The sequence below is a fragment of the Microbacterium sp. Leaf151 genome, from assembly GCF_001424225.1.
Taxonomy (GTDB): Bacteria; Actinomycetota; Actinomycetes; order Actinomycetales; family Microbacteriaceae; genus Microbacterium.
This window is the reverse complement of record NZ_LMOR01000003.1, coordinates 278,506-393,848: the sequence shown is the minus strand read 5'-3', so window position 1 is coordinate 393,848 and position 115,343 is coordinate 278,506. Positions and strand designations below refer to the sequence as shown.

94 protein-coding genes, 4 tRNA genes, 1 other RNA gene and 1 pseudogene (2 of these 100 only partly in view) are annotated in these 115,343 nt (G+C 69.4%); 38 read left to right on the top strand and 62 right to left on the bottom strand.

Going from position 1 to position 115,343, the window contains the following annotated elements; all coding sequences use genetic code 11:
- From ASF76_RS09365 to ASF76_RS17055, 4 genes are all read left to right on the top strand, one after another.
- Window positions 1-38 carry the 3' portion of a FecCD family ABC transporter permease gene (locus ASF76_RS09365; protein WP_200936104.1) on the top strand. The gene continues 1,012 nt to the left of window position 1, outside the view, so only the last 38 of its 1,050 coding nucleotides appear in the window; the start codon falls outside the window, past its left edge; the stop codon is at window positions 36-38.
- A complete protein-coding gene (locus ASF76_RS09360) occupies window positions 35-1,033 on the top strand; it encodes a FecCD family ABC transporter permease (protein ID WP_055956489.1) in 999 nt (332 codons plus the stop codon). Before ASF76_RS09365 ends, ASF76_RS09360 begins: the two co-directional genes overlap by 4 nt.
- A gap of 40 nt (window positions 1,034-1,073) precedes the next feature.
- Window positions 1,074-1,149: transfer RNA gene (locus tag ASF76_RS09355), tRNA-Lys, on the top strand.
- 509 nt (window positions 1,150-1,658) lie between these two features.
- Entirely contained in the window at window positions 1,659-5,306 is a 3,648-nt protein-coding gene (locus ASF76_RS17055; protein ID WP_156459206.1) for a hypothetical protein, read from the top strand.
- A gap of 457 nt (window positions 5,307-5,763) precedes the next feature.
- On the opposite strand, the gene ASF76_RS17345 is transcribed toward ASF76_RS17055, so the two are convergent.
- Window positions 5,764-6,309 (bottom strand): helix-turn-helix domain-containing protein, encoded by a 546-nt coding sequence (locus tag ASF76_RS17345; RefSeq protein ID WP_200936103.1) that lies wholly within the window; start codon window positions 6,307-6,309, stop codon window positions 5,764-5,766.
- Window positions 6,310-6,579: 270 nt separating this feature from the next.
- Complete coding sequence (locus ASF76_RS09345; protein ID WP_156459205.1) at window positions 6,580-10,269, bottom strand: YobI family P-loop NTPase; 3,690 nt, start codon at window positions 10,267-10,269, stop codon at window positions 6,580-6,582.
- A gap of 232 nt (window positions 10,270-10,501) precedes the next feature.
- Here ASF76_RS09345 and ASF76_RS09340 point away from each other — a divergent pair, with 232 nt between their 5' ends.
- Window positions 10,502-10,927, top strand: a complete 426-nt coding sequence (locus ASF76_RS09340) for a hypothetical protein (RefSeq protein WP_055956480.1) — start codon at window positions 10,502-10,504, stop codon at window positions 10,925-10,927.
- A 5-nt stretch (window positions 10,928-10,932) separates the two neighbouring features.
- Here the strand turns inward: ASF76_RS09340 and ASF76_RS09335 are convergent, their stop codons facing one another.
- From ASF76_RS09335 to guaD, 3 genes are all read right to left on the bottom strand, one after another.
- On the bottom strand, window positions 10,933-11,361 hold the full coding sequence (locus ASF76_RS09335; protein WP_055956477.1) for a helix-turn-helix domain-containing protein: 429 nt from the start codon (window positions 11,359-11,361) through the stop codon (window positions 10,933-10,935).
- A 209-nt stretch (window positions 11,362-11,570) separates the two neighbouring features.
- Window positions 11,571-12,566: an antibiotic biosynthesis monooxygenase gene (locus ASF76_RS09330; RefSeq protein ID WP_055956473.1), complete on the bottom strand. Its 996-nt coding sequence runs from the start codon at window positions 12,564-12,566 to the stop codon at window positions 11,571-11,573.
- Window positions 12,567-12,568: 2 nt separating this feature from the next.
- The gene (guaD, locus tag ASF76_RS09325; protein WP_200936102.1) at window positions 12,569-13,981 is read right to left on the bottom strand and encodes a guanine deaminase; all 1,413 of its coding nucleotides are present in this window, start codon (window positions 13,979-13,981) and stop codon (window positions 12,569-12,571) included.
- A gap of 345 nt (window positions 13,982-14,326) precedes the next feature.
- On the opposite strand from guaD, the gene ASF76_RS09320 reads away from it, so the two are divergent.
- Window positions 14,327-15,520 (top strand): low temperature requirement protein A, encoded by a 1,194-nt coding sequence (locus ASF76_RS09320; RefSeq protein ID WP_055956471.1) that lies wholly within the window; start codon window positions 14,327-14,329, stop codon window positions 15,518-15,520.
- A gap of 244 nt (window positions 15,521-15,764) precedes the next feature.
- On the opposite strand, the gene ASF76_RS09315 is transcribed toward ASF76_RS09320, so the two are convergent.
- Window positions 15,765-16,706, bottom strand: coding sequence for a LysR family transcriptional regulator (locus ASF76_RS09315; protein WP_055956468.1), 942 nt, complete (start codon window positions 16,704-16,706; stop codon window positions 15,765-15,767).
- A gap of 125 nt (window positions 16,707-16,831) precedes the next feature.
- Here ASF76_RS09315 and ASF76_RS09310 point away from each other — a divergent pair, with 125 nt between their 5' ends.
- The 5 genes from ASF76_RS09310 (at window position 16,832) to ASF76_RS09290 (ending at window position 21,282) form a co-directional block, all read left to right on the top strand.
- Entirely contained in the window at window positions 16,832-17,821 is a 990-nt protein-coding gene (locus ASF76_RS09310) for a putative oxygenase MesX (RefSeq protein ID WP_055956464.1), read from the top strand.
- Between the two features lie 20 nt (window positions 17,822-17,841).
- A complete protein-coding gene (locus ASF76_RS09305) occupies window positions 17,842-18,879 on the top strand; it encodes a methionine synthase (RefSeq protein WP_055957182.1) in 1,038 nt (345 codons plus the stop codon).
- A 168-nt stretch (window positions 18,880-19,047) separates the two neighbouring features.
- Complete coding sequence (locus ASF76_RS09300) at window positions 19,048-20,088, top strand: aldo/keto reductase (RefSeq protein WP_055956461.1); 1,041 nt, start codon at window positions 19,048-19,050, stop codon at window positions 20,086-20,088.
- Window positions 20,089-20,187: 99 nt separating this feature from the next.
- A complete protein-coding gene (locus ASF76_RS09295; protein ID WP_055956458.1) occupies window positions 20,188-20,373 on the top strand; it encodes a hypothetical protein in 186 nt (61 codons plus the stop codon).
- A gap of 72 nt (window positions 20,374-20,445) precedes the next feature.
- Window positions 20,446-21,282: a hypothetical protein gene (locus ASF76_RS09290; protein WP_055956455.1), complete on the top strand. Its 837-nt coding sequence runs from the start codon at window positions 20,446-20,448 to the stop codon at window positions 21,280-21,282.
- A 93-nt stretch (window positions 21,283-21,375) separates the two neighbouring features.
- On the opposite strand, the gene ASF76_RS09285 is transcribed toward ASF76_RS09290, so the two are convergent.
- Both ASF76_RS09285 and ASF76_RS17460 read right to left on the bottom strand, forming a co-directional pair.
- A complete protein-coding gene (locus tag ASF76_RS09285) occupies window positions 21,376-21,720 on the bottom strand; it encodes an Lrp/AsnC family transcriptional regulator (protein ID WP_235561290.1) in 345 nt (114 codons plus the stop codon).
- A gap of 54 nt (window positions 21,721-21,774) precedes the next feature.
- A pseudogene (locus ASF76_RS17460) lies at window positions 21,775-21,864 on the bottom strand (AsnC family transcriptional regulator); the annotation flags it as partial.
- A gap of 80 nt (window positions 21,865-21,944) precedes the next feature.
- Here ASF76_RS17460 and ASF76_RS09280 point away from each other — a divergent pair.
- The 3 genes from ASF76_RS09280 to ASF76_RS09270 all read left to right on the top strand — a co-directional run bounded on the left by ASF76_RS09280 (window position 21,945) and on the right by ASF76_RS09270 (window position 25,814).
- On the top strand, window positions 21,945-22,886 hold the full coding sequence (locus ASF76_RS09280) for a DMT family transporter (RefSeq protein WP_055956449.1): 942 nt from the start codon (window positions 21,945-21,947) through the stop codon (window positions 22,884-22,886).
- A 129-nt stretch (window positions 22,887-23,015) separates the two neighbouring features.
- Entirely contained in the window at window positions 23,016-24,605 is a 1,590-nt protein-coding gene (locus tag ASF76_RS09275; protein ID WP_055956446.1) for a molybdopterin-dependent oxidoreductase, read from the top strand.
- 114 nt (window positions 24,606-24,719) lie between these two features.
- Window positions 24,720-25,814 carry a PAS domain-containing sensor histidine kinase gene (locus ASF76_RS09270; protein WP_235561273.1) on the top strand — a complete coding sequence of 365 codons (1,095 nt, stop codon included), beginning with the start codon at window positions 24,720-24,722 and terminating at the stop codon, window positions 25,812-25,814.
- A 7-nt stretch (window positions 25,815-25,821) separates the two neighbouring features.
- Here the strand turns inward: ASF76_RS09270 and ASF76_RS09265 are convergent, their stop codons facing one another.
- From ASF76_RS09265 to ASF76_RS09200, 14 genes are all read right to left on the bottom strand, one after another.
- Window positions 25,822-26,400, bottom strand: a complete 579-nt coding sequence (locus ASF76_RS09265) for an isochorismatase family protein (RefSeq protein WP_055956444.1) — start codon at window positions 26,398-26,400, stop codon at window positions 25,822-25,824.
- A gap of 9 nt (window positions 26,401-26,409) precedes the next feature.
- On the bottom strand, window positions 26,410-28,683 hold the full coding sequence (locus tag ASF76_RS09260) for an MMPL family transporter (RefSeq protein ID WP_082484958.1): 2,274 nt from the start codon (window positions 28,681-28,683) through the stop codon (window positions 26,410-26,412).
- A 41-nt stretch (window positions 28,684-28,724) separates the two neighbouring features.
- Window positions 28,725-29,120: a hypothetical protein gene (locus ASF76_RS09255; protein WP_055956441.1), complete on the bottom strand. Its 396-nt coding sequence runs from the start codon at window positions 29,118-29,120 to the stop codon at window positions 28,725-28,727.
- Window positions 29,121-29,376: 256 nt separating this feature from the next.
- Window positions 29,377-29,449 (bottom strand) — tRNA-Thr (locus ASF76_RS09250).
- A gap of 77 nt (window positions 29,450-29,526) precedes the next feature.
- On the bottom strand, window positions 29,527-30,198 hold the full coding sequence (gene deoC / locus ASF76_RS09245) for a deoxyribose-phosphate aldolase (protein ID WP_055956438.1): 672 nt from the start codon (window positions 30,196-30,198) through the stop codon (window positions 29,527-29,529).
- Between the two features lie 44 nt (window positions 30,199-30,242).
- Window positions 30,243-31,766 (bottom strand): alpha/beta hydrolase, encoded by a 1,524-nt coding sequence (locus ASF76_RS09240; RefSeq protein WP_055956435.1) that lies wholly within the window; start codon window positions 31,764-31,766, stop codon window positions 30,243-30,245.
- A 14-nt stretch (window positions 31,767-31,780) separates the two neighbouring features.
- Window positions 31,781-32,959 (bottom strand): DNA polymerase III subunit delta', encoded by a 1,179-nt coding sequence (locus tag ASF76_RS09235; RefSeq protein WP_055956432.1) that lies wholly within the window; start codon window positions 32,957-32,959, stop codon window positions 31,781-31,783.
- A gap of 91 nt (window positions 32,960-33,050) precedes the next feature.
- Window positions 33,051-33,725, bottom strand: coding sequence for a dTMP kinase (tmk, locus tag ASF76_RS09230; protein WP_082484957.1), 675 nt, complete (start codon window positions 33,723-33,725; stop codon window positions 33,051-33,053).
- Window positions 33,722-36,655 (bottom strand): type I DNA topoisomerase, encoded by a 2,934-nt coding sequence (gene topA / locus ASF76_RS09225; protein ID WP_156459204.1) that lies wholly within the window; start codon window positions 36,653-36,655, stop codon window positions 33,722-33,724. Before topA ends, tmk begins: the two co-directional genes overlap by 4 nt.
- 60 nt (window positions 36,656-36,715) lie before the next feature.
- Entirely contained in the window at window positions 36,716-37,045 is a 330-nt protein-coding gene (locus ASF76_RS09220) for an Rv3654c family TadE-like protein (protein ID WP_055956429.1), read from the bottom strand.
- The gene (locus ASF76_RS09215) at window positions 37,045-37,374 is read right to left on the bottom strand and encodes a TadE family type IV pilus minor pilin (protein WP_055956427.1); all 330 of its coding nucleotides are present in this window, start codon (window positions 37,372-37,374) and stop codon (window positions 37,045-37,047) included. The genes ASF76_RS09220 and ASF76_RS09215 overlap by 1 nt, the downstream gene beginning before the upstream one ends.
- Window positions 37,371-37,607: a DUF4244 domain-containing protein gene (locus ASF76_RS09210; RefSeq protein ID WP_055956423.1), complete on the bottom strand. Its 237-nt coding sequence runs from the start codon at window positions 37,605-37,607 to the stop codon at window positions 37,371-37,373. The genes ASF76_RS09215 and ASF76_RS09210 overlap by 4 nt, the downstream gene beginning before the upstream one ends.
- Before the next feature lie 67 nt (window positions 37,608-37,674).
- A complete protein-coding gene (locus tag ASF76_RS09205; protein ID WP_055956420.1) occupies window positions 37,675-38,580 on the bottom strand; it encodes a type II secretion system F family protein in 906 nt (301 codons plus the stop codon).
- Window positions 38,571-39,554, bottom strand: a complete 984-nt coding sequence (locus ASF76_RS09200; protein WP_055957175.1) for a TadA family conjugal transfer-associated ATPase — start codon at window positions 39,552-39,554, stop codon at window positions 38,571-38,573. The genes ASF76_RS09205 and ASF76_RS09200 overlap by 10 nt, the downstream gene beginning before the upstream one ends.
- A gap of 441 nt (window positions 39,555-39,995) precedes the next feature.
- On the opposite strand from ASF76_RS09200, the gene acs reads away from it, so the two are divergent.
- Complete coding sequence (gene acs, locus ASF76_RS09195) at window positions 39,996-41,963, top strand: acetate--CoA ligase (RefSeq protein WP_055956417.1); 1,968 nt, start codon at window positions 39,996-39,998, stop codon at window positions 41,961-41,963.
- Window positions 41,964-42,082: 119 nt separating this feature from the next.
- Here the strand turns inward: acs and ASF76_RS17340 are convergent, their stop codons facing one another.
- The 3 genes from ASF76_RS17340 to ASF76_RS09180 all read right to left on the bottom strand — a co-directional run bounded on the left by ASF76_RS17340 (window position 42,083) and on the right by ASF76_RS09180 (window position 43,741).
- Window positions 42,083-42,898 (bottom strand): LPXTG cell wall anchor domain-containing protein, encoded by an 816-nt coding sequence (locus tag ASF76_RS17340; protein ID WP_055956415.1) that lies wholly within the window; start codon window positions 42,896-42,898, stop codon window positions 42,083-42,085.
- 160 nt (window positions 42,899-43,058) lie between these two features.
- The gene (locus ASF76_RS09185) at window positions 43,059-43,526 is read right to left on the bottom strand and encodes a RidA family protein (RefSeq protein ID WP_055956411.1); all 468 of its coding nucleotides are present in this window, start codon (window positions 43,524-43,526) and stop codon (window positions 43,059-43,061) included.
- Window positions 43,523-43,741 carry a DUF4177 domain-containing protein gene (locus tag ASF76_RS09180; RefSeq protein WP_055956407.1) on the bottom strand — a complete coding sequence of 73 codons (219 nt, stop codon included), beginning with the start codon at window positions 43,739-43,741 and terminating at the stop codon, window positions 43,523-43,525. Before ASF76_RS09180 ends, ASF76_RS09185 begins: the two co-directional genes overlap by 4 nt.
- 117 nt (window positions 43,742-43,858) lie before the next feature.
- On the opposite strand from ASF76_RS09180, the gene ASF76_RS09175 reads away from it, so the two are divergent.
- The 5 genes from ASF76_RS09175 (at window position 43,859) to ASF76_RS09155 (ending at window position 50,569) form a co-directional block, all read left to right on the top strand.
- A complete protein-coding gene (locus tag ASF76_RS09175; RefSeq protein WP_055956403.1) occupies window positions 43,859-46,561 on the top strand; it encodes a transglycosylase domain-containing protein in 2,703 nt (900 codons plus the stop codon).
- Complete coding sequence (locus ASF76_RS17040; protein WP_235561271.1) at window positions 46,558-47,481, top strand: metallophosphoesterase; 924 nt, start codon at window positions 46,558-46,560, stop codon at window positions 47,479-47,481. Before ASF76_RS09175 ends, ASF76_RS17040 begins: the two co-directional genes overlap by 4 nt.
- 117 nt (window positions 47,482-47,598) lie before the next feature.
- On the top strand, window positions 47,599-49,107 hold the full coding sequence (locus tag ASF76_RS09165; protein ID WP_055956397.1) for a hypothetical protein: 1,509 nt from the start codon (window positions 47,599-47,601) through the stop codon (window positions 49,105-49,107).
- 260 nt (window positions 49,108-49,367) lie between these two features.
- Window positions 49,368-49,444: transfer RNA gene (locus ASF76_RS09160), tRNA-Pro, on the top strand.
- A 345-nt stretch (window positions 49,445-49,789) separates the two neighbouring features.
- Window positions 49,790-50,569: an HAD-IIB family hydrolase gene (locus ASF76_RS09155; protein ID WP_055956394.1), complete on the top strand. Its 780-nt coding sequence runs from the start codon at window positions 49,790-49,792 to the stop codon at window positions 50,567-50,569.
- 219 nt (window positions 50,570-50,788) lie between these two features.
- Here the strand turns inward: ASF76_RS09155 and ASF76_RS09150 are convergent, their stop codons facing one another.
- The 7 genes from ASF76_RS09150 to ASF76_RS09120 form a co-directional block, all read right to left on the bottom strand.
- Window positions 50,789-51,610, bottom strand: a complete 822-nt coding sequence (locus ASF76_RS09150) for a siderophore-interacting protein (RefSeq protein ID WP_055956391.1) — start codon at window positions 51,608-51,610, stop codon at window positions 50,789-50,791.
- Window positions 51,611-51,621: 11 nt separating this feature from the next.
- Window positions 51,622-52,362 carry a FadR/GntR family transcriptional regulator gene (locus tag ASF76_RS09145; protein ID WP_055956388.1) on the bottom strand — a complete coding sequence of 247 codons (741 nt, stop codon included), beginning with the start codon at window positions 52,360-52,362 and terminating at the stop codon, window positions 51,622-51,624.
- A gap of 62 nt (window positions 52,363-52,424) precedes the next feature.
- Window positions 52,425-53,453, bottom strand: coding sequence for a UDP-glucose 4-epimerase GalE (gene galE, locus ASF76_RS09140; RefSeq protein WP_055956385.1), 1,029 nt, complete (start codon window positions 53,451-53,453; stop codon window positions 52,425-52,427).
- A gap of 67 nt (window positions 53,454-53,520) precedes the next feature.
- Window positions 53,521-54,126: a thymidine kinase gene (locus tag ASF76_RS09135; protein WP_055956382.1), complete on the bottom strand. Its 606-nt coding sequence runs from the start codon at window positions 54,124-54,126 to the stop codon at window positions 53,521-53,523.
- A gap of 7 nt (window positions 54,127-54,133) precedes the next feature.
- On the bottom strand, window positions 54,134-55,606 hold the full coding sequence (locus tag ASF76_RS09130) for a malate:quinone oxidoreductase (RefSeq protein WP_055956379.1): 1,473 nt from the start codon (window positions 55,604-55,606) through the stop codon (window positions 54,134-54,136).
- A 101-nt stretch (window positions 55,607-55,707) separates the two neighbouring features.
- Window positions 55,708-56,778, bottom strand: coding sequence for an aspartate-semialdehyde dehydrogenase (locus tag ASF76_RS09125; RefSeq protein ID WP_055956377.1), 1,071 nt, complete (start codon window positions 56,776-56,778; stop codon window positions 55,708-55,710).
- A 271-nt stretch (window positions 56,779-57,049) separates the two neighbouring features.
- On the bottom strand, window positions 57,050-58,336 hold the full coding sequence (locus tag ASF76_RS09120) for an aspartate kinase (RefSeq protein ID WP_055956374.1): 1,287 nt from the start codon (window positions 58,334-58,336) through the stop codon (window positions 57,050-57,052).
- A 212-nt stretch (window positions 58,337-58,548) separates the two neighbouring features.
- Between ASF76_RS09120 and ASF76_RS09115 the strand changes: the two genes are divergently transcribed.
- Window positions 58,549-59,946 carry a threonine/serine ThrE exporter family protein gene (locus tag ASF76_RS09115; RefSeq protein ID WP_055956370.1) on the top strand — a complete coding sequence of 466 codons (1,398 nt, stop codon included), beginning with the start codon at window positions 58,549-58,551 and terminating at the stop codon, window positions 59,944-59,946.
- A gap of 344 nt (window positions 59,947-60,290) precedes the next feature.
- Here the strand turns inward: ASF76_RS09115 and recR are convergent, their stop codons facing one another.
- From recR to ASF76_RS09075, 8 genes are all read right to left on the bottom strand, one after another.
- Entirely contained in the window at window positions 60,291-60,884 is a 594-nt protein-coding gene (recR, locus tag ASF76_RS09110; protein ID WP_055956367.1) for a recombination mediator RecR, read from the bottom strand.
- On the bottom strand, window positions 60,884-63,850 hold the full coding sequence (locus tag ASF76_RS09105) for a DNA polymerase III subunit gamma and tau (protein ID WP_055956364.1): 2,967 nt from the start codon (window positions 63,848-63,850) through the stop codon (window positions 60,884-60,886). The genes recR and ASF76_RS09105 overlap by 1 nt, the downstream gene beginning before the upstream one ends.
- A gap of 295 nt (window positions 63,851-64,145) precedes the next feature.
- On the bottom strand, window positions 64,146-66,683 hold the full coding sequence (locus ASF76_RS09100; protein WP_055956361.1) for a glycoside hydrolase family 65 protein: 2,538 nt from the start codon (window positions 66,681-66,683) through the stop codon (window positions 64,146-64,148).
- A 121-nt stretch (window positions 66,684-66,804) separates the two neighbouring features.
- Window positions 66,805-67,539: an HAD family hydrolase gene (locus tag ASF76_RS09095; RefSeq protein WP_055956359.1), complete on the bottom strand. Its 735-nt coding sequence runs from the start codon at window positions 67,537-67,539 to the stop codon at window positions 66,805-66,807.
- 83 nt (window positions 67,540-67,622) lie between these two features.
- A complete protein-coding gene (locus tag ASF76_RS09090; RefSeq protein WP_055956356.1) occupies window positions 67,623-68,780 on the bottom strand; it encodes an N-acetylglucosamine-6-phosphate deacetylase in 1,158 nt (385 codons plus the stop codon).
- Window positions 68,780-69,565 (bottom strand): glucosamine-6-phosphate deaminase, encoded by a 786-nt coding sequence (locus tag ASF76_RS09085; protein WP_055956353.1) that lies wholly within the window; start codon window positions 69,563-69,565, stop codon window positions 68,780-68,782. Before ASF76_RS09085 ends, ASF76_RS09090 begins: the two co-directional genes overlap by 1 nt.
- Window positions 69,565-71,142 carry a PTS transporter subunit EIIC gene (locus ASF76_RS09080; protein ID WP_055956351.1) on the bottom strand — a complete coding sequence of 526 codons (1,578 nt, stop codon included), beginning with the start codon at window positions 71,140-71,142 and terminating at the stop codon, window positions 69,565-69,567. Before ASF76_RS09080 ends, ASF76_RS09085 begins: the two co-directional genes overlap by 1 nt.
- Window positions 71,143-71,174: 32 nt before the next feature.
- Window positions 71,175-71,624 carry a PTS sugar transporter subunit IIA gene (locus tag ASF76_RS09075; protein WP_055956348.1) on the bottom strand — a complete coding sequence of 150 codons (450 nt, stop codon included), beginning with the start codon at window positions 71,622-71,624 and terminating at the stop codon, window positions 71,175-71,177.
- Window positions 71,625-71,794: 170 nt separating this feature from the next.
- Here ASF76_RS09075 and ASF76_RS09070 point away from each other — a divergent pair, with 170 nt between their 5' ends.
- A complete protein-coding gene (locus ASF76_RS09070; protein WP_055956345.1) occupies window positions 71,795-72,544 on the top strand; it encodes a GntR family transcriptional regulator in 750 nt (249 codons plus the stop codon).
- 41 nt (window positions 72,545-72,585) lie between these two features.
- On the opposite strand, the gene ASF76_RS09065 is transcribed toward ASF76_RS09070, so the two are convergent.
- Together ASF76_RS09065 and pta are read right to left on the bottom strand one after the other, a co-directional pair.
- Window positions 72,586-73,836: an acetate/propionate family kinase gene (locus tag ASF76_RS09065; protein WP_055956342.1), complete on the bottom strand. Its 1,251-nt coding sequence runs from the start codon at window positions 73,834-73,836 to the stop codon at window positions 72,586-72,588.
- Window positions 73,833-76,022: a phosphate acetyltransferase gene (pta, locus tag ASF76_RS09060; protein WP_055956339.1), complete on the bottom strand. Its 2,190-nt coding sequence runs from the start codon at window positions 76,020-76,022 to the stop codon at window positions 73,833-73,835. Before pta ends, ASF76_RS09065 begins: the two co-directional genes overlap by 4 nt.
- An 89-nt stretch (window positions 76,023-76,111) precedes the next feature.
- Here pta and ASF76_RS09055 point away from each other — a divergent pair, with 89 nt between their 5' ends.
- Window positions 76,112-76,786 carry an NUDIX domain-containing protein gene (locus ASF76_RS09055; RefSeq protein WP_055956336.1) on the top strand — a complete coding sequence of 225 codons (675 nt, stop codon included), beginning with the start codon at window positions 76,112-76,114 and terminating at the stop codon, window positions 76,784-76,786.
- 26 nt (window positions 76,787-76,812) lie between these two features.
- Here the strand turns inward: ASF76_RS09055 and ffs are convergent.
- The 3 genes from ffs to ASF76_RS09045 form a co-directional block, all read right to left on the bottom strand.
- Window positions 76,813-76,909: signal recognition particle sRNA small type (gene ffs / locus ASF76_RS16730), an RNA gene on the bottom strand.
- A gap of 88 nt (window positions 76,910-76,997) precedes the next feature.
- A complete protein-coding gene (locus ASF76_RS09050; protein WP_055956333.1) occupies window positions 76,998-77,702 on the bottom strand; it encodes a helix-turn-helix domain-containing protein in 705 nt (234 codons plus the stop codon).
- Complete coding sequence (locus ASF76_RS09045; protein ID WP_055956330.1) at window positions 77,695-79,194, bottom strand: APC family permease; 1,500 nt, start codon at window positions 79,192-79,194, stop codon at window positions 77,695-77,697. The genes ASF76_RS09050 and ASF76_RS09045 overlap by 8 nt, the downstream gene beginning before the upstream one ends.
- Before the next feature lie 201 nt (window positions 79,195-79,395).
- Here ASF76_RS09045 and ASF76_RS09040 point away from each other — a divergent pair, with 201 nt between their 5' ends.
- From ASF76_RS09040 to ASF76_RS09030, 3 genes are all read left to right on the top strand, one after another.
- Window positions 79,396-80,868 carry an APC family permease gene (locus ASF76_RS09040; protein WP_055956329.1) on the top strand — a complete coding sequence of 491 codons (1,473 nt, stop codon included), beginning with the start codon at window positions 79,396-79,398 and terminating at the stop codon, window positions 80,866-80,868.
- A gap of 103 nt (window positions 80,869-80,971) precedes the next feature.
- Window positions 80,972-82,978: a primary-amine oxidase gene (locus tag ASF76_RS09035; protein ID WP_055956326.1), complete on the top strand. Its 2,007-nt coding sequence runs from the start codon at window positions 80,972-80,974 to the stop codon at window positions 82,976-82,978.
- A gap of 4 nt (window positions 82,979-82,982) precedes the next feature.
- The gene (locus ASF76_RS09030; RefSeq protein ID WP_055956323.1) at window positions 82,983-83,471 is read left to right on the top strand and encodes a hypothetical protein; all 489 of its coding nucleotides are present in this window, start codon (window positions 82,983-82,985) and stop codon (window positions 83,469-83,471) included.
- 402 nt (window positions 83,472-83,873) lie between these two features.
- Here the strand turns inward: ASF76_RS09030 and ASF76_RS09025 are convergent, their stop codons facing one another.
- From ASF76_RS09025 to ASF76_RS09000, 6 genes are all read right to left on the bottom strand, one after another.
- A complete protein-coding gene (locus ASF76_RS09025; RefSeq protein ID WP_055956321.1) occupies window positions 83,874-86,900 on the bottom strand; it encodes an alpha-mannosidase in 3,027 nt (1,008 codons plus the stop codon).
- Between the two features lie 27 nt (window positions 86,901-86,927).
- Window positions 86,928-87,839 carry a carbohydrate ABC transporter permease gene (locus ASF76_RS09020; RefSeq protein ID WP_442922762.1) on the bottom strand — a complete coding sequence of 304 codons (912 nt, stop codon included), beginning with the start codon at window positions 87,837-87,839 and terminating at the stop codon, window positions 86,928-86,930.
- On the bottom strand, window positions 87,836-88,768 hold the full coding sequence (locus ASF76_RS09015) for a carbohydrate ABC transporter permease (RefSeq protein ID WP_055956318.1): 933 nt from the start codon (window positions 88,766-88,768) through the stop codon (window positions 87,836-87,838). Before ASF76_RS09015 ends, ASF76_RS09020 begins: the two co-directional genes overlap by 4 nt.
- A gap of 2 nt (window positions 88,769-88,770) precedes the next feature.
- Window positions 88,771-90,129 (bottom strand): extracellular solute-binding protein, encoded by a 1,359-nt coding sequence (locus ASF76_RS09010; protein ID WP_055956316.1) that lies wholly within the window; start codon window positions 90,127-90,129, stop codon window positions 88,771-88,773.
- A 137-nt stretch (window positions 90,130-90,266) separates the two neighbouring features.
- The gene (locus ASF76_RS09005) at window positions 90,267-91,472 is read right to left on the bottom strand and encodes an ROK family transcriptional regulator (protein ID WP_055956313.1); all 1,206 of its coding nucleotides are present in this window, start codon (window positions 91,470-91,472) and stop codon (window positions 90,267-90,269) included.
- 141 nt (window positions 91,473-91,613) lie between these two features.
- Complete coding sequence (locus ASF76_RS09000; protein ID WP_055956311.1) at window positions 91,614-92,546, bottom strand: ROK family protein; 933 nt, start codon at window positions 92,544-92,546, stop codon at window positions 91,614-91,616.
- Window positions 92,547-92,729: 183 nt separating this feature from the next.
- On the opposite strand from ASF76_RS09000, the gene ASF76_RS08995 reads away from it, so the two are divergent.
- The 3 genes from ASF76_RS08995 to ASF76_RS08985 are packed head-to-tail and all read left to right on the top strand — an operon-like array spanning window position 92,730 to window position 97,316.
- Window positions 92,730-93,776, top strand: coding sequence for an AAA family ATPase (locus ASF76_RS08995; protein ID WP_082484954.1), 1,047 nt, complete (start codon window positions 92,730-92,732; stop codon window positions 93,774-93,776).
- Window positions 93,773-95,029 (top strand): DUF58 domain-containing protein, encoded by a 1,257-nt coding sequence (locus tag ASF76_RS08990; RefSeq protein WP_235561270.1) that lies wholly within the window; start codon window positions 93,773-93,775, stop codon window positions 95,027-95,029. The genes ASF76_RS08995 and ASF76_RS08990 overlap by 4 nt, the downstream gene beginning before the upstream one ends.
- Window positions 95,016-97,316 carry a transglutaminase TgpA family protein gene (locus tag ASF76_RS08985; protein WP_156459201.1) on the top strand — a complete coding sequence of 767 codons (2,301 nt, stop codon included), beginning with the start codon at window positions 95,016-95,018 and terminating at the stop codon, window positions 97,314-97,316. The genes ASF76_RS08990 and ASF76_RS08985 overlap by 14 nt, the downstream gene beginning before the upstream one ends.
- A 99-nt stretch (window positions 97,317-97,415) precedes the next feature.
- On the opposite strand, the gene ASF76_RS08980 is transcribed toward ASF76_RS08985, so the two are convergent.
- The 4 genes from ASF76_RS08980 to ASF76_RS08965 form a co-directional block, all read right to left on the bottom strand.
- Window positions 97,416-97,507, bottom strand: a tRNA-Ser gene (locus ASF76_RS08980).
- A 57-nt stretch (window positions 97,508-97,564) separates the two neighbouring features.
- Window positions 97,565-98,041, bottom strand: coding sequence for an NUDIX hydrolase (locus ASF76_RS08975; protein WP_055956308.1), 477 nt, complete (start codon window positions 98,039-98,041; stop codon window positions 97,565-97,567).
- Window positions 98,042-98,532: 491 nt separating this feature from the next.
- The gene (locus tag ASF76_RS08970) at window positions 98,533-99,108 is read right to left on the bottom strand and encodes a GNAT family N-acetyltransferase (protein WP_055956305.1); all 576 of its coding nucleotides are present in this window, start codon (window positions 99,106-99,108) and stop codon (window positions 98,533-98,535) included.
- Window positions 99,105-99,476 (bottom strand): MerR family transcriptional regulator, encoded by a 372-nt coding sequence (locus tag ASF76_RS08965; RefSeq protein WP_055956302.1) that lies wholly within the window; start codon window positions 99,474-99,476, stop codon window positions 99,105-99,107. The genes ASF76_RS08970 and ASF76_RS08965 overlap by 4 nt, the downstream gene beginning before the upstream one ends.
- A 117-nt stretch (window positions 99,477-99,593) precedes the next feature.
- On the opposite strand from ASF76_RS08965, the gene ASF76_RS08960 reads away from it, so the two are divergent.
- A complete protein-coding gene (locus ASF76_RS08960) occupies window positions 99,594-101,087 on the top strand; it encodes a SulP family inorganic anion transporter (protein ID WP_055956299.1) in 1,494 nt (497 codons plus the stop codon).
- A gap of 175 nt (window positions 101,088-101,262) precedes the next feature.
- On the opposite strand, the gene ASF76_RS08955 is transcribed toward ASF76_RS08960, so the two are convergent.
- Window positions 101,263-102,198: an AraC family transcriptional regulator gene (locus ASF76_RS08955; RefSeq protein WP_055956296.1), complete on the bottom strand. Its 936-nt coding sequence runs from the start codon at window positions 102,196-102,198 to the stop codon at window positions 101,263-101,265.
- A gap of 418 nt (window positions 102,199-102,616) precedes the next feature.
- On the opposite strand from ASF76_RS08955, the gene ASF76_RS08950 reads away from it, so the two are divergent.
- Window positions 102,617-102,964 carry a hypothetical protein gene (locus ASF76_RS08950; RefSeq protein ID WP_156459200.1) on the top strand — a complete coding sequence of 116 codons (348 nt, stop codon included), beginning with the start codon at window positions 102,617-102,619 and terminating at the stop codon, window positions 102,962-102,964.
- Window positions 102,965-103,097: 133 nt separating this feature from the next.
- Here the strand turns inward: ASF76_RS08950 and ASF76_RS08945 are convergent, their stop codons facing one another.
- Window positions 103,098-103,550, bottom strand: coding sequence for a MarR family transcriptional regulator (locus ASF76_RS08945; RefSeq protein WP_055956287.1), 453 nt, complete (start codon window positions 103,548-103,550; stop codon window positions 103,098-103,100).
- Window positions 103,551-103,943: 393 nt separating this feature from the next.
- Here ASF76_RS08945 and ASF76_RS08940 point away from each other — a divergent pair, with 393 nt between their 5' ends.
- Entirely contained in the window at window positions 103,944-104,129 is a 186-nt protein-coding gene (locus ASF76_RS08940) for a hypothetical protein (RefSeq protein WP_055956285.1), read from the top strand.
- A gap of 173 nt (window positions 104,130-104,302) precedes the next feature.
- Here ASF76_RS08940 and ASF76_RS08935 read toward each other — a convergent pair whose 3' ends face one another.
- Complete coding sequence (locus tag ASF76_RS08935; protein WP_055956282.1) at window positions 104,303-105,187, bottom strand: alpha/beta hydrolase fold domain-containing protein; 885 nt, start codon at window positions 105,185-105,187, stop codon at window positions 104,303-104,305.
- A gap of 279 nt (window positions 105,188-105,466) precedes the next feature.
- Here ASF76_RS08935 and ASF76_RS08930 point away from each other — a divergent pair, with 279 nt between their 5' ends.
- The gene (locus ASF76_RS08930; RefSeq protein WP_055956279.1) at window positions 105,467-106,663 is read left to right on the top strand and encodes a glycosyltransferase; all 1,197 of its coding nucleotides are present in this window, start codon (window positions 105,467-105,469) and stop codon (window positions 106,661-106,663) included.
- A 28-nt stretch (window positions 106,664-106,691) separates the two neighbouring features.
- On the opposite strand, the gene ASF76_RS08925 is transcribed toward ASF76_RS08930, so the two are convergent.
- Both ASF76_RS08925 and ASF76_RS17205 read right to left on the bottom strand, forming a co-directional pair.
- Window positions 106,692-107,888, bottom strand: coding sequence for an MFS transporter (locus ASF76_RS08925; protein ID WP_055956276.1), 1,197 nt, complete (start codon window positions 107,886-107,888; stop codon window positions 106,692-106,694).
- An 87-nt stretch (window positions 107,889-107,975) separates the two neighbouring features.
- Window positions 107,976-108,389 carry a nuclear transport factor 2 family protein gene (locus ASF76_RS17205; RefSeq protein WP_162240813.1) on the bottom strand — a complete coding sequence of 138 codons (414 nt, stop codon included), beginning with the start codon at window positions 108,387-108,389 and terminating at the stop codon, window positions 107,976-107,978.
- 267 nt (window positions 108,390-108,656) lie between these two features.
- Here ASF76_RS17205 and ASF76_RS08915 point away from each other — a divergent pair, with 267 nt between their 5' ends.
- From ASF76_RS08915 to ASF76_RS08905, 3 genes are read left to right on the top strand one after another with little or no spacing between them, the layout of a single operon-like run.
- Window positions 108,657-109,751, top strand: coding sequence for a type III polyketide synthase (locus tag ASF76_RS08915; RefSeq protein WP_055956273.1), 1,095 nt, complete (start codon window positions 108,657-108,659; stop codon window positions 109,749-109,751).
- Complete coding sequence (locus ASF76_RS08910) at window positions 109,748-110,473, top strand: methyltransferase domain-containing protein (protein ID WP_268774399.1); 726 nt, start codon at window positions 109,748-109,750, stop codon at window positions 110,471-110,473. Before ASF76_RS08915 ends, ASF76_RS08910 begins: the two co-directional genes overlap by 4 nt.
- Window positions 110,460-111,587, top strand: a complete 1,128-nt coding sequence (locus ASF76_RS08905) for an FAD-dependent oxidoreductase (RefSeq protein WP_235561269.1) — start codon at window positions 110,460-110,462, stop codon at window positions 111,585-111,587. The genes ASF76_RS08910 and ASF76_RS08905 overlap by 14 nt, the downstream gene beginning before the upstream one ends.
- A 129-nt stretch (window positions 111,588-111,716) precedes the next feature.
- Here the strand turns inward: ASF76_RS08905 and ASF76_RS08900 are convergent, their stop codons facing one another.
- Both ASF76_RS08900 and ASF76_RS08895 read right to left on the bottom strand, forming a co-directional pair.
- Window positions 111,717-112,574 carry a UbiA family prenyltransferase gene (locus tag ASF76_RS08900; RefSeq protein WP_082484950.1) on the bottom strand — a complete coding sequence of 286 codons (858 nt, stop codon included), beginning with the start codon at window positions 112,572-112,574 and terminating at the stop codon, window positions 111,717-111,719.
- 342 nt (window positions 112,575-112,916) lie between these two features.
- The gene (locus ASF76_RS08895; protein ID WP_055956269.1) at window positions 112,917-113,276 is read right to left on the bottom strand and encodes a hypothetical protein; all 360 of its coding nucleotides are present in this window, start codon (window positions 113,274-113,276) and stop codon (window positions 112,917-112,919) included.
- 223 nt (window positions 113,277-113,499) lie between these two features.
- Here ASF76_RS08895 and ASF76_RS08890 point away from each other — a divergent pair, with 223 nt between their 5' ends.
- Together ASF76_RS08890 and ASF76_RS08885 are read left to right on the top strand one after the other, a co-directional pair.
- On the top strand, window positions 113,500-114,708 hold the full coding sequence (locus ASF76_RS08890; RefSeq protein WP_055956266.1) for an NAD(P)/FAD-dependent oxidoreductase: 1,209 nt from the start codon (window positions 113,500-113,502) through the stop codon (window positions 114,706-114,708).
- Window positions 114,709-115,279: 571 nt separating this feature from the next.
- Window positions 115,280-115,343, top strand: partial view of an SRPBCC family protein gene (locus tag ASF76_RS08885; protein ID WP_055956264.1) — the 5' portion only. The gene runs 389 nt beyond the window's last position; only the first 64 of its 453 coding nucleotides appear in the window; the start codon lies at window positions 115,280-115,282; its stop codon lies off the right edge, out of view.

Here is a 115,343-nt window from a genome sequence, read left to right as displayed (position 1 = left end):
CCCTGTTGCTGTGGCTCGTCGTACGGAAGTCGTCATGAGGCGCACTGCCGTCGTGTCGCGACACCGTCGGTACGCCATCGTCACGGCGGCGACCGTCGTCGCGGCGGTGCTCGCCGCCATCGTCGGCGTGACGACCGGATCGTTCCAGGCGTCACTCGGCGACGTCGCATCGGCTCTCACCGGGAGTGCCGACGGCCGCACGAACGTGGTGGTGATGGGGCTGCGGGTCCCGCGGGTCGTCGCGGCCCTGTCGATCGGCGCGGCCCTGGGGGTGGCCGGCGCAGTCTTCCAGACGCTCGCCCGCAACCCGCTCGCGAGCCCCGACATCGTGGGCTTCACCGCCGGATCCGCCACCGGCGCCCTGGTCGGTCTCATCGTCATCGCCCCCACCGCTTCCCCCGCTGCCGGCGCGTGGATGGGCGGGCTGCTGACGGTCGTGGTGGTCATGCTCCTGGCGCGCAGCGTCGGCGTCTCGCGAGAAAGGACGATCCTCGCGGGTATCGCGCTCTCGACGCTGCTCGGGGCGGTCAACGACTACCTCCTCACCCGAGCGCCCGTCGAGATCGCGCGCAACGCCGACCAGTGGTTGCACGGGAGCCTCGCCGCCACCTCCCTGGATGACGTCGCCCTTCTGCTCGGCGCCCTCGGCATCCTGAGCCTGGTGCTCACCCTCGTGCACCGCGACTTCCGCGCGCTGGAGCTCGGCGACGACACGGCGCGCTCCCTGGGCGTGCGGACCGGCCGCGTGCGCCTGCTCCTGGTCGTGGTGGCGGCACTGCTGACGGGAACGGCCACCGCGGTCTCCGGTCCGATCGGCTTCATCGCTCTGGCGGCGCCGCAACTCGCCCGCCGCACGCTCGGCACCAGCGGCATCCCCCTGTTCGGTTCGGCGCTGACCGGTGCGGCGATTCTCGTTATCGCCGACGTCGTCGCCCAACGCGCACTCGCGCCCCTGCAGATCCCGGTGGGTCTGCTCACCGGCGTCGTGGGGGGCGCCTACCTCTTCTGGATCGTCGCACGCACCCGTCGATGAGCACGAAGCCGCGGCCGCTCCCGGTAGGCTGGGTGCATCAGGGCCTGTAGCTCAGTTGGCAGAGCATCGGACTTTTAATCCGCGGGTCGAGGGTTCGAGCCCCTCCGGGCCCACCAAGCTACCGAGCTTCAACACGAAATAACCCCTTTACCGGGGTTATTTTTGTGTCGCGCGCGTCCAGTCGCCCGTCCGCTCGCTTCGATGCGAAACCACTATTGACCTCTGTTTCGATTATTTCGAGGGGCATACAGGGGGGTGCCATCGGTACGCTTACAAGGAGACTTACTACCCCTGTTGCGATGTACCGGTGGTGTTGTGGCTTCTACTACAGACAGTGTCTGATGTGCCTGTCATAATCACACTTAGTTATGTTGCCCAGTCATCACACAACCCCTGACCTAGCGGTGGGAGATGCCGCGCTTCCTCGTGGCGCTTGTAGGCCGTTGCTGCATCAGGGCCAGTCTGACACCATGGCTCGGAGTATTCCATGACGCATCGCCCTCCTCACCTTGCGTCACAGCAGCAGATCGAGTCGTGGGCCGAGACTTATAACACTCGCTCCCAGCTGCCTAATGTAGTGAGGCGACTAGTCAGATCAAGCGTCCCAAACGTTCAAGAGCTGATTATGCCCGGCGACGAGCATGTGGACTTTTCGGGATACGACGGCATTGTCACTTCGCCGGTACAAAGTCCCTTCGTCCCACTAGGGCGTAGTGTGTGGGAATTTGGCACTAGCGATCAGCCTCAGGACAAAGCGAACAAAGACTACAACAAGCGCACTCTTGACCCCTTGGGGGTTGAAAAGCTAGACACAACCTTTGTGTTCGTCACTCCACGACGGTGGGCGGGTGCTTCCAAATGGGCGCAAACGAAAGCAGCGCATGGCGAATGGAAGAGCGTCATTGCTCTATCGTCGTATGACTTGTACGCGGCGTTTGAGAACTCTCCCCGAGACCACATTTGGTTCTCGGAATTGCTGAATATTCCAGCAAGCGGCGTGAGCACACTGACCGCTTGGTGGGATCGATATACAACCGGCTCGAACGGCCTGATCACTCCTGAACTTTTGATCACCGGTCGTTCGAATGTCTGTGCGGATTTGCTTCGCGAGTTTCTCGATACCGACAGCGCCCATATATGGATCAACGCGCCGACGAGCGACGATGTTATCGCATTTGTCGCGGCCGTTATCATGACCAGCGAACCTGACATTCGGGAGCAACTGCTCGATCGGGCCCTTGTGGTTTTTGATCCAGGGGCACTTGCTTACCTCGATAGCATAGAAGGCCTGCTCATACTTGTGCCTTTCGACGAATCACTTATGCGTCAAGCGGACCTGGTCACAGGCCACCATGTCGTGTTGCACACCACTGGCGCCGTCGAGATGGCGATACCCTTGCCTCCCATTCCGATAGGGAATGCTGGCGAGATACTGAAGGCAGCCGGCGTCGATCAGGAACGGGTAACAAAACTATCGCGAGCCCTAAATAAAAGTCTGCCCCTCTTCAAACAACATGTCGCCGGTACGTCCAATTTCGGACTCGCCCTAAGTGCACCTCTCACGGGTGCAACGCAAGTGGCTCGCCGCGCGTGGCTTATGGGGGCTTGGAACTTTGCACAAAAGGGCGATACCTCCGTCTTCACGACGTTCACCGGGCAGACTCCGGAATCCGCGCAGGAATCTTTGAACAAACTGTCGAGCGGACCGGCTCCTGTGCTGACCCATGTAGGGGAAGCATGGAAAGTGTTCGACTCAAAAGCAAGCTTTCTAAACTACAGCCCTGCTATATCGGCTGAAGACCTCAAGGAGATGGAGGGCATTGTTCAAGAGGTACTGGGTGCGGTCGACCCGAGCCTCGAATTGCCCCGCGACCAGAGATGGCGAGCCAATATCGACGGTAAGGTTAAAGCTCACTCTACCGACCTCCGAAGAGGCGTGTCCCAAACCCTGGCCCTCTTTGGCTCTGACGGCGACAACCAAACCCTTGTCGGAGGCGCATCCGTACATGGATGGGCAGAGCTGACCGTCCGAGCCCTGCTTCAGCGAGCGAACGAAGACGAGACCGGCAAACTGTGGGAGTCGCTATTTGATGTGCTCTCCCTCCTCGCCGAGGCGGCACCCGACCAGTTCCTCGACGAACTCGAGGCGGCCATCAATACGGGTGGAGTGCTCGAAGGTCGGATCTTCGAAGACTCTGATGATTTCATGTCACCGTCGAGCCCACATGTGTACCTACTGTGGTCTCTCGAGACGCTCGCATGGTCTCCTGACTATTTTGGCCGCGCTGTGACATTACTCGTTCAGCTAGCCAAAACGGATCCTGGCGGCAAGCTCTCAAATCGGCCGATTGGCGCCCTCACAAACATCTTTTTGCCATGGCACCCACAAACCGGCGCTTCCCTTGCTTCGCGCAACAAGGTGCTCTCGAAGATTTGTGCCCAGGATCCTGATACGGCGTGGCCCCTGCTTCAGGCGCTCCTACCGGAACCCCATGCGTCGTCAATGGAAGGCAGCGGTCCCGAGTTCAGGTCCTGGAAACGAGACGTGAACGACCACCCTGTGACGATGGCAAGCTACTTCGAGGCCGTCCAACACATCCTCGACCTGAGCGTCGAACTGGCTGCCGCCGACTATTCCCGGCTACCGGATCTCGTCGACAAGCTGGACGACTTGCCTCCCCAGCTACGCGCGCAAGTGCTTGTTCTGCTCGAGGATGCTTCGGCCGCTATCATGGAATCTTCATTACGCGATTCAATTTGGTCCAGAATTAGTTCGATGGTCCGTCGACATCGACAGTACCCTGATGCTGACTGGTCACTCGACGAAGAACAGCTAGTCGATTTCGACATTCTCGCTCTCAAATTCGAACCCGAAGACGCAATCGAACGGTCAGCTTGGCTGTTCGAGCACACTCCGGATATCGGAGGCGGCATCGATCTGCGCGACGACTATGAGAGATACGATGAAGAGGTTCGTAGGCGTCAAGTTCAAGCAGCCGAAAGCGTCTATATCCAGTCCGGAATCGACGGTATAGTTCAACTCTCAAAAGTTGTCGTAACACCTTGGAGTGTCGGTGTTGCTGCTGCAAAATCTCCAATTATCGAACTGGACATCAACGGTGTTGCCGCTCTGGTTGTCGATGAAAACGACGGCGTCCGTGAATTCGCTTGGGCCTTCATCAGCAAGAAACTGGGGACGAGGAACGACGATCTGATAGCTCTATCCGAACAGCACGGTGACAACCCGCTTATTCGCGCTCGATTGCTCCGAATGATGGATGATCTCCCCATGGCTTGGGACGTAGCTCGTTTGGCCGGCGAGGAAGTGGATCACCTGTACTGGTCCGAGTTCGAAACCATGGGACGCGGGGCATTCGCCCTCGTGAACGAAACTGCTGAACACCTGCGCCGAAATGGACGACACGCGAAAGCTTTGGACTTGATGGCGATTTATTCACATCGATCCGATCAAGACCTTGACTCACATCTTATCGTCCGCCTGCTCAATGAGCTGATTGACTCAAAGGACGATCCTGAGCGAAGACTGCTATCTCAGTATGACCTTGCCGCTCTCTTAGAGTACGTCCGAAAGGCCGGCCAGATAGACACTGAAGCACTAGGGCTTTTGGAATGGCGCCTGCTTCCGGCGCTTGGTCGCTCCTCCGACATTGCTGCACTTCAGGCGCTTCTTGCGTCGTCTCCCGCCTTCTTTGTGCAGATTGTCAGTTACCTATACAGACGCAAGGACTCGAACGAGTCAGACGAGAAACACCCATCTCACGTCGTTCAGAACGCCTGGGACTTGCTCCACCGATGGAGTGTTATACCAGGTTCAAATGTGAATAGTGAGGAAGTCGATGAGCAGCTTCTAAGGCAATGGGTTGAGGAAACGAGAACGCTGCTAGCCGATGCGGGTCGCCTGGAAGTCGGTGAAGCTCACATTGGTCAGGTTTTCGCTCTTTCCAAATCAGATGGAGATTTGTGGCCGACCTTGGCAGTTCGGAATTTTCTGGAAGATAGTAGCTCCAAGGTTATCGACAGGAACTTCCCCATTGGTGTTACGAACCTGCGGGGGGTTGTAACGCGAAGCATAGGTGAGGGTGGCGATCAGGAGCGTGCTCTGGTCCGAAAGTACGAGGACTACGCTTCTCTGGCCAATGACGAGTGGCCGAAGACTGCCCGGCTCCTCCGTAAAATCGCGGACCACTATAAACGAGAAGCGCTACGCAACGACGAGACCGCACGGCGCGAGCAAGAGGGCTTTGATAGGTAGATCCTCGTTAGGTTACCAACACCGACACATATGCCACGCCTTACTCGCACCACTTATCTGCTCAACCGAAATGTTCTCACTGATCATTGGCGACGCAGTGAGCGTGGCTGGACAAAGCTGACCTTCGAAGACCAATGCACACTGCACGAGTACTACAAACCCAGCACGGACCTCACCGACGAGCAAGCGATCACGTATCGACAGGCGGTCACGGCGAAGTGGTCAAACCTCCCCCACCGTGCCGGCAAGGCTTACGCCGAATTCACAAAGGTCATTGCTCGGCTCGAAGCAGCACCACCGCCAGCGAACAGGACTCCCGGCAGGAGGCGCACGAACAAGTCATACGTCATCCGCACCGAAGCAATTGTTAGATCGGACGTCGACTTCGACAAGCTAGCCCGTGTCCTGCTCGCTATCGCGCGAGACAAAGCCGAGAAGAAGAAGGTCGCCTAGTCAGTCACCGCGCTCCCCCGCGCGGCCGCATCTGAACACCAGCCTCCATCAAGCACGACCTCGCCTGCGCATAGCTGACGCCGGCCGATGCCGCGATAACTGCGATCGCCTCACCGTGCTCGTACCGCGAGACCATCTGTTGGACCTGCTCGCTTGTGACCGCTGGCTTCTTTGGGCCACGTGGCCGGATCGGTTCACCCATCGATACGAGCAGCCGCTGCACCTTGTTGGCGCTGAACCCGTACTGCTCCCCGATCGCAGCCAAGGACTCCCCTGCCCGGTACATCGCGACCAGGGAGCCACGGACCTTTGCTGGTACTTCGTTCGGATCTACCCGGCTCAGCTTCAAACGAGCAACCAACATGTCGAGCGTCGTGCGGTGCACCCCAAGCTGACGCGCTAGATCCGCGACCAGCTCTCCCCGCTTGTAGCCTTCAACGAACGCCACCTTCTCTGCGTCGGTAAGTCGTCGAGCTCGGCGGGGTACAGGGCGCCTGGCCACTGCCACCCGGCTTGGCTTCAGATTCGCCAGCTGGAGGAGCTTCGCCACCCCTGTCGAATTATTCGAGTACCTCTCAACAAGCCCCACCAAACTACCGAACATGAACACAAATAACCCCCTTACCGGGGTTATTTTTACGTTTCAAGCGTCCAGTCGCCCGTCCGGTCGCTTAGACGTGAAGTTACAGCTGACCTCTGTTTTGATTTTTCGAGTGAGCCACGACGAGTGTCGTCGGGACGTCCGATCAACGTCGTTTGACCCCTGTTCGATGTACCGACGGTGTTGTTTGACTGTCAACACAAGTGATGCGTCCGGCCGTTAGCGGCGCTTCATGTTCGCCTTCAGACCTGTTCCCGTCGAGACAATCGTGTTTACGGTACCGAGTTGCTGGAGGCGCTCGAGCAGCTCCCGCACTTCGGGAGTGTCGGCAAACCTTGGGTGGCGACCGTTCGCTTCCAACAGCAACGGATAGTCGCCGCCAAGAGCCGTCAGGACGGGACGGAGGTGTGTCAGTGTGACCCCCTCGGTGAAACGCTGCAACAGACGCAGTACAACCGATGATCCGACGTGTTGATTCGCCGCGAGCTTAACCGCGCCCCACTCGACGAGAATGGCGTTGTCGAGGGCGTAGGTGGCCATACGAAGAACGACGTCACGACCGCCACCCTCTGCGAACTCTTCAAACCGTCGGACGACGGTAATCTTCAGCGCGTCGTCGATCCGCGTGCTGTCAAGGAACCTGATGACCATATTCGAAGGGAGGATCGCCGGCGAAACAAATTCTGCAATTGCACCAGATACGCGGATTGCGTACTCAAGTCCGACCCAGTCACCCTGTTGAAGGAGGGCGAAACTGTCTTCGTCATCCGCAATGACGCTCCGCTCTATGAGACGGCCAATCCATTCGCCGGCCTCCACAGGAACTACGTCGGGCGAAATCTGTTCTGCGAGGTCCAGGCTCCTGAGAAGATTTGTCCGAAGCTCCGGAGAAGACATCACAGCGGCGCTGGAGAGAATCTGCTGGGCCATGTCTCGTTTGGCCTCGTCCCCCGTGCCGTCCGGCACCTCAATCGCACCGTCCGCCAGTACGACGGCGACGTTCGCGTCGAGTCCATATTGCGCGATGTAGGCGGTGACGTCGGTGAACCTCGGAGCGAAACGCTTGTTCGCCGCAAGCGCCGGCCAAGTGGCGTTGTCTGCATCCTCAAGGTTTTCAACCACGTACGACGAGGGCGAGCGCCCCACGATTTGGTCAACCAAACCCTCGTCGGCTTCGGCAACGCTTTCGACGATCTGGATCAGCGCGTCCGGGTCAGAGATGGTGCGTTCGTCATCCTCCAGCACTGCGAGATAGCCGCCGAGGTCGGAGAGGACTCGGTTGAAGACATGGTCGGAAGATTGCTGCAATGCGTCAAGTGCTAGCTCCGTTGAAGGAGCGATGGCCGTTAGCAGGTTGTCGCGAGTGACATCGAACCTCTCGACGGTGATGATGGCTGTACGGACGGCGTCACTCAGAATGGCCAGCTTCGGCATCGAAAGCTCCGCGGCGTCAATGAGGGCGGCAACTTCGCTCGCCTTGGCGGCGTGTTGCGGATCGGTGAAGGTCGACAGCGCTTCGTGGTGGCCAACCAGATAACTGCCAACGCCTTCAGTTACGACGTACTCGACGTCTTCCGACAGCGCGCTCAGCGCAGCATCAACTGCCTGCAGTCGTCGCTCGTCTTCGACTTCCGCCTCATCTATTAGGTACGCCAGCACTTGCGGCCACGATGCCGCGAGGGTCCGAAGGAACCGGGTAAGGTCGCGCTCGCTCGCAAGGTACGCCTGCAGGAACTGCTTCTCGTCGTCGCCGAGTTTCTGTAGGTTCCCCAAGACCACTTTGGCAAGTTCCTGGTTGTCTTCGAGAAGACAATCAAGGAAGTCCAGGTTGTATGCAGACTTCTCGCGTAGAGACAAGCGTGGCCGTTCGCGCAGCACGGCCTTGACCTCATCGGACGTGAGGGGCGCATAGATGTCCATGGTGCCGGTGTCCACGTTTTTCAGGATGAAGTTCATCGCGTTTGCGCTGACCCGCTCGCCGACGAACGTTGAGGTGTATAGAGTGAAATAGCGGTCTATATATCCTTGCTCGACCAGCGCAATTGCTAACGGTGAGCCAAGCAGCTGTTCAGCGCGTGACCGCAGGGATGCGCCGTCTGGCCGATTCAGCACCATATCGGAGCGATCCATTAGATCGCTCATGTCTGCACGCCGAAGAAACTGGATATCAGCTCTAGCCGCCTCTAATCTTCTTGTAGCATCTGTCTCGGCAATTGAACGCCATTTTGCGGGGTCGACTGGTTCACCGATCGCAACCTCAACCTCCTCTGGCAAAATTTCGACGACCTCGTTGTACCCCCTTCGCTCCCTGTAGGTCAGTGTCAAGCTCCTCGGAGCGGCGGCGTATTCTGACCAGAATTTGCTTCCACGGAGCGCGTCGGAGTTGAGGGCTTCCTGCCCAAGCTGCAGGGCTACGCGACGACCCTGAAAGTGTCCGAGCATTCGATTTATGTAATTATCAAGCGCCTCTCCCATTCGAGTACTCGTAGATTTCATAGCCGAACCCGCTCGTTGTAGAGTGCGAACGTTCTGAATCTCTCGATTGAGTCGGGCGGTCTGCTGGGTGACGATCGCTCGACCGTCGCGATACAAGGAGTCGAGGGCACTCTTGCCAAGCTTGATCTGCTCAAAATCGGAAAGGTGGGTGCTCTTATATAGCACCATTGCAAAAAGCGCATCATCCGTGAGACTGAGAGCAGACCCCTTGATGACATGCTCACGAAAGATGACGAACTCGTTGCGAATATTTTTGATGAGTCGCATGTCGGGAACGTGCTGCGCTACGAGGTCGATCAGGTCCTCGGATACGCTGTGCTCCAACACGCTCGCGAGCTCGCTTGCCATCAGTTCGCGTGCGCTCTGGTGAGTCACGAACGGCACGACGGGTATTACGAGGTCAAAGAATTTCGTACGGTTCGCCCTAGCGACCTCGAGCATCGCCGCATCGCCATTTGGTCCCACAGGAGCATCAGGCCCGGCGGCGGCTTCCCGTGCTGCCCGCGTGCCGAGTTCCTCGAAGATGCTGTCTTTGATCGCATAGAGGAATCGGATGACGCGGCCGTCAAGCTGCTTCGCCCCGTTCAGAATGGTGTTCAGCTCGCGCAGCGTTTCAAAAATGTGCGCGTCTTCGAAACGGTCAATGTCCTCGAAGATGACAATGTCAGCGTTCACTACTTCGAAGAAATAGACGATCTCGTCTAGGTACTCGTCAAAATATGTGTCGGAAGCCGCCGACAGCTTGATCGTCGCCGCGCCAGTTGACACGCTGTCGATCCTAATTTTGTTGTGGGTCACGAAGCGCACGCCATAGACAAAGAGCGCTGCAATCACGACAAGCCCCGCGTTCGAAGCTATAGCCCAATCAATCGGGACGGTGAGAAGACTTGCCAACTGGGCGGTCCAGCCAAGGAGGAAGAAGGCGAGGGCTATGGGAACGCCTGCCGCGAGGGCGAACAGCGTCTCGCGCTTCGGACGGAAGGCCGACGTGCGGCGGTAGCGCGATCCTGGCATCCTCTCAGGCATCTGCGTGTAGAGCAGCTGTTTGACGATTTCCTTCTGAATCTGATTCGTTGTTGTCTCGCGGAGCGGGTTTGCCGCTTGGGTCGCATCACCGCCAGGAAACTCGGGCACGCTCGGTTTGGCGGGAGACTCGGAACCGAAGCCGAGCGTCGATAGCGAAACCTGGATGACTTTGAGATCCCGGTCGGTGGCGACCTGACGAAGAATACTGCTCTTGCCGACACCGTAACTTCCCGTCAGCGCAATATTGCGCACGGTGTCGTCACCGGTCCACGCCAAAGCTCTTTTAATAGCGCGAAAATACACCGCGTGTTTTTCGGGCTGATATTTGGGAGTCAACGGATGGAGGACAGTCGCCTCGTCTTGTTCTGAGGGCTGGTTCGGCTCCACGTGTGCAGTTCTCCGTAGGTTAGATGCTAATAATTGACGCTCATTATGAGTTTAGGATGCCGGGTCGTCAAGCGTATACACAATGGAAGGCGCTGATTGAGACCGTCAGTTCATCCGCAAGAGCTCTCACGGGCCGCTATGTCTGACGCATTCATCCCCTGCTGCCCCACCTCACACTACCGAAGCTCATGCTTGACCTCATCTCCAACCAGGCGCATAGTCACCCATACATATGCCCCGCCTCGCGAACACCACCTACCTGAACAATCGAAGCTCCCTCGGTAAGTATTGGCGTCGCAAAGAGCGCGGCTGGTCCAAACTCAGCTTCGAAGACCAGTGCGCGCTGCATGAGTACTACGAACCCAGCATGGACCTCACCGATGATCAGGCCATCGCGTATCGCGAGGCGGTCACAGCGAAGTGGCCGAGCCTCCCGCAGCGTGCAGGCAAGGCGTACGTCGAGTTCACTAAGGTCATCGTGCAGCTGGAAGCCTCGCCGCCACCTCGACCGATGACACCGTTGAAACGAAAGCACTCACGGACGCCCTACGTCATACGCACCGAAGCACTCGTACGGTCGGACATCGACTTCGACAAGCTCTCACGCGTCCTGCTCGCAGTTGCTCGCGATCAAGCGGACAAGAAGAACGCCGCCTAGTTCGCTCACTTCGCTCCCCCGCGCGGCCGCATCTTCACGCCGGCGTCGATCAGACACCCTCGCGCCTGGGCATAGCTCACCCTTGCTGCCTCGGCTATTGCTGCGATCGTCTCACCCCGCTCGTACTGCGCGACCATCTCTTTCACTTGCGCGCCTGTCACAACAGGCTTCGCTGGGCCCCGCGAACGGATCGGCTCGCCCGTCGCAACCAAGAGGCGCTGCACCTTGTTCGCGCTGAAGCCGAACCGCTCCCCAATCGCCGCCAGAGACTGACCGGCACGATAGCTGTCGACCACCGAAGATCGGACGGCCACCGGAACCTCGTTCGGATCGGTGCGACTCAAGCGCAGACGAGTAATGAGCGTGTCGAGCGTCGTACGGTGCACGCCAAACCGCTGGGCGGAGACTGCGATCTGCTCGCCTTGCTCGTACACCTCAACGAACGCTGCCTTCTCCGCGTCCGTCAGCCGCCTAGCTCGCCGCGGAAGTCGCCGCCTCGAGGCCGGACTACGCCGTCTGGGTTGAAGAGTGGCCAGTTGGCGGAACTTCCCCACCCCGGTTGAATTATTCGAGTACCTCTGAACAAGCCCCACCACTTCCCCCACTCGAACACGAGTTCTCGGGATCGGCGCGAGACCAGCCGCTACGCAGCTAGAGACAGAAGCCACGCGTAGAGGCCCATCGAGGCCCCGTAGACGGCGATCAGGATGCCGAAACCCAGAGCCTGCGCGCGCCAGCCCGGCTTCGGCTTCAGCCACCACGCGAACATCTTGAACACGCGCGGCATCACGAACCACCCGAGCAGCTGGGTGCTGACGAAGTTGCCGACGAACAGCGACAGCCAGAACGGGATGGCGTGCGGACCGTCGAACAACGGCGTGCTGACGAAGTAGCCCCACCCGAACACGATCGGATACAGCGCCGCCAGCACGAGCAGGTTGTTCTTCATCACCGATTCGCGAGCGGTCTCACCCGCCGGCGTCCAGAAGTCGAAGCCGAAGCTCGACGCGGCGACCGACAGGTCGGCGTTGAACCGCTCCCCCTCCTCGAGGAGACGCTTGCGCTCCGGCGAGTCGATCCAGGTCGCGAGGTTCTCCGCCGTGTCGAACGTGAGGATGACGACCCACGCGTCTTGCACACCGGGAACGGGACGCTGGATCCGGTGGCCCCGGAAGCCGCGGAATTGCGCCTCGACGTCGGAGATGCGCTTCTGCCACGCCAGGTAGTCCGCCTCGAGAGCCGGGGGAACCGTGGACGAGATGAGCACCGAGACGTCATCGCCGGATGACGGGTTCTCACGGAACAGCGTCACCTCTTCGTCGATGACCTCGACGTCGGAGATCTGCTCGTAGAGTTCCCGCCGGGCGGAGCTGTCGAGCCACGCTCGTGCGGCAGCGGCGTCGGTGAAGCGCTGGACGAGTGTCCAGTCGTCCCTCGACTCGCTCGGGGAGATGACGGTGCTGCCGAGATACCCCGGCGTACCGGTGAGGGCTCGGCCCGATCGCTCCAGCCACCCCTCGAACGCCTCGACGTCGCGGGCGGCGACCTTTCGGTGGGTGACGAGGGTGACCGCCGTGTCGTCGGCGCCCGACACCTCCCCCGACGTGGGCCGTTCGTCCGCGACGGCGAGGCGTTGCACCGTCAGCCCTTCTTATAGAGACGTACGCCGGACACCCAGGTCTCGTCGACGTTGCGGTCGTCGCCGACCATCATCACCGCGAACAGCGCGTGCGCGGCCTCCGCCATCGTGGTCGGCCCCGCTTCGTCGAAGAAGAGGGACTGGTGCCACGGCATCGCCGAAGGACCCGCGTTCCAGTCGAGTGCCACGAAGTCCGCGGACTTCCCGACCTCGAAGTTTCCGACCTGGTCGTCGATGTACAGGCCCTCCGCGCCACCTAGGGTGACCGACCAGAACGCCCGGTAGGGCGAGAGCTTGCTGCGCTCGGACGCGGCGAGGTCTTGCGTGACGCGGTTGGTCGTGCCGTCGAGCAGGGTGTTGCCCAGCATCCCGACCTTGTAGGCCTCGTCGAGGACGTGGATCATGCTGAACCGGTTGCCGCCGCCCATATCGGTACCGAACGACATCTTGACGCGCCGGTCGGGGTCGGTCGCCTTCCCCAGCCGGAAGATCCCGCTGCCCAGGAAGAGGTTCGAGCACGGGCAGAACACCACCGCGCCGCCGCTGTCGGAAAGGCGTCCGAATTCATTGTCGGAAAGCCAGACCGCGTGTCCGCCGGAGAATTTCGGGCCGACGAGATCATATTTCTCGTACACGCCGAGATAGTCCGTGCAGTCCGGGTGCGCCAGGAGGAGGTTGGAGATCTCCAACGGATTCTCCGAGATGTGCGTGTTCACCCAGAGATCGGGATGCTCCTGCTTCAGCCGTTGGCAGGCCTTCAGCAGCTCTTTGCTTGCACCGAGGGCGAATCGCGGGGTGATCGCATAACGGCTGCGACCCACGCCGTGATATTTCGCGATCATCGCCTTGCTGTCGTCATAGAACTGTTCGGGCGTGCTCGTCGAGCCTTCCGGCGCGAACTGATCGATGCCGGTCACCCCGCTGATCACCAGCATGTCGCGCCGCGCGGCGGCCTCGAAGAACTCCTCGACGGCAACGGTGGAGGTCGTCGTGAACGCTTGCACGGTCGTGGTTCCGCCAGCGAGCATGTTCTCGAGGAACCGCTCCGACCCGGCGCGCGCGTATTCACGGTCGCTGTAGCGGGCCTCCTCGGGGAACACGGTGTCGATGAGCCACGGCAGGAGCTGCTGCCCGAAAGCACCCAGGGCCCGCGTCTGCGGAACGTGCACGTGGCCGTCGATGAAGCCGGGAGTGATGATGCGCCCGCGGATCTCCGTGATGTCGAGGTCGGGATGCAGGGGGGACACTTCGTCGAACGGGCCGAATGCGACGATCAGACCGTCCTCGATCACGAGGAGACCATCACGGAGGAATCGAGCCGATTCCTCTTCTCTGCCGACGTGCTTCCACGGGTCGTCGACGAAATCGAAAAACGTGCCGCGAATTCCAGAGGTGACGATGATGGCGCCTTTCACAGAGGGCTAATGAATGTCCGTGCCGGATGCGCCATGACGTTCGGCAGGCCAATCGGGCACCTAGCGTCATAGTGGCATAAAACCGTTCACGCCCGGGAAGAAATTCGTGCGAACAATGCGCGACGGGTCGCGCCGATGATGCCGGCCGCGGCGCGACCTCAACGGACGACGACCGCCGTCGGCGCCGACGTGCGCTGCGCCGACGTGAAGCCGGTCTTGCTCCCCGGTGACGGAGTGCCTCGTGGTCACCGGGACCGCCGCCGGGCTGCAGGTAGGCCTGCGGCGCCGGATCGGAGAGGACTCCTCGAATACGGGTCACTCGGGCGGCGGTGCGAGGATGTGGGCATGGCATTCGGGATGGCCCGGAACGTGCTGCGCCCCGCGGACTCCGCACGCGCGGATCGCGTGACGTACGTCGAGCTGTTCTTCGACCTGGTCTTCGTCCTCGCGTTGACTCAGCTGTCCGCCTACCTCTTCGAGAATCAGACGCTGCTGGGGGCCTTGGAGGGCGCCGTCATGGTGTGCGCCCTGTGGTGGGCATGGGTGTCGACCACCTGGGTGACGAATTGGCTCGACCCCATGAAGCTGCCCGTCCGCGGGGCCGTGATCGTGCTGGCCTTCGTCGCCCTCGTGGTGAGCGTCTCGATCGCCGAGGCCTTCGGCGACCGCGCGTGGGCATTCGCAATCGCTTACGTCATCCTCCAGGTGGGGCGCACAGGGTTCATCGTCTGGGCGACGATCCGCCACGACCGCGCGGTCGCCCGCGACTTCGCTCTCGTGCTCGGCTGGACGGTCGCCAGTAGCGCCCTGTGGATCGTCGGCGCGCTGCTGCCCCTCACCTGGCAGTTGCCGTTCTGGGCCGCGGCACTCGCTGTCGAACTGGCCGGTACGGTTCTGGGGTTTCCTGTCCCGGGCCGAGGCAGAGTGATGCTGCAGTCCTGGGATCTGTCCGGCCCCCACATCGCCGAGCGCACAGCGCTGTTCGTCCTCATCGCCCTGGGCGAGGGGTTGCTCGTCACGGGCTTCGCTTTCGTCGAGAAGGAGTCGTCCACGTCATCGATCGCCTCGATGGTGACGGCGTTCATCGCCGCAGCGGCCACCTGGTGGATCTACTTCGACCACGGCGAGCGCGTCGGCGCCGAAGCCATCGAGGCGTCCGATGAGCCGGGCCGGCTCGCCCGCACCGCCTACACCTGGGTGCATCTTCTGATCATCGCGGGCATCGTGCTGATGAGCGTGGGCGACAAACAGATGCTCACGCTCCCCGACCAGCGCGGTCTCGCGACCACGGTCGTGATCGTGGGCGCGCCCGTGCTCTTCCTCTCCGGCACCGTGGCGTTCCGTCGCGTCCTCGAGGGCCGCTGGTCGCGACCTCAGCTCCTCGGTCTCCTCGCTCTCGCCGTGCTCGCAGGTGTGGCATCCGTCGTCCCGGTCTTCGATGCGCTCAGGCTGTCGATCGTGACCGCGATGCTCCTGGTGGGTGTCGCTGCGGGCGAGACCGTCGAGCGCGTCCGTCGCGGCCGTCGCGCCGGCGGATGACCGGTCACGCTGATGATCGATCTCGACCTGAACGCCGTCGGGTCTCGGTTGTGCACGCCTGGCTCTCTGTCGAGCCGTCTCGTTGCGAATTCCGACCGCGATGCAGGAGGGCGTTCGACCCCGACGACCTCGCCGTGGTTCGTCGCACTGTACGTCGTGGCGCGGGACGGGCGCCGTCCTCGGCGGCGACGAGGTTGAGTCATCACCCGCTCGCGGAGACCGACCGGACGACTCATGCCGCTCCTCAGCCGAGCAGCGCCACCCCGAACCCGGCGACCACCTCGCGCACCTCCCCCAGGTAGCGCTGAGCCTGGTCGGTCAGCGGGATGGCGCTGCGTCCGATCCAGCCGATCTCGATACGCTCGTCGACCTCCAGCGGCACCGCCACGATCTCTGGATCGAGGTCGTCGCTGATGATGCCCGTCGAGATGGTGTAGCCGTCGAGGCCGATCATGAGGTTGAAGATCGTCGCGCGGTCGGACACTCGGATCTCTTGAGGGCTCGACAGGGTCGAGAGGATCTCCTCGGCGAAGTAGAACGAGTTGTTCGCCCCCTGGTCGAACGTGAGTCGCGGTAAGCCGACGAGGTCGGCGAGGGTCGCGCGCGAACGGGATGCCAGGGGGTTCCGCCGCGAGACGAAGATGTGCGGCGCAGCGACGAAGAGCGGGTGGAAGAGCAGCCCCGAATCGCGCAGCAGCTTGTCGAGCACGTTGCGGTTGAAGTCGTTGCGGAACAGGATGCCGAGCTCGCTGCGCAGCGTCCGGACGTCTTCGATGATGTCGAACGTCCGGGTCTCGCGGAGTGAGAACTCGTACTCCGCGGCATCCGTCGCCTTCACCATGCGGACGAACGCGTCGACGACGAAGGAGTAGTGCTGCGCCGAGACGCCGAGGAGTCGCCGCGACGGCGGGCGGCCGAGATACCGCTGCTCGAGCAGCTCCGCCTGCTCCACCACTTGACGGGCGTACCCGAGGAACTCCACGCCGTCGACGGTGAGCGTCACCCCGCGGGCGGATCGGGTGAGCAGATCGCGCCCCACCCGCGTCTCGAGGTCGCGCATCGCCGCCGACATCGTCGGCTGGGCGACGAACAGCAGGTCGGCTGCGGCGCTGATCGATCCCTCGGCGGCCACCTCGATGAAGTACTGGAGCTGCTGCAGCGTGATGCCGCTCATCCGCTTGGCCATAGGTTGAGGCTATAGCAGGGCATAGCGTCACGGAATTACCCGATGCCCCCTCCCACGCTGCACGATGTGGGGACCGACTTCTTCGAGACCTGGCCGGTCTCCCCATTCCCCGGATTGGCATCCCCATGTCGAACGACATCACGTTCCGCATCACCACCACCCGTTTCGACGAGGACTACGCACCCGCCGAGGGGTCGCGTGTCACGACGAACTTCGCCAACCTCGCCCGCGGGGAGGGTCGTCAGCAGAACCTGCGCACCGCCCTGTCGATGATCGACCGTCGCCTCAACGACCTCGCGTCCGACGACCCGGACGGCGAGCGGTATCGCGTCGAGCTCGACATCGTGTCGGTGCAGCTGCAGTTCGCCGACGGCGCCGACGAGGAGTTCCCGGTCATCGAGGTGCTCGACGTGCACATCCTCGATACGCACACGGGCGAGCGCCACCAGGGCATCGTCGGCAACAACTTCTCGTCCTACCTGCGCGACTACGACTTCAGCATCGTGCTGCCTGCAGCGCAGGCCGCCGCGGGCGGATTCTCGGTGCCCGGTGACTTCGGCGACCTCCACGGCAAGCTGTTCTCGCACTTCCTCGACTCCGCGGCCTATCGCGAGCGCTTCCCGCTCGCGCCCGTCATCTGCATCAGCGTCTCGACGAGCCGCACCTACCACCGCACCGGCGTCGTGCACCCCGTGCTGGGGATCGAGTACGCGCAGGATGCCACCTCGTCGCTGACCGACGAGTACTTCGGCAAAATGGGGCTTCAGGTGCGGTACTTCATGCCGCGCGGCAGCGTCGCGCCCCTGGCGTTCTATTTCCGGGGCGATCTGCTCGCCGACTACACCGACCTGCAGCTGATCGGAACGATCAGCACGATGGAGACCTTCCAGAAGATCTACCGCCCCGAGATCTACAACGCCCGCACCCCCGCCGGCGACGTCTACCGTCCCAGCCTCGAGGCACCGGACTTCGAGCCGACCGAGGTGACCTACGACCGGGAAGAGCGCAGTCAGCTCGCCGTCGTCCAGGGACGCTACGCCGAGGAGCATTTCGTGAAGCCGCACCGCGCGATCCTCGACCAGTGGGCCGCCGACTACGCGCTGGCCGCCCGATGACCCGCGAAGGATCCACCGACGTGTCGACGCTCCTGCCCACCTCGACCGTCGGAAGCCTCCCCAAGCCCGCGTGGCTCGCCAAGCCCGAGGTGCTGTGGTCGCCCTGGGAGCTCGAGGGCGATGTGCTCGTCGAGGGGAAGCACGACGCCCTCCGTTCCGCGGTGCAGGAACAGGAGCGCCGTGGCCTCGACATCATCAGCGACGGCGAGCAGACCCGTCAGCACTTCGTCACGACCTTCATCGAGCACCTCGAGGGCGTCGACTTCGAACACCGCGAGACGGTTCGCATCCGTGACCGTTACGACGCGAGCGTGCCGACCGTCGTCGGAGCCGTCAGTCGTCGTGGTCCCGTCTTCGTCGACGATGCCGCTTTCCTTCGCGCGCAGACCGATCGGCCCATCAAATGGGCGCTCCCCGGCCCCATGACGATGATCGACACGCTCGCGGACCGCCATTACCGCAGCCGCGAGAAGCTGGCGTGGGAATTCGCCACCATCCTCAACCAGGAGGCGCGCGAGCTCGAGGCCGCCGGGGTCGACATCATCCAGTTCGACGAGCCCGCCTTCAACGTCTTCTTCGACGAGATGAAGGACTGGGGCGTCGCCGCCCTCGAGCGTGCGGCCGAGGGCCTGAACGCCCAGACGGCCGTGCACATCTGCTACGGCTACGGCATCAAGGCGAACACGGACTGGAAGGCCACGCTCGGGTCGGAGTGGCGACAGTACGAGGAGTCGTTCCCGCTGCTGCAGCAGTCCACCCTCGACATCGTCTCGCTCGAGAGCCACCGCTCGAACGTGCCGATCGACCTGATCGAGCTCATCCGCGGCAAGAAGATCATGCTCGGCGCCCTCGATGTCGCCAGCGAGCGCATCGAGACGCCCGAGGAAGTCGCCGAGACCCTGCGCCGCGCGTTGCGGTTCGTCGACGCCGACAAGCTCATCCCCAGCTCCAACTGCGGTATGGCGCCGTTGCCGCGCCAGGTCGCGTTCGACAAGATCAGCGCCCTCTCCGCGGGCGCGCAGCTGCTGCGCGACGAGGTCAGCGGCGCTGCATCCTGACCGACGCCTCGATCGAAGAAAGAGAGGGATGCCGCGGTATCCGCGCCGGGGGCGGGCTCCGCGTTCGGGGTCGACAGGATGCCGTGGCGCCCTGGGCCGCCGGAGAGCGCGGACCGGGACCGGCATGGCAGAGTCGAGGCATCCCGCTTACGCCATTCGAGGAGCACCATGCCCATCGACGCCGATGACCCCCGCCTGACCTCTCCGTTCGAGGCCGCCACCACCCGCTACGACGACGTGCCTTTCCTGCGCGCAGGCTCCAGCGGCATCCCGCTCCCCCGCATCTCGCTCGGGCTGTGGCAGAACTTCGGCAGCGCGCGTCCGCTCGACACGCAACGCGAGATCCTGCGGCACGCGTTCGAGCGGGGCGTCGTGCACATCGACCTCGCCAACAACTACGGTCCGCCGTACGGGGCGGCGGAGTCGACCTTCGGAACCGTGCTCGACAGCGACCTGCGCCGGTACCGTGACGAGCTGTTCGTCTCGACCAAGGCCGGATACGACATGTGGCCCGGTCCCTACGGCGACGGCGGGTCGCGCAAGTACCTCGTGCGCTCGCTCGAACAGAGCCTGATGCGCATGCGCACAGACCATGTCGACGTGTTCTACTCGCACCGCGTCGACCCCGACACGCCGATCGAAGAGACCGTGCACGCGCTCGCCGACATCGTGCGCAGCGGCAAGGCCCTCTACGCCGGCATCTCCAACTACCCCGCCGACCTCACCCGCCGCGCGCACGAGTTGCTGGCCGCCGAGGGCGTGCGCCTGTTCATCCACCAGCCGCGGTACTCGCTGTTCGACCGCACGCCCGAAGTCGAGCTGTTCCCGACACTGCGCGAACTCGCCGTCGGCAGCGCCGTGTTCTCCCCGCTCGCACAGGGACTCCTCACCGCGAAGTACCTCGACGGGACCGTGCCCGCCGACTCGCGCGCCGCCGACAGCCGCTTCCTCGATGCCTCGGCGCTCACCGATGACTACCTCGAACGCATCCGCGGCATCGACGGCGTCGCCCGCGAGGCGGGGCTCTCGATCCCCCAGCTCGCGGTCGCCTGGGTGCTGCGCGACCCGGTCGTGACCACAGCGATCATCGGAGCCTCGCGCACGAGCCAGATCGACGACGCGGTCGCCGCCAGCTCGACGCCCCTGCCCGACGACGTGGTCGCAGCCCTCGAGCCGTTCGCCGCCGGAGTGGGTGAGCGCATCGCCTGAGTCCCGGCACAGCACACGCGAACGCCAGGCGCAAGCGTGGCGGCGTCCGTCGTCCGATCCTGTCTGCTGGAGTCTCCAGACGCGACAGAAGGAGGCGCCATGGGTGTCGGACGATGGATCGGAACCGGAGCGGTAGGACTGGCCGGGGCGGTGCTGGCACGCACGGCGATCGGGCGTGCGGTCGCCGCGGGCACCGTCGCGTATCGGGTGTGGAACGACCCGAAGGTGCAGAAGGTGCGGCGCCGGGTGGTGACCAAGCTCGCCAAGCAGCGTCGCGCGCGCTGACCGGGCGGTGTTCCCCTCGCGTTCACCACGGTCTCGTAACCTGAGGCCACCGGAACGCGAGGGGAGCCACGGATGCCGAGGTCGCTGGGGGCACGGATCGGCATCGGCGCGGTGGTGGCCGGTGTCATCACCCTGGGAGGGGCGGGGGTGGTCCTCATCGGCTGGGCGGTCGATGAGACCCATTTCGATCGACCGAGCGCGGAGTTCGACGCCCTTCGCACGGAGATCGCGGCGGTCGAGGGCGTCGATGTCGCTCACAGCGAACGATGGGTGGAGGCGCCCACCTTTTCGGATCCGTCGTCGGCGGTCTTGCTGAAGGTTCGCGCCGATGCACTGCCCGACCTGCTCGCCCTCGCCTGTGCCAGCACCTACCCCGACCCCGTGTCGTGGGCCGTCGAAGTGGACACGGTGGCTTGGACGCGCATATCACTCTTCTCCGACGCGGGGCGCGGCTGCCTCGATGTCGGCTTCGACCCCCTTTCCGCGGTCGCGGAGATCGACCGCTCAGCTCCGGGGGCGCAGGTGCAGGCGGCCGTGATGGAGAACGGGATGTTCACGCTGTACTCGCTCGACGACGCCTTCGAAGACCTGATCCCGCTGGTATCGCGCGCGGAAACAGTGCGCGACGCGGCCGGTCTGCCCCCCGCCGGGGCCATCGAGGTGGCGGGGTCGCGTCTGAGCGTCGCGGTCGGGCCCGGAGAAGGGCCGGCTTTCGAGCAGCTGCTGACCCGTCTCATCGACGACCACGACGTCACGTCCTTCTTCTCCCCCGCGGGCGGAACGCCCATCGACGGCGTCGAGAAGGTGCAGGTCACCGCGCCCGAACGGCATCACGCGGCCGTCGAGGCCGCGATCGCCCGCTCGACTCTGCCCATCGCCGGACTGCCGGTCACGTTCCTTCCCCAATGAGGGCGGGCCGCGATGGCCGGGATCGTCGTGGCCATCCCGCCCGATGAGGAGGAGCATGCCGGTCGCTTCAGTCGACCGCGTCGCGATGAGGCGTCAGGGCACGCGATTCGCGCCGTCGCGGTGGACGGGCAGTGGCGTCAGGGGTTTGGTCACCCCGAAGGCGAAGGTCGTGTCGATCGACGACAGTGCGGGGATAGCCCGGAGGTGCTCGCGTAGGAGACGCTCGTACTCCTCGAAACTGGGGGTCACCACGCGCACGAGGTAGTCCCAGTCGCCGGCGAGCAGATGCGCTTCGACGATCCACGGGATGGCGCGCAACCGCTCCTCCACCGCGTCGACGGTCGAGCCCTCGTGCGAGGCCAGACGCAGCCGCACGAAGGCCGTGATCTCGAGGTCGACGGCCTTCGGCGAGACCACCGCGCGGTACCCGGAGATCACGCCCGTATCTTCGAGACGCCGAACGCGGCGCAGGCATGGCGATGGCGAAAGCCCGACGCGATCGGCGAGCTCCTGATTGGTCAGACGGCCGTCGCGTTGCAACTCGGTGAGGATGAGTAGATCGATCGCGTCTAGGCCGCCCATAAAGCAGATTCTGCCAATCTGAGCGGCTTAGAAGCAATATCCGCAATCGTGTGCCGCCCCGCTTTTCCTACGCTCACAGGGTGACGACGTTCGCCTTCCCGAGCCCCTCCGCGTTGTCGCGGCGGACGATGGTCGGTGTCGCCGCCCTCGCCGCCGTCGTCTGCCTGTGGTCGTCGTTCGCGTTGTCGACCCGCGCGCTCGAGACGACCGGGATGAGCATGGGGGATGCCGCGATCATGCGCTTCGGGGTGCCCGCGATCGCCCTCGCGCCCTGGATCCCCCGGACGTTGCGGCACCTGCGCGGCGAGCACGCGAGCGTCATCGCACTGGTGCTGCTCGCGGGACTTCCCCATTTCCTGCTCTTCGCGTGGGGGGCGCACCTGACCTCCGCGGCGCTGACCGGCCTGCTCGTGCCCGGCACCGTGCCCCTGTTCGTCACGGTGCTGCTCTTCCTCGCGTTCCGTTCACCGATCCCCCGCCGCCGTCTTATCGCCCTCGGAGCCATCGTCGCCGGCGTCGCCGTGAGCGCCACCCTCACCGGCGGCCCCGCCGGTGAGGGTGGGATCGCCGTGCTGATGGCGGCGGGATTGGTCTGGGCGGCGTACACGATCGGGCTGTCGCGCACGCGACTCGATCCGCTCGGGGTCATCGCCCTCGTCTCCCTCACCTCTCTCATCGCGGCACTCGTGCTCGCCGCGGCGGGAGCACTGCCGTCTCAGCTGTTCAGCGGCACCGTCGACGTGCCCGCGTGGGGGGCGTACGCCCTCGTGCAGGGCGTGGGCACCGGGATGCTGTCGACCGCGTGCTACGTCGTGGCGGTGAAGAACCTCGGAAGCAGCATCACCGCCGCAGCCGGCGCCCTCAGTCCCGTCCTCACCGCGGTGGTCGCCGTCCCCCTCCTCGACGAGCCGCTCACGGTCGGACTCGCCGTCGCGCTCGTGCTGATCGTGTCGGGGGTCGTGGCGTTCGCGCTGACCCCGGCCGGCGCGGCGCGGCCCCCGGCCGCCGACCGCCGGCGCTGACCCCGCCACGCCGACGACAGCGCGAGCGAGCGAAGCGCGGGCCGCGGGCACGGCATCCGATCACCCCTCCGCTCCGAACAAGATACGAGGCGGGGTCGCGCGTGCGTGGCACCCGGGAACGAGGATGAAATGACCACCGACACCGCGGCTCGCACCGACGACGTGACCAGAGTGCGCCGCCCGCACGCGTGGATCTGGGCAGCTCTCGCCGGCATCGCATCCGCCGCCGTCCTCCTGGCGGTCGCGGAGCTGTTCGCCGCCCTCGTCGCCCGCTCGGCCAGCCCGGTGCTCGCTGTCGGTTCGTTCATCGTTGACATCGTGCCGCGCCCACTGAAAGAGCTCGCGATCACACTGTTCGGCGAGACCGACAAGATCGCCCTCCTCGCGGGCGTCGGCGTGGGTGCGGCCGTCGCCGCAGCCGTGGCCGGGATCGTGCAGTACCGCTTCCGCCCGGTCGGCGCGGTGCTGATCGGCATCGGCGGAGCGCTCGCCACCGCCGCCATCATCACCCGCACCGGAGCCGGAGCCCTCGCGTGGCTGCCCCCGGTGCTCGGTACGGTCGCCGGGATCTTCGTCCTCGTCTTCTCCGTCACGCGCCTGAAGCGGTGGGTCACGGCGGCCCGCGAGAGCGACGCGCGGACCGCCGGCACGAACCGCCGCCAGTTCCTGCTCTTCACCGGCATCTCGACCGTCGGCGCCGTCATCGTCGGCGTCGGTTCGCGCATCCTCAACGCCACCACCTCGTCGGTGGCCGCGGCACGCGATGCGCTACGGCTCCCCGCGGCTCGCTCCACCGTCGCGGTTCCCGACGGGGCGAGCTGGCAGATCGACGGCCTCACGCCGATCATCACCCCCAACGACGACTTCTACCGCGTCGACACCGCGCTGACCGTGCCCAATGTCGACCCCACCACGTGGAGTCTGTCGATCGACGGCATGGTCGACACCCCGATCGAGCTGAGCTTCGACCAGCTGGTGGGAATGGGCCTCGACGAGTACGGCGTGACCCTCACGTGCGTCTCGAACGAGGTCGGCGGCGGTCTCGTCGGGAACGCCATCTGGACCGGCGTGCCCATCCGTGACGTCCTGCGCATGGCGGGCGTGCAGGCCGACGCCGACATGGTGCTGTCGGAGAGCGTGGACGGGTACACGGCATCCACCCCCCTCTCGTCACTGACCGACGACAACCTGGACGCCATCTTCGCGGTCGCGATGAACGGCGACCCGCTGCCGTTCGAACACGGCTTCCCCGTGCGCATGGTCGTTCCGGGCCTGTACGGGTACGTGTCGGCGACGAAGTGGGTCACCAGACTCACCGTGACGCGCTTCGATCGTGACGAGGCGTATTGGACTCCGCGCGGGTACTCGGCCGAGGCGCCCATCAAGATGTCCTCGCGCGTGGACACCCCCAAGATCGGTGCGCCCGTCACCGCCGGTGCGATCGTCATCGCCGGCATGGCCTGGGCACAGCCCGTGGGTGTGGCGAAGGTCGAGGTCAGCATCGACGACGGCGACTGGCAGGAGACGCAGCTGTCCACCCCCATCAACGACCAGTCGTGGGTGCAGTGGAAGCTGGACTGGAACGCCGACCCCGGATCGCACTACATCGCGGTGCGCGCGACCGACAAGCAGGGCAACCTGCAGATCCAGGACCAGGCCCCGATCGCCCCTGACGGATCGAGCGGCTGGCAACGCACGCTGGTCACCGTCTCGTCGTAACGGAGCAGACGGGCACCGGCGTCACGGTGTCAATCGCTGTCGGACGAAGCGGGCACTCGGGCATGATCGCTGTATGCCTTCCGTACGCACTCTCCTGACCGGCGGTGTGCCCGCGTGAGCGCCGTGCCCGGCGGAGAGCCCGGTTCAACCGTCCCCGCCCCGCACGCGCTGACCAGCATTCGTCGATCGATCCCACGCGATTGGGACGAGCAAGTCGACCTGTTCGCGATCGTCAAGCTCGACAGCGGCGGGTTCGTGCGCGGATGGAACCTGGGCGCCGAACGCATCAAGGGCTACACCGAAGAGCAGATCATCGGATGCCACTTCTCGCAGTTCTACCGCGAGGACGCCCGTCGCCGCGGTGTGCCCGACCAGCTGCTCGCCGCCGCTCAGCGTGACGGGCACGTCGAGGACACGGGCTGGCGTGTCCGCAACGACGGCAGCGAGTTCTGGGCGCGTGTGACCATCTCGGCGATCCGCAACGACCGGGGCCAGGTACTGGGGTTCGTGAAGATCGTGCGCGACCTCACGAGCGAGAAGCGGGCGTCCGACGACCGCGCCGCCGCCCGGCGTGCCGTCGCCCATGATCTGCTCTCCCCCGCGACGGCGCTGCATGAACACCTGGCGCTGCTCGGCGAAGAACTGGGTTCCGACCATCGCGTGCTGCGGCTCGCGGCGGAGGCCGCCGATCGCATCCTCGCGGTGGCCGAGACGCTCGGGGGCGTCGCCGACGCCCACGCACGGCAGGGCCGGCGGAGCGAGACCTTCGCCGTGGTCGCGCGCGACGCGGTCTCGATCGTGCTTCCCGGTGACACCCACGGCCGCGTCGTGTTCGGACAGATGGATGCCGTACCCGTCTGCGCCGACGTGCGGGGACTGCGCAACGCCGTCGCGCACGTGCTCGAGAACGCCGCCAAATACTCCGACGACGTCATCGACGTCGACGCTTACGAAACCGACGAGGGCGCCGCCGTGCGCGTGCACGATCGCGGCCGCGGCATCCACGCCGACGATCTGGTCACCATCATGCAGGGGAGCCGCCGCGGACGATCCGTCGATGCGGAGGACGACGGTCACGGAAGCGGGCTGACGAACGCGCAGCGCATCGTCGGCGAGCACGGTGGCATCCTGCGCATCACCAGCGTTCCGGGCGAGGGGACGACCGTGACGATCACGATCCCCCGCACCGACGACTCGCTGTCGTGCTGACCGGAGTTCAGCCCTCGGACACGGCCAGTTGTGCTCCTGCGGCGGCGATCTCGGCCAGTGCAGCGTCACTCGATTCGGCATGGACGCCCGCGACGAGATCGGTGAGCACGCGCACGCGGCGTCCGGCCGCCAGCGCGTCGAGAGCCGACGCCCGCACGCAGTAATCGGTGGCGATACCGACGACGTCGATGTCACGGATGCCATGGGCGTCGAGGATCTCCGCCGCGGTCTCGCCGTCGTCCGACACGCCCTCGAAGAGCGAGTAGGCGGGCTTGCCCTGCCCCTTCTTGAGGTGGTGGGTGACGCGCGTGGTGTCGAACACGTCGTCGTACGCGGCGCCGTACGTGCCGCCGACGCAGTGCACCGGCCACGTGTCGACGAAATCGGGCTCGGCCGAGAAGTGCCCGCCGTTGTCGTCGTCGCCGTTGTGCCAGTCGCGCGAGGCGACGACGAGCGCGTACTCGACGGCGTGGGCGTCGAGGTAGCGCGAGATGCGCTCGGCCACCGCGTCGCCTCCCTCGACCCCGAGGGCGCCGCGCTCGGTGAAATCGTTCTGCACGTCGACGATGAACAGGGCACGGGTCATGCGTCGAGCCTACGCGCGCCGTCCGGTCACGCCCCGCCCGGGGACGTCGCGGTCGGCCGCGTCGGCATCCCTCCGGCCCAGCTTCGACGGCCACCAGATCCGCCGGCCGAGGTCGTAGGCCAGCGCCGGCACCAGCAGGGAGCGCACGACGAAGGTGTCGAGCAGCACTCCGAAGGCCACGATGAAGGCGATCTGCGCGAGGAACAGGATCGGGATGACGCCGAGGGCCGCGAAGGTCGCGGCCAGCACGAGTCCTGCCGAGGTGATGACACCGCCGGTGGCGACGAGTCCGCGCAGGATGCCGGGCCGTGTGCCGTGCACGACGGATTCCTCTCTCACGCGCGACATGAGGAAGATGTTGTAGTCCACGCCCAGGGCGACGAGGAAGACGAACCCGTACAACGGCACCGACGGGTCGGCGCCGGCGAAGCCGAAGACGCCGTCGAACACCACCGCGCTCACCCCGAGCGCCGCACCGAACGACACGATCACCGTGCCGATGAGGATGAGGGGCGCGACGACCGAGCGCAGCAGTGCCATCAGGATGAGCAGGATGACGACGAGCACGATCGGGATGATGAGCGTGCGGTCGCGGATCGACGTGTCGACCGAGTCGATGTCCGTCGCCGTCACACCGCCGACGATCGCGGTGTCCTCGCCGAGCTCGGCGGTCAGGGTCGCGCGCAGTTCGCGCACCGTGTCGTCGGCGGCCGCCGAGTCGGCGGTGTCGGCCAGTGTCGCCGCCACCAGCACCTCCCCGTCGGAGACGGTCGGGGCGGGGGCGGGGGTTCCGGGCGGACCGAACGTCGTGGTCTGCAGAGTGCCCCCGGCGGCCGTGACGGGCGCCTGGCCGCCGGGCGCATCGGACGAGAGGATCCCGATACTGTCGATTCCCGAGGTCCGCTCGAGCACGGCGACCGCCTCGGCGGCACGGTCCTCCGGCACCAGCACGTAGGCCGGGCTGCCCGAACCGCCCGGGAAGTGCTCGGCGAGCGCGGTCTGGCCATCGCGCGCCTCCGAAGCGCCGAGCACCAGATCGCTGGCGGGAACGCCGTCGGCGCGCAACTGCGTGACGCCGACGCACGCGGCCAGCAGCACGAGCGTGCACACGATCCACACCGGGCGCGCGCGTCGCGCGACGAAGCGCGCCTGGCGCGGCCAGAGACCCTTCGCGGGTGCGGTGAGATCGGCGGGCAGCGCGGCGGCTCCGGGCTTCGGCGCGAAGGGCCAGAAAGCGGCACGGCCGAAGAGCGCGAGCAGCGCGGGCAGGAAGGTGAGGGCAGCGAGCACGGCGAACGCGATGCCGATCGAGGCGATCGGGCCGAGAGCGCGGTTGGTCGCGAGATCCGACAGCAGCAAGCAGAGCAGTCCCGCGATGACCGTTCCCCCCGACGCGAGGATGGGCTCCACTGCTCCCTTCCACGCTCGCACCGTTGCATCCCATCGACGCTCGCCCGCCCCGATCGCCTCACGGAACCGCGCGACGTAGAGCAGGGCGTAGTCGGTGGCGGCGCCGATGACGAGGATGAACAGGATGCCCTGCACCTGTCCGTTCAGAACGACGATGCCGGCGAAGGCGAGCCACCACACCGTCAGCAGCGCGACGCACAGTGCGAACACCGATGTCAACAGCACGAGGATCGGCAGCAGCGGCGAGCGGTACACGATGACCAGGATGACGAACACCGCCGCGAGCGCGACGATCAGCAGAAGACCGTCGATGCCGAGGAAGCCCTTCACGAGGTCGGCCGTGAAGCCGGCGGGGCCGGTGACCCAGGCATCGAGACCGCCGGGAACGTCGTCGGCGACCACCTCCCGCACCCGTTCGACCACCTCACGGACCTCGCCGGAGCTGTCGATGGGCACGAAGATCTGCGCCGCCTGCCCGTCGTCGGAGACGACCGGCGGTGAGGCGTCTCCCGCCACCCCGTCGATGCCGGCGATATCGGTGGCCAGCGTCTGAAGGGACGCGACCTGGGAGTCGCCGAGGGCACTGCCGTCTGCGGTGGCGGCCACGACGATGGCGGGAATGGTGTCGCCGCCGGTGAAGTCCGTCAGCCGCTCGCTCACCCGCGTCGCGTCGGCCGACTGCGGCAGGAACGACGACTGATCGTTCGTGGCGACCTCGTCGACCTTTCCGAAGAACGGCCCACCGATCGACCCTCCGATGACCCACAGCAGCACGAGCAGGCTCGGGATGCCGATCCGGAGCCAGCGCGAGACGCGCACGGCGCCGTCGGCGCGCCGCGATCGGCGGAGGGTGGGGCGGATCGAGTCGGACATATCGCTAGCTTATCTAGCGACATGCGCGTCGCGCCAATTTCTCAGCCGCGGACGAACAGCATCACGATCGACGCGATGAAAGCCACGAGTCCCAGCGCCAGGACCCCCGCCGCCAGGAGGGACATGAATCGCACGAGCGGCGACGAGCGCGTCAGGCGCATCCGGTGCTCGCTCCCCCGCCGGTAGAAGATGTCGATCATGTCGACGGGTCCGATCTTGGCATCGTCGTGCGCCGACAGTGCCGCCTCGTTCACGCCCCCGTCGTGGTCGAACCACCGCACGACCCGGCCTTCGTCGACATGCTCCACCACGGCCCGGGCGGGGAGCCACGTGCCGTCGGCGAGCAGGAGGAACACCGCGGCGAGGGCGAGCAGCAGCCCCGCGCCCAGGCCCACCCACGTGAAGATCTCGATGAGGGCGTCGATCGCATTCGACACGGGGACTCCAGCGGGTAGCGGACGGGCACGACCGTCGTGGGGGCGGGTTGTCAGCCTATCGGTCGGGTTGGCCGGTCCCCGGCGCGGCCAGGCGCGGGGCCTGCGGTCGCGCGCAGGAGCAGAAGCTGCGACGTACGGTCGCCCGTCGGGATCACAGCCACCGCTCGCCGGGCGCGCGCCGGGGCGGAAGGCCGGATGCCGGACCTCGCCGACGAGAAAAGGCCCCCACCCGGTGGAAGCGGGTGAGGGCCTTCGGAGCCGCCTAAGGGAATCGAACCCTTGACCTATTCATTACGAGTGAATCGCTCTGCCGTCTGAGCTAAGGCGGCACGTGCGCGCTGTCGCGTGCACGATCATCGAGTTTACATGCTCCAGCGCGCTCGGACGCACACGCCCGGTAAGGCGATCAGTAGTCGCCGCTCGCGGACCTGTCGGCGAGGATGTCGCGGCTGGACGACAGGCCCAGGCGCGTCGCTCCGGCGGCGATCATCTGCTCGGCGGCGCCGCGCGTGCGCACGCCACCCGACGCCTTCACCTCGGCCCGATCGCCGACCGTGCGCTTCATCAGCTCGACCGCGTGCACGCTGGCGCCGCCGGCCGGGTGGAACCCGGTCGAGGTCTTGACGAAATCGGCTCCTGCGGCCACCGCCGCCTCGCACACGGCGACGATGGCCTCGTCGCTCAGCGCCGCGGACTCGATGATGACCTTGAGCACGGTCGGCGCCGGGGCGGCGTCGCGCACGGCGCGGATCTCGGCCTCGACGAGGTCGTAGCGCCCCTCGACGGCGGCACCCACGTCGATCACCATGTCGATCTCGTCCGCTCCGTGCGCGACCGACAGCGCCGCCTCGGCCGCCTTGATCTCGGCGTGGTGCTTGCCGCTGGGGAAGCCGCAGACGACGGCGAGCTTCAGACCCGCGGGCACTTTCACCGGCAGGAACGACGGCGAGATGCACACGCTGTAGGTGCCCAGCTCGGCGCCCTCGGCGATGAGTCGCTCGACGTCGGCGCGAGTGGCCTCGGGCTTGAGCAGGGTGTGGTCGATGTACGTCGCCAGGTCGGCGGTGGGCGCGGTCATAGGGGTCTCCTCGGGGTGTGACGAACCAAGCGTAGGTGAGGTCGCTACTCGCAACGCAGCCCCGCCTCGGGCACAGTGCCGTCGACGAGGTAGTCGTCGACCGCACCGTTCACACAGGCGTTGCCCTTGTTGTAGGCGAGGTGGCCCTCGCCGACGTAGGTGACGAGCACGCCCTGCGAGAGCTGCTCGGCGAGCGCCTGCGCCTCGGTGTAGGGGGTGGCCGGGTCACCGGTGGTGCCGAGGACGACGATGGGCGGCGAGCCGGGCGCGGTGATCTCGGCGCGCGTCCCCGTCGGGGGCGCGGGCCACGCCGCGCAGGGGTCGGGACCCACCCAGTAGGGTGCGACGACGGGGGCCTCCCGCTCGAGTTCCGCCTCGAGCGCCTCATCGTCGGTGTCGGCTTCGTCGGGGTAGTCGACGCAGTTGTATGCACGCAGCGCCTGAAGGGTGTTGCTCGGGTACTGCCCGTTCTCACGGCCGTTGTAGAAGTCGGCCAGTTGGAAGGCGACCGACGCGTCGCCGTTCTGCGCGTCGGTGAGGGCGATGCGCAGATACGGCCAGCTCTGGTCGCTGTACAGCGCGGCGAGGACGGCCGTCACGAGGGTGTCCGCGCCGAGTATGCGGCCGTCGCCGTTGGTCAGCGGCCGGACGTCGACCCGCTCGAGCAGCGCGGTCAGATCGCTCATCGCGTCGTCGACGGAGCCGGCGAACGGGCAGTCCGAGCGCGTCAGGCAGTCGGCCATGAAGGAGCGCAACGCGTTCTCGAAGCCCACGGCCTGAGCGATGCCGCTCGCACTGCCGGGAAGGCTCGGATCGATGCCGCCATCGAGCACCATACGCCCGACCCGTTCGGGGAACAGGCCGGCATAGGTCGCTCCGAGCAGCGAACCGTACGAGAAACCGAGGTAGGAGAGCTTGGCATCGCCCAGCACCGCGCGCAGCAGATCCATGTCGCGCGCGGCGTTCTCGGTCGAGATGTACGGGAGGATGCCGTCGCTCCCCGCCTCACACGCCTGGGCGAAGTCAGCCTGCCGCTTCTCGAGGGCCGCGTTGCGTTCGTCGCTCCCCCGCTTCCCCGGAGGGATGTCGTAGAGGAAGGCGTCCATACCGGACGCGTCGTAACAGGTCACGGCCGAAGACTGCCCGACACCCCTCGGGTCGAATCCGATCACGTCGTAGGAGGCGGTGAGGGTCTCATCGGCAACGAGCGAGACCGAGTCGCGCACGGTGTCGACTCCGCTCACGCCCGGTCCCCCGGGATTGGTGAGAAGCGATCCCCGCGGCTCACCCGACGTCGCACGGTGGCGGATCACCGCCAGCTGCAGGTCGCCGGCCGACGGATCGGCGTAGTCGCGGGGGGCGGTGACCGTCGTGCAGTCGAAGCCGACACCGCCGCAGTCGCTCCACGCCAGCGCCTGGCCGTAGTACGGCAGGAGGGACGCCTCGACGCCGTCGGTCTGCGGGGCGAGCGAGCGCCCCGTGTCTGGCGCCATCGGCGGGATCTGGGCGTAGAGACACCCGCTCAGCGCGAGGGCCAGACCCGCCATCCCCGCGATGACGGCGGTCATTCGGCGGCGCAGGCTCACGGCGCCGAGCCGTTCGCCACGGTGATCATGAGGCTCTCGAGTGCCAGCAGCGGGGCGGCGTTCTGTTCGAGGTTGCGGCGCGTGACCGAGATGCGATCGAGCACCCCGAGCGTGCGGGAGGGCGTCCACTCGGCCGCGAGGACGCGCAGGGCGTCGATCCGCTCGCTGTTGACGAGATCACCCTCTCGGCCGTACTGGATCATCACGACATCGCGGAACAGCGACTGCAGGTCGGTGAGCACCCGGTCGATACCGTCGCGGAGGCTGCGGGTGGCCCGGCGCTTCTGGTCGTCTTCGAGGGCGTTGACCTGCCCGCGCACCGACGGCGGCACGGCGGCGCCCTCGACGACGCCGAGCATGCGCAGCAGCGACCGGCGCTCCTCTTCGTCGCGGGTGGCCGTGAGGGCCTTGGCGTCGTCGGTGGCCAGGCGCACCATACGACCCGCGACGTCGACGGCGTCGCCGATGCCCCGCACCGCGAGGACGGCGGCGAGCGTCTCGGCACGGCGTGCCCGTGCGTCGTCGTCGGTCGCGAGACGTTGGGCCATACCGATGTGGCGCTGCGCGTGGCGAGCCGACTCTTCGGCGATCTCGGCGGACACGCCGGTGCGCTCGACGATCAGCGCCGCGACGTCGGCGACAGACGGTTCGCGCAGTCGGAGTACCCGCACCCGTGAGCGGATGGTGGGCAGCAGGTCGGCGTCGCTCGGCGCGCAGAGCACCCAGACGGTCTTCTCGGGCGGTTCCTCGAGCGCCTTCAGAAGCACGTTGGATGTGCGCTCCGACATGCGATCGGCGTCTTCGACCACGATCACGCGGTGCCGACCGAGTGACGGCGCGAAGGATGCGCGCTCCACGAGGCGACGGGCCTCGTCGATCCTGATCACGACCTGTTCCGTGCGAAGTGCCGTCAGATCGGGGTGCGTGCGCGCGAGCACCTGCCGTTGGGCGCGCTCGTCGCCCGGGTCGGCGATGAGCGCGGCGGCGAACGCGTAAGCGAGGGTGGAGCGCCCCGACCCGGGCGGACCGGTGATGAGCCACGCGTGCGCGAGGGAGGCGGGAATCGACGCCGCCGCACGCAGCGTCGCGACGGCCTCGTCTTGCCCCCACACGGCGTCCCACGGGAAGGGCGCCGTGCCGACGGCCTGCGGGGACGGATCGAGGGCGACGGACATGGGCTCCAGCCTAACCGCGGGGTCCGACACCGCCGCTGGCGTTCGGCTGTGCAAACCCTCGGCGACGTGGGCGGGCCGTGGTCTGCGGACCTCAGCCCAGACGCTCTGCGACCGCCTCGCGCACGAGGGCGGCGAGGTCGTCGGGGGCCGCTTCCGCGTCGAGCACGAGGAAACGCCGGGGCTCGGCGTCGGCCAGGGCGAGGAAGCCGGCGCGCACGCGCGCGTGGAAGTCCTCTTTCTCCGCCTCGAGCCGGTCGAAGGGTTTGTCGTCGGCGTCGAGACGGCGGCGCGCAGCGGCCGGGTCGAGGTCGAGGAGCACCGTCAGGTCGGGGAGAAGCCCGTCGGTCGCCCACAGCGACAGCGCGCGCACGTCGTCGGCGTCCAGGATGCGGCCCGCCCCCTGGTAGGCGACGGACGAGTCGAGGTACCGGTCCTGGATGACCACGTCTCCGCGTGCCACGGCCGGCCGCACGTGCGTGGCGATGTGATGCGCGCGATCAGCGGCGTACAACAGGGCCTCGGCGCGTGCATCGATGTGGCCGCGGTGATGAAGGACGATGTCGCGAATACGCACACCGACCTCGGTTCCGCCCGGCTCGCGGGTCCGCACGACCCGTCGGCCCTGCTGTGCGAGCCACCGCTCGAGAAGCGACGCCTGCGTGGTCTTTCCCGCGCCGTCTCCGCCCTCGAAAGTGACGAACAGCCCCGGCCCCCCGGCCGCCGCCGCCCGGGGGGCGTGCAGCGGCCGGGTGAGGTCGTCGGTCACGAGGTCTTCGCCGGCGCCTTGCGCGGGGTCGTGGTCGCCGCAGCCGTGGTCGCGGCAGCCTTGGTCGCCGCAGCCGTCTTGGGCGCCGCCGCCTTGGGCGCCGCCGTCTTCGCCGCCGCGGTCTTCGTCGCCGCGGTCTTCGCCGCCGCGGTCTTCGCCGCCGCGGTCTTCGCCGCCGCGGTCTTCGTCGCCGTCGTGCGAGTCGCCGTCGTCTTCGTGGCCGCGGTCTTCGCCGCCGCCGTCTTCGTCGCCGCCGTCTTGCGCGCCGGGGCCGCCTTCTTGGGAGCCGGACCCTTCGCCCGCTTGTCGGCGATGAGTTCGATCGCACGCTCGAACGTGATCTCCAACGCGTTCTCACCGCGGGGCACCGTGGCGTTGGTCTCACCGTCGGTGACGTACGGTCCGAATCGGCCGTCCTTGAGCTTGATCGGCTTGCCGCTGACGGGGTCGGCGTCGAACTCCTTCAGCGCGCTCGATGCCCGGCGTGCGCCGTACTTGGGTTCCGCGTACTTGGCGAGCGCCTCCTCGAGGGTGATGTCGAAGATCTGCTTCTCGTCGTCCAGCGAGCGGGAATCCGTCCCCTTCTTCAGGTACGGACCGAAGCGCCCGTTCTGCGCGGTGATCTCCGCGCCCGTCTCGGGGTCGGTGCCCACGACACGCGGGAGCGAGAGCAGCTGCAGCGCGGTGTCGAGGTCGATGGTGTCGACCGACATCGAACGGAACAGCGACGCGGTGCGGGGCTTGGGAGCCACTTCCTTCTTCGCCCCACGCTTCTTGGGCTGCTCGACGACCTCGCCCGTTGCCTGGTCGACCTCCTCGGGCTCCTCGGCATCCACTTCTTGCACGTAGGGGCCGAAGCGGCCGTCTTTCACGACGACGAGCTTTCCGTTCTCCGAGTTCTCCCCCAGCACCCGGTCACCCGCTACGGGAGCGTCGATGAGTTCCTGCGCCTTGGTGGGGGTGAGTTCGTCGGGTGCGAGGTCTTCGGGGATGTTGACGATCCGCGGCTTCGCCTCGGCATCGGCCGCCGGATCGGTGACCTCGAGGTACGGCCCGTACTTGCCGAAGCGCAGGGTCGCGGTGTCGGTGATGCGCGTGGAGTTCAGCTCACGCGCATCGATCTCACCGAGGTTGTCGACGATGTGCCGCAGACCCACCTGCTTGTCCGAGCCGAAGTAGAACGACTTCAACCACTCGGTGCGGCGCTGCTCTCCGCGCGCGATGGCGTCGAGGTCGTCTTCGAGGGCGGCGGTGAAGTCGTAGTCGACGAGGTCGGCGAAGTGCTCCTCGAGCAGCCGCACCACGCTGAACGCGAGCCAGCTGGGAACGAGGGCCTGACCGCGCTTGGTGACGTACCCACGGTCGAGGATCACGCCGATGATGCTGGCGAAGGTCGACGGGCGACCGATCCCCTTCTCCTCGAGCGCCTTGACCAGGCTCGCTTCGGTGTAGCGGGGCTTCGGCGACGTGCTGTGGCCCTTGGGCTCCACGTCGCTGACGGCGAGTTCGTCGCCCACGGCGACAGCCGGGAGCGACTGGTCGGCGTCGTCGTCGTTGCGCTTCTCGTCGGCGCCCTCTTCGTACGCCTCGAGGAAGCCCTTGAAGGTGTACACGGTTCCGGATGCCGTGAACTCGGCGACCTGGGCCCCGGCATCCACCGTGAGGGTCACCGTGGTCGTCTCGTACTTGGCATCCGCCATTTGGCTGGCGACGGTGCGCTTCCAGATGAGGTCGTACAGCTTCTGCTCGTCGCGGTCAAGCGACGACGCGAGCGACGCCGGCGTGCGGAAGGTCTCACCCGAGGGACGGATGGCCTCGTGCGCCTCCTGCGCGTTCTTTGACTTGCTCTTGTACACGCGGGGGTTCGCCGGCACGGCTTTGTCGCCGTAGAGGGCGACGGCCTGCGCGCGCGCCGCCGAGACGGCCTGACCCGAGAGGGCGACCGAGTCGGTACGCATATAGGTGATGAAGCCCTTCTCGTAGAGCCGCTGAGCGACGCCCATGGCGTGCTTGGCGCTCATGGAGAGCTTGCGACCGGCCTCCTGCTGCAGGGTGGAGGTGGTGAAGGGGGCGCGAGGGCTTCGCGTGCCCGGCTTCGCCTCGACCTTGGCGACGGTGGCGCGCCCGGCCGCGGTGATGGCGTCGGCGAGTGCGCGGGCCCGCGTCTCGTCGAGGACGACGACGGCCTTCTTGAGCTGACCGAGGTCGTCGTAGTCGCCGCCGCGCGCGATGGGTGCGCCGTCGAGGCGGTTCAGTCGCGTGGTGAACGATGAGCCCGATCGCGAGGCCAACGCCTCGACGTCCCAGTACGAGGCCGAGACGAAGGCCATGCGCTCGCGCTCGCGCTCGACGACCATGCGCGTCGCCGCCGACTGCACACGACCGGCGCTGAGCGCGGTGCCCTCGCGGCCGGAACCGACCTTGCGCCACAGCACGGGCGAGACGTCCCAGCCGTAGAGGCGGTCGAGCACACGACGCGTCTCCTGCGCGTCGACGAGAGAGACGTCGAGGTCGCGCGTGTGCTCCGCGGCATCGCGGATGGCGTCCTTGGTGATCTCGTGGAAGATCATTCGACGGACGGGCACCTTGGGCTTGAGCACCTCGAGAAGGTGCCATGCAATGGCCTCGCCCTCGCGATCACCATCAGTGGCGAGCAGGACTTCGTCGGCGCCCTTGAGTGCGCGCTTCAGATCGGCGACCGTCTTGGTCTTGCGGTCGTTCACGACGTAGAAGGGATCGAAGTCGTTCTCGACGTCGATGGAGTACTTGCCGTACGCCGCCTTCTTGTCGGCCGGGATCTCTTTCTTCGACGCCAGGTCGCGGATGTGACCGACCGAGCTGAGCACCTCGTAGTCGTCGCCGAGGTATCCCTGGATCGACTTCATCTTCGTCGGGGACTCGACGATGACGAGCTTCTTGCCGTTTGCCACTGGGGTCCTTTCGTCGATGCACACCATACACACGCCTCCCTGTTCGGGTTCCGGGAGGTCTCACGGGGCGGACGCGTCGGGGGGTCCGGCCCGGGAGCGCGCATCGAATGGAATTCCACCGTACGCCCCACCGACGGAGATGGTGGCGATGAGACCCTCCAGATCGCACCGGACCAGACGGACCGCGTGCGCCGCGGCGATCCGTCCGGCCTGCTCGCACGGCGCGCCGGGCACCGCCCCGCTCGCGGCGTCGGCCGCAGCGAGCGCGGCGGCGTCGGCGACGCCGGCCACCCGCTGGGCTTCGATCGCCGCGGCGCCCGCGATCCCGAGCGAGACGGTCACGGCCACCAGCGTCGCGACGACACCGACGACCGAGACGCTACCGGCCATCACCGGCCTCCATCGAGCGCGCACGCACGTGCCGTGACGGCCGGCAGCGCCGGTCCCGCCGGAACCGGTGCCACGGCCGCCACGCACACCAGCCCGTCGTGACGTTCGACGGACGCCGTCCCTCCGGTCTCGGCGATGCCGACGAGGGCGTCGGTGTCGCCGCGACCGAGCAGGCGGGCGGCTTCCGTCGCGGCGTGTTGCAGACGCACGGTCGCCGCCGCCGATCCGAGGACCCCGACGCCGAGCGCGAGAACGATGATCACGGCCGGGAGGGCCACCGCGAATTCCGCGGCGACGGATCCCCGGTCGTCGAGCAGCCGCCGCGTCATTGCACGGTGAGGGCGCGGCGGACCAGATCGGTCAGGATGCCGCGGACTTCGTCGCTGCGCATGATGACGACGAGCAAGCCGGCGAAGGCGACGGCCGCCATCGTCGCGATGGCGTACTCGGCCGTCGCCGCACCGCGATCGTCGAGGAACAGCGCGCCGGCGCGCGCGGTCGTCAACGGCGGCACGTCCGCTACCGGGCGCTGCGGACGGAACGGGTGGGGAAACGCGGTCATGGAGAACTCCTGGGGTCGAAGTGAGGGAAGTGAGGGAGGTGCGTCGGGGGGCGATGGGGGTGAGAAGTCACGGAAGGGCCCCGGACCTCAGGATGCCGAGCATCATCGGGGCGACCGCGAGAAGGAGGAACGCGGGAAGCGTGCAGATCCCGAGAGGAAGCAGCAGCCGCGTCGACAACCGTGCCGCCGCCGTGCGTCCCGCTGTTCGTGCGCGCTGTCGGGCGAGCCAGGCGTCGGCGCGAAGCAGCTCCGCGGCGGGGACCCCGGCTCGGTGGGCGAACGCGACCGTCTGCGCCGCGGCATCGGGCGAGTCGACCGGCGGGCGAGAGCGCAGCGCGCTGTCCACCAGCGAGCGTGCGCGGTCAGCGGACACTCCGGCGGAGAGGGCGACGGCCCACAGTTCGGCGCGGAGCCCCGGGACCGCCGTGGGCGGCCGGGCGCGGCGCAAGAGCCGTCGTGACCACGACTGCGCGATCACGATGAGAGTGCTGCCCGATGCGAGGCAGGCCATTCCCGCCGGGTCGGAGAGCAGGATGCCGACGGAGTCGAACCCGAGGGCCATCCCCATCGGCACACCCAGGACGGGTAACCAGCCCAGGAGCTTGGCCGTGGCGGCAGGCTCCGCCAGGGCGACGCTCACATCGGCCGCGACCTCGGTGGCGTCGCGGAGGGCGCCGCCCACCGCCCGGAGCGTATCGGCGAGGGGTGCGCCCGTGTGAACCGCGACCGACCAGACCGCAGCGACGTCGGTCCATGACACCCCAGCCTCAGCAAGCACGGCGCCGACGTCGTCACCTTCGGCGGCGGCGCGCGCGGCCGCGCGGCAGACGGGGTCTCCGGTGTCGGCGAGGTGCCTCCAGGCATTCGCCGGGGTCAGGCCGGCCGACAACAGGACCGCGAGGCGCATGATCGTCTCGATCGGGTCGGCCGGAGTCGCGTCGAGGCCGTCGCGTGCGGCGGTTCTCACGGCCATCGCTCGGGCTCGATCGTGATGCGTCCCGCGTGCGCGGCGGGGCGCCCCCACCCGCTCACGCGCCGCCGCCCGGCGATCCGCTCGACGTGGACGACCGCGTCGATGGCGCTGACCGTCTGCCGCGCCGTGGCCGCGGCATCCATTCCCGCGAGCGCTCCGAGTGCCTCGAGCCGGGCCGCCACGTCGGTGAGGCCGCTCGCGTGCAAGGTTCCGGCCCCTCCGTCGTGACCGGTGTTGAGCGCCATGAGCAGCTCTCGCAGTTCCTCGCCGCGACACTCGCCCACGACCAATCGGTCAGGTCGCATCCTCAGGGCTTCACGGACGAGACGGGCCAGCGGTATGCCGCCGGTACCCTCGATGTTCGGCTGCCGAGCCTCGAGGGCGACGTGGTGCGGGTGCGCGGGGCGCAGTTCGGCCACCTCCTCGACCGTGATGATGCGCTGCGTGGACGGCACGTGCGAGAGCAGGGCCGACAGCAATGTCGTCTTCCCGGCCCCCGTGGCTCCCGTGATCAGCACGTTCTCTCGACGCTCCACCATGCTCTGAAGGTGTTCGCGTTGGCCCCGGGAGAGCATGCCGCTGCGTTCGAGATCAGACAGATCCGGCGCGTCCCAGCGCGGTACGCGCACCGACAGCGTGGTTCCGCTCGCGGCGACGGGGGCGAGAACGGCATGCACGCGCACCCCTCGATGGAGGCGGACGTCAACGCACGGCGAGGCGTCGTCGAGGTGCCGCCCGCCCAGCGCGATGAGGCGGACGGCCACGTGGCGCACCTCGATTTCGCTCGCGCGCCACGACGACACGCGTTCGGCTCCGTCGCCCCGGTCGACGAAGAGGCCACGGTCACCGTTGATGAAGAGATCGGTGACGGCGGGATCGTCGAGGAACGGGCGCAGGAACGCCAGCGCCGGATCCCGCCAGGCAGCGGAGGCGGGGTCGGGGTCGATCGGATGGACCGGAGCGAGCGAGGGCATGCCGACGACCGTAGGGACCATGCCTGGCCCGCCGTCGGCGAAGACATGCCATCCGTGGACGGCCGCGAGAATGCGACACCTGGGGAGGGGCCTCGGCGAACCACCCACCCCGCCGACGCAGAATCAGGGACGGAGCCGCAAAAGGAGGAGGCGGCATCCCGTCAGTGGGGGGCGAGGGATGCCGCCGTGCGGCCGGAGGAATATTGGGGGGCTCCCCCCGGACGCAAATGCCGGAAGCGATGTTCGGGCTCGTTTAGATTACGCGTGCCGAAAACTCCGCACCAACTCGACGCACCTATTCACCGCGATATATTACCTGTTTCGCCGAACTCGGGATGCCAACTATCGGAGGTGGCCCCCGTCGGAGGGGCTCGATAGCGTGACCCAGGTGAAGACGCCGTGCGCTGACGCGGGCGTCACGTAACGCGAAGGAGCGCCGCGATGAGCAGCCAGATCGACCACCTCCTCTCCGAATCCCGCCGGTTCCCGCCGTCGGCCGGATTCGTCGACAACGCCGTGGGCGACCGCGCCCTGTACGAACGCGCGGCCGCCGACCGCGAGGGATTCTGGGCCGAACAGGCGCGCGACCTGCATTGGCACAGGCCTTTCACGCAGGTGCTGGATTGGTCGAATCCGCCGTTCGCCGAGTGGTTCGCCGACGGCGAGCTGAACGTCTCCTACAACTGTCTCGACCGGCACGTCGAGGCGGGCCACGGCGACCGCATCGCCCTGCGGTGGGAGGGAGAACCCGGCGACTCGCGCAACGTCACCTACGCCGAGCTCACCGAAGAGGTAAAACGCCTCGCGAACGTGCTCACCGGTCTCGGTGTCGAGAAGGGCGACCGCGTCGCCCTCTATCTGCCCATGATCCCCGAGGCGATCGCCTCGATGCTGGCGGTTGCCCGCATCGGCGCGGTCCACTCGGTCGTCTTCGGCGGATTCTCGGCCGACAGTCTCCGCGCCCGTATCGACGATGCCGGAGCGAAGGTCGTGATCACCGCCGACGGCGGCTGGCGCAAGGGCAAGGTCTCGCCCCTCAAACCCGCGGTCGACCAGTCGCTCTCCGACCGCAACGGCTCCGGCATCCAGGAGACCGTCGAGCACGTCATCGTCGTCAAGCGCGGGGGCAACGAGGTCGAGTGGACCGAGGAGCGCGACCTCTGGTGGCACGACGTCGTCCCGCAGGCGTCGCCCGAACACGAGGCGCAGGCCTTCCCCGCCGAGACGCCTCTGTTCATCCTGTACACCTCGGGTACGACGGGAAAGCCGAAGGGCATCCTGCACACGTCGGGCGGATACCTCACGCAGGCGGCGTTCACCAACCGCGTCGTGCACGACGTCCACCCCGAGACCGACGTCTACTGGTGCACGGCCGACATCGGCTGGATCACCGGCCACACCTACGTGACGTACGGCCCCCTCGCCAACGGAGCGACGCAGCTGCTGTACGAGGGCACCCCCGACACGCCGCATCCCGGTCGCTGGTGGGAGCTCATCGAGAAGCACGGCGTGACCATCTTCTACACGGCCCCCACGGCCATCCGTTCGTTCATGAAGATCGGCCGCGACGTTCCGCAGAAGTTCGACCTGTCATCGCTGCGTCTCCTCGGGTCGGTGGGCGAGCCCATCAACCCCGAGGCGTGGGTCTGGTACCGCGAGATCATCGGTGCCGATCAGACGCCGATCGTCGACACGTGGTGGCAGACCGAGACCGGCGCGATCATGATCTCGGCCCTCCCGGGGGTGACCGAGACCAAGCCCGGTTCCGCACAGGTGCCGTTGCCCGGCATCTCGATCGCCGTCGTCGACGACAGCGGTGAACCCGTCGCCCCCGGCAGCGGCGGCCTGCTCGTCGTCACCGAGCCGTGGCCCAGCATGCTGCGCGGCATCTGGGGCGACCCCGACCGGTATCGCGAGACGTACTGGGACAAGTTCGCCGACAAGGGCTACTACTTCGCCGGCGACGGCGCCCGTCTCGACGAGGACGGCGACGTCTGGCTGCTCGGACGCGTGGACGACGTCATGAACGTCTCGGGACACCGCCTGTCGACGGCCGAGATCGAATCCGCGCTCGTGGGGCACGAGGGCGTGGCCGAAGCGGCCGTCGTGGGGGCCTCCGACGAGACCACGGGTCAGGCGGTGGTCGCATTCGTGATCATCAAGAGCCGCTACCTCAAGCAAAAGCCCGTCGACGGTCTCGGCGACGAGCTCCGGCGGTGGGTCGGCGAGCAGATCGGGCCCATCGCCCGCCCGCGCGACGTCTACATCGTCGGCGAACTGCCCAAGACCCGCTCGGGCAAGATCATGCGCCGCCTCTTGCGCGATGTGGCCGAAGGCCGCGAGGTCGGCGACACCACGACGCTGGCCGACACCGCCGTGATGAGCGTGATCAGCGCCCAGGTGAAATGACACCGTCGTTGCGTGGATGCCGGGTGACCGGGCATCCACGCAACGACGAGCCGCGCGGCATCACCGCCCGCAGACACGAAGACGGGGCCGTTCATCCGAACGGCCCCGTCTCGTCGTTATCAGATCGAGCGGCGGCGACGCAGCAGCAGGATGAACGCACCGGCGGCGAGGACACCGGCGGCGATCAGCGCGATCGGCAGCAGCGAGGCGCCGGACATACCGGTCGTCGCGAGCGAGCCCTTACCGGACTGACCGTTGCCGGCCGGCACGGGAACCGCGGTCGCGGTGGCCGTCGGCGAGGCGGTCGGTGCAGCCGTCGGCGTCGAGGTGGCCGTCGGCGTGGCGGTCGGCGTCGGGCCACCGGTCGGGGTCGCGGTCGGCGTCGGCGTGGACGTCGGCTGAGCGGTGGGCGTCGCGGTCGGCGTAGCCGTGGGCGTGGCCGTCGGCGTAGCGGTCGGCGTAGCCGTGGGCGTGGCCGTCGGGGTGGGCGTCGGCGTCGGCGTCGGCGGCAGGTCGCAGCCGATCACGGTGACGCGCGAGTCCCACGCCGTGATGACGCCCGAGGTCCACTCCGGGTCGCCGCCACGCGAGGACGAACCGAAGGCGACACCCGCGGTGGTGTTGAGGTCGCTGCAGTCGTACCCGTCGAACGACGCCGACCAGGTCCACGTCTCACCGGGCGCGAAGCGCTTCTCGCTGAAGGTCTCGATCCACCCGTTGGTCTGGGCGACCGTCGCCGAGCCGTACGCGGTGACGGCCGAAGTGTTCTTCGCCCAGACCGCGACGTCGACCTCGTTGGGCGTGGTGAAGTCCAGCGTGACCCGAACATCACCCGTGATGTCGGCCGCGTAGGCAGCGGGGACGCTGATCCCGGCACCGACCGCGAGGGCGAGCGCCGTTGCGCCGGCCGCCCAGAATTTCGTCGTCTTCTTCATGTTTCCCCGTTTTCCCCTAAAGAATGTGCCCCCCACAGCACGTGGAAGGCGAGCGCAGGTGCGCTTCCCCGTAAATACCCTAATCATTCGATGGGCTTATTCTGAAAACCGAAATGACACGCTAAGTTACGCTTTCGCTTCCTGGCACTGCCGTCGGTGATCAGGCGACGGTGAAGACGACCTCGACCTCGACCGGGCTGTCCAGGGGAAGGACGGGCACACCGACCGCAGAACGCGCGTGCGCGCCGGCCTCGCCGAAGACCTCGCCGAACAATTCGCTCGCCCCGTTGATGACGGCCGGCTGGCCGGTGAACTCGGGAACGGATGCCACGAAGCCGGTGAGTTTGAGCACGCCAACGAGGTTGTCGACACCCCCGACCACCGCGGCCGCCGCCGCGATGGCGTTGAGCGCACACTGACGCGCATACGATCTGGCATCCGCCGGAGTCACGAGACCCTCGGACTCGCCGACCTTGCCCGTCGCCGGAAGGGCGCCCTGCATCATCGGCAGCTGGCCCGAGGTGTACACGAGATCGCCGTGGCGCCTCGCCGGGATGTAGGCGGCAACGGGGGGAACGACGGCCGGCAGGTCGACGCCGAGTTCGGCGAGGCGCTCGGAGACGGTCACTGCTGGCCTTCGAACTGGCGCGCGGCGACCTCGGCGGCGCCCAGGCCGGCGTTGGCGGTACCGCCGCCGGTCGGACGCTTGAGATAGGCCACGAGTCCCCCCTCGGGGCCGGGCACCACCTGCACGAGCTCCCACCCCTGCTTGCCCCAGTTGTTGAGGATGGCGGCGGTGTTGTGGATCAGCAGCGGAGTGGTGAGGTATTCCCACGTGGTCATTGTCGGGCTCCCGGCGATGGCTCGGCGCGCAACGATCGTGCGCGCGGACGGATGGCGTACGCGCGCGAGCGCACGCCTTCAAGGCATCGCCCAGCAACGTCGCTTAGCATCAAGCCTATGCCCGAGAACAAACGTACGGCTAGCGGTGCCCTCGGCGGCATCCTGGGCCTCGTCGGACTCAGCGCGGTCGCCGGACTCCTGGTCACCGCAGCCGTCACGCCGGCCATCGCCGTCTCCGGTGCCGCTGCCTCCAGCGCCATCACGATCTTCGACAAGATGCCGAGCTATCTACAGCCCGACGAGCTCATGCAGCCCACCACGCTGATGGCCGGCGACCGGGTACTGGCGAAGTTCTACGACCAGAACCGCTCCCCCGTCACCTTCGAGCAGATCGCGCCCGTCATGTACGACGCCGTCCTGTCGTCGGAAGACCCCCGCTACTACCAGCACGGCGGTGTCGACCTGATCGGCACCACGCGCGCGTTGCTCAACAATGCCGCCAGCGGCGACACGCAGGGTGGCTCCTCGATCAGCCAGCAGTACGTGAAGAACGTGCTCGTGCAGCGTTGCGAACGCGACGCGAAGGCCGTCGAGCCGACCGAGACCGACCCGGTCGGCAAGACGCGTGATGAAGCCCTCATCGAGTGCGCGTCTGCCGCCGTACAGGCCGAGGGCGCGGCGGGCTACCAGCGCAAGCTGCAGGAGATGCGCTACGCGATCCAGCTCGAGAAGGAGTACTCGAAGGACCAGATCCTTCTGGGCTACCTGAACATCGCAAACTTCGGCGGTGTGACCTACGGCATCGACGCCGCCGCCAAGCGTTACTTCAACATCTCGGCGTCACAGCTGAATGTCGGACAGTCAGCGGTCCTCGCCGGCATGGTGCAGAACCCCAACCGCTTCCGTGTCGACAAGCCGGACGGCTCGATCATCGATGGAGACGGAACGGCGTATAACAAGCAGCCCGACGGCTCGATCGACGACGTCGATCAGAGCACCATCCAGGCGCTGTACACGCTGCGCGACAACGGCGAGATCACGCAGGAGCAGCTCGTCGCCGCGGCCGATGGATACAGCGAGACCAAGGGGCGTCAGCTCTATGTGCTGAGCCGCATGGAGGCCGACGGCAAGATCACGCACGAGCAGTACGTGCAGTTCGCGGTCGAGCCCATCACGCCGCAGCTGTCCGAGACCGAGCAGGGCTGCGGCTCGTCGGGTGCCGCGTACTTCTGTCAGTACGTCGTGTCGACGATCCTCAACGACCCGGCCTTCGGCGCCGAGGTCGACGACCGCGTGCGCGCGCTCCGCCAGGACGGTCTGACCATCCAGACGACAATGGACTGGCGCATGCAGGATGCCGCCCAGAACACGATGAACGAGAACACCCCCGAGAGCATCGACGGCATGAAGTTCGGGTCGACGGCGGTGAGCCTCGAGGCCAAGACCGGCCGCGTCCTCGCCATCGCGCAGAACACGAAGTTCACGCAGGACCCCGAGCTGGCCCTGTCCGACCCGTCGTACAACTCCATCGTGTTCGCCGGCGACTCCACCAATGGCGGTTCGATCGGTTTCCCGGTCGGATCGACATTCAAGCTCTTCACACTCGTCGACTGGCTTGAGAAGGGCCACTCGCTCAACGAGTCACTGAACGGTCGCCTGCGACCGGTGCCCAACATGACCAACTCGTGTTCCGGAAACTGGGTGAACCAAGAGAACACGACTATCAACAACTTCGCGCGCAACCAGGGCTACGTGGGCACGCCGATGATGTTCACCCGTGACTCGCTCAACACCGGCTACCTCGCCATGGCGGCGGAGCTCGACCTCTGCGACATCGCCAAGGTCGTGAAGAAGCTCGGCGTGCAGTCGGGAACCGGCGAAGACATCCTGATGGAGAACGCCAACGAGGTGATCGGCAGTGACAACGTCTCGCCCCTCGCCATGGCCGGAGCCTTCGCGACCGTTGCCAATGGCGGCACCCACTGCCAGCCGAAGGTCATCGACAAGGTCACCACTGCCGACGGAGAGGAACGTCCCATCCCCGAGCGCACGTGCGAAGCGGTGCTCACCCCCGAGATCGCGGCGACTACCGCCTACGCCCTCCAGGGCGTGATGAGGGGCGATGGCACCGGTGCGGCGGCCAACCCGGGTGACGGAACCCCCGTCATGGGTAAGACCGGCACGCACGAGGGCTTCCAGACCTGGATGATCGAATCGTCGACGAACGCGACGACCGCCGTGTGGGTGGGCAACTGGGACGGCGACAAGGACCTGTTCGGCGAATACGCCAAGGGCAACCAGCTCAGCAGCATGCGTTACGTGCTCGCCCGCGACATCCAGAGCGCCGCGAACGAGTTCTACGGCGGCGACCGGTTCCCTGACCCGGTCTCGAACCTGCTGCGCACGCAGCAGCGCGATCTGCCCAACGTCGTGGGTCAGAGCATCGACAGCGCCCGGTCGACCCTGACCGGCGCCGGCTTCCGCGTCAGCGTGGGCGACCCCGTCGACTCCTCGTCCGGTGAGGGAACCGTGGCCGCGCAGAGCCCCAACGGGGGCTCCGCTCCGGCCGGATCGACCATCACGATCAACCCCGGCAACGGCCAGACCGGCACCGTGCCGAGCGTCGATGGACAGACGGTGAATGCCGCCCAGGCGGCGCTCTCCAGCGCGGGGTACACCAACATCTCCATCGGAGCGTGCCAGCGCGACGCCAACGCCCCGGCCGAGGGTCAGGTCGTCAGCACCAACCCGGCGGGCGGCACCGCCGCCAACAGGAACACGGCGATCGCTCTGTCGGTCGTGGCGCGGGAATGCCCGTGACGCGTCCCCTGGTGACCGCCGCCCTCGCACCCCTCGGGGTCGCGGGGGCGGCGGCCGTCGGGGCCGCCGTCTGGGGCGTCGGCGTCGAGCGTTACCTCTTCACGGTGCGCTACCACGCGCTCCGGCTGTTGCCGAAGGGCGCCGAGCCTGTCCGCGTGCTGCACGTCTCCGACGCTCACATGGCGCCGTGGCAGCACCGTAAGCAGGAGTGGATGGCGCGCCTGGCGGAGCTCTCCCCCGATCTCGTCATCAACACCGGCGACAATCTCGGACACCGCGACGGACTCACCGGCATTCGGACGGCCCTGTCCCCCCTCCGCGGTGTGCCGGGTCTCGTCGTGCACGGCTCGAACGACTACCAGGAGCCGGCTCCGCGCAACCCGTTCCGTTATTTCATCGGACCGTCAGGGCACCTGCCGGCGCACAAGCATCTCGACGTCGACGCGCTGGATCGGTTCTTCACCGACGACCTCGGGTGGAGCATCCTCGACGACACGGCCGTGTCGCTGGAGATCAAGGGACTGCGCGTGACCGCCTTCGGCGTGAACGACGGCCACCGCGGCTGGGATCACCCCGAGCTGATCCCGCCCGTCATCGAGACCCTGGATGCCGCCGACATCACCCTCGGCGTGATGCACGCGCCCTACCGGCGCACGCTCGACACGTTCACCGACTTCGGTGCCGACGTCCTGCTGGCGGGCCACACGCACGGTGGGCAGGTGCGCGTGCCGTTCAGCCGGAACGCGCTCGTGTCCAACTGCGACATCCCGCTCGACCAGGCCCGAGGTCTCAGCGAGTGGACGCACGACGGACGCACGGTGCCGTTGAACGTGAGCGCGGGTCTCGGCCATTCGATCTACGCGCCCGTGCGGTTCGGGTGCCGCCCCGAGGCGACCCTCCTGACGCTGCTGCCCCGCTGAGGCATCCTCCCCACCCGCGCAAGGGGCCGATCCATTCACGGATCGGCCCCTTGCCTCGTTTCCGCGCGTGCGACCTGATGGACGATCGAGTCTCTTCGAACGAAAGGGACTCCTCGCATGCATCACCCACCTCCGTCACATCGACGAACTCTCGCCGCGCTGACCGTCATCGCGGCGCTGCTGGGCGGTCTCGGCCTCACCCCGGCCGCCCACGCCGCTGATCGTGGCACCGGCTTCGGCACCTGGGCACCGCTGTCGCGCACCGGCTGGCACGGTTCGATGCGGGTCGGCGATGTGCACACCTACTGCATCCATCCCGGTCTCCCCGTCGCCACCGATCCCACGACCGACCGCGGTGTCTCGTCGGACGTCAACGGCCTGAGCCCGCAGCAGCTGGTGTCGATCAACCACCTGGTCAGCACCTACGGACAAACCGACGATCCCGTGCAGGCCGCCGGCGTCGGGTGGGCCGTCAAAGCGATCGTCGACCGTGACACCACCCTTCACTCCTGGGGCTACACCGGCGACAGCTTCCCCGAGGCGATCGACTACATCATGCGTCGAGCCAGCCCCGAGAACAGCGTGGCCGTGCAGGACCGGGCGGTGCACTACCTCGCCGAGGCCGAAAGCATCGCCGTTCCACGCGTCGGAGGTGTGCTGGCGGTGACGACGAGCGACGACGACCCGACCCGCGGCACCGTGACCGCCGATGTGGATCCGTCGGCCACGGGCACCCTGCACCTCGAGAACGCCGTGTTCGCCGACTCCGGTCAAGGCGATCGTGCGGACGTGCGCGCCGGACAGAGTTACGACATCATCGCGCCCGCCTCCTCGTCCGACGACGGCCGTCCGTACAGCGTCCGGGTGACGGGGACCTTCTCCGTGCGCTCCGCCGCGATCCACTACTTCTCCACGCCTGGACAGCAGGAATCCGCCGGGCCCGCCGGCCCCACGACCTTCACGCTGTCGGCAGAAGACGCGGAACCCCGACTCGTACGCTTCTCCCCGCGCATCGAGACGACCGCGCGCATCGAAGACGGTCGTTTCATCGATCGCGTCAGCGTGTCGACCGCCGACGGCGTGTGGCCACGCCATGCCGACGGTTCGTTCGTGGCGATAGCCGCGACCGCCGACGTGTATCGAACGGGCGCCTATCCGGCCGAATCGACCGAGATCCCGTCGAACCTCGACCCCGTGATGCGTCTCGACCTGCGAACGGACCCGAGAACCGGGCCCGGCGCCTACGAGGTCACCTCGGAGCACCTGCCCGGACCGGGTGTCTACACGGCCGTGTGGCGCGTCGATCGAGCGGATCAGGATGCCGACGCCCTCGCACATCTCCCGCTCGATTACCTCTGGCAGGAGCGATTCGCCTCCCCCGCGCAGACCGAACAGCTCACGCCCACGCCCCCTCCGAGCGATCCGACATCGTCTCCCACCCCGCCGCCCGCTGCCGCGATCCCGCCGGCTCCCGTGGCCTTTCCGTCCGCCGCGCCCACGGCCCTGGCGATGACCGGTATGTCCGCGGCGTCGCTGGGAGGGGCGGGAGGTGCGGCCGCCGCGGCGATCGGGATAGGGATCATCGCCTGGAGTGTGGCGCGGCGCCGATCCACTCCGAGGATCTGAACACGTCGGGCGCCTGGTCGGGCCCCGCGATCTGATCCCTCTCGGTGCCCCTGCGGCCGCCATGATGGGCCGCATCGATCATGCCGACGGCTCCCCGTTCGCGGCCGTCCTCGTCACCCCGCGTCGAGGACGGCCGCGAACCGCCTCCCCCGCGGCGGGCGTGGCCCAGATCGGGGCCTCGCGAATGTCCCGCGACTCGCCCGAACCTCGGCTCTGGTTCGGAACCGGGCCGGAACAGGGTAGACTTTTCAAGTTGCTCACGGGGTGTGGCGCAGCTTGGTAGCGCGCGTCGTTCGGGACGACGAGGCCGCAGGTTCAAATCCTGTCACCCCGACCAATTGAGAAATCTCCAGCCGCTCGTCGAGGGGTTGTGAGGTTCCAGCAACAGAGAGCCTCCCGCGGATCGCGGGGGGCTCTTCTGCTCAGGTAGGTAAGCCATCGGCATCGATCGGGACGGTCGACTTCGGCGGGGACTGCAGCACCCCTCAGCCGACCATCGCCATGATCACCCTCGGTCCGACGAAGGCGGGTGAGCCCGCCTCACTCTCGGTCACCCGGGATCCACCCGACGGGGTCGTGACACGCTCCCCCGTAGAATCATCGTGGGCCGTCTGCGGCTCCGCGCCGTGCGCGCCCGGATGGGCGTCGACCGCACCGCGACCCCGAGACCTCCAGGAGAACCGTGTCCGACGCCTCGCCCCGCCTCGTCGCTTTCGACCTCGACGACACCCTCGCCCCGTCGAAGTCGGCCATCGACCCCCGCATCGGCGATCTGTTGCTCGCCCTGGCGGAGCGCGTCGAGGTCGCGATCATCTCGGGGGGACAACTGCAGCAGTTCCGCACGCAGGTCGTCGAGCGTCTGCCGCAGGCCGCGCCCGCACTGCTCGCGCACTTCCACCTCATGCCCACCTGCGGCACGCAGTACTACCGCCTGACCGCCGAGGGCGTCGAGACGGTCTACGCCCATTCCCTCACCGACGACGAGAAGCAGCGCGCACTGTCGGCCGTCCGCGAAGAGGCCGAGCGACTGGGCCTGTGGGAGGCGGAGCCGTGGGGCGACATCCTCGAGGACCGCGGCTCGCAGATCACCTTCTCGGCCCTCGGGCAGTCCGCTCCGCTCGAGGCGAAGATGGCGTGGGACCCCACCGGCGAGAAGAAGAACAGCCTGCGTGAGGCGGTGGCCGCCCGTATTCCCGACCTCGAGGTGCGCTCGGGCGGTTCCACGTCGGTCGACATCACCCACCGTGGCATCGACAAGGCCTACGGCATGAACAAGCTCGTCGAGGCGACGGGCATTCCCCTCGACGACATGCTCTTCGTGGGCGACCGCCTCGACCCCGACGGCAACGACTACCCGGTACTCGCCATGGGCGTCGAGTGCCAGGCCGTGCACGGATGGGAAGACACCGCCGCGTTCCTCGAGAAGCTCCTGCCGACGCTTCCCGAACGCGCCGGAGAGTAAACGCGACGACCACGGCCCGGGTGCGCCGCCGCGGTCCGACTGCTCGCGGCCGTTCCATCCAGCCCCGCGATCCCGGTCGCGGACACTCGACGGCTCCGGTCCACCCGCGCAGTCGCCGAACCACGCAGGAGTCCACCCGCGCGGTCACCGGACGGCGCCGCGGCCGGCGGGATGGCGTGGCATCGCCAGCCTGCCCGCGGCGCGAAACCCTCGACTACCTCAGAGGATCTGACCGATCGGCTCGCGCTTCTCAGCCTGGAAGCGGTCTTCGGTGCGGCCATAGGCCCAGTACCCCGACAGCGACACCTGATCGCGCGCCAGCCCCCACCGGCCGAAGACGATGTCGCGCAGCGCCTTCATGCTCTCGCGCTCCCCGTGCGCGAACACTTGACCCCGCCCGTCGGACGGTTGCCATTCGGCCACCGCGTCCGCCAGGACCGGGGTCGCACCGGCCTCCGCTCGACCGCGATGCACCCACACGATGCGCACCCCGGCCGGGGCGACGAGATCGAGCTGCTCTTCGGCGTTCTGCACTTCGAGGAACGCCACCCCGGTGGCATCCGGTGCCAGGGCTTCGAGAGCCGCCGCGATGGCCGGGATGGCCGACTCGTCACCGATGAACAGGTGCCACGCCGCGGCCCTGTCCGGCGCGTAGCCCCCGCCGGGCGACGACACCACCAGACGGTCGCCGGGTTGTGCGCGCGCGGCCCAGGGGCCGGCCAGCCCCTCGTCTCCGTGCACGACGAAGTCGATGGCGACCTGATCGCCGTCCACCGCGCGGACCGTGTAGGTGCGTGTCACGGGGAGGTCTTCCGGAGGGAGGGTCTCGCGGAGCGCGGCGAGATCGTAGGGCGGTTCGAGACCGAGCTCGGGCTTGGCGAAGGTGATCTTCACGTAACGATCGGTGTGCGGGCTCTCGCGGAACGCGGCGAGGTCATCGCCGCGGGCGTGGATGCTCACGAGGTGCGGACTCAGTCGCTCGGTCGAGACGACGTGCAGGATGTGCTGGGGACGCGGCGGACGCGCGGGTCGATCTGTCACGGGGGTCCTCCTCAGGCGGTGGTCACGATGGCGGAACCGGCGACGTCGGCACGCTGAGCCTGCGCCACCTCGGTGTAGTAGCGGGTGATGTGGGAGCGGACGGCCTCACGTGCCTCGTCGGCCTCGCCGCGCGACACCGCGTCGACGATGTGCCGGTGCTCGCGCCGCAGCCGGTCCACCACCGTGGGCCACGCATCCAGGCGGGAGGCGCCCGCCCCCGTGTACGCCTCGATGGAGCTGCGGAGTCCGGCCATCATGGCCGAGATCACGGCGTTTCCCGACACCTCGGCGAGGATCTGGTGGAAGCGCGCGTCGAGGGCGAGGAACTCCTCGGGTGTCAGGCCGTCGGCATCCATCGCCCCCAGCACGTCGTGAACGCCGGAGAGGTCGACGTCCGCCTGCGCGAGGCGCTCGGCGACGTCGCATTCGAGCACGATGCGCGTGCGCACGACATCGGCCAGAGGGAAGCCGTTGGCCGCCACCTGCAGCCGCAGGAAGGCCGCGAGGCCCCCGCGGGGAGTGGTGACGATCATGGCCCCCGCCGTGGGCCCCGAGCCGGTCGCGGTGCGAACGACGCCGAGCACCTCGAGCACGCGGACCGCCTCGCGGACGCTCGATCGGCCGACACCGAGCTGTGTGGCGAGTTCTCGTTCCGGTACCAGCCGGTCGCCGGCCGTCAGACGCCCGTCGCGCAGATCGCTCTCGATCCGCTCGAGGACGACCTGCCACGCTCGCGGTGCGGTGGTGGCCATGGCATCCCCTGTTCGACCGGTCGTGCGGTGTGGCCGGACCACACCACCCTACGCGCGGCCGATCAGGCGTCGGCCGCCGTGACGTACCCGGCGGGGTTGGTGGTCTGCCAGTTCCAGTAATCGCGGCATGCGTCGTCGATGGACAGGCGCGTACGCCACCCCAGCAGCTCGCCGGCCTTCGTCGGGTCGCAGTACGTGGCGGCGACGTCGCCGGGGCGGCGGTGGAGGATCTTCTTCGGCAGGTCGTGGCCCACCGCCTTCTCGAACGATGCGACGAGCTCGAGCACGCTCACCGGGCGGCCCGTGCCGAGATTGAACACCTGGTGTCCGGGCTGCGCGCGCTCGAGGGCGGCGACGTGCCCCTCGGCGAGGTCGACGACGTGGATGTAGTCGCGCAGCCCCGTGCCGTCGGGGGTGTCGTAGTCGTCACCGAAGACGCCGATCTCGTCGAGCGTGCCGATCGCGACGCGCGAGACGTAGGGCATCAGGTTGTTCGGGATGCCGGCGGGATCTTCGCCGATGAGGCCCGACGGGTGCGCACCCACCGGGTTGAAGTAGCGCAGGACCGTGACGTTCAGCTCGGGGTTCACCCGCGCCACGTCGGCGAGCACGACCTCGTTCATGCGCTTGGACTTGCTGTACGCGTTCGAGAGGTCGACGCTCGTGCTCGACTCCTCGGTGAACGGCAGGTCGGCCGGATCTGAGTAGACGGTTCCGGTACTGGAGAATACGAACGAGCGGATGCCGTGGGCGAGACCCACCCGCAGCAGCGCGAACGTGGTGTCGAGGTTGTTGGAGTAATAAGCCAGCGGCTTCTGCGTCGACTCGCCGACGGCCTTGAACGCGGCGAGGTGGATGATCGCGTCGATCGGGCCGTGCTCGTCGAACGCGGCGGCGACGACGGCATCATCGGCAGCGTCTCCGACGACCAGCGGTGCGGGCTTTCCGGTGATTTGCTCCACCCGTTCGGCGGCGACGGCGTGCGTCCCCGACAGGTCGTCGAGCAGGACGACGTCGTGGCCGGCCTCGAGCAGAGCCACGGCCGTGTGAGTTCCGATGTAACCGGCACCGCCGGCCAGGAGTACGCGCATGCCCCCAGGCTATCGGTCAGCGGCGACACCGCTCGCAAGCGTCGGCTCCGCGAGACCGATGACGAGATCAGCGCCCGTCGAGCCGCCCGCCGGATTCGCGCAGGTAGCAGACGGCGCACATGGATTCGTACGTGACCTCGCCCTGGATCTGCCCTTGGTCGATGGCGACCTGGTCGCCGTCGAAGACGAAGCGACCGCCGACCAGACGGGCGTTGAAGATCGCCTTGCGACCGCACCGGCAGATGGTCTTGAGCTCCTCGAGGCTGTGAGCGATCTCGAGCAGTCGTGCCGAACCGGGAAAGGCCTCGGTGCGGAAGTCGGTGCGGATGCCGTAGGCCAGCACCGGGATGCCGTCGAGCACGGCGACGCGCAGAAGGTCGTCGACTTGCGACGGGGTGAAGAACTGCGCCTCGTCGACGAGCAGGCAGGCTACGGGTGCGTGTCCCGCGGCCGCCTGGAAGACCTCGCGGAGGTCGTCGTCGGGGCCGACGAGGAAGTCGACCGCACGCATCACCCCGAGACGGCTCTCGATCTGGGCGGCACCCTTCGTGTCGATCTCGGGCTTGGCCAGCAGCACGCGCTGACCGCGCTCCTCGTAGTTGTACGCCGCCTGCAGCAGGGCCGTGGACTTGCCCGAGTTCATCGCCCCGTAGCGGAAGTACAGCTTCGCCACGTTTGCCTCAGGGGTTGATCGCGAGCGCGCGGGCGGTGGCATCGAGCTCTTTACGAGCCACCTCCGGACGCGTATTCAGCGTTTCGCCGTAGCTGGGGATCAGGTCGCGCAGGCGCGGCTCCCACGCGGGCATGCGCTCGGGGAAGCACGTCTTGATCAGGCCCAGCATGATCGACACGGCCGTCGACGCGCCCGGAGACGCCCCGAGGAGCCCGGCGATCGAGCGGTCCTCGGAGGTGATGACTTCGGTGCCGAACTGCAGCACGCCACCCTTGGCCTTGTCGCGCTTCATGACCTGGGCGCGCTGACCGGCGTCGAGCAGCTCCCAGTCCTCGTCCTTCGCGGCGGGCATGAAGACGCGAAGGCTCTCGACCTTCTTCGCGTGCGTCTTGAGCAGCTCGCCGACGAGGTACTTGATGAGGCTGGGGTTGTCGATCGCCACCTTGAGCATGGGCCCGATGTTGTGCGGGCGAACCTGCGTGACGATGTCGAGCATCGAGCCGTTCTTCAAGAACTTGGGGCTGAAGGTGGCGAACGGGCCGAAGAGCAGGGCCGACTCGCCGTCGACGACGCGGGTGTCGAGGTGGGGCACTGACATGGGCGGGGCTCCGACCGAAGCCTGCGAGTAGACCTTCGCCTGATGCTTCGACACGATGTCGGGGTTCGAGGTCTTCAACCACTGCCCCCCGATGGGGAAGACGCCGTAGCCCTTGATCTCGGGGATGCCGGAGCGCTGCAGAAGCTTCAGCGCCCAGCCGCCCGCGCCGACGAAGACGAACTTCGCGTTGATCGAGCCCGGGGTGCCGCCGATCACGTGGCGATACGAGACCTCCCAGGTGCCGTCCTTCTGCTTCTTCAGCTTCTTGACGTCGTGATTGGTGACGACCTCGACGCCCTTCTCACGGAGGTTCGCGAAGAGTTGCCGCGTGAGCGAGCCGAAGTCGACGTCGGTGCCGGCGGGCACACGGGTCGCGGCGAAGGGCTCGCCCTTGCGACGCTTCTGCATCAGCAGTGGCGCCCACTGATTGATGACGCGGGAGTCCTCGCTGTACTCGATGCCGGCGAACAGCGGCTGCTGCCTGAGCACTTCGTAACGCTTGCGGAGGAACGCGACGTCTTTCTCGCCGCGGACGAACGTCATGTGCGGGGTCGCGTTGATGAACGTCGACGGCTCGTCGAGCACTCCCTCGGCCACGAGAGACGCCCACAGCTGACGGCTCTGCTGGAACTGCTCGTTGATCGTGACCGCCTTGGCGGGGTCGATCACGCCGTCCTTGCCCTCGGGCGTGTAGTTGAGCTCGCACAGCGCCGCGTGACCGGTGCCGGCGTTGTTCCACGCGTTCGAGCTCTCCTGCGCGACGTCGCTCAGGCGCTCCAGCACCGCGATCTTCAGATCGGGCTGGAGGTCCTTCAGCAGCGTGCCGAGAGTGGCGGACATGATGCCGCCACCGATGAGGAGAACATCGACGTTTTCAGTCACCCGTTGATTCTAGGTGCGAGCCGTGAGGTGTCTCGACATCGAGAGATCGGTCGGTTCGATGTCGAGACAACCCCGGTTCACGGCATCCGGATGCCGTCTGCTCAGACGCGCGTGGAGAGCTTCTGCGCGACGATCTCGGCGATCTGCACCGCGTTCAGCGCCGCACCCTTGCGCAGGTTGTCGTTGCTGATGAACAGGACGAGACCCTTGCCCTCGGGCGCAGACTGGTCGGCGCGGATGCGGCCGACGTAGCTGGGGTCGGTGCCGGCGGCCTGCAGCGGCGTCGGCACCTCTTCGAGCTGCACGCCAGGAGCGTCGGCAAGGAGCTCGCGGGCGCGCTCGGGCGTGAGGTCGCGGGCGAACTCGGCATTGATGCTGAGCGAGTGGCCCGTGAAGACGGGGACGCGGACGCACGTGCCCGCGACGCGGAGGTCGGGCAGCTCGAGGATCTTGCGGCTCTCGTTGCGCAGCTTCTTCTCTTCGTCGGTCTCGTTCTGGCCGTCGTCGACGAGGTTGCCGGCGAAGGGGATGACGTCGAACGCGATCGGCGCGACGTACTTCTCGGGCGCGGGGAAGTCGAGAGCGGAGCCGTCACGGACGAGTCGCTCGACGTCGCCCTGGGCGAGGACGCCCTCGACCTGGCCGAGGAGCTCCCGGGCTCCGGCGAGACCCGATCCGGACACGGCTTGGTAGGTGCTGACGATCAGGCGCTCAAGGCCGGCCTCGGCGTCGAGCACCTTCAGCACGGGCATGGCGGCCATGGTCGTGCAGTTGGGGTTGGCGACGATGCCCTTGACGGCCTGGTCGATCGCGTGCGGGTTGACCTCGCTCACGACGAGGGGCACCTCGGCATCCATGCGCCATGCGCTGGAGTTGTCGATGACGAGAGCGCCCGCCTCGGCGAAGCGGGGGGCGTGCGCGCGGCTGCCGGTGGCGCCGGCCGAGAAGAGCGCGACCTCGACACCCGCGGGGTCGGCCGTGGCGACGTCTTCGACCATCACCGAGTGGCCCCCGAAGTCGATCGCGGTGCCGGCCGAGCGGGCCGTGGCGAACAAGCGCAGCTCGCGGATCGGGAACGACCGCTCGCTGAGGATCTCGAGCATGACGGTGCCGACCTGGCCGGTGGCGCCGACGACGGCGAGGGAGATTCCGGAATCGGAGATGCGGGTCATGCGAAGTACCTCGGGTGTTCGGGGGCGGATGCCGCGACGACGGCGTTCGGGTCAGGGTAGCGCGGGCGGCGGTGGGGCGCGGACCAGACCGACACAACGCAGGAGAACTGTCGCTCCGCTGCCCCGGATCGGCGGGAATCCACCGTCGTGCGCGGCCTCGGAGGGAGAGAGTCCTGCGTGGTGTCCGCGCGGTGCGGTACCCGGGCGACGGGCGCTACTCCGGTTGGGACCCCTGGCGGGGGTGAGTGGGGAGGCGGACGCGACGCCGGCGTCAGCGACCGGTGCCGGCGTGGACGGTCACTTCGTCGTCGCCGTCGAGACCGTACGCGGTGTGCACGAGGCGAGCGGCCTCGGCGAGGTCGACGCCGCGCACGACGACCGAGATGCGGATCTCGGAGGTCGAGATCATCTCGATGTTCACGCCCGCCATGCTCAGCGCCTCGAACAGCGTCGCCGAGACACCGGAGTGCGTGCGCATGCCGGCACCCACGACCGACAGCTTGCCGATCTGGTCGTCGTGCACGAGGCTCTCGAACCCGACCTCGGACTGCTCGGCGGCGAGCGCGCGGAGGGCGGTCGCCGCATCGGTCTTGGGGAGCGTGAACGAGATGTCGGTGCGGCTCGTCGCCGCGGCGGAGACGTTCTGCACGATCATGTCGACGTTGGCGCCGGACTTGGCGACGATCTTGAAGATGTCGGCCGCCTTGCCGGGGACGTCGGGAACGCCGATGACGGTGATCTTCGCCTGGCTGAGGTCGGTGGCGACGCCGGCGACGATGGGCTCTTCCATGGTGTCTCCCTCGGGGACGAGCGGTGAGGTCTTCGAGGCGTCGAGCACCCAGGTGCCCTCGCCCGAGCTGAAGGTGGAACGCGCGTGGATGAGCACGCCGTGGCGGCGGGCGTACTCGACCGCGCGGATGTAGAGGACCTTCGCGCCGTTGGCGGCGAGCTCGAGCATCTCTTCGCTGCCGACGCGGGCGAGCTTGCGGGCGAGGGGGACGACGCGCGGGTCGGCGGTGAAGATGCCGTCGACGTCGCTGTAGATCTCGCACACGTCGGCCTTGAGCGCCGCGGCGAGCGCGACGGCCGTCGTGTCGGAACCGCCGCGGCCGAGCGTCGTGATGTCGCGGGTATCGCGGTTGAAGCCCTGGAAGCCGGCGACGATGACGATCGCGCCCTCATCCAGCGCCTCGCGCAGACGTACGGGGGTGACGTCGACGATGCGGGCCGCGCCGTGCGTGGCGTCGGTGATCATGCCGGCCTGGCTGCCGGTGAACGAGCGGGCTTCGAACCCCATCGAGTGAATGGCCATGGCCAGCAGAGCCATCGAGATGCGCTCACCGCTGGACAGCAGCATGTCGAGTTCGCGGGGCGCGGGGATCGGCGCCACCTGAGCCGCGAGATCGAGCAGCTCGTCGGTGGTGTCGCCCATGGCGCTGACCGCGACGACGACCTCGTGACCGGCGCGACGCGTGTCGACGATGCGCTTGGCGACCCGCTTGATGCTCTCGGCGTCGGCGACGGACGAGCCACCGTACTTCTGGACGATCAGAGCCATGAGGGGAACTCCCGGGAGGGGCGTGCGTCGGAATACCACGACGGGGCGCCCGGATGCCGCGCCCGAGGGTTCATCTTACGGAACGGCGTATACGCGCCCGTACATGATCCACCATCCCCGCCATGCGATCGACCTCGTGCGCCCCCGGGCCGACTCCCGAGCGGTCGCGACTAGGATCGACGGGTTCCACCCCCTCCCCCTGGAGCGATCACATGCCGCTCACCCCCGGCCACTGGCTGTCCTCGCTGCGTCGCCTCACCCATACGGCCGACGCGGCATCCTTCGACACGACCCTCCTCCCGGTCATCGACGAGGCGCTGGCCACCCGCATCCTCGACCTCGCCATCCGCATCGGCGAGACGATGCTCGTCGTCGGGGCGCCCGCGAACGAGGTGACCCTGACGATCGTGCGCGTGTGCGGGGCGTACGGGCTCGACCCCGTGCACGTCGACGTGACGTACAACTCGATCACCATCGCGCACAGCCGCCCGGGGGCGAACCACCCGACCACCCTGCTGAGGGTGGTCCGCGGGTCTGTGCCCGACCACGCGAAGTTGCAGCGCCTGCAGGCACTGGTCACCGAGGTCACCGGCGGACTCGCTCTCGACGACGCGATCACCCGCTGCCGCGCGATCAGGCGGCTGCCGTTCCGCTACCGCCCGGCCATCGTGATCGTCTCGCAGGCGTCGCTCGCCGCCGGCGTCGCGATCATGTTCGGCGCCAACTGGCTCGCGCTGGTGCTGTCGTTCATCGCCGCAGCCCTCGCCGCCACGACCCAGCACGTGATGGCCCGTGCGCGGATGCCGTACTTCTTCGCGCAGATCGCGGGCGGTTTCGTGCTGACCGTCGTCGCCGCCCTCTCTCCCCTGCTGCGCTACACCGGCCTGGATGCCGCCATAGACATCCGTCCGTCGGTGATCGTGGCATCCGGGATCGTCCTCATGCTCGCGGGTCTCACCGTGGTGGGAGCGGCACAGGATGCCATCGACGGGTTCGCGCTGACGGCGACCGGGCGCATCCTGGAACTCACGACGCAGACCCTCGGTGTGGTGCTGGGCATCCTGGCCGGGCTCGAGACCGTGCGCGTGATCGGGCTCGGCATGTCGCCGCCCTCCAGCGCCCTGCCGCTGGGACCCCTCACCGTGCAGTTCGTCGGCGCCGCTGTGATCGCCATCGCCGTCGCCGTCTACAACGGCGCCGGTACCCGGATCATCGTCGTCTCCGCCGCCCTCAGCCTCGTCGCGTGGGCCGGGTACGTGGGCGCGACGTCATTGGGCTTCGAGGTGGCCGCCGCCAGCGGTGTGGGCGCATTCGTCGGCAGCTTCGCGGGCATCGTGGTCGCCTACCGCCTGCATGTGCCGTCGGTGGCCATCACGACCGCCGCCATCCTTCCGCTCGTGCCCGGTGCCGCGGTGTTCCGCGGACTGCTCGGCATCGTGGAGTCGGGCGACGACGCAGCCGTGCTCATGACCGGCGTCACGACCCTCGCCGGCGCGGCGACCATCGGCATCGCCCTCGCCGTGGGGGCCTCGCTCGGCATCTACCTCGGCCAGCCCGTGCGCGCGACGCTGTCGAGCGTCACCCGGGTCAGAGCGCGGGCGCGCGGGTAGGCGCCGAGGCTTCGGATCGGCCGGAGGCGCGGCGTCGGCGCTCGGTGCGATGCCGCTTCGTCGTGCACAACGGCGGGTGGCACCCCCGACACGCCGCGAACAGGCCCCGCGGCAGGGCGTGTCGGTCCAACCGCCCGCTGTCGTGCACGGATGAGCCGAACGGAGTGGCGGCGAGCACAACGACGGACGGCACCGGCGACACGCAACGACAGGGCGGACCGACACGGCGTGTCGGTGAAACGACCCGCTGTCGTGCACAGCGGAACGGCCGGAGCCGCGGGGCGCACCGGGACGGGCCTGTCGGGATCGGAGGAAGAGTCTGCCGGCCCGAGGAGTGACACCGGTCAGAGCGTGCGGCGACCCTCGAATGCGCGACCGAGGGTGACCTCGTCGGCGTACTCGAGGTCGCCGCCGACCGGCAGGCCGGATGCCAGGCGCGTGACGCGGATCTCGAGGGTGTGCAGCAGGCGGCTGAGGTAGGTGGCCGTCGCCTCGCCCTCGAGGTTGGGATTGGTGGCGAGGATGACTTCCTGCACCGTTCCGTCTGCGAGCCGTTTCATGAGCTGCGTGATGCGCAGGTCGTCGGGGCCGATGCCGGCGATGGGGCTGATCGCCCCGCCGAGCACGTGGTACAGCCCGCGGAACTCACGCGTGCGCTCGATCGCCGCGACGTCTTTCGCGTCTTCGACGACGCAGATGAGGACCGGATTGCGTCGCGGGTCGCGGCAGATCGAGCAGCGATCCTGCTCGGACACGTTGCCGCAGATCTCGCAGAACTTCACCTTGTCGCGGATCTCGCCCAGCAGCGTGGACAGACGTGAGACATCGAATGACGGTGACTGCAGGATGTGGAACGCGATGCGCTGCGCCGACTTCGGGCCGATCCCCGGGAGCCGGCCGAACTCATCGATCAGGTCTTGCACGATGCCGTCGTACATCAGCTGAACCTCGTCGGGGGCTCGTAGGGCTCGTCGCGCACGTAGGTGGCGCTGAGCACCTGGCGGACGACCGCCTCGCCGTACCGCTGGACACCGCCGCGGAGCGGGGCCATGCGCGGGACGACCACGGGGGGCAGGGGTGCCTCGACATCGTCGGCCGGCGGGATCACGTCGTCGTCGTCGACCTCGTCGGGTGCGGGCACCGAGGGGGTCACCTCACGCGGCGGGAGCACCACACCGGGGTGAACGGCGAAGGTCTCGGGCGTCGCGGCGGCCTCGTCGGGCTCGTCGTCGACGGCCAGAGCCGTCGACGCGAGACCGGCGGACGCAGTGTGGCCGCCGAGGGGGGATGCGGCAGAGGGCGCGCCCGTCGTGGGGGCCCCTGCCCCGGCGACGTCGGCGGACGGAATCGGGGCGACAGCCCACTCGGTGACCGATGCGGTGTACGGCGCCGCCGATCGTGGAGCGGAGGGAGCGCTCGCGGATGCCCCGCCGCGAGGGGCGTCGGATCCGGCCGCGGGGCCGCGCGGCGGTGCCCCGGGACCGGAACCCCCCGGACCGTCGCCGTCGAGGCGCGCGAGATACTTCACGCGGACGCCGAGCACGGTCTGGATGGCCTGGCGCAGGTCTTCGCTCGCACCCCCGTCGGGCGTGCGCGTCTTGAAGGCGTTCAGGTCGCCGGCCGCGCGGAACGACAGGGTCAGCACGTCATCGTCGAAGGCGCGCACGGTGGCCGTCGACACGACGAGCCACGACGCACGGCTCGCGACCTCGAGCTGGGCGAGGATCTCCGGCCATGCGTCGCGAAGATGCCCGAGCTCGATCGGGCCGACAGGTGTGACCGGCGGGGTCGGGGCGGTGGCCTCGAGAGGTGAGACGTCGTCGGTAGCTGCCTCCGACGCCGCGGGCGCGGGAACTGATGCAGTGTCGTCGGCGGCGGCGGGCGGTGCGGTGTCGTCGGCGGCGGTGGGCGGTGCGGCGGCTGCACGCGCCGGCGCCGCAGCCGGTTCGAGGTCGCCGGACGCGGGCGCCGTCGAGTCGGGATCGGCCGCGTTCTGCGGCGCCGAAACCGCGGGATCGGGAGTGCGGCCGGAATTCGCCGTGGTGTCGGGAGTGGGCGCAGCGCCCGAGTTCTCGGTCGTCTCGGGAGTGGGCGCTGTGTCGAACGGGTGCGCGTCGGCAGCGGCTCGTGCGGCGGGCGTGCGCCCGCGGCCCCCAGGCTCGGCGACCGGTTCGGGATCATCGAACGGAGGCGGTGCGTCGTCGTCGGTGAGCGGCGGCGCGTCGTCGTCGAACGCGCCCCGCCCGGGCGTCGTCTCGGGACGCGCGGGTGCCTCCGACGGACGCGAGGCTGCGTCCGACGGCTGCGGGGAAGCCGGCGAGGCGGTCTCGGCAGCGGGGGCCGGCGCGGAAGAGGGCGGTGCGGTTGCGCCGGGCGACGCGATCGCTGGCGTGGCGACACCCGAAGTGGCGACACCCGGCGAGGCGACGGCGGGCGCCGCGACGCGAGGCGCGGCCGGAGCGGCGGTCGACGCACCCGGAGAGGCGATCCCGGTCGACGCGAAGGAGGGCGACGGGCCGGACGGCGAAGCCACGCGCGGAGGCGACACGTGCGAGGCACCTGACTCGGGCGCGGCCCCACCGGGCGACGCGATCGCCGGAGTCGCGACGCGCGGCGACGCCGGTGCGGCATCCGTTCGTCCGGGTGCGGCGATGTCGGCGGCGGGTGAGGCGGGGCGGCCGGTGGCCGGAGCGAGCTGCGGCGCGGCCGACGTGGTGCCGCGCGCCGCCTCGAGGTCGTGGGCCGCAGCGGGCGAGGTGCCCTGCGACACCCCCGCGTGGGTGAGCACGCGAGCGACGAGCAGTTCGAGTTGCAGGCGCGGGGAGGTGGCGCCCGTCATCTCGTCGAGCGCAGCCACCACGAGGTCGGCCGTGCGCGAGAGGCGATGGACGCCGAAGGCCGTCGCCTGACGGGCCATGCGCTCGAGTTCGTCGTCGGGCACCCCGCGCAGCACGGCGGACGCCCCGGCGCCGGTCGCCGCGACGATGATGAGGTCGCGGAGCCGCTCGAGCAGGTCGTCGACGAAACGGCGCGGATCTTGCCCGGTCTGAACGACCCGGTCGACCGCGGCGAAGGCTCCCCCGCCGTCGTTCGACGCGAACGCATCGACGACCTCGTCGAGGAGCTCGGAGTGGGTGTAACCGAGCAGGGCGACGGCCCGCTCGTAGCGGACGAGGACGTGGCCGGCCGGTTCAGTCCCCGAACCTGTCGACGGGTCGGAGCCGGCGATGAGCTGATCGAGAAGCGAGAGCGTGTCACGGGGCGATCCGCCGCCGGCGCGCACGACGAGCGGCAGCACACCGGCTTCGACCCCGACCCCCTCGGTCTCGCACAGCTCGTGGACGTACTCGAGCATGGCCGCGGGCGGGACGAGGCGGAACGGGTAGTGGTGCGTGCGCGAGCGGATCGTGCCCAGCACCTTCTCGGGCTCGGTGGTGGCGAAGATGAACTTCACGTGAGCGGGGGGCTCTTCGACGAGCTTGAGCAGGGCGTTGAAGCCCTGCTGCGTGACCATGTGGGCCTCGTCGAGGATGAAGATCTTGAACCGGTCACGAGCGGGAGCGAAGATCGCGCGCTCGCGCAGATCGCGGGCGTCGTCGACACCGTTGTGGCTGGCCGCGTCGATCTCGACCACGTCGAGCGATCCGCCGCCGCCACGACCCAGCTCGACGCAGCTGTCGCATGTGCCGCAGGGGGTGTCGGTGGGGCCGGCTGCGCAGTTGAGGCAACGGGCGAGAATACGGGCGGACGTGGTCTTTCCGCAGCCGCGCGGACCCGAGAACAGGTACGCGTGACCCACGCGATCGCTGCGCAGCGCGGTCATCAGCGGCTCCGTCACCTGCGACTGCCCGATCATCTCGCCGAACGCCTCGGGGCGGTATCGGCGGTACAGGGCTGTCGTCACCCGAACAGCCTACGGCGTCCCTCCGACATCGCCTCCGCGGCATCCTCTCGCTGGGCGTCCGGCTGCCGCGCTCCCAATCCAGCATCACGCCGCGACCGGTCCCGTTCGGCTACGCCCCAGCGCCCCCAGAACAGGAGATCTCGCCGGTACAGGACGATCCACGGGCACCCGGCCCTGTTCTCACGGGATCCCCTGTCCTCGACGCACCCGCGAGGCCGCACCCGCCAGGCCGAATCCGCGGCCCGGAAACGCCGCACGCGGCGACCCCCGCACAGGGAGCCGCCGCGTGCGCGGGTCAGAACCCCCCGTCGAGGCCGACCGCGATGGGGCCGTCGTCGTCGTTCACGACCGGGATCGTCGCCGTGACGATGGGCACCGACGCCGACAGCAGCGTGCCGTCCTCGCGCACCGAGCCCTCGAGCTGACGGATCGAGGGGCGGCCCGGACGCACCGGACCCTGCCCGTGCAGCGCCACGCGCACCGTCTCTCCGGGAGCGACGGTGTAGTCGACACCGCGCACCGCGAACGCGACGGGCGCGCCTTCCTCCCCCGCACGCAGCGTGAGCGCGTTCGTCGTGAGGGTGACGTTGAGCCGCGTCCCGTGCCAGTGCAGCACGTACGACAGCTCGGGCCAGTCGGCGGGGAGGCGCGGATCGAACGTGAGCCGTCCGAAGTGGTCGCGCATGCCGCCGAAGCCGCTGACGAGCGCCGTCCACACACCGCCGGCCGACGCGACGTGCACGCCGTCGGAGGCGTTGTGGTGCAGGTCGCCGAGGTCGACGAACGCGGCCTGACGGAAGTACTCCAGCGCCAGGTCCTGGTAGCCCACCTCGGCGGCCAGGATCGACTGCACGACCGCCGACAGCGTCGAGTCACCGGTGGTCAGCGGGTCGTAGTACTCGAAGTCCGCGAGTTTCTCGGCATCCGTGAAGTGATTGCCCTGCAGGAACAGAGCAAGGACCACGTCGGCCTGCTTGAGCACCTGGTAGCGGTAGATGACCAGCGGGTGGAAGTGCAGCAGCAGGGGGCGCTGGTCGGGAGGGGTGTTCTCGAGGTCCCAGATCTCGCGCTCGAGGAACACGGCGTCTTGGGGGTGGATGCCGAGGGCCTCGCTGAAGGGGATGTGCATCGCCTCGGCGGCGCGCTCCCAGCGTTCGGGTTCGGAAGGGTCGAGGTTCATGCGCTCGGCCATGTTCGCGTACGCGTCGGGGTCGTTGTCGGCGAGGTAGCGGACCGTGCGGGCGGCGAAGCGCAGGTTGAAGCGCGCCATCACGTTGGTGAAGAGGTTGTCGTTGACGACGGTCGTGTACTCGTCGGGACCCGTCACGCCGTGGATGTGGAACGAATCGTGCTCGCCGTCGTCGGCCGCGTCGCTCGAGCGCCAGAAGCCCAGCGTCGACCACAGGCGCGCGGTGTCGACGGCGATGTCCACGCCCTCGCGGGCGAGGAACTCCTCGTCGCCCGTGGCTCGCACGTACTTCGCCAGGGCGAAGGCGACGTCTGCGTTGATGTGGTACTGCGCGGTGCCGGCGGCGTAGTAAGCCGATGCCTCTTCGCCGTTGATCGTGCGCCAGGGGAAGAGCGCCCCGGCCTCGTTGAGCTGGTGAGCGCGCTTGCGCGCCGCGGGCAGCATCAGATAGCGCATGCGCAGGGCGTTGCGTGCCCAGAGGGGCGACGTGTACGCCAGGAACGGCAGCACGTACACCTCGGTGTCCCAGAAGTAGTGCCCGCTGTATCCCGACCCGGTCACGCCCTTCGCGGGAACGCCCTGGCCGTCGGCGCGGGCCGCCGCCTGCGCGAGCTGGAACAGGCACCAGCGCGTGGCCTGCTGCAGATCGCCGTGTCCGCCGATGCGCACGTCGGAGCGCTCCCAGAAGTCGGCGTACCAGTCGATCTGCTGGGCGAACAGGCCCTCGATGCCCGTCTCGACCGCACGGTCGAGCGTGCGGCGGCACCGATCGAGCAGTTCGCCCGTGGGGACGCCCCGCGACGTGTGGTAGCTGACCAGCTTGGTGATCGTGGTGGGGACGCCCGCGCGCGCCTGCACGCGGTAGACGTTCTTGGCGATGTCGGGCTCGATGAGTCGCCGCGCGGTGTACTCGTTCTGCGTGTCGATGAGGTGGTCGGCGATGACCGCGAGCGTCATGTTCGACTCGCTGACCTCGTAGCTCAGGGCCGAGCGATCGCCGTCCTGCCAGTACTCGCGCGGCTGCAGCACCCGATCGCTGAGCTTCTCGGTCTTTCGCGGGTCGAATCCGGCCTTCCGGGACGCCATCGGCGAGCCGCCGTAGATGCCCTCGCCGTCTTGCCGGTTGAGCAGCTGGCTGCTGACGGTGACGGGCGCGTCGGCGTCGAGCACGGTCACGGTGAGCCGCAGCACGGCGAGGTGCTTCTCGTCGTACGAGACGAAGCGCTCGTCTTCGATGCGCACGCGCTTGCCCGAGGGGGTGACCCACAGCAGGCTCCGGCGCAGGATCCCCTGGCGCATGTCGAGCACGCGCTCGTACTCGCGGACGTCGGCGACGTCGAGCGAGAGCGGCTCGTCGTCGACGTAGACGCGCAGAACCTTGGCGTCGGGCGCGTTGATGATGGTCTGGCCGACCTCGGCGAAGCCGTAGGCCTGCTCGGCGTGGCGGATGGGGAACGTCTCGTGGAACCCGTTGATGTAGGTGCCCTGCTCGAGGGCGAACCGGCCCTCGATCGAGTTGCCGCGCAGGCCGAGATAGCCGTTGCCGACGGCGAAGAGGGTTTCGGTGACCCCCACGTCGTCGAGCGAGAACTGCGTTTCGACGAGGCGCCACTCGTCGACGGGGAAGCGATCGCGATCGATCATCGGGGGTGCCTTCCGGTGGCCGGTTCTGAGTCGGCGCGAGACGGCGGCATGCCGCTCGTGCGGGTGGAGCTCGGGTTCGCCGCTCGGGGACGGCGAGGGGGTGTCGCGTGCAGGCGACGGCTCAGTCTACGAACGCGGCGAGGTCGTCGACGACCACCGTCGCACCGGCGGCGGCCAGGTCGTCGGCACCGACACCTCGATCGACGCCGACCACGACGACGTAGCCGGCCGCCGCGGCGGAGCGCACCCCGCTCAGGGCGTCTTCGACGGCGGCCGAGCGGGCCGGGTCGACGCCCAGCATGCGGGCGGCCTCGGCGAACACGTCGGGGGCGGGCTTGGATGCCAGGTGGTCGCGCTCGGCGACCACGCCGTCCATGACGACGGGGAACCGGTCGCGGATGCCGGCGGCCTCGAGCACCTCGACGGCGTTCTTGGAACTGGAGACGACGGCGATCGGCGTGCCCGCGGCTTGCAGCACGTCGAGCAGGGCGATCGAGCCCGGGTAGGGCTGGATGCCCTCGCTGCGCAGGATGCGCGAGAAAACCACGTTCTTGCGGTTGCCGACGCCGCAGACGGTGTCTTCGGACGGGTCGTCGGAGGGGTCTCCCCAGGGCACCTCGACGTCGCGGCTGCGCAGGAGCGAGGCGACGCCGTCGTAGCGCTTCTTGCCGTCGACGTACTCGAAGTAGTCGCGATCGGTGTACGCCGGCTCGATCCGCCACGCGGTGAAGAGCTCGTCGAACATTTCTTTCCACGCCCGCATGTGCACCTCGGCGGTGGGGGTGAGCACCCCGTCGAGATCGAACAGGACGCCTTCGAAGGTCGTGAGGTCGGGCAGGTCGCGGCTGTCGGTCACGGCGGGCTCCAGATCGGGGTGCGGTGGCGCGGGCGCCCGGAGCGCCGCCTCCCCAGCGTACTGGCGGGTGCGGCGCCCGGGCGTCAGCGGGTCGGCACCGACAACGCGCGTCCGCCGATCCAGACCTGCGACGGATGCCATCCGGCATCCCACTGCACGAGGTCGGCGACCGCGCCCTCGGCGACGTGGCCGATGTCGGAGCGCCCGAGCGAGCGCGCGGCGTTCTCGGTGCAGGCGGCCAGCACGACGGCGGGGTCGATTCCGGCTCCGATCATGCGACGCACGCCCTCGTCGAGGACGATGCCGGCCCCGGCGATCGTCCCGTCGCGACGACGACCCAGGCCGTGTTCGTCGTTGGCCACCGGCTGCCCGCCGAAGTCGAGCCACTGGCCGGCGTCGAGGCCCGCCGTGGCGATCGCATCGGTGACGCCGACGGTACGCCGACCGGCCGCGGCGAGCACGAGCGAGACGACGCGGGGTTCGAGGTGCTGCCCGTCGATGATCGTGCCCACGAAGAAGCGGTCGTCCGTCAGCACGGCTCCGGGGACGCCCGGTTCGCGGGGCTTCAGCGGCCGCTGCGCGTTGAACACGTGCGTGGTCATGGTGGCACCCGCGTCGCCCGCCGCGTGCACCTGCGCGGCGGTGGCGTCGCTGTGGCCGACCGCGACGATGTACCCCTCGCCGGTCAGACGGCGAATGGCGGCGAGGGCGCCGGGCAGCTCCGGCGCAAGGGTCACCGTGCGTAGCGCGTCGCGCGCCGCCGGGCGTTCGAGCAGGGTGTCGAGGTGCGATCGCTCGGGCATGAGCATGCACTCGGCACGGTGAGCGCCCTTGCGCGCGGGCGAGAGGAACGGCCCCTCGAGGTGCGTACCGAGGATCCTGGCGACGGGCTCGTCGGCGAAGGCGTCGCGCGCCCGTCCCACGCGCTCGAGGGCGGTGACGGTCTCGGGCAGGGGTGCGGTGATGACGGTGGGCTCGATGCCGGTCACGCCGCGCGCGGCCAGACCCGTCAAGAGCGTCTGCCAACCGGACTCGTCGGCTCCCGCGACATCGACGCCGAACGAGCCGTTGACCTGGAGGTCGAGCAGGCCCGCCGTCACGACCCCGTCGACGACGTCGTGATCGACGCTCTCGTCCCCGGTCGCGGGGCGGATGCGGTCTATGCGTCCGGCGGCGACCTCGATGACGACGGGACCCACGAACGCTCCGCCGATCAGGGCGCGAGCGGCCCGCAGGCGCATCACAGCCCCTGTCCCACCGGCTTGCCGGCGTAGGTCGTGCTGTAGTAATCGACGAAGGCGAGCTGGCCGGCGGCATCCTCATCGACCACGACGGTCGCGTGCGGGTGGAGCTGCAGCACCGACGCCGGCCACCGCGACGACAGCGGACCCTCGACGGCCTCGCGAACCGCCTGCGCCTTGGCGCGGCCGAAGCCGAGCATGACGGCGTGGCGGCTGTCGAGGATCGTGGCCAGCCCCTGTGTGAGGCAGTGGGTGGGGACCTGCCCGATATCGCCGCCGAAGAAGCGCGCGTTGTCCTGTCGGGTGCGCGTGGTGAGGGTCTTCACGCGGGTGCGGCTGGCCAGGCTCGACATCGGCATGTTGAAGGCGAGGTGCCCGTCGGATCCGATGCCGAGGATCTGCAGGTCGATGCCCCCGGCATCCCGGATCATCCGTTCGTACACCGGCCCCGCGTCGAGGGGGGCGGCATCGAGATCCCCCGGTCCGACGATCGCTCCGAGTGCGAAGTCGACATGCTGCTCGAGTTCGGCGCGGATGAACTCGCGGTACCTCTCGTGGTGCCCGGGGGGCAGGCCCACGTATTCGTCGAGCAGGAACGCCCGCGCCTCGGCGAAGCTGAGCCCCTCCTCGCGGTGACGGCGCGCGAGCTCGCGGTAGATCGGCAGCGGGGTCGAGCCGGTGGCCAGGCCCAGCACCGCCGTGGGCGTCCGCTCGAGGAGGGCGGTGTAGGCGTCGGCGACGACGCGCGCCGCCTCTTCGGGGGTCTCGACGACGACGACCTCCATCAGAGCGCCTCGAGGATGTCGTTCTTCAGCGCCTCCGCGCGGGGGCCGAATACGGCCTGGACGTTGTCGCCCACCTCCAGCACGCCGGCGGCACCGAGCTGCTTGAGACGCGCATGGTCGACGAGGGCGCGGTCGGCGACCTCCATGCGCAGTCGCGTGATGCACGCGTCGACGTGCACGAGGTTGTCGCGGCCGCCGAACGCGGCGATCAGCTGCTCCGTCGTCGACGGCTCCGCGCCCGCCGCGGCCGATGCGGCGCGCGTCTCGGGGGCGGATGCCGTGACCGGCTGCGATGCGCCCGCCACGGAGCCGGTGGTGTCGGCGTCCACCGCGGGAGCATCCCCCGTCGGGGCGGAGAGGTCCTCACGACCGGGGGTACGCAGGTTCCACTTCTTGATGACGAAGCGGAACAGCAGGTAGTAGACGGCGAAGTAGACCACGCCCATGACCACCAGGAGCCAGACGTTGTCGGCCGCAGGGGCGGTGCCGTAGAGGAGCAGGTCGAACAGGCCCGCCGAGAACGAGAAGCCGAGGTGGATGTCGAGCAAGTAGGCCACCGCGAGCGAGATGCCCGTGAGCAGCGCGTGGACGACGTACAGCGGGAATGCGGCGAACATGAAGGCGAACTCGAGCGGCTCCGTGACGCCGGTGAGGAAGGCCGTCAGGCCCGCCGCGCCCAGGATGCCGATGGCCGCCTTCCGCTGCGAGGGGTTGGCGAGGTGGATCATCGCGAGCGCCGCGGCCGGAAGACCGAACATGAGCACGGGATAGAACCCCGCGGTGAGCGCCCCGGCGGTGGGATCCCCCGCGGCGAAGCGCGTGAGCTCCCCCGTGACGACGCTGCCGTCGCTCTCGGCGTACGACCCCTGCAGGAACCAGACGTAGGAGTTGAGGATGTGATGCAGACCCACCGGGATCAGCATGCGGTTGGCGAAGCCGTAGACGAAGGCCCCGATCGCGCCGGTGCCGCCGATGAACGCTCCCAGGCCCGAGAGCCCGGTGCTGAAGATCGGGTAGAAGTAGCTCAGCCCGAATGCGACGACGAGGCTCGCAAGCGAGACGACGATGGGAACGAACCGGCGTCCGCCGAAGAAGCCGAGATATGAGGGCAGTTCGATGGTGTGGTACCGGTCGAACAGCCACGCGGTGAGCAGACCGATGACGATGCCGCCGAAGACGCTGTAGTTGATCTGCACCTGGTCGCCGGCCGCCGTCGTCTGACCCGCGAGCACGACCGGCGACATCACCGTGAAGACATTCGCCAGCACGAGGTATCCGACCACGGCCGAGAGCGCGGTGGAGCCGTCGGCCTTCTTGGCGAAGCCGATGGCGACACCGACCGCGAACAGCAGCCCCAGGTTGTCGAAGAGTGCGCCTCCCGCGGCGCTCATAGCCTGGAAGAACGGGCCGATGACCGGCAGGTCGATCCGACCGAGCAGGTCGGGTTGGCCGAGTCGGAGCAGGATGCCGGCCGCGGGCAACACGGCGATGGGCAGCATCAGGCTCTTGCCGAGGCGCTGCATCTGGGCGAATCCAGGGATGCCGCGGCGGCGGGCGACGGGGGCGGTAGCGGTCATGGAGGGTTCTCTCTCGACGGTGAAGGAGTGGATCAGACGGACAGGAGCCGGGCGCCGGGCAGGACGTCGGCGCCCTCGGCGCCTACGACCGTGACCTCGTCAGCCGAGCGCTCGAGCACCACGACGGAGACCACGCTGGAGAGCCCCGCGGCGCGGATGGCGGGGACGTCGTAGGCGATGACCGGGGTGCCCGCGCTCACGCGGTCGCCCTTGGCCGCGAAGGCCGTGAAGCCCTGCCCCTGAAGCTGGACGGTGTCGAGGCCCAGGTGCACGAGGACGGCGAGTCCGTCGTCGGCGACGACGACGAAGGCGTGCGGGAACACCTGCAGGAGGGTGCCGTCGATGGGGGCGACCGCATCGACCACGTCGGCCGGCGGGTCGATCGCGACACCGGGCCCCATCGCGCCCTGCGCGAAGAGCGGGTCGGGAACGGCCGACAACGGAAGGACGGTTCCCACGAGCGGGGACAGGATGTCGGGCATGGGCACTCCTCGATGAGACGGCGGGTCAGCGGTACGCACCACCGAACGCGCATAGGCTGGGAGGTGAAACACTTGCCCGCCCCATGGTCTGCTCACTGGGTCGTACTGGTACGTACCAGTGAAAGTAGTCGCCGGAGCTGACCGTGTCAACACCGAAAGCCGACGTCGTCATGACCCGTCTCCGCGAGGCCGACGCCCCGACCGCCGCCGTCACGCCCGGACCCGTCCCCAAGCACGCCCAGCTGCGAGCCATCCTCCTCTCGGACATCGGCACCACGTGGCCCGCGCACGCGGTCATCCCATCGGAGCGAGAGCTCTCGGCCCGACACGGCGTCAGCCGCGCGACCGTCCGCGAGGCGCTGCGTCAGCTCATCGAGGAGCAGAAGCTCTACACCGTGCAGGGGAAGGGCACCTTCGTCGCGGGCGAACGTGTGCAGTCGCACCTGCACCTCGCCTCTTTCACCGAAGACATGCGCCGCCGCGGCATGGTGGCGACGACGCTCGTGCGGCACATCGAATCAGCCGTGCCGCCGCTCGACGTTCGCGCAGCTCTTGCGCTGAACGACGGCGAGACGGCCTGGTGCATCGAGCGCCTGCGTCTGGCCAACGGCATCCCGATGGCTCTCGAACTCGGCTGGTACTCGCCTCGCGTCGCACCGGACCTCGGCGAACGGGAGCTGAGCGGATCGCTCTACGGCGTGCTCGCGGAGCGATACGGCGTGCGCATCGACGCCGCCGAGCAGACGGTGTGGGCGGAGACCGTCAGCGGCGACACCGCCACCTCGCTCGACGTCGTCCCGGGGTCGGCGGTGCTGGTGTTCCGGCGCACGTCGCGCGCGAGCCGCATCCCCGTCGAACACGTCACGTCGTGGTACCGCGGCGACCGCTACCAAGTGCATATGGCGCTGGCCGGCGTCTGACGGCCGCCACCGGCCGGATCGATCGTCGGGCTGGTCCGGCGTCAGGCCGTGACCGACAGCGTCTGCCGGGCGATCTCGAGTTCTTCATCGGTGGGCACCACGAGGACCTCGACGCGCGAGGCGTCGGTGGAGATGCGACGGATGCCGCGCTCGCGGCGGGCGTTGCGCTCGGGATCGATCTCGACGCCGGCGAATCCGAGCGTGGCCATCGCCTCAGCCCGCACGGCGGCCGCGTTCTCGCCCACCCCGGCCGTGAACGAGATGACGTCGACACCGTCGAGCTGAGCCAGATAGGCGCCCGCGTAGGCACGGAGGCGGTGGATGTAGACATCGAAGGCGAGCTGGGCGGCCGGGTCGCCGGCGTCGCGTCGCTCCCCGATGTCGCGCATGTCGGACACCCCGGCGAGGCCCAGCAGGCCCGAACGCTTGTTGAGGAGGGTGTCGAGATCGGCGGTCGACATGTCGGCGCGACGCGCCAGCTGCAGGAGCACCGCCGGGTCGAGGTCGCCCGAGCGGGTGCCCATCACGAGGCCCTCGAGCGGGGTGAGGCCCATCGACGTGTCGACGGATCGGCCCCCCTCGATCGCGGCGACCGATGCGCCGTTGCCGAGATGGAAGACGATCTGCTTGAGCTCGCCCAGCGGCCGCCCCACGAAGGCGGCAGCGGCCTCGCTGACGAACTTGTGACTCGTGCCGTGGAAGCCGTAGCGACGGATGCGATGGGCTTCGGCGACCTCGCGGTCGATGGCGTACGTATAGGCCTCGGGCGCGAGCGACTGATGGAACGCGGTGTCGAAGACCGCGACGTGGGGGACGTCGGGGAACGCCTTCCTGGCCGCGACGATGCCGGCCAGGTTGGCCGGGTTGTGAAGCGGTGCGAGCACCGAAAGCTCGTCGATGTTGATCTCGACGAGCGGGGTGACGACGGTGGGCTCGAAGAAGCGCGCTCCGCCGTGCACGACGCGGTGCCCGACGGCGACGGGAGCCCGCTCCTCGAGAGAGGGGCCGTGCGCGGCGAAGGCCTCGAGCATGACGGCGAACCCGGCGGTGTGGTCGGGGATCTCGCGCTCGATCGTGTACGTGGCGTCGGTCACGGTCGGCGCGGGGCCGTCGGCGTCGGCCAGCGCAGCCGCCTTGACGGTGTGCGTCGCCGTCCCCCCGGACCCAGAGCCCGTCGAGGGTTCGCCGATGCGCTCGACCAGCCCGTATGCGAGCACGTGCTCGTGCTCCATGTCGAGCAGCTGGTACTTGAACGACGACGAACCGCTGTTGACGACGAGGACGACGCTCACGACGCGCTCCTTTCTGCGGGAGCCTCGGTGGCCGGGCTTCCCTGAGCCTGGATCGCCGTGATCGCGATGGTGTTGACGATGTCGTCGACGAGCGCGCCGCGCGAAAGGTCGTTGATGGGCTTGTTCAGGCCCTGCAGGACAGGACCGATGGCCACCGCGCCCGCGGAGCGCTGCACGGCCTTGTAGGTGTTGTTGCCGGTGTTCAGATCGGGGAAGACGAACACCGTCGCGCGTCCGGCCACCGCGGAGCCGGGCATCTTGGCCCGTGCGACGGCCGCGTCGGCGGCCGCGTCGTACTGGATGGGCCCTTCGACCAGCAGTTCGGGGGCCCGTTCGCGCACGAGAGCGGTGGCGCTGCGCACTTTCTCGACGTCGGCGCCCGTGCCGGACTCGCCCGTCGAGTACGACAGCATCGCCACGCGGGGGTCGATACCGAACTGCTCGGCCGTCGCCGCCGACGACACCGCGATGTCGGCGAGCTGCTCGCTGGTGGGGTCGGGGATGACGGCGCAGTCGCCGTAGACGAGCACACGGTCGGCGAGCGCCATCAGGAAGACGCTCGAGACGACCGAGACGCCCGGGGCGGTCTTGATGATCTCGAAGGCCGGCCGGATGGTGTGGGCCGTGGTGTGCGCCGCACCCGAGACCATGCCGTCGGCGAGACCCAGGTGCACCATGAGGGTGCCGAAGTACGACACGTCGGTGACCGTGTCGGCGGCCTGGGCGTGGGTGACGCCCTTGTGGGCGCGCAGCCGCGCGTATTCGGTGGCGAACTTCTCGACGTACACGGCGTCGAAGGGGCTGAGGACCTCGGCGTCACGGATGTCGATACCGAGCTCGATCGCGCGCCCGCGCACCTCGATCGGCTCACCGAGGATGGTCAGATCGGCGATGCCGCGCGCGAGCACGGTGGCGGCGGCGCGGAGCACCCGGTCATCGCTTCCCTCGGGGAGGACGATGCGGCGCTTGTCGGTGCGGGCGCGGTCGACGAGGCCGTACTCGAACATCAGCGGGGTGACCACGCTCGGGCGCGCGACGCCCAGCTCGCGGGTGAGCTGCTCGGTGTCGACGTGGCGCTCGAACAGCGCGAGGGCGGTGTCGTACCGGTGCTGGGAGTCGGCGGCGAGGCGCCCGCGGGTGTTCATGATGCGCACGGCGGTGTCATAGGTGCCGAGGTCGGTGGCGATGATCGGCAGGGGCGATCCGAGGCCGTCGATGAGGCGCACGATCGCGTCGGGCAGCTCGAACCCGCCGTTGAGCACGATGCCGGCGAGCGAGGGGAAGGTGCCCGACGCGTTGGCGAGGAGGGCCGCCAGCAGCACCTCGGTGCGATCGGCGGGGATCACGACGACCGCGGATTCCTTCAGACGCGGCAGCACGTTGACCATCGACATGCCCGCGACCACGACACCCAGCACTTCACGGGTGAGCAGCGCCGGATCGCCCTTGATCAGCTCGCCCTCGACCGAGCGCAGCACGCCGCGCATAGAGGGGGCGATGAGGAAGCGGTCTTCGGGCAGCGCCCAGACCGGCACGTTGCGTCGCTCGGCGGACCCGCCCGCGACGGCGGAGTCGACCACGGCGGTGTCGACGACGTGACGCACGGATGCCACCACCTCGTCGAGGCGATCGGCGTCGGCGCGGTTGGCGATGACCGCGAACAGCGCCGCGCGCTCGTGCTGCAGCTCGGAGATGGCGAGCGACGCGATCTGCCCGACCTCCTGCGGGGTGCGGGCCACGGACAGGCCCAGCGTCTCGCTGTGTCCCTGCTGCGCGCGGCCTCCGAGCACGAGCAGCACCGGCGCACCGAGGTTGGCGGCGATGCGGGCGTTGTACGCGAGCTCGGCGGGGCTGCCCACGTCGGTGTAGTCGCTGCCGATGACGACGACGGCGTCGCACTGCGCCTCGACCGCCTTGTAGCGCTCGACGATGCGCGCGAGCGCAGCATCGGCGTCGTCGCGCACATCGTCGTAGGTGACGCCGACGCAGTCGTCGTAGGCGAGGTCGACGCTGTCGTGGTCGAGCAGCATCTCGAGCACGTAGTCGCGCTCGGCGGTGGAGCGCGCGATGGGCCGGAACACCCCCGCGCGCGGCGTGACGCGGCTGAGCGCGTCGAGCACGCCCAGCGCCACGGAGGACTTGCCCGAATGACCTTCGGCCGACGTGATGTAGATGCTCTGCGTCACGTTCCCAGCCTATTGCGGGGGCCCGACATCGCTCGGGGGTTGTTTCGTCGTCGAGTGATCAGGGGTGCCGCGCGTCTAGGCTCGCGAGCGTGACCCCCTCGGCTCCCCTCCCCGGCACCACCGTCCCCGACCACCGCGGCCGGAGCGGCCTGCACCTGACCGGTCGCGACCTCGACCGCAACCCACGGGTGATCGTCGATGACGTCGAGTTGCTGGCCGCCGGCTGGCACGTGCTGCGCGCCACGACGTACCGTTACCGCGGCGACGACGGGGAGTGGGTCACCCAGAAGCGCGAGACCTACGACCGGGGCAACGGCGCGACGGTCCTCCTCTACGACCCCACGCGGCGCACCGTGCTGCTCACCCGGCAGTTCCGCTATCCGGTCTACGTGAACGATCATCCCGACGGCATGCTCATCGAGACGGCCGCGGGGCTGCTCGACGACGACGACCCGGTCACGGCGATCCGTCGCGAGGCCGAAGAGGAGACCGGTGTGCGCGTCGACGACGTGCAACACGTCTTCGACGTCTACATGAGTCCGGGGTCGGTGACCGAGCGACTGCACTTCTTCGCTGCGGCCTACGACGGCTCCACGCGACGCGGCGACCGCGGCGGCCTCGTCGAAGAGGGCGAGGAGATCGAGATCATCGAACATCACATCGACGACGCGCTGACGATGATTCGCAACGGCTCGATCCAGGACGCGAAGACGATCATGCTGCTGCAGTGGGCCGTACTCGAGGGGCCCTTCGCCCGGGGCTGAGGGTTCGGCATCCCTCCGCGGGCAAAGAAAAAGACCCTCCGCGCACCCGGTAGAGCCTGGTTACCCTTGCTACGTTTCCGTCCTGGGGGAGTTGGCCTGGATGCCGCCACGCGGAGAGCCGAGTACAGCCTACCCGACCCGCGGCGCTCGTCCCGCCCGCGGCATAGGGCGGAGAGCACCGGGCGGGTCGGGTACCGGGCGCGGACGCCCGTCACACCACGAGCGGAGCGAGGGCGTCGGCTGCCGGACGCAGGGCCGCCAGCACCGTGTCGGGCTCGTCGACGCGATGACGTGGTCCCGAGAAGCCCAGCGCCCCCGCGAGTCGACCCGCGTCGTCACGCAAGGGAACCGCCAGACAGCCGGAAACCGCCGCCAGCTCGCCGCTCTGGCGCGTCGCCCCCCACCGCGCGAGATCCGCACGGGCGGCCTCGGCGGCCGCACCCTGGGCGGAGGGATCGTCGACCAGCATCAGGCGCCCGAGCGCGAAGCGCCCCGGCTCCCGCGTGAGACGGGCGTGGTCGGACAGCGGGAAGTCGGGGTCGGCATCGATGACCACGATGCGTCCGTCGACGAAGAGGACGACGTGCACTCCGCCGCGCACACGGTGACGGGCGTTGTCGACCACCGCCCGCGCGGCCGACGACAGGCGCACGGGCGGAGCGGCCACCGCGGCCAACTGCGCGACCTTGGCCCCCAGCGCGAAACCCGCGAGATCCGGAGTGCGCACGAGGAACTCGTCTTCGACCAGCAGGTTCAGCAGCCGGTAGGTCGTCGCGCGCGGCAGACCCAGCTCGGCCGACAGGCGTTGCGCGGTGACGCCCGCCCCGAGGTGCGCGACGGCCTCCAGCACCGACAGCGCCGAGTGCACGGCGCCCGGTTGGCGAGCGCTGAGCGCCGGCGCCGTGCGCTCACGCATCGCTCGACGGCCTCGGCGAGGGCACTCCCCCGAGGACCTCGGACGCGGTCGGCTCGTCGTACGCGCCGATCGATCCCGACCCGTGCCGTCGCCGCAGCACGATCACGATCACCCCGAACACCACCGCGATCACGCTGACCACGGCGAGGCCCACGCCCCCGGTCGCGGTGTCGTCGACGAAGAACGCGATCAGGGCCGCCGTGAGGGCCGCGGCCGAGAAGGCGGCTACGACCGTCGGGAGAAGCGTGAGCTCGCCGATCCGGCGCAGGAACACCGGGGCGGCCACGCACACCAGGATGTAGGCGACGATGTAGCCCGCGGCCCCGACCGACAGTGTCGCGTGCATCGCGTCACGCATGTCGACACCTCCGCCCACCAGCAGCAGCGGCACGGCCGCGATGAGCGGGAGGGCGAGAGAGACGGCGGCCGCGGGCGTCCCGAAGCGCCGGTGCGTGGCGCCGAAGCGCGTCGGGAGCACACCGTCGCGGCTCAGCGCGAACAGCACGCGTACGAGCGCGGTGGTGGAGCCGATGGCGCACGCGACGAACGACGCGGCGATGCCGACGTCGGCGATGACCCCCCACCCGCCCAGGCCGTAGGCGGCGGCGAGGTCGTTCAGCGGCGAGGCGGACGCGGCGAGGTCAGCCCCCAGCGCATCGAACCCCGCGACCTGCGTCACGGCCGCGAGCACGAAAAGCGCACCCGAGATGACGACGGTGCCCGTGATCGCCCGCGGAACGTTGCGCAACGGCGAGACGGCCTCGACCCCCAGCGTCGTGGCCGACTCGAACCCGACGAACGCGGTGACGGCGACGACCGCTCCGGCGGCGAGGGCGACGGCCTCGCCGCCCGTCGAGGGCATCGCGAGCACCGAGCCGACGTCGAGCGGGCCGACGTACAGCAGGAGGACTCCGAGCAGAACCACGATGAGCGCCACCGACAGCACCTCCACGACGAGAGCGACGCGCGCCGACACATGGATGCCGCGGACGAGCACGAACGCCACGATCGCCGTCTCGACGACGACGGCACCCGCCGCGACGAGCGGTCGATCGAGCGCGGGCCAGAGCCCGGCGAGCAAGTACGTGCCGTAGTAGGCGCCGCCGAGCAGGGCAAACATGGCCACGGCCGCGTAGCCCGTGACGATCGCGGCTCCGGCGGCCAGACCCGCGCGGGTTCCGAGGCCGCGGGCCGTGTAGGTGTACAGCCCGCCGGCCGCGGCGAACCGTCTCGCGAACTGCGCGACAGTGCGGGCGACGCCCAGGCTCAGCACCGCTGCGGCGACGATGGCCGCCACGGTCATGCCCGGTGCCACCCCGGCCACCAGCAGCACCACCGTGGTCGCGGCGGCCGCGGGAGCCACGGCTGCCACCGACTGCGCCGCCAGGTCGAGGACCCCGATGCGCCGCCGCTCCAGGCCGTGCAACGGCGAGCGCTCGCCGAAGCCGGCGACGGGAGCGGGCCGCGCGATGGCGCGGGAGAGTGCGGTCATGTCATCTCCGTCGGGATGAGCCGACGGTACGCCGCGGCGGTTGCGGCTCGGCGACACCCGTGTTTCAGGGGCGTGTCCCCCGAATGAGACGACCGCCGCCGTCGGTCTCAGTCGCGGGAACGACACCTTCACGCGCCCCTCACGGTCGCGCAACGGCGGAGGAGCACTGTCGGTTGCACACCCGAACCCGGAGGAACCGATATGACCCAACTCGAATCGCAGGGGGTGGCGGCGTCGGCGAAGCGGACCCTGCAGGGCTCCCTCGGCGTCACCGCCATCGTCTTCATGGTCGTCGCCGCGGCCTCACCGCTCACCGTCGTCGGTGGCGCCGCCCCCCTCGGCATCCTGATCGGAAACGGTGCGGGCTTCCCGACGCTGTACGCCGTCAGCGCCGTCATCCTGCTGCTGTTCGCGGTGGGCTTGGCCGCGATGACCCGGCACGTGCCGCGGCCCGGCGCCTTCTTCACCTACATCGGCTACGGCCTGGGCCGGCCGTCGGGCCTCGCCGCCGCGTGGACGGCGATGCTGACCTACACGACCATCCAGGTGTCGGTGTACGGCTACATCGGCTACCTCTTGAGCATCACCGTCGTGTCGCTCGGCGGACCCGCGGTGGCGTGGTGGCTCTACGCGCTGTTGACCGTCGGACTCGTCGGCATCCTGGGCTACCGGCACATCGACCTCTCGAGCAAGGTGCTCGGCGTGCTGCTGGTCGCCGAGGTCGCCATCGTGCTGGCGCTCGTCGCCGCCGTGGTGGTGAACGGCGGACCCGAAGGGTTGAGCGCCGCCCCCTTCGAGCCGGCCAACGTCTTCAGCGGCTCCCCGGGCGTGGGTCTCATGTTCGCCATCGCGGCCTTCATCGGGTTCGAGGCGACGGCCATCTTCCGCGACGAAGCGCGCGATCCCGACCGCACCATCCCCCGGGCCACGTACGGCGCGGTCATCGGCATCGGCATCTTCTACACGCTGGCCTCGTGGGGCCTGGTGATGGCCTGGGGGCCCGGCGGGATCATGGAGGCCGCCGCCGATCCCGGCACCCTCATGCTCCGCACCGTCGCGATCTATCTCGGCACCGTGGGCGAGATCGTCGTCAACGTGCTGCTGCTGACGTCGATGTTCGCGTGCGTGCTGTCGTTCCACAACGTGCTCACCCGCTATCAGCACGCGATGGCGGGCGCGGGGGTGCTGCCCGACCGCGTGGGCGCCGTGCACGCGCGCCACCTGTCGCCCCACGTCTCGTCGATCGTGCAGACCGCGACCGCGGGCGTGCTCACGGTGGTGTTCGCCGTGCTGAACCTCGACCCGCTGCTGCAGGTGTTCACGTGGTTCGCCGGGGTGGCGACCCTCGCCATCGCGGTGCTGATGGCGGCGACCTCTGTCGCGGTGATCGTCTACTTCGCCCGCACCCGCGCCGATCGCCGGGTGTGGAACACGATCGTCGCCCCCGCGCTGGGCTTCCTGGGGCTGCTGGCGTCGGCGGTGATCATCGTCGTCTACTTCCCGATCATGGTCGGCGACGTCGACGGCGACGGGGCTCCGGTCTTCGGCGCCGTGACGTGGTCGCTGCTCGGACTCGTCGTCGTCTTCCCGCTGCTCGGATACGCGCAAGCGGCGTGGATCCGTCGCCGGCGCCCCGCCGCCTACGCGAAGCTCACCGACACCATCGCCGGGTGATTCCGGATGCCGCGGCGCCCGCGGCGCCTCCCCCGACGCCGCGGCATCCGGCGCCGCTGTTCCCCCCGACCCCGTTCCGACCGTTCCACCCGAGAGAGACACCATGACCCTCACCGATCCGACCGCCACCGCTTTCGTCGCCCCCGCCGCGCCCGCCCACCCCCTCGCCTCCCTCACCTCCGCCGAGATCACCGCCGTCCACGCCATCGTCGCCGGCCTTCCCGGCGTCGACGAAGCCACCCGCTTCGCGTACGTCGGCCTCGAAGAGGCCCCCAAGGGCGCGGTGCTGGCGTGGGAGCGCGGTGAGGCTCCGTCGCCCGAGCGCCGCGCCCGCGTGCAACTGCTGAACCTGCGCACGGCGCACTCGCTCGACCTCGTCGTCTCGCTCGCGTCGGGCGCCGTGCTGCGCGAGACCGAGCTCGACGGCTCCGACGGACAGCTCCCCATCCTCGACGCGGAGTTCGAGGAGGTCGGCGTCATCGCGAACGAGAGCGAGGTCTGGGTCTCCGCCCTCGCCGCGCGGGGCCTGACCACCGCCGACGTCGTGCTCGTACCGCTGTCGGCGGGGCACTACGGCTACGAGAACGAGGTGGGTCGACGGGTGCTGCGCACCTTCGCGTTCCGGCAGGATCACCCCGCCGACCACCCGTGGGCCCACCCCGTCGACGGCCTCACCGCCTACATCGACGTCGCCGACCGCCGCGTGATCGAGGTCGTCGACACCCCCGGTTTCACCGTGCCCGAGACGCACGGCAACTACGACGACCCCGAGTTGCAGGGCCCGGCGCTGGAGGGCCTGAAGCCCATCGTCATCACCCAGCCCGAGGGGTCGAGCTTCGTCGTCGACGGCGAGCACGTCACGTGGGGCGAGTGGGATCTGCGCATCGGCTTCGACACCCGCGAGGGCCTGATCCTGCGTCAACTCTCGTTCGCGGGGCGCCCGGTGATGTACCGCGGTTCGATCAGCGAGATGGTCGTGCCCTACGCGGACCCCGCCCCGAACCGGTTCTGGCAGAACTACTTCGACACCGGCGAGTACCTGTTCGGCCGCTACACGAACGAGCTCGAACTCGGATGCGACTGCGTCGGCGACATCACCTACGTCGACGCCGTGCTGTCGGACGAGAACGGGATGCCGCGCACCGTCCGCAACGCGGTGTGCATGCACGAGGAGGACTTCGGCACCCTCTGGAAGCACACCGACATCTTCACCGGAGCGAGCGAGGTCCGCCGGGCCCGCCGCCTGGTCATCTCGTTCTTCACCACCGTGGGCAACTACGACTACGGCTTCTACTGGTACCTCTACCTCGACGGCACGATCGAATGCGAGGCGAAGCTCACCGGCATCCTGTTCACGTCGGCCTACCCGGGCGAGGGCTACCCCTACGCGTCGGAGGTGGCACCGGGACTCGGCGCCCCCTACCACCAGCACCTCTTTTCGGCCCGGCTCGACATGACCGTCGACGGCGTAGCGAACGTCGTCAACGAGATCGACGCGGTGCGCGTGCCGATCTCGGCGACCAACCCCGCCGGCAACGCCTTCACCAAGAAGGTGACGGCGATCACTTCCGAGAAAGTCTCGGGTCGTCTCGCCGACGGCGCGGTCAGCCGTGTCTGGCAGATCGCCTCGACCGAGAAGACCACCGAGCGCGGGCAGGCGACGTCGTACATGCTCTTCCCCACCGAGACGCCCGTGCTGCTCGCCGACGACGACTCCTCGATCGCCGCGCGCGCCGCCTTCGCCACGAAGAACCTGTTCGTGACGAAGTACGACCCCGATGAGCGCTACGCCGCCGGCGACTTCGTCAACCAGCACCCGGGCGGTGCCGGCATCCCGGCCTTCATCGAGGGCGACGAGCCGCTCGTGGGCGAGGACGTCGTGCTCTGGCACACCTTTGGCCTGACGCACTTCCCGCGTAACGAGGACTGGCCGGTCATGCCGATGGATTACGCGAAGTTCACGTTGAAGCCCTACAACTTCTTCGAGCGCAACCCGGTGCTCAACGTGCCGGCACCGGCGAGCACGCACTGCGCCCCGATGGCCCACACGGACGCGCACGGGCACGGTCCCCACGCGTCCGACGAGCCCGCTTCCGGATGCCACTGCTGAGGCGATGAGCGAGATCCTCCACGCCTGGGCGGTCGCGCCCGCCGCGGTCGGCGCCTGCTGTCTGGCAGCCGACCGCGCGCGGGTGCGGCCGCCCGAGGTCGCGGCATCCGTGCTCATGCTGCTGGCGATGCTGGATGCGGCGGTGGCGGGCCTCGTCGCGCCGGTGTACTGGACGGTGGTATTGCTCACGGCCGCGCTGGCCCTCGCCATCTGGCGGCGGCCGCGTCAGAAGCGGGCACCGAGGGTGTCCGCGCTGATGACCGCGCACACCACCCTGGGGATGGTGGTGATGGCCGCGCTGCAGCTCGGCATGGGCGGGCCCGCCGCGTCCCACGCGCATGGTCCGGGGCTCGGACCCGTGCTCGCGGGCGCTGTGATCGGGTACGTCGGCTTGTCTCTTGCGGCCGTGCTGAAGATGCCGGCGCGGCTCGATCGGGCCCAGATCGCCGCGATGGCGGCATCCGTGGTCCTGATGGCGGTCGCGGCCGTGTGACCCCGGTCGCGCGGAGGCCACGGCAACGCTTCGGCCGCTCAACGCACGGCGTCGGCCGCGACGAGGGGAGGACCCGGGACGAGTGGAGGAAGCCGCCGTGGCATCCCTCCTCCCCGCACCCCCCGTCCTCCGCCGGTCACGCGCCGGCGCGATACGACACGCAGCGGAGGAGAAACCGGGAATGGAGGACCGTGCCCACGGCAACCCTCCTCCGCTCCCGGAATCTCCTCCCGCGCGCCGATGGGCGCGGCCGGGACCAGCGGAGGAACAGGAGCGGCGCCCCCACCACGCGGTGACGCGCACGCGCCATGGAACGGGCGCGGCGGGCGAACGACGGTGCGACCGGGGGGCGTCGCGCTCCCCGGCCGCACCGGTCTCCCTCGCGCCCGCGGGCGCCGGCGGTCAGCGCTTCAGCCGCAGCGTCACCAGCTGGAACGGACGCAGGTCGAGCTCGACGGCGCCGCCCGAGACGCTCGTCACCGCCGCGGCGTCGACCTCGCGCTCGAGCAGGTCGGTCTCCGTGACGCCCGACACGTCGAAGCCCGCCTCGAGATGCGCCCGCGTCCGCTCGCCCAGCGCCTCGTACAGCCGCACGACCACGTCGCCCGAGCCGTCCTGCGCGAGCTTGACGGCCTCGACGACGACGCCGGGCACGTCGATCGCGACCAGAGGCGCGACCATGGTCTCGGCGGCATCCGTCACCACGCGCGTCGGCAGATTGGTGCGATAGCCCTCGGCGACCGCGTCGACCACGTCGGCTCCCACGACGATGCCGACCTCGAGGTGATGCGCGCCCTGATCCTGGCCCGGGTCGGGGAACATCGCCGAACGGATGATCGACAGCCGCACCAGGGAGTACGTGCCACCGGCCTCGCGTTCGTGGCGGGTGATGTCGTGCCCGTAGGTGGAGTCGTTCGTCACGGCGACGCCGAAGCCCGGCTCGGCCACCCGCACCCAGCGGTGCGCGGCGGTCTCGAAGCGCGCCGAGTCCCACGACGTGTTCGTGTGCGTCGGGCGCACGATGTGCCCGAACTGGATCTCGGATGCCGCCCGGTCGGTGTGCACGTCGACGGGAACGCCGAGCTTGAGCAGTTTCTGCTGCTCATGCCAGTCGACGTCGAGCGACAGGCGCACCGTGCGGGAGCCTTCGGCGAGAGCCATGCGCTGGCCGATCGTGGAATCGCCGACGGTGCGCTCGACGACGATCGCGTCGCCGTCGACCCGCACGCTGTCGGCGGAGTCGAGAGGCGTCGCATGACGGCGGTAGGTCTCGTCGATGTCCCACGCGTCCCACTGGGTGGGGGTGTCACGGAACACCTCGAAGAGGCCGGCGGTCCGGCCCGCGGGAACGACCTCTCTCCCGGATGCCAGATCCACGAGCGAGACGATCAGCCCGCGGCCGTCGATCTCGGCGCGGACGATGCCGTTGTCGAGGACGAAACCCTCGCCCTCGACGCGCGGGGCGACGTCGGCCGCGGGGGTCGCCGGGGCGATCGCGAGGGCCGGAGCCCCGGCGCGGCGGTGCGGGGCCGCATTGGCGACGATCGCACGGTCACCCGTGCCGACGAGGGCGCGGAGACTGGCGGAGATGACCTGCTCGAGCTCGGCCGCGATCGCTTCGTAGTTGCGCTCGGCGTCCCGGTGCACCCAGGCGATCGAGGTGCCGGGCAGGATGTCGTGGAACTGCTGCAGCAAGACCAGACGCCACAGCCGCTGGAACGTCTCGGCCGGATAGGCCGCTCCCGTGCGCACGGTCGCCGTGGCCGCCCACAGCTCCGCCTCGCGCAGCAGGTGCTCGCTGCGACGGTTGCCCTGCTTGGTGCGCAGTTGGCTCGTGTAGGTGCCGCGGTGGAACTCGAGGTACAGCTCCCCCGCCCAGACGGCGGGATCGGCGTATTCGGCCTCGGCCGTCTCGAAGAACTCCCGCGGGGTGGAGTGCTTCACGATCGGGGCACCCTCGAGGGAGTGCGTGCGGGCGATCGTCGCGGTCATCTCTCGGGTGGGCCCGCCGCCGCCGTCGCCGAAGCCGTAGGGAAGCAGCGAGGTGCGGGCGCGGCCTTTGTCGGCGAAGTTGCGCTCGGCGTGCGCGAGGTCGGCCGCGGTCACCTCGGAGTTGTACTTGTCGACGGGCGGGAAGTGCGTGAAGATGCGCGAGCCGTCGATGCCCTCCCAGCGGAAGGTGTGGTGCGGGATGCGGTTGGTCTCGTTCCAGGAGATCTTCTGCGTGAGGAACCAGCGGGCACCCGCGGCCTTCATGATCTGCGGCAGGGCGCCGCTGTAGCCGAACGAGTCGGGCAGCCACACCTCTTCGGTGTCGATGCCGAACTCGTCGAGGAAGAACGTCTTGCCCTCCACGAACTGGCGGGCCATCGCCTCGCCGCCGACCATGTTGGTGTCGGACTCGACCCACATGCCGCCCACGGGCACGAAGCGCCCCTCGGCGACGCGGGCCTTCAGCCGCTCCCAGAGGGCCGGGTAGTGCTCCTTCATCCACGCGAACTGCTGCGCCGAGGAGCTCGCGAAGACGAACCCGGGGTCTTCGTCCATGAGTGAGAGCACGTTGCTGAACGTGCGTGAGACCTTTCGGGCGGTCTCGCGCACGGGCCAGAGCCACGCGGAATCGATGTGGGCGTGACCGACCGCGTGCAGCACGTGGGCACTGGATGCCGCGGGCGCGGCCAGCAGAGGGGCCAGCACGTCGCGACCGGCCTGTGCCGTGCCGGCGACGTCGTGGGGATCGACTGCGTCGATCGCGGCATCCATCCCCTCGATCAGGGTCGCGCGGCGGGCGGAGGTCGCATCGAGCTCGGCGATCAGCCCGTGGAGCAGGCGGAAGTCCTGAAGCAGGTCCCACACCGCCATGTCGCGCAGGCCGATCGACATCTCGCGGAGCGTGTAGAGAGGCGCGTCGCCGGCGGTGGCGGGATCGCCCACCGCCGTGGGCTCGAACGTGAAGAGGCTGCCCACATCGGGGTTGGAGGCGGCCTCCACGAGCACGTCGACACGTCCCTCGGCGTCGATGGCCGCGGGGGTGGCGTTGTTGAAGGGTGAGATGCCCTTGATGGGGGCGCCCTCGCGGTTCCAGATCAGCGCCTCGCACTGGAAGCCGCTCTGGCCGGCCGTGAAGCCGAGGTCGACGACGAGCTCGGCGACCGTACCTTCGGGCAGGGCGCCGTCGGCGTCGCGCCAGTCGGCGGGGACCTCGCCGGAGACGGCGAACCACGTGGTCCCCCACGCCCGGCCCCACGGCGTTCCGATCGTGAAGGGGCGGTAATCGGCATCCCGAGCCTCATCGAAGGGAACGGGCTCGCCGGGCGCCTCCCACGCGGAGACGGTCAGGGGACGGCGGGCGCGATAGACGGCCGGGGCGAGGCGCTCGCGGATGAAACGGTCGATGCGCATCTCGGTGAGCGCGGTGCGGTCATGCATGAAATGTTCCTTGTCTGGGGGGACGAGTCAGCCCTTGACCGCGCCGGCGAGAGCCGACGGGCCGCCGAGTCCGCGCTGCACGAGCACGTACAGGCCGAGGACGGGCAGGGAGTAGACGATCGAATAGGCCGCGAGCTGGCCGTAGGCCACCGCCCCGAACGACCCGAAGAAGTTGAAGATGCTGACGGCGGCCGGCTGGTAGTCGGGGCTGAGCAGCAGCACGAAGGGCACGAAGAAGTTCCCCCACGCCTGGATGAACGTGAAGATGAACACCACGGCGATCCCGGGACGCATGAGCGGCAGCACGATCTGTACGAGCGTGCGCATCGAGCCCGCGCCGTCCATCCAGGCCGCGTGCTCGAGCTCGACGGGCACGCCGTCCATGAAGTTCTTCATCATCCAGATCGCGATCGGCAGGGCGCTCGCGGTGAGGAAGAGGATCGTGCCCCCGATGGAGTCGATGAGGTTCAGCTGCACGAACAGGCTGTAGACCGGCACCATGATCGCGGTGATCGGAAGGCACGTGCCGAAGAGCACCGCGTAGAGGAAGGGCTTGCCGACGCGCATCTTGTATCGCGACAGCGGGTACGCGGCCAGCGACGCGAGCACGACGGTGGCGACGGCCGTGCCGCCCGCGAGCAGCACGCTGTTCCACAGCGGCAAAAACAGCAGGTCGGGCTTCATCACGGCCGCGAAGTTGTCGAGCGTGACGACCTCGGGCATCTTGATCGCCAGCGTCGGCTGCGCGTCGAGCGACGCCGTGACGAGCCAGATGAGCGGGACGACGAACAGGATGCCGACGACGATCAGCAGCGTGTTGCTCAGCACGCTCAGCGCGCGCGTGCGCGGCGACGACAGAGACGCCTTGGTCTTCTTCGGGGCCCGCGAGACGGACCGGCTGCGACCCGTCACTTCGGGGAGGGTGGTGGTGGCACTCACGACGAGACCTCCTCGCGCAGCGCGCGGACGTAGAAGAACGAGAACACCGCACCGATGAGCAGCATGATCGTGGCGATGGCCGTGCCGTAGCCCAGCTCCCCGAATTTCAGACCCTGCTGGTAGGCGAGGATCGGCAGGGTCGTGCTCGCGTTGCCGGGGCCACCGCCGGTCATGACGAAGATCAGTGTGAAGACCGAGAGGGTCTGCAGGGTCACGATCATCGAGTTGGTGCCGATGGTGGAGCGGATCATGGGGATGGTGATGAAGATGAGGCGCTTGATGCCACTCGCGCCGTCGACCTCGGCGGCCTCGGTGATCTCGGGCGGCACGTCGGCGAGGGCCGCGGAGTAGACCATCATCGAGAACGCCGTGCCACGCCAGATGTTCGCGAAGATCACCATGAGCACGGGCATCGTGAACAACCAGCTCACCGGTTCCGCGCCGAAGAGGGCGAGGATGCCGTTGAGGGTGCCGTTGTCGCGGAAGAACGCGTAGGCGGCGAACGCCGCGACGATCTCGGGGAGCACCCACGCCGTGACGACGATGGTGCCGACGACCGCGGTGACGACGCGGTTGCCCGAGCGCATCATGAGCGCCAGGGCGAGGCCGAGCACGTTCTGCCCGATGACGGCGGAGAAGAACACGAAGACGATCGTGTTGATGACCGAGACGGGGAAGTCGGGGGCCTTGAAGAGCTGGGTGTAGTTGTCGAGTCCGATGAACTCGCTCGCGACGGCCGTCGAACCCGAGAGGGTGGCGTTGGTGAGCGAACCCCACAGCGACACGAGGATCGGTCCGAGCAGGAACACCGCGAGCAGAAGGGCTGCGGGGAGAAGGGGGAGCGCCCGGGCCGACGACCGGAGGCCGCGCGTCTTCACGCGCGACCCCCGGCCGGTTCCGGTCGCCCCGGTGGAAGCCAGGGCGGTCACGGTCAGCCCTTCTGGGTGTTCTCTTCGCCGACGATGCCGATGACGGCCTGGTCGTAGGCGGCGGCAGCGTCCGAGACGCTGGACTGACCGGTCATGACGGCCTCCATGGCGACCTGGATCTGGTTCGAGATCTTGTCGTAGTCCTCGGTCGCGGGACGGAAGTGCGTGGTGTCGACGAAGCTCGAGAAGGTCTCGAAGCTCGGGTTGGCGTCGAGGTACTCGCTGGACTCGGCGACGTCGGCGCGCACGGCGATCTGGCTGTTGTCGATGCCGTAGGCGGTGGCGTTGTCCTTGTTCACCGCGGTCGAGAGGAAGTCCCACGCGGCGTCGGCGTTCTTGGTGTTCTTGCCGATGGCGAGGGTCCAGCCACCCGACATGCTCGTCGAGCCGGGAGCCTGGCCGTCCTGGGTCGGCATGGCGGCGATGCCGAGGGCGTCGCTCCACTCGGGCCACGCGGCCGAACCGCCTTCGACCCACGCGGCAGACTGCCATGAGCCGTCGAGCGCCATCGCGAGCTTGCCCGAGGGCAGCCAGTCGGCGGTCACGCTGGTGAAGATGTTGGGGTCGAGAGCCTGCTGCAGCGACGGGCCGAGGCCGCCCTGGTAGACGTCGGAGACGAACTGCAGCGAGTCCTTGAAGCCCTGGCTGCCGACGACCCACTTCTTGCTGTCGGTGTCGTAGAGGGTGTCCTCGGTGCCGTAGAGCAGCATCTCGAGGCCCTGCATCGACGCTGCCTCACCGGCGGTCTTGCCCGAGTAGACGTTGAGCGGGATGACGTCCGGGTTCGACGCCTTGACCTTCTCGGCGGCGGAGAGCACATCGTCCCAGGTCTTCGGCTGCCACGGCACCGAGATGCCGGCGGCGCTGAAGATGGCCTTGTTGTACCAGAGGCCGCGGGTGTCGGTTCCGAGCGAGACGCCGTAGGTCTTGCCGTCGGGACCGAGGCCGGCCTGCTGGGCGCCCTCGGCGAACTGCGACCAGTCCTCCCATGAGGCCAGGTAGTCGTCGAGGGGCAGCAGGTAGCCGGCGGCCGCGTCGGACTGGATCTTGAACGTGTCTTCGTACTGCACGTCAGGAGCGGTGCTGGCCGACTTGTTCATCAGCGCGAGCTTCGTGTAGTAGTCGGCGCCCTCGGCCTGGATCGGGACGAGCTCGACGGTCATGCCCTCGTGCGCGGCCTCGTACTGCTCCTTCGCCGTCTCCATCAGCGTCTGCATCGCGTTGAAGGTCGCCGTGGTCTGGTAGGCCACTCGGATGGTCGTGCTGTCGCCCGCGTCGGCGCTGCCGCCGGAGCAGCCGGCCAGAGCCACGGTCAGGGCGGTGGCGGTCAGAAGACCGCTCGCCATCGTCAGTTTCTTCATGGAAGCTCCCTTGCTCGGGTGGAGACACCGCGTCGCCAGGAACTTTTATAAATCAAATGGACTAACTCGGCAAGTCCGCGTGTGGTCCTCTCGGTAACGATCCAGCCACGGACGCCTGTGAACCGCGGAAAAACGCCTCAGAGGGCGATCATCATGCGAGCGGGTCGCGCCGCGAACGCGCCGTCGAGCAGGAGACAGGCGGCGCCCACCGCGGCCACATCGAGGCCGACGAGAGAGCGGCGGACCACGATCGCCCGCGTCGAGGTCGACACCGGATCGCTGGCCACCCGGGCGGCCACCGTGTCACCGAGCACCCCGGCGAGACGCTCCCAGACCGGGCCGCCGAGCACGACCTCGTCGACGTCGAGGAGGTTGTTGGTCACTACGAGGGCGCGCGCGATCCGCTCCCCCGCGCGCTCCAGCACCTCCACCGCCCGCGAGTCGCCCCGGCGCGCACCGTCGACCAGGCGGTCGAGGTGGGGGCGCGTGTCCCCCGCGTCGCCCGGGTCGTACCCGGCTTCGGCGAGGAGCACGCGCGGCTCGATCGACACACCGAGGCACCCTCGCGACCCGCACGCGCAGCGCGGTCCGTCGGGGTCGACGACGACGTGGGCGATGCCGCCGGCGTTGCCCGTACGCCCGCGCACCGGCGCACCGGCGATGGCCACGCCGAGCCCCACGCCGGCGCCGTAGTACAGGAACATCGCGTCGGCCAGCCGGTCGGAGCGGTCGAACCACATTTCACCGATCATCGCCGCGGTGACGTCCTTCTCGACGAGGACCGGCAGCCCGGTCACCGCGCCGAGGTCCTCGCGGACGTTGACGTTGTGCCACTGCGGCAGGAGGGGAGGGTCGAGCAGGCGCCCGCCCCGGGCGTCGAAGGGGCCGGGAGCGGCCACACCCACACCGAGCACGAGATCGCGGGAGATGCCCGCGCGCTCGACGATCGTGTCGACGGCAGCGCCCACGGCATCCACCAATTCGGCGGGGGTGGCGTGAGGTGTGCGCGGGATCTCGTCGTGCACGATGACCTCGCCCGCCATATCGACGACGACGATCGTGTCGACGACGGGGTCGAGGTGCACCCCCACCGCGAAGCGGGAGCGGGGGTCGAGCTTCAGCAGCGTCCGGGGCTTGCCGGGGCCCGAGATGACCTTGCCCGCCTCGACGATGAGCCCCTCGTCGGCGAGACGCCGGGTGACGTTGCTCAACGTCTGGGCGCTCAGACCTGTGCGGGCGGAGAGTTCCACCCGGCTGAGCCCCTCGGGCGAGCGGCGGATCAGATCGAGCACCAGCGTCTGGTTGTACTCACCCACCGCGGGCAGGTTGGATCCCGTACGCATGGCCCCCGCCTTCGTTCGCCGGTCCGCGGCGCGGCCCTCGCCATTCAGGGTACGCCCGCCCTGCCGGGGCGCCGGGCTGCCCTGCGGGGCGCCGGGCCGCCTGCGGGGCGCCGTGCCGCCCTGCGGGGAGGAGGCTGCGCGTCAGGACTGCAGAGCGAGGGCGGCGGCCCCCAACAACGGGCCGTCGCCGTCGAGGCCGGAACCGACCACACGGCAGCGACGCGCGTACGCGTGCAACGACGCTGCCTGGGCTGCCTCGCGCACCTGATCGATGTAATCGGGCGCCACGTGCGAGAAACCGCCGGCGATGGCGACGGCCTCGAGGTCGCACAGGGTCGCGGCCGAGGCGATGGCCTGACCGACGGCGGTGGCCGAACGCGATACGGCCGCGAGGGCGATGGGGTCGCCGGCCGCGTGCGAGGCGGCGAGGTCGAGCCCCGTCTCGCCCTCCCAGCCCTGTGCGCGGGCCCACGCGACCGTGCCGGGGCCGGCGGCGACGGCCTCGAGAGTGGATGCCACGACTTCGTCGCCCTCGATCGTGCGCACGAAGATCTGACCCAGGTGCCCGGCGTTACCGCTCGCACCCGTGGCCGGCTGCCCGCCCATGACGAATCCGCCGCCCACGCCCGTCGACACCACGATCGCCATGGCGTCATCGCAGCCGACCAGGGCACCCCGCCAGTGCTCGGCGAGCGCGATGCATGTGCCGTCGAGGGCGAGATGGATCGGGCCGTCGACGAGGCCCGCGAGCACGTCATCGATCGCCAGGCCCGCCGCCAGCGGGAGGTTCAGCGGCGACACCGAGCGCGAGGGCAGGTCGACCGGGCCGGCGCTGCCGACGCCGATCGCGCCGACTCGGGCGTCGGGGGCGGCGGCGAGGGCCGCGATCGCGGCCTCCCGGACATGGCGCGCGACCTCGTCGCGGTCGGCCTTCCGCCCGGTCGTCCGCCGCGAGACGCTCTCGCGAACGACCTCGCCGTCGAGGGAGACGAGGGCCGCATCGACTTTGGTGCCGCCGATGTCGACGGCGAGCACGTGCGTGTAAGCGGGAAGGGACGGGGTGGCTTCGGACATTCGCGGGGCTCCTCGGGTGGACCAACGCTCCCCGATCCTAGGGGCCGGTGCATACGCCGAGTGACGCCTGAACGTCCTGCGCAATCGAGCCCCGGTGCCCGCGGCGCGGGTTACGATCAGGTCACGGTGCAAGGGGGCGCCTCTACCCGCGACACACCTCTGCCCCGCGAGACAAGGGATGCCATGGACGAGACGGTCACGCCCGAAGCGGCATCGCGGCTGCGCCGCAGCGATTCCGCCCCCGCCCGAGGGGTGCTGGACGCCCCGCTCGACGCGGACGAGTTCGCCCGCCTGACCGGGAAGATCCTCGCCTCGGTGGGGAAGGTCATCGACGGCAAGCCGCGCGCCGTGCGCAGCGCCCTCATCGCCCTCCTCGCCGAGGGACACCTGCTCATCGAAGACGTGCCGGGAGTCGGCAAGACGATGCTCGCCCGGGCGCTGGCGGCCACGATCGACGCCGACGTGCGTCGCATCCAGTTCACCCCCGATCTCCTGCCGGGTGACATCACCGGCGTATCGGTGTTCAATCCGGTGCAGCGGCACTTCGAGTTCACGCCCGGCGCGGTGTTCGCCCACATCGTCATCGCAGACGAGATCAACCGCTCCTCCCCTAAGACGCAGTCGTCGCTGCTCGAGGCGATGGAAGAGCGCCAGGTGACCGTCGACGGTCGCACGCACGTGCTCCCCTCGCCCTTCCTCGTCGTTGCGACCCAGAACCCGTTCGAAATGGAGGGCACCTACGCCCTCCCCGAGGCGCAGCGCGACCGGTTCCTCATGCGCATCTCGATGGGGTACCCGGATGCCGCCGCCGAAGCGCTCATGCTCCGCCAGCGCGACGCGGTCAACCCGCTCGACGGCCTGACCCCGGTCGCCTCGGCACGAGAGGTCACCGCGATGATCGCCTGGGCGCGCGGCGTGCACCTCGCCCCCGCGCTCGAGGAGTACGTCGTCGCCCTCGCGCAGGCCACGCGCAGCCACCCCGACATCCGTCTCGGCGCGAGCCCGCGCGCGACCCTGCAGCTCGTGCGCGCGGCGAAGGTGCGCGCCGCGCTCGACGCCCGCTCGTATGTGATCCCCGACGACATCACCGAGCTGCTGTCGCCGGTTTTCGCGCACCGCCTGATCCCGAACCGGTCCGCCGCGGGCGGGCGAGCCGGGGCCGCCGTCGTGGTCGAGGCGCTCGAGCGTATCGCCGCGAGCGTGCGGGTGCCCCTCGCGCCGCGTCCGTGAGGTCGGTGGTGCGACGCCGGTGGCCCTTCACCCTGCGCGGGACGGGGGCGCTGCTGCTCGCGGCCGCGGCGTTCATGATCGCCGAACGAGCCGGCATCCCGGAGCTGCTGTATTTCGCGACCCTGCTGACAGCCCTCCTGGTGGCCGCGGCGATCGCCCTCCTGCTCACGCGCGGTGGGGGCGCCGTCACCCGCGTCGTCTCCCCCGACGTCCCCGAGGTCGGCGGCACCGCGACGGTGACCGTGCGAGCGGGGATGCGCAGCGCCCTGCCGAGCGGCCCGGGCCGGTGGTCCGATGCTCTTCCCCCGGGCCTCGCGGGCCGCGCTGAGGGCACCTCTCCGGCCACCGGGTCGGCACTGTCGGGCACCGGCGCCTCCGTGCAGGTGCGCTACGACATGGTCGGCGTGACGCGTGGCATCCATGCTCTGGGGCCCCTCGAGGTGACGACCACCGATCCGTTCGGACTGCTGCGGCGACGCCTCGCTCTGGGACGCACGACGCCCGTGACGGTCGCGCCCGCCATCGTCGACCTCGCCCCGCTTCCCCGCGCCTCGGGCGAGGCCGGTGGCGGCCGGCAGACGACGACGCTGCAGCTGGGGCAGGGGTCTGACAACCTCGTCGCGCGCCCGTACGCCCCGGGTGACTCGATGCGCCGCATCCACTGGCGCGCGACCGCTCACCGCGACACCCTCATGGTGCGCCAGGAGGAGCAGGAATCGAGCCCGGCGGCCACGGTGGTGCTCGACCGCGCGCTCTCGCGATGGACCCCGCTCGCAGCGAGCGCCCCGGGCGCCGATGAGGCCTTCGAGACGGCGGTGACGGCCTGCGTCTCGGTCATCGCGCGCCTCGTGCACGAGGGGTACACCGTCGACGTCGTCGACAGCGACGGCAGTCTGCTGATCGATCCGGTCGAGGGCGGCGACGACGGAGAAGCGCGGGCCGCAGCGGCCGGTTTCGCCACCCTGCGCGCTCGTACCGACGATCCCGCACGCCGCGTGGTGCCGGCATCCGCCGCCGCCCTGACGGGTCCCGTCGTGGTGATCACGGGCACGCTCGAACCCGACGACCGCACCGCACTGGGGGCCGTGGCCCACCACTCGGCGCTGCCGGTGCTGCTCGTGGTCGCCGAGCGGGCAGAGATCGAGGGCCTGCGGGCCGGAGGATGGAAGGCCGCCGTCCTGTGGCCCGGGGGCGACGTGGCTGCGGCGTGGGACGACGCGATGGAAGAGGGGTACGCCCGTGTCGACAGCTGACGTCACGGTGCTGCGCACCCCGCGACGGCGGCGCGACGCGATGCTCCTGACCATCGGACTGTTCGCCGCGATCGCGAGTGCCCTGCTACCGGTGTTCTCGGTCATCGCCCCGGGGCCGTGGGTCGCGGGGGCCGTGTTCGTCACGGCCGCCGTCCTCGGGGCGGGACTGCTCGTACGCGTCGGACGACTGCCGGCGGTGCTCGCGAGCGTCATCGAGGTCGCGGTGGGCATCGTGCTGCTGACGGCGATCTTCGGCCGCTCCACCGCCCTGCTCGGGGTCATCCCCACCCCGGCGACGTTCGCGTCGGTGCCCGACCTGCTGGCCGCGGCGTCGGAGGAGATCCGTGTCGGTGTCGCGCCGGTGGACGCGCAGACGGGTCTGTCGTTCCTGTTGGTCGGCGCCATCGCCGGCCTCGCGGTGGTGCTCGACCACGTCGTGCTGACCGCCCGGATGCCGCTGCTGGCCGGTGTCGGCCTGGTCGCGGTGTCGTTGATCCCCACGATCGCCATCCCCTCCGACATCGACATCGCGGGATTCGTGCTGCTGGCGGCGGCGCTGCTGTTCCTGCTGCGCATCGACACGCGCGCCCGCGCGGCGACCGCGTCGTCGCGATCGGACTCCCCGCGCGTGCGGGGTGTCTCGGCGACCGCTCTGGGCGTCGCCGCCGTCGCCGTGATCGTCGCGGTGGTCGCCACCCCGCTCCTGCCCCAACCGGATCTGCGCTTCGCGACCGGGGGCAGCGGCGGCATCGGCACGACCATCAACCCCAACCTCGAGCTCGGCAACGACCTGCGTCAACCGCGCGAGGTCGAGGTGCTCTCCGTGCGCACGACGGCACCCACGGCTCCGTACCTCCGAGCGGTGACCCTCTCGCGCTTCGACGGCGCCGTGTGGCAACCCGACAGCTCCGACACCGTGCCCGTTCAGGCCGAGGGCGCCGTATTCGACCCGGTCGCCGTCGCCGAGGGCGTGACCGTCGAGGACTACGACACCACGGTGACCGTCGACCAGCTCGACAGTCCCTGGCTGCCGGTGCCCTACCCCGCCTCCACCGTGACCGGACTCACCGGGGACTGGCTCGGGATGCCGCAGAACCGCACGGTCGTCACGCGCGCGGGGTCCACCCGCGAGCAGGTCTACGAGGTGCAGGCCGACGTGCCGCGGCCGACGCTCGAGCAGATCCGCTCGAGCGCGGTGGGGGGACCCGGTCTCGATCCGTCGCTGGTGTCCTTGCCGGACGACGTGCCCGCCGTCATCGGCGACACCGCGCGCGAGGTCACCGCGGGCGCGCAGTCGCCCTACGACCAACTGCTGGCACTGCAGACGTGGTTCCGCAGCAGCGAGTTCCGCTACTCGCTCGACGCCCCCGTCGAGTCGGGCTTCGACGGCGCGGGAGTGGATGCCGTCGCCGACTTCCTCGAGGTGCGCGCGGGCTATTGCGTGCACTACGCCTCCGCCTTCGCCGTGATGGCCCGCTCGCTCGGCATCCCCGCGCGCATCGTCATCGGCTACCTCCCGGGAACCGCGTCGAGCACCGCGCAACAGGGCGGCACCGAGTACACGGTGAGCTCCAGCCAGTTGCACGCGTGGCCCGAGGTGTCGTTCGAGGGCATCGGATGGGTGCCCTTCGAACCCACCAACAGCCTCGGCGTGCCGACGAACTTCGCGTCGGGATCGGGTTCGGGCGGATCGGGGACGACCGACACCCCCGAGCAGGATGCCGCCTCCCCCGACGCGCAGCCCTCGACGGCGCCGTCGCAGGCCGGGCGCCCCGACCTGGGCGAGCAGGACGGCCCCGGCGTCTCCGCCGGACAACGGTCGTCCACGACGTGGGTCGCGCCGACTCTGGTCGCCCTCGCGTTCGCGCTGCTGGTGTTCGCACCCTCGGTCGTGCGGGTGCTGCGGCGTCGTCGCCGGCTCACGGCCGCCGGCGCGGGCGACCCCGTCTCGGCGTGGCGGGCCCTGCAGGAGGAGGCGGTGGACCTCGGCATCCCGGCCTCCGGAGCCGAGTCGCCCCGCGCCTTCGCCGCGCGTCTGACGAGCGATCACGGCGTCGACGCCGACGACGTCGGTGTGCTGCGTTCGGCGGTGGAACGCGTCAGCTACGCCGAAGACGCCGTGGACCCCGCGAGCGGACCCGCCCTGGTCGCCGCGATCGACCGAATCCGCGTTCGTCTGCGAGCGGATGCCTCACGGACGCGGCGCCTGGTGGCGAGCCTGTTCCCGCGCTCGCTCGTCGTGCGCCCGGGTGCGGTCGAGGCGGAGCGCGAGACCGTCGGCAGCTGACGGCGCTGGGCCCGCCGAGAGGAGGGTAATCGGCATCCGGGGCGGGGCGCCAAGGGAAAGGCGATGAGCCCCACCCCCTGCGGGGTGAGGCTCATCGGGTGGCGGAAGTGACAGGATTTGAACCTGCGAGGCGAGTTACCCCGCCTACATGGATTCCAGCCATGCTCCTTAGGCCGCTCGGACACACTTCCAACAGGAGAGCTTACACGGCGACGGACCGTTACCCCGCCGCAGCCGGGACCGCGTCGTCAGACGGGATCGACCGATCCGAGGCCGGCCACGATGCCCCGCACGTCTTCGGGATCGAAGGCGTCGTCCGACGCGGCGAGCTCCGCCGGCGTGAACCAGCGCACGTCGACGATGTCGTCCTGCTCACTGGCGGTCCAGGCATCCCGGGCGATCTCGAAGCGCGCGGTGCGCAGCACGAAGTACACCGCGGTGCGGTGCTCGTACTCCTCCGCCGGGGGCAGCTCGATCTCGCGGAACGCGACCGGTGCTCCCACGGCATCCACTCGAAGACCCGTCTCTTCGTACAGCTCGCGCACGGCAGCGGTCGCGGCATCCTCTCCGGGGTCGATTCCCCCGCCGACCGTCAGCCAGCGCGCGGGACGCACGCGGCGGCCCCAGTGCTGCTTCATCAGCAGCAGTGCCCCGTCCTCGTCGAAGACGAGGACTCGGGCCGTTCTGCGGGTCTTCGGCTCGCTCGCCGTCGTGTCGTCGCTCACGTCAGAAGTCTTGCAGAGCGCGTGCGGGGACGCGCCGAGGAGCTGCCCGGATGCCACGGTCGCGCCCGGGACGGGAGGAGAACCCGCGACGGGAGGACCGAGCGACTCCGCGGCATCCTCCCCTGGCCGGATCTCCTCCCTTCGGCGGCGCATGTCGGAGCGCGCCGGTGACCCGGATGCCGCGACCTCGCCCGCGAAGGGAGGAGAACCCGCGAAGGGAGGACCAACACACGCCGCGGCGCCCTCCCCTCGCCGGACCTCCTCCCTTCGGATGCGCGTGCGGGGGCGCACCGAGGAGCTACCCGGATGCCGCGGCCTCGCCCGCGAGGGGAGGAGAACCCGCGAAGGGAGGAACAACACACGCCGCGGCACCCTCCCCCGGCCGGATCTCCTCCCTTCGGATGCGCGTGCCGGAGCGGACCGGCGTGGAGCACGGCTCGCGGTACCCCCGCCAGCACAGTCCGGCCCGGAACACGGCCCGCGGCACGGGCTCACCCGCGCAGGCGCTCCTCGAGCCCGGCGCGAACCGCCGGCCACTCCTCGCGCAGAATCGAGAAGTACAGCGTGTCGCCGACGCTGCCGTCGGACGCGATCCGGTGGTGGCGCAGCCGCCCCTCGGGCGTGGCCCCGAGACGCTCGATGGCCCGGGCGCTTCGCGCATTGCGCGCGTCGCACCGCAGCGCCACACGGTTCAGGCCCCACGCGTCGAAGGCCTGCCCCAGCAGCAGCATCTTCGCCGCGGGGTTCGTCCTCCCGCCCTGGAAGGCGCGGCCGTACCACGTCGTCCCGACCTCGACCCGCCCCTGCGTCGGCGCATAGTCGTAGAACGTCGTCGCCCCGCGGATGCCGCCGGTCTCGGCATCCCGCACCGTGAACGCGAGCATTCCCGGCGTCTCGCGCTGCTGCGCGACGCGGTCGGCGTAGGCCCGCGCCGAGTCGGGCCACGACGTCGTCATCCCGGCCCAGATCGCGGCGTCGGTGAGCGCCCACGCCTCGGCGGCGTCATCGGGATGCGCGGGGGTGAGACGGATGCCGTGGCCCTCGAGCACGAGGTCGTGGGCGGTCACCGCGCCTCCAGCTGCGCGACGAACTCGTCGGCGGCGTCGAGCTTGCGGCGCAGATCATCGCGGCGCGTGACGGCTTCGTCGCGGATGTCGGTCAGGCGGGCGGCGAGGACCGCATCGGAGGGGTCGGCGTCGAGCCCGTCGACGACGGCGAGCAGTTCGCCCATCTGCTCGAGCGAGTACCCCAGCGGCTTCATCCGGCGAATGAGCAGCAGCCGCGACTCGTCGTCGGGGGTGTAGAGCCGGAATCCGCCGTCGCTGCGCGCAGAGGGCCGCAGCAGACCGATCTCGTCGTAGTGGCGGAGCGTGCGGATCGACAGCCCGGTGCGCTCGGCGAGTTCGCCGATCTGCATCGGTCGGTGGGCGGTCATGGCATCCCCCGTTCCGCAACCCTCTCGTTACGGTAGAGTTCGTAGCGGTCGCGATCGCGACCCCCCTATTCTTCCCCGCGCCGACGCGGGTTCCCTCCCACCTCCCGGAGCATCCCCATGACCGACGTCCTCGCGCGCCCGCGCCCCGAACCGACCGTGCTGCAGGCCCTGCGTTCGCCGCGGCTGCTGACGCGCGAGGTGCTCGCCGGCCTCGTGGTGGCCATCGCCCTCATCCCCGAGGCCATCGCCTTCTCGATCATCGCCGGGGTCGACCCGCGGCTCGGTCTGTTCTCGTCGTTCGTGATGGCCGTCGCGATCGCCTTCCTCGGCGGACGGCCCGCCATGATCTCGGCCGCGACCGGGGCGATCGCCCTGGTCATCGCCCCCGTCGCCCGCGAGCACGGGGTCGACTACCTTCTCGCCACCGTCATCCTCGGCGGCCTCCTGCAGGTGGTCCTGGGGCTGCTGGGCGTCGCGAAGCTCATGCGCTACATCCCCCGCAGCGTCATGGTCGGCTTCGTCAACGCGCTCGCGATCCTCATCTTCACCGCCCAGGTGCCGCAGCTCATCGGCGTGCCCTGGGCGGTCTACCCGATCGCCGCGGCGGGGCTCCTGATCATGTATCTGCTCCCCCGCTTCACCAAGGCGGTGCCGGCGCCGCTCGTCGCCATCGTGCTGCTGACGGGCGCGGCCGTGGTGTTCGGCATCTCGGTGCCGACGGTGGGCGATCAGGGCGCGCTGCCCGAGAGCCTGCCGGCGCTCCTGATCCCGAACGTGCCCTTCACCCTCGACACCCTCGCGATCATCTTCCCGTTCGCGGTGGCGATGGCCATCGTGGGGCTGCTGGAGTCGCTGATGACCGCGGCGCTCGTCGACGACATCACCGACACCCCCTCCTCGAAGACGCGGGAGTCGCTCGGTCAGGGCGCGGCCAACGTACTGTCGGGTCTCTTCGGAGGGATGGGCGGCTGCGCGATGATCGGCCAGACCATGATCAACGTCAAGGCCTCGGGCGCCCGCACCCGCATCTCGACCTTCCTCGCTGGCGTCTTCCTGCTCGTGCTCGTGCTGGTGTTCGGTGACATCGTGGCCATCATCCCGATGGCGGTGCTCGTCGCCGTGATGATCGTCGTCTCGGTCGCGACCTTCGACTGGCACAGCATCCGTCCGTCGACGCTGCGCCGGATGCCGCTGAGCGAGACCGTCGTGATGGTGCTGACGGTGGCGGTCACGGTCTGGACCCACAACCTCGCGATCGGGGTCGGTGTCGGCGTGATCGCCGCGGCGGTACTGTTCGCCCGGCGCGTGGCGAACCTGACCACCGTGACGCGCACGGTCGAGGCCGACACCGCCCGCTATGTCGTCGAGGGCGCACTGTTCTTCGCCTCGAGCAACGACCTCACCACGAAGTTCGCGTACCACCACGACCCGGGGCGGGTGGTCATCGACCTGACGCGCTCGCACGTGTGGGACGCCTCGACGGTGGCGGCACTGGATGCCGTGCAGACGAAGTACGCGCATCTCGGCACCACCGTGGAGCTCGAGGGGATGAACACCGCCGCTCGGCGGTTCCACGGGCGCCTCACCGGGGGGCTCGGCGCGGGCCACTGACCGCGGCCACCCACGGGTGTCGCGGAGCCCGTCGAGAGGACCGGTACCGGACGCGTCGGTGACGGGAGGAGATACCGGGACGGGAGGATGCCGACACCCAGCAGCACCCTCCGCTCACCGGATCCCCTCCGCTCCGCCCCGCCGCGCCCGTTCCGAGCCGGGGCGGCGGCCGATGTCACGAGCGCAGCGTGGTGGAGGGCGTCTCGCCGAACTCGCCGCGGTACATCGCGGCGAAGCGTCCGAGGTTCGAAAAGCCCCAGCGCGCGGCGATGGCGGCGACCGTCTCGACCGACGGGTCCGCGCTGCGCAGTTCCGCGCGCGCGGCGTCGAGGCGCACCCGGCGCAGGTACTGCATCGGCGTGCGGCCGGTCGCCGCGCGGAAGGCGTACTGCAGTCCCCGCGGAGACAGCCGCGCCGCCTGGGCGATGTCGGCCAGCACGACGGGCTCGGCGGCATGCGCCTCCACGTAGGCCTTGGCACGACGCACCGGGGCCGGCAGCGGGCGCGACGGACGGCCCGCGGCGAGCGCATCGGTGAAGGTGGTGGGGAAGGCGAGAAGCGACGCCTCGAGCATGAGCGTGCGGGCCTGCTGCTCGATGATCGGGGTGCGCTCGGGCGAGCGCAGCAGCACGTCGCGGGTGTACTCCCACGTGCGCGTCCAGTAGCGCAGCCGCTGCTCGTTGACCGGCGCATGCCCGGTTGCCCGGACGCGCAGCGTGTCGTCGCCCGAGAGCCGGCGCGCGGCCTCGTCGAAGTCCGACCGGGCGAACGACACGGCGGTGCCGGCGATGCGGCCGGTGAACGCGAACTCGATCGGGCGATCGACCACCATGAACGGCACCGCGGTGTCGATGCGTTCGCGCCGGTACGTCCCCGTCACACGGGGACCGGCGAGGCGTCCGACCACGACCTGGTCGAGAGGGTCGGACTCGACCGTCATCGTGGAGCCCATCGTCCAGTCGCAGAATCCGAAACCCGGTTCGGAGGCGGCGTGCCAGGCGAGCGCCGGCTGGATGGCCTCGGCTCGTGCGATTCGCGCACCGGGGACGATCGTCTGCCACAGGTGCTCGACGGTTTCCGCGTCGCGGGTTTCGATGTTGGTGTGCTCCACGAGTGTTTCCTAAATCGTCCGAGAATGTGCGGCAAGACCATTGCGTCGTCCGACGCGAGGACATATGGGAACGCTCTCACGCGGTCGGCGAAGCGGCCCGCGATCGACATCGATGCCCCCGCACCCGCACTCCACCGTAACCTTTGAAATGGCTGTGGTGCGCATTCGGCATATGTGGCCGCAACGCGCGCCATTCCGTCCGCCAGGCGCATTGTCCGTCCGCCGTCTTCGCGCGCACGGCGAGGAGGAGAAGGCTCCGTACGCCGTGAGAGCGGCACGGACCGTGTCGTCGTCGTTCCCCGGCGTGGGTGGTCGCGCGAGCTTTTCGGCGCGGCTCCCGTGACCCCGCGCAGACACGCTCGGCGCCCGCCATAATGAGGGGGGTTGCCCGTCAGGGCCCGCTCTCGAAGGGATGCCGATGCCGTTTCGCACCATGTCGACGCTGCAGTCCTGGGTCGATGATTTCCGCGCCCTCGGATACGACGACGCCGACATTCTGCGCGTCATTCCGCAGGACGTCGGAGAAGGCGAAGACGCGGGCTTGATTGCGGCTCGTCTGCGCAGCGTGTCGACGACGTTCTACGTCGCACCTGGCGCGGCCGAGGGGTCGACGGAGTGGTCTGTCACCTTCGAACCGCGCGAAGACGCCGCGCCCCTTCCCGCGGGGCGTGTGATGGCGCTGTCGGGTGAGCTCGCGACGCTCGCGGCACTGTGCTCCTTCCTGCAGGCGCGGTCCGAGGCGTTCCTCGCCGCACGCGGCGCCTGAGGACGCCCGTGCGCTGACGCGCTGACGACCCGTCGGTGCTGCCCGCCGGAGCAAGTGACGAGGCGGTACCGTGCGGCGACGACGGCCTGGTCCACAGGCCGGTCCGGACTCCCACCGATCGAGATCCGGCGGCTCAGCCCGCAACCGTGGCGACGATGCGCTCGATCAGCTGCGCCATCCGTCGCGCCTCGGCCGGATCCACCGCGGCGATCGCGGACTCGATATCGGCGTCGAACGCCCGCAGTGAAGACCATGGCGGCGCGTCGAGGTCGACGGTCGCGGTGATGTGGTTGACGCGACGGTCGTCGTCGTCGAGGTCGCGACGCACCGCGCCGCGCTGAACGAGACGATCGATGAGGGTCGTCACCCCCGCCGACGTGATGCCGAGGTGGTCGCGCACGTGGGAGGGCCGGGCTCCCGGATTCTCCGCGACGAAGAGCAAAGCGCGCGCGTCGAGCTCGTTCAACCCCAGTGCGCGACGCGCCTCGGCCGCGGCCGTTCGTCGCGCTTCGTCGTAGGCCAGCAGGGATCGACCGAGTGCCGACCCGGTCACGGGCGACGAGGAGGTCTCGGATGAGGTCTGCACGACCCACGATCGTACCCAGTTCGTGCAAGTACGCGCGCGTCTTCCGTTCCGCGCGTCGCAACCGGGAGCGGTCGGTGAACGGACCGACACCACGTCGGGCGGTGCAGAGACGCCATGCGGACGTGGGGCCAGGGCGAACGGCCGCTCCGTCCCGTATCCCAGACCGCGCGCACGCACGAGGACGCGACCACCTCGCGATGCCCCGCGCCGCTTCGCGCAGGGGCCGCTTCGCGAACGGGCCCCTGCGCAGCTCGCCTCCGATGTCAAGAGGGCCGCAGGCGCCCTCGTCCGGGGATATGACTGTGACCAACAGCACCCCGCGACAAGACGGGGACTCGACCCGTCGGGAGACGGGCGGACATCCCGTCGGGAGACGGGAGCGAGGAGAACACCATGATCTACGGACAGCACGGCGGACAGCAGGCACGCTCAGGGTGGAGCACCGCCATGTCGGCCGCCATGGGCAGCGGCATCGTCCCGCGTTCGACGGAAGAGCCCCGGGAGCGCAGCACGGCGCGCTGGCCCTGGTCGCGCATGCGCGACGCGGGCACGGCGACGGAGGCAGCGCCCCGCGCCTGAAGACCGCAGCCCCATCCCCCCGGCGCGTCGACTCCCACCCCCGCGGACTCGGCGCGTCGGCTCGTTGCGGGGAGGCATCGCGCGCGGCTCCGGCGAGTGTCGACATCTCGCCCATGTGTCGTCCCTTGCGGCGACCGTCCGCGGGCGTACGGCCCACCGACCGGTCCGCGCGTCTAACCCCGGAGGGCCGCGACGATGCGCGAGCGCGCGGCTGCGCCTACCCGAGTGGGAAGAAGGGGGAAGTCGTGCACGGCGCCCGCGCGTTCGAGGACGGTGACCTCGACTCCGGCCGCCCGCGCCTTGTCCACGAGGAGGTGGGCGTCGGGGTTCAGGATGTCACGCGTGCCCGATGCGATCAGCAGGGGGCCGAGGTCGTGCAGATCGCCGAAGAGCGGGCTGACGACGGGATCCGTGAGGGGAAGATCGCCCGCCCACTTCTCCGCGAGGACGCGACAGCCGTCGACGCCCAGCCAGGGATCGCTGGGCAGGACGTCCGGGATGCGGGGATTCGAGATCGTGAGGTCGAGGGCCGGAGCGATGAGGACCGTGCGGATTCCCGCGATGCCGGCGTCGCGAAGCGCGAGTGCAGCCGAGAGCGCGATCTGACCCCCGGCCGAGTCCCCGGCGAGGTGCACGAACGGGCCCGATCGCCGCAGCGCCGTGTGCAGACGGAGCATCAGCGCGTTCGCCTCCTGTGCGTCGCCGTACGGGAGCAGGCGCCAGATCGGCACGGTCACGGTGACCCGCGCCTCGGCGGCGATCTGGAAGATCAGGGCCCAGTGCTGTGATCGGATGGTATTGATCCACCCTCCGCCGTGGGCGTAGATGACGTGCCCCGAGGAACCCCCCGACCTGGGCGACACGGTGTACACCGGTGTCGCTCCGTCGCGATCGACGGTGATCGAGACGTCGGATCGCACCCGTGCGGGCGGGCCGTAGGCAGCCGGCCGCAGAGCTCGCTCACGGATGGCGTCGTGAGCACCCTGGACGGTCCGGAACGGCCTGTTGGCGTGAGTGAGGCGCAGAAGCGCGGGGAAGATCGCCTCGGGAAGGTACATCGGCCGTCTCCTTCATCGGGGGTGCCATGGTCCACCCCTGGGCGTGCGAGGGGTGCGAGCGTGCGCTGATTGTGTCAGACCATCGCGCGGATCACCCGTCAGCTCGTCCAGGCGCGGTGCGGCGCGCTCGGTCGACCGGGGCGGGAAGGCGCAGCCGGGAGCCGCGTGCGCGGGCGTTCATTCGATGGTCGCCCGGGCGTAACCCACGACCCGGGTCGCACCCTTCAGCATGGGACGACCGCGACCGCGGTGCTGGCATCCCGACCCGGAGGCGACCCGATGACCCGACCCGTCCGTGTGCTGTCGCTGTACGAGGGCTTCTTCGCCGGTGGAGCGCGCATCCTGCACTCCGACGTCGTGGCGGGTCTGACCCGCGACGGGTCGCAGCAGCATCGCGTGCTGTCGCTGACCTCGGCCGCGCGCCGCGACGCTTCCCTGCAGCTCGCTCGTGACGACGGTCGCTTCCGCCGCCTGCGCACCGCGGGCGTGCGGATCGACACGTTCGATCGCGTCGCCGGGGATCGTCCCCTCGCACCCGAGGACTTCACGGCCGCCGAGTTGGCCCGCGCGGCGTCGCTCTTCTCCGAGGCCGACGTGGTGCTCTCGCTCAAGGAGCAGCCCCTGAGCCTCGTCGTCGCGCTGCAGCGTGCGGGTCTGCTGCCCGACCGCCCGATCGCGGCGTGCCTCCACCGCTCCGACCCGACCCACTCGGGCCCGGCTCTCGGATGGCTGGCCGATTCGGCCGCGTCCGGTGCGGTGACGGCGACGATCGCGTGCGCCGAGTCCACCTCGGACGCCTACGCACGCGCCGGGGTCGCCGCCGCGACCTCGTGGGTCATCGACAACGGCATCGACACCCGCCGTTTCCGTCCGGGGACACGCGCCGAACGCGCTCGCATCCGTGCCGGCCTCGGCATCCCGGAGGCGGCGCCTCTGATCGTCCTGGCCGCGCGGTTCGACGCGATGAAGGACCCGGGTCTGTTCCTGCGGACCGTCGCCCAACACGCGCGGCGCACCCCCGACGCGCACTACGTCGTGTGCGGGGCGGGCATGACGTCCGACAACCCCGCCTTCCTCGCACTGCGGGCCGAGAGCGGTGTGGGGCCGGAGGTACCCGTCCACGCCCTGGGCCTGCGCGAAGACGTGCCCGAGCTGTACCGCGCCGCCGACATCGTCGCCCTCACCAGTGCGTACGGTGAGGCTTCGCCCCTGTGCCTCGTCGAGGGTGCGGCATCCGGAGCCGTGCCGGTGACCACCGATGTCGGCGACGCCGCGCGCGTCGTCGCGGGCTTCGGTGTGGTGACCGCGCGCGACGAAGCGGCGATCGTCGCGGCGTGGGACGACGTGCTGGAGCGGCGGACGATGCTGCGCGCGGCAGCGCTCGCCGCGCGTGGGCGTCTCGACCGGCGCCGCATGATCGACGACTACCGCGGGGCGATCACGGGCCTGCTCCAGCCCGCGGCCCTGGCCGCCTGAACCCGGCACCCCCGGCGCAGCGGCGGCGTCACGGGGTCGGCGCGTTGATACGCCGGATGCCGCGGCCCGCCACCGCGGTGCAGAGCGCGCACACGACCGCCGTCGCCCCGAGCAGTACCCACATCGGCGCGAACGCGCTGAGGGCCGCCAGCGCCGCCGGCAGGAGGAACCCCAGATACGTCAGCGAGTAGTACGCCGCCGTGATGCCCGCAAGATCCTGAGGTTTCGCAAGCGTCTGGGTCGTGGACAGGCCGAAGACCATCGCGAGCCCGTAGCCGGCGCCGAAGACGGGCGCGGCAGCGAGCACGATCCACACCTGCTGCGAAGACGCGGCGACGAGCAGCAGGAGCGCACCCGTGGCGATGAGGGACCCTCCGACGAGGCCCATTCGTCCGCGCAAAAGCGCTGCGAGGTGACCGGAGAAGAACTGCGTCACCCAGCCGACGCCGAGCGTCATGACCGTCACGACGGTGGCGAAGCCGACGGTGAACCCGGGGATGCGTCCACTCACCAGGCTCGGACCGACCGCGAACGACAGCGCCGGCGCCGCGAACACCCAGGGAGCGAGCGGGAGGACGACCCGCAAGAACGTCGATCGTGCCGGTCGGGGCACGCGGAGGTTGCCGAACAGCCGCGTCACGCCGGGGTCGAACGGACGGGTCTCGGACGCCCGCAGCACGAAGAGAACCGCGACGACGCACGCGGCGATCTGCACGAGGTAGGGCAGCACCGCGGGCCAGGGGGCCCATTGGGCGAGGGCCCCGCCGATGCCGGCGCCGCCCCCGAAGCCGATGGTGAGCATGCCCGCCGCGCGCCGGGCGCCCGCGGTGGAGCGACCCTCCGCGATGGACAACTCCTTGATCCACGACGTGCCGACGACCATGCCGGCCGCGACGCTGAGGCCGCAGATGAAGCGTCCGACGCAGAGCCCCGCGAAGCTCGCGCTGGAGCAGGCGAGCACGATGCTTCCGACGACGCCGAGCGCCAGACCCGCCAGCAGCACCGGTCGCCGACCGTACCGGTCGGACCAGGCACCCGACAGGGCGAACCCGGGGATGATTCCAACGACATAGGCACCGAGCAGGATGTCGACCTGCACCTGAGAGAACCCCTGCACGAGCCGGTAATACTGCATGAGGGGCAGGAAGTGGTTTCCACCCCAGCCGAGGACGATGAGCGCCGGGGCGACGAGCAGCCACGACCGGGCGGGGCGGACGTCAGTCACGGGGCCTCTCACGTGGTGTTTCTCGGGCGCCGACTCGCACCGGCGCGGTCGCGCGCAACCCGTGCGCGCCCGGCAGCCGCCGGTCGATCAATCCTGCGAGTCGGGCTGGTAGACCTTGCGGAACGCATCTTTGCGCGCGATCTTGCCGCCGCGGAACTCGTAGATGTCGCAGCCGCGCGTGGTCAGGATCGTTCCGTCGGGGCCGGGTCCGGTGAACGACCAGGTGGCCGCCCCTCGGCGCCCCGCGATGATCGGGTGCTCCTCTTCGTGACGTTCCTGCCCGGTGTCGAAGGCCAGCATGAGCGCGAACCCCTCGCGCACCTGTTCCCGGCCCGTCCACGTACGCCCGGGCTCGGGCCCGACCGATGCGCTGTAGACGCAGTCGTCGGTGACGTGGCTCATCAGCGCCTCGAGGTCGCGACGGGTCCAGGCGTCGCTGAACGCCGCCAGGACGTCCGGGGTCATGTCGCTCAGGCTGTTGTCGGGGGTGGAGTCGCTCATGAGTGAACTATGGCACCGGCGCGGCGTGATCTCCGTGAGAAGTTCGCGGCGAAACGGGATCGGCGGCGCCCGCTTGCGGACATGTCCGCACTCGGACGCGTCCGGGGTCGTCGGTTCGTACCGGGGGCGCCCCCGAACCGGCCCTCCCCGGCCCCATGGTGCGGATGCGTCGCCGCCACCGCTCCGCGACTTCGCGGCACCATAGACGCCGTGCACACGGCGCGCCATCCCCGCACCGGGTGTCCCAAGTCGTGCCTATGGTGAGACATGACCGCGCGCATCCTCTCGATCGGCACGGCCCTCCCCGATACGCGCGTCGAGCAGTCCAGCCTGCGCGACCTGTTCGCCGCACAGCCCGGCTTCGACCGCATGAGCCGGCGGCTGGTGGGGGCGGCGTTCGACGCCGCCGCGATCGACACCCGTCACGTGGTGCTGCCGCAGCTGGCCGGACGCGACGGCGACGGCCTCGGCGTACGCGAGGGCGACACCCTGCTCATGCCCTCCACCGGCGCCCGCAACGACGAGTACCGCCGCACCGCACCGGGCCTGTTCGCGGAGGCGTCGCGCCTCGCGATCGCCGGATCGGGGTACGACGCGGATGCCGTGACGCACGTCGTGACGGTCTCGTGCACCGGCATGTTCGCCCCGGGCCCCGACTACCACCTCGTGCGCGACCTCGACCTGTCGCCGACCGTCGAGCGCTACCACCTGGGCTTCATCGGCTGTGCGGCGGCCATCCCCGCGCTGCGGCTGGCGGCGCGCATCATCGGCGCCGACCCGGCGGCGGTCGTGCTCGTCGCCTGTGCGGAGCTGTGCTCGCTGCACTGGCAGACCTCGTCGCACCCCGACCAGATCGTCGCCGCATCCGTGTTCGCCGATGGCGCGGGCGCCGCGGTCGTGGCATCCGGAGACTCCTCCCACGACGGCCTCGACCTCGACGACTTCGCTACCCACGTGACCGACGAGGGCGAGAAGGACATGTCCTGGACCGTGGGCGACTCGGGGTTCGAGATGACCCTGACCCCCGAGGTGCCGCGCATCATCGGACGAGAGATCTCGGCCATCGCCGCCGACGTGGTGGGCGACCTCGCCGACGTCGACGCGTGGGCCGTGCATCCGGGTGGGCGGAGCATCCTCGATCGGGTGGAGAACGCCCTCGGGTTGGATGCCAGCGCGCTCGCCGCCTCGCGCGACGTGCTGCGCCGGCACGGGAACATGTCGAGTGCGACGCTGCTGTTCATCCTGCGCGACCTGCTCGCCGACGCCACCCGCATCGAGGGCGACCGGGTCGCGGCACTGGCCTTCGGTCCGGGCCTGACGGTAGAGGCGGCGAAGATCACCGTGCGCCGCCCGTCGGTGTGAACCCCGCCGCCCGTCCGCGGGGGCTCTCGCGGCGCGACACCGAGCTCGTGGAGCTCATGGACGACCCCGACTGCGACCCGCAGGCCCTCGCCGCCACCTACCGCCGGTTCGATGTGGTCAACCGTCTCGTATCGGCGTGGGGACGGGTCTATCGCACGCGCCTGGCGCCCGAGCTGCGGGCGCTCGGTCGCCCGGCCCGCGTGCTCGACCTCGGCTCGGGCGGAGGCGATGTCGTCGTGCGCTTGGCCGCCCTGGCCGCGCGCGACGGTCTCGACGTCGAGTGGGTGGGCGCCGATCCCGACCCCCGCGCGCACGAGGCCGCCCGGGCACGGCAGCGATCGGGCGTACGGTTCGTGGCCGCGGGCTCGCGCGACCTGTTGGCGGCGGGTGAGCGGTTCGACCTCGTCGTGAGCAATCATGTGCTTCACCATCTCGACGCCGGGGGGCTGCGCTCATTCGCCGACGACTCGCTCGCCCTCTCGCGCGGCTCGGTCCTGCACGCCGACATCGCGCGCGGGCGACGGGCGTACGCCCTGTACGCCGTGGGTATCACCCCTCTCTCGGTCGGCACCTTCCTGCGCGTCGACGGGCTGCGCTCCATCCGGCGGAGCTATCGCGCGCCCGAGCTGGCCGCTGCGCTCGGCCCCCCGTGGAGGGTGGAGTCGCCCGCACCGTTCCGGGTACTCGCCGTCGCACGGGGATTAGCGGATGTCGATGCCTGAGGTGCTCGTCGTCGGCGCGGGGCCCGTAGGCCTCGCCCTGTCAGCCGATCTCCGCTCCCGCGGAGTCGACGTCCAGGTCGTCGAACGTCGCGTCGATGTGGGCGGCGGAACACGCGCCATCGGCATCCACTCCCCCGCCCTCACGCTGCTCGAAGCGTGCGGCGCGACCGACGGCATCCGGGCCGAGGCCGTGCGGATCGACCGCGGCGAGGCGCGCGCCGACGGACGGGTGCTCGCCGAGATCCGGTTCGAGAGTCTGCGCGCTCGGCATCCCTATGTCGCCGCGCTGCCCCAGGGCGACACGATGCGCGTGCTGACCGGCCTGGCGCCGCCGGTCCAGGGCGGAACCGCGGTCCATGCGCTGCGGCATGACGGCGGCGGCGTGCGTGTCGAGGTGTCGGGTCCGAACGGCCGGAGCGAGATCCGGGCCGCGGTCGTGGTCGTGGCATCCGGGTGGGCGGGGCGCGAGCTCGTCTACCGCGAGGGCGCCGTCCGGACGCACCACTACCCCGACCGCTACGTCATGGCCGACGTCACGGCATCCGGGGGTCCGGTGGCGCGGGTGCACCTCGAGCGCGGAGGCGTCGTCGAGTCGTTCCCGCTGCCCGGCGGTCGCCGACGACTGGTGGCGTGGGCAGGGTCGCGCGAGGTGACGGATGCCGACGCCTTCCTGCGCGACGCGGTGGCCGCCCGCACCGGGGTCGATGTCGACATCGCCGCGGCCTCCACGTTCGGCGTGCGCCGTGCCGTCGCCCCGGCCCTGCGGCGAGGGCGCATCGTCGTCGTGGGCGACGCCGGACACGAGGTCAGCCCGATCGGCGGGCAGGGGATGAACCTCGGGCTGCTCGACGCCCTCACCCTGTCGCCGCTGCTCACACCGTGGGTGCGTCGGGGCGACGACACCGGACTCGCCCGGTGGGAGCGCGACCGCCTCGCGTCGGCCCGGCACGCGGCGCGGCTCGCGTTCCTCAACACCCTGCTCGGGCGCGCGGCGGGGCCGATGGCGCACGCACTGCGATCGGGCACGCTGCGGTCTTTGCTCCGGGGACCCGGTGGCGCGGCCTTCACGCGCGCGTATGCGATGCGGTTCGATCGGGCGGCGCGGGGTACCTGACGGAACTCGGGATGCCACCTCGTGCACAACGGAGGGCAATCAGGGCGACACGCCGGAGACCGGGACGCCGGAGCGGCGTGTCGGGGACCCCGCCCGCGGTTGCGCACGCGGCGGCGTGCCCAGGGCGGCTCAGACGACGACGAGCTGAACGGCCAGCAGCAGGGCGGCCAGCATCGTGAGCTGGAAGACGGCGCGACCGGGACGCTTCACGATCACCAGCACGGCGGTCGCCAGCGCCACGGCCACGACAGCACCGAAGAACAGGATGCCGATGAGGCTCGAGCCCCCACCGAGCAGCACCGCCACCGCGCCGACGACGATCCCCACGGCGGCGAGCAGCACCGACGTGCGAGCGCCGAGCCGGTGCGGGAGGCCACGGACGCCGGTGCGGCGGTCGTCATCGAGGTCGCGCACGACGTTGGTCAGGTGGACGGCCGCCCCCAGCGCGGCGCCCGCGGTCGTCGCCCACGGCGCCGCGAGCGCGGGCATCGATGACGACAGCGTCGCGAACGACGGGAACAGCCCGAAGCTCAGCAGGAACGGCACGATCGAGAACGGCGTCGACTTCAGGCCCGCGTTGTAGGCCCACGCCGAAGCCAGGGCGATCGCGTGGGCGGCGACGAATCCGGGCCCGAGCGGCAGCGAGAGCAGCAGCGCGACGCCGACCGCCCCCCCGCCGACGGCCAGCGCCCGGTCGGCGGTGACCGCTCCCCCGGCGATCGGTTTGTCGGTGCGCCCGACCGCGGCATCCCGCGCCGCGTCGATGGCGTCGTTCGAGAGGCCCACCGACACCTGACCCGCGAAGACCGCGGCCACGAGCAGCACAAGGCGTCCGGGGGCGACGCCGGCGGCGATGCCGAGCGCGAGCGACAGGATCGTGACGACGAGCGTGGGGCCGGGGTGCGTCGACGCCCACAGCGCCCCGAGGACACCCGCGCGCCCGCGGGGCGTGCGAGCGAGGGGCGGCTTCGCCTCGGCATCCGTCACCCGATGACGCTACCGCGGGCGAGCGGAGGAGCGGGCGGTAGCCGGTCCGGCATCCCGCCGCGGTGTCCGCGCGGAGGCGCTCCCCGCCGCAGGTTGTAGGGGGCGCTCGCGTCCAGGCCCGCACGTACCACCGGCGGGGCCGCGCTTCGCCCACACGTGCCACCGGCGGGGCCGCGCCCCGCCCACACGTACACAACCGCGGGGACCGCGGGCGACACGCCGCTCCGGCGAACCATTGCACGACGTGTCGTTAGAACACACCGCTCCTGTGCACCGGACGGGCGCATACGAAGCGATGCCCCGGGAGCCGCCGCGGCGAACCCCCGAGGCGTCGGAGGTCTCTCAGAGGTCCTCGGGGGCGAGGTCGCCCTGGCCCTCTTCGCCGAGCTCGACGACGCCCGGGTCCTGACCCTGGGAGTCGGTGCCGGTGTCGAGGGGGTGGATGTCATCCAGCGGGATGTCGCTGTCGTCGGCGGGGATCTCAGCCGGGTCGGCACCCGTGGCGGTGGCCGGGTTGATGTCCTCGGGGTCGGCGCCCTCGTCGAGGGCCGTGGTCGCGTCCCACTCGGCCTGCGCCGGGTCGAGCGCGGGGTCGGGCTCGATGGACGTGTCTCCGTCACGCAGGGGCTGTACGCCCGCGAGCCCTGCGTCGGCGGCGGGGGTCGTCTCGGCGGTGGTCGGGTCGATCGAAGCGTCGCTCATAGGGGGTCCTTCCGTCGGACGCGGGTCGCCGCCAGGATCAGCGGTGCTCTCATCCCACACGCCGGGCCCGGCTCCCCCCCGCCCCTTGACACGCGCCGGGCGCGGTCCGTCATGCCCGGACCACCCCACCGGTCGCGCGCCACAGTCGGCGGCGAGGTCGCTGTCAAGGCGCTGGCGCCGCGCGGCACCGCAGACGAGCGTGAGGGAGACGAGAGGATCCCCCATGAACGACTCCCGCCCCACCGCGCCTGAACAGATCGTCATCATCGGCGGCGGCAACGCCGGGCTGTCGGTCGCCGGCCGCCTGCATCGCGCCCGTGTCGGAGAGATCACCGTGATCGAGCCGCGCGAGCAACACGTGTTCGCGCCCCTGCAGTCCCACATCGCCGGCGGTGCCGCGCGCGCCTCCGAGGCTATCCGTCGTCAGGCCGACGTCATCCCTTCGGGGGTTCGGTGGGTGCGCGACGAGGTCTTCACCGTGGATGCCGACGCGCAGCGCGTGCACCTCGTCTCGGGCGAGCACCTCGATTACGACCAGCTGGTGGTCTGCGCCGGCATGCGCATGGCCTGGGAGCAAATACCCGGTCTCCCCGAGGCCATGTCTGAACCGACCGGTATCTCGAACTACGACTACGACCTCGCCGCGAAGGCATCCCCGGTGCTTCGCGACCTGCGCGCGGGAACCGTCGTGTTCACGCAGCCGCCGGAGCCGGCGTCCTGCGGCGCCGCGGCACAGAAGCCGATGTACCTGGCATGCGACTGGTGGCGATCGATCGGCGTGCGCGACGACATCCGCGTCGTGTTCGTGTGCCCCGACCCCGTGCCCTTCGGCATCCCCGCCATCGATCGGGAACTGCAGCGAAAGCTCGACGAGTACGGCATCGAGGTGCGCTACAGCCGCGAACTCCGCTCGGTGGATGCCGGAGCGGGCACGCTCGTGATCGGTCATGGTGACGCGGAGGAGACGCTGTCGTACGACGTTCTGCACGCGGTCCCGCCGCAGCGGGCGCCGGAGTGGATCGCGGGGAGCGGTCTGGCGGCATCCGACGATCGGCACGGGTTCGTCGACGTCGACCCCGAGACCTTCCAGCACGTGCGCCACCCCGAGGTGTGGTCGGTGGGGGATGCCGCCGCCGTCGCCACGCGACGCTCGGGTGGGGCCATCCGGCAGCAGGCGAAGGCGCTGGTGAAGAACATGAAAGCCGTGCGCGACGGTGGTACGCCCTCAGCGAAGTACAACGGCTACAGCGTCGTGCCCTTCACGGTGTCACGCGGCACCGTGGTGTTCGCGGAGTTCGACCGGGAGGGACGGCTGCAACCGACGGTCCCGTTCTGGCGTTCGCTGTACCGTGAGCGCCGCCTGTCGTGGATCGCCGACCGCCGCATCCTGCCGTGGGTGTACTGGCACCTGATCCTGCGCGGCCTCGCCTGACCAGGATGCCCCCGTCCCCGCCGCCGCGGTCTCGGTAGGGGCCGCGCTGCGTGCACGCAAGGGCTACGCCGTCAACGCGACGCCTGTGGGTGCCCCGCCGCTGCCACGCTGGGGGGTGCCCGGGCGACGCACGCACGCTGACGGTGCCCCGCCGCTGCCACGCTGGGGTGCCCGGGCGACGCACGCACGCTGACGGTGCTCGGCCGCTGCCTTGCATAAACGCGATTCGCGTCCATAAACAGGCGCACATCGCGTTTACACGCGCAGATCGTGTTTATGCGGGTGACCACCGCGGCACCGCCGCTCCCGCCGGGCGCGCCCCACCGCCGTTCCCTCGGGCGCGCCCCACCGCCGTACCCGCGGGGGTGGCGCACCGCCGCTCCCGCCAGGGGCGCCGCACCGCCGCTCCCTCGGGCGCGCCGCACCGCCGTTCCCGCGCGCGCCCCACCGCCGCTCCCGCAGGGCCGGCGCGCGTATAGGGCACGAACGCCGATCCCTCAACCCCGGGGGGCGTCTGCCGCACCGCGCGAAGACTGGGGGCAGCCCCGGAACCTATACGAAAGAGGACACCATGGCACAGGTCATCGAAACCATCGACGTCAACGTTCCCGTGCGCGTCGCGTACAACCAGTGGA

What these genes read in the sequence shown, in the direction of transcription:
- ASF76_RS09360 (WP_055956489.1), top strand. Translation starts at nt 35, where the DNA reads ATGAGGCGCACTGCCGTCGTGTCGCGACACCGTCGGTACGCCATCGTC.
- ASF76_RS17055 (WP_156459206.1), top strand. Translation starts at nt 1,659, where the DNA reads ATGCCCGGCGACGAGCATGTGGACTTTTCGGGATACGACGGCATTGTC.
- ASF76_RS09340 (WP_055956480.1), top strand. Translation starts at nt 10,502, where the DNA reads ATGCCCCGCCTCGCGAACACCACCTACCTGAACAATCGAAGCTCCCTC.
- ASF76_RS09320 (WP_055956471.1), top strand. Translation starts at nt 14,327, where the DNA reads ATGGCATTCGGGATGGCCCGGAACGTGCTGCGCCCCGCGGACTCCGCA.
- ASF76_RS09315 (WP_055956468.1), bottom strand. Translation starts at nt 16,706, where the DNA reads ATGGCCAAGCGGATGAGCGGCATCACGCTGCAGCAGCTCCAGTACTTC.
- ASF76_RS09310 (WP_055956464.1), top strand. Translation starts at nt 16,832, where the DNA reads ATGTCGAACGACATCACGTTCCGCATCACCACCACCCGTTTCGACGAG.
- ASF76_RS09300 (WP_055956461.1), top strand. Translation starts at nt 19,048, where the DNA reads ATGCCCATCGACGCCGATGACCCCCGCCTGACCTCTCCGTTCGAGGCC.
- ASF76_RS09295 (WP_055956458.1), top strand. Translation starts at nt 20,188, where the DNA reads ATGGGTGTCGGACGATGGATCGGAACCGGAGCGGTAGGACTGGCCGGG.
- ASF76_RS09290 (WP_055956455.1), top strand. Translation starts at nt 20,446, where the DNA reads ATGCCGAGGTCGCTGGGGGCACGGATCGGCATCGGCGCGGTGGTGGCC.
- ASF76_RS09275 (WP_055956446.1), top strand. Translation starts at nt 23,016, where the DNA reads ATGACCACCGACACCGCGGCTCGCACCGACGACGTGACCAGAGTGCGC.
- ASF76_RS09265 (WP_055956444.1), bottom strand. Translation starts at nt 26,400, where the DNA reads ATGACCCGTGCCCTGTTCATCGTCGACGTGCAGAACGATTTCACCGAG.
- ASF76_RS09260 (WP_082484958.1), bottom strand. Translation starts at nt 28,683, where the DNA reads ATGTCCGACTCGATCCGCCCCACCCTCCGCCGATCGCGGCGCGCCGAC.
- deoC (WP_055956438.1), bottom strand. Translation starts at nt 30,198, where the DNA reads ATGACCGCGCCCACCGCCGACCTGGCGACGTACATCGACCACACCCTG.
- ASF76_RS09240 (WP_055956435.1), bottom strand. Translation starts at nt 31,766, where the DNA reads ATGACCGCCGTCATCGCGGGGATGGCGGGTCTGGCCCTCGCGCTGAGC.
- ASF76_RS09235 (WP_055956432.1), bottom strand. Translation starts at nt 32,959, where the DNA reads ATGTCCGTCGCCCTCGATCCGTCCCCGCAGGCCGTCGGCACGGCGCCC.
- ASF76_RS09220 (WP_055956429.1), bottom strand. Translation starts at nt 37,045, where the DNA reads ATGGCCGGTAGCGTCTCGGTCGTCGGTGTCGTCGCGACGCTGGTGGCC.
- ASF76_RS09215 (WP_055956427.1), bottom strand. Translation starts at nt 37,374, where the DNA reads ATGACGCGGCGGCTGCTCGACGACCGGGGATCCGTCGCCGCGGAATTC.
- ASF76_RS09210 (WP_055956423.1), bottom strand. Translation starts at nt 37,607, where the DNA reads ATGACCGCGTTTCCCCACCCGTTCCGTCCGCAGCGCCCGGTAGCGGAC.
- ASF76_RS09205 (WP_055956420.1), bottom strand. Translation starts at nt 38,580, where the DNA reads ATGGCCGTGAGAACCGCCGCACGCGACGGCCTCGACGCGACTCCGGCC.
- ASF76_RS09200 (WP_055957175.1), bottom strand. Translation starts at nt 39,554, where the DNA reads ATGCCCTCGCTCGCTCCGGTCCATCCGATCGACCCCGACCCCGCCTCC.
- acs (WP_055956417.1), top strand. Translation starts at nt 39,996, where the DNA reads ATGAGCAGCCAGATCGACCACCTCCTCTCCGAATCCCGCCGGTTCCCG.
- ASF76_RS17340 (WP_055956415.1), bottom strand. Translation starts at nt 42,898, where the DNA reads ATGAAGAAGACGACGAAATTCTGGGCGGCCGGCGCAACGGCGCTCGCC.
- ASF76_RS09180 (WP_055956407.1), bottom strand. Translation starts at nt 43,741, where the DNA reads ATGACCACGTGGGAATACCTCACCACTCCGCTGCTGATCCACAACACC.
- ASF76_RS09175 (WP_055956403.1), top strand. Translation starts at nt 43,859, where the DNA reads ATGCCCGAGAACAAACGTACGGCTAGCGGTGCCCTCGGCGGCATCCTG.
- ASF76_RS09165 (WP_055956397.1), top strand. Translation starts at nt 47,599, where the DNA reads ATGCATCACCCACCTCCGTCACATCGACGAACTCTCGCCGCGCTGACC.
- ASF76_RS09145 (WP_055956388.1), bottom strand. Translation starts at nt 52,362, where the DNA reads ATGGCCACCACCGCACCGCGAGCGTGGCAGGTCGTCCTCGAGCGGATC.
- galE (WP_055956385.1), bottom strand. Translation starts at nt 53,453, where the DNA reads ATGCGCGTACTCCTGGCCGGCGGTGCCGGTTACATCGGAACTCACACG.
- ASF76_RS09125 (WP_055956377.1), bottom strand. Translation starts at nt 56,778, where the DNA reads ATGACCCGCATCTCCGATTCCGGAATCTCCCTCGCCGTCGTCGGCGCC.
- ASF76_RS09120 (WP_055956374.1), bottom strand. Translation starts at nt 58,336, where the DNA reads ATGGCTCTGATCGTCCAGAAGTACGGTGGCTCGTCCGTCGCCGACGCC.
- ASF76_RS09115 (WP_055956370.1), top strand. Translation starts at nt 58,549, where the DNA reads ATGCCGCTCACCCCCGGCCACTGGCTGTCCTCGCTGCGTCGCCTCACC.
- recR (WP_055956367.1), bottom strand. Translation starts at nt 60,884, where the DNA reads ATGTACGACGGCATCGTGCAAGACCTGATCGATGAGTTCGGCCGGCTC.
- ASF76_RS09100 (WP_055956361.1), bottom strand. Translation starts at nt 66,683, where the DNA reads ATGATCGATCGCGATCGCTTCCCCGTCGACGAGTGGCGCCTCGTCGAA.
- ASF76_RS09090 (WP_055956356.1), bottom strand. Translation starts at nt 68,780, where the DNA reads ATGCGCCTGCGGGCCGCTCGCGCCCTGATCGGCGGAGCGTTCGTGGGT.
- ASF76_RS09085 (WP_055956353.1), bottom strand. Translation starts at nt 69,565, where the DNA reads ATGGAGGTCGTCGTCGTCGAGACCCCCGAAGAGGCGGCGCGCGTCGTC.
- ASF76_RS09080 (WP_055956351.1), bottom strand. Translation starts at nt 71,142, where the DNA reads ATGACCGCTACCGCCCCCGTCGCCCGCCGCCGCGGCATCCCTGGATTC.
- ASF76_RS09075 (WP_055956348.1), bottom strand. Translation starts at nt 71,624, where the DNA reads ATGCCCGACATCCTGTCCCCGCTCGTGGGAACCGTCCTTCCGTTGTCG.
- ASF76_RS09070 (WP_055956345.1), top strand. Translation starts at nt 71,795, where the DNA reads ATGACCCGTCTCCGCGAGGCCGACGCCCCGACCGCCGCCGTCACGCCC.
- ASF76_RS09050 (WP_055956333.1), bottom strand. Translation starts at nt 77,702, where the DNA reads ATGCGTGAGCGCACGGCGCCGGCGCTCAGCGCTCGCCAACCGGGCGCC.
- ASF76_RS09045 (WP_055956330.1), bottom strand. Translation starts at nt 79,194, where the DNA reads ATGACCGCACTCTCCCGCGCCATCGCGCGGCCCGCTCCCGTCGCCGGC.
- ASF76_RS09040 (WP_055956329.1), top strand. Translation starts at nt 79,396, where the DNA reads ATGACCCAACTCGAATCGCAGGGGGTGGCGGCGTCGGCGAAGCGGACC.
- ASF76_RS09035 (WP_055956326.1), top strand. Translation starts at nt 80,972, where the DNA reads ATGACCCTCACCGATCCGACCGCCACCGCTTTCGTCGCCCCCGCCGCG.
- ASF76_RS09030 (WP_055956323.1), top strand. Translation starts at nt 82,983, where the DNA reads ATGAGCGAGATCCTCCACGCCTGGGCGGTCGCGCCCGCCGCGGTCGGC.
- ASF76_RS09025 (WP_055956321.1), bottom strand. Translation starts at nt 86,900, where the DNA reads ATGCATGACCGCACCGCGCTCACCGAGATGCGCATCGACCGTTTCATC.
- ASF76_RS09010 (WP_055956316.1), bottom strand. Translation starts at nt 90,129, where the DNA reads ATGAAGAAACTGACGATGGCGAGCGGTCTTCTGACCGCCACCGCCCTG.
- ASF76_RS09005 (WP_055956313.1), bottom strand. Translation starts at nt 91,472, where the DNA reads ATGCGTACGGGATCCAACCTGCCCGCGGTGGGTGAGTACAACCAGACG.
- ASF76_RS09000 (WP_055956311.1), bottom strand. Translation starts at nt 92,546, where the DNA reads ATGTCCGAAGCCACCCCGTCCCTTCCCGCTTACACGCACGTGCTCGCC.
- ASF76_RS08995 (WP_082484954.1), top strand. Translation starts at nt 92,730, where the DNA reads ATGGACGAGACGGTCACGCCCGAAGCGGCATCGCGGCTGCGCCGCAGC.
- ASF76_RS08965 (WP_055956302.1), bottom strand. Translation starts at nt 99,476, where the DNA reads ATGACCGCCCACCGACCGATGCAGATCGGCGAACTCGCCGAGCGCACC.
- ASF76_RS08960 (WP_055956299.1), top strand. Translation starts at nt 99,594, where the DNA reads ATGACCGACGTCCTCGCGCGCCCGCGCCCCGAACCGACCGTGCTGCAG.
- ASF76_RS08950 (WP_156459200.1), top strand. Translation starts at nt 102,617, where the DNA reads ATGCCGTTTCGCACCATGTCGACGCTGCAGTCCTGGGTCGATGATTTC.
- ASF76_RS08940 (WP_055956285.1), top strand. Translation starts at nt 103,944, where the DNA reads ATGATCTACGGACAGCACGGCGGACAGCAGGCACGCTCAGGGTGGAGC.
- ASF76_RS08935 (WP_055956282.1), bottom strand. Translation starts at nt 105,187, where the DNA reads ATGTACCTTCCCGAGGCGATCTTCCCCGCGCTTCTGCGCCTCACTCAC.
- ASF76_RS08930 (WP_055956279.1), top strand. Translation starts at nt 105,467, where the DNA reads ATGACCCGACCCGTCCGTGTGCTGTCGCTGTACGAGGGCTTCTTCGCC.
- ASF76_RS17205 (WP_162240813.1), bottom strand. Translation starts at nt 108,389, where the DNA reads ATGAGCGACTCCACCCCCGACAACAGCCTGAGCGACATGACCCCGGAC.
- ASF76_RS08915 (WP_055956273.1), top strand. Translation starts at nt 108,657, where the DNA reads ATGACCGCGCGCATCCTCTCGATCGGCACGGCCCTCCCCGATACGCGC.
- ASF76_RS08905 (WP_235561269.1), top strand. Translation starts at nt 110,460, where the DNA reads ATGTCGATGCCTGAGGTGCTCGTCGTCGGCGCGGGGCCCGTAGGCCTC.
- ASF76_RS08895 (WP_055956269.1), bottom strand. Translation starts at nt 113,276, where the DNA reads ATGAGCGACGCTTCGATCGACCCGACCACCGCCGAGACGACCCCCGCC.
- ASF76_RS08890 (WP_055956266.1), top strand. Translation starts at nt 113,500, where the DNA reads ATGAACGACTCCCGCCCCACCGCGCCTGAACAGATCGTCATCATCGGC.